This is a genomic window from Pseudomonas sp. NPDC087358 (genome assembly GCF_044900785.1).
Lineage (GTDB): Bacteria > Pseudomonadota > Gammaproteobacteria > Pseudomonadales > Pseudomonadaceae > Aquipseudomonas.
The window spans coordinates 1-114732 of sequence record NZ_JBJDOA010000014.1 but is presented as its reverse complement, the minus strand read 5'-3'; the positions used below and the strand labels follow the sequence as shown (position 1 = coordinate 114732).

Sequence of the window (114732 nt, the reverse complement as noted above, 5' to 3'; positions counted from 1 at the left end):
CAAAGCCAGCCGGTGATCGGCCAGGACACTCCCCTGCAGCATCTCGTCGACGACGTGAAGCGGGTCATTGATCAGTTTCTTCATGGTGATGGGTTCTCGCGGCTGAGTCGGTCATCAGCACAATAGACGACACTGCCGGGAACAACCTGCCTGATCCAGGCTCCAACCTGTCTGGATCGAGTATCCGCCCTCCTCGGGAACCGGCAACCATCAACCGCGCTGACCCTGCCAACGGTCAAGTTTCACACGGTCTGTGGCTCAGGCACGGGTATGCTGTTTGCGCAAACGCAGGCCTCTGAATCAGCCGGTCCGCTGCGGTTTACGCCCTTGAGTGACCGGCGGCGCTCGGGTAATGTCATCTAACCCACAGGACAGAGCACGCTCATGACTTCCAAGCTGGAACAACTCAAACAGTTCACTACCGTCGTTGCCGATACCGGCGATTTCGCTGCCATTGAAAAGCTCAAGCCCGTTGATGCCACGACCAACCCGTCGCTGTTGCTCAAGGCCGGTTCAAACGACAGCAATGCCGAGCGCCTCAAAGAAGCGTTCAGCGGCAGCAAAGGCGACATCAACCTGGCCAGCGACCGTTTCGCCGTCGCCATCGGTCGTGAAATCCTCAAGGTGGTACCGGGCCGCGTCTCCACTGAAGTGGACGCACGCATCTCTTTCGATACCCAAGCCTGCGTCGATCGCGCTAAACGCATCGTCGGCCTGTATGAAGATTTCAACATCGGCCGCGAGCGCATCCTGATCAAGCTGGCCTCGACCTGGGAAGGCATCAAGGCCGCCGAGCAGCTCGAGAAGGCCGGCATCCAGTGCAACCTGACCCTGCTGTTTTCCTTCGCCCAGGCCCAGGCTTGCGCCGATGCCGGCGTGTTCCTGATCTCGCCGTTCGTGGGCCGCATCTACGACTGGTACAAGAAGGCCGAAGGCAAGGATTACGTCGGCGCCGAAGACCCGGGCGTGCAGTCCGTGACGCGCATCTACAACTACTACAAGGCCAATGACTACAAGACCGTGGTCATGGGCGCCAGCTTCCGCAACCTGAGCCAGATCGAAGAACTGGCCGGCTGCGATCGCCTGACCATCAGTACGGACCTGCTGCAGAAGCTGGCCGACGACAACGGCACCCTGGCGCAGAAGCTCAAGCCGGGCAATGGCGGCGAACCGCGTCAGACGTTGAATGAAAGCCAGTTCCGCTGGGCGTCCAATGAAGACGCGATGGCCACCGAGAAACTGGCCGAAGGTATCCGTCAGTTCGCTCGCGATCAGGAAAAGCTCGAAGCGTTGCTCAGCGCCAAGCAGTAAAACGCAAAAAGGGCGGCACCTTCACAGGTGCCGCCCTTTTTTGTGTCTGAGCAATGGCCCAGGGCGTGGCGTTATCTGACGTTTGAGGGCGCCGACGATGCGGGCTTGCCAACCAGGTCGCGAGATGCGGCATTTCGGCACCCGCAGCTGCTGCCCGGAGGGCGTAGGCGTCCGGCTTGCTGACGATCTGCCGGGCACCGGCAACAAACCCTGCCAACGCGATGCACGTGACACCCTGCAGCTGCCTGGTTGACTGCCGCTTCGCGGCAGATCGCTGGCAAGCCAAGCTCCCACGGCCTGCGGCCAGAATCATAAGCACGCGGCGTTATGGAGGGATCGTTCCCACGCTCCGCGTGGGAATGCAGCCCGTAACGCTCTGGGTCAGCCAACAGGCGACGCGGAGCGTCTGGCGAGGTGCTACCACGCGGCGCGTGGGAGCGATCAAAGCCAAGCTCCCACGGCCTGCGGCCAGAATCATGAGCACGCGGCGTTATGGAGGGATCGTTCCCACGCTCCGCGTGGGAATGCAGCCCGTGACGCTCTGCGTCAGCCAACAGGCGACGCGGAGTGTCTGTGGTTGCGGTCACCCATAGACGTCTTCGCAGAAACAAAAGCGGACCAATGATCGGCTCTTGCCCTCGCTTTGCGAGCGCGAGAACTTAACCATCAAAAATAAATCGCGATTTGGGTGCAGGCTGGACGTCGGGTAGAACCAGGAAATGCTATCTACTGATGCTCGAGCGCATTCACCAGATCGCGGAACGCCTCGCGATTGGAGTCGTTGAGGCCCATCAGGATCTTGTGCGCTTCGAGCACCTTGGCCTTGACCACATCCTCGCACTGGTCCTGCGAAGGCAGATCGCTCAGGGTCTCGGGGCGCGGAATCGGCCGACCGACGATGTTGAACACCTGATCGAAGCCCATCGACTGCAACAGGCGCGTGATGTCTTCGTGAGTGGTCACGACCGTAGGCAGCAGCCCCGCCTTCTGGCGCGACAGGATCGACAATTTGGCCAGCAGGCCAAGCGTCGTGCTGTCAATGCTGCGGGTTTCTGTCAGATCGATCACCACGGTCGAAAAATTCATCGAGGTGAAGATCCGTTCAATCGTCGCATCCAACGCCGAGCAGAGAGTCAGGCGCACTTCACCCACGAACTTCAGGACAAAGGTGCCATCTTGCTCGGCAAACTGGATTCTACCGGTACTCATTAAAGGTTCCTGCTCAACACTAACAAGGCGATATCATCCGGCATCTCCCCGAGCGTGGCCAATCCAAACTTACGACGCAGACCATCCAGGCTGCCGCCCGCCTCCTTGACCAGTTCAGGCAAGTTGGCTTCTTTCTCTTTGAGTGTATCACCTGGCAGAAGGTCCAGAATGCCATCAGACAGCAGGGTCAGACTAAAGGACTCGGGCAGATCCAGAACGTGGTCTGTATAAGTCGCCTCGTTGAACAACCCCACCGGCAGACCGCGCCCTTCGAGATATCGGGTCTCGGTCGGCGTGTACAGCACGGGCAACGGCAAATGCCCGCCAACACTGTAGGTCAACTGCCCGGCTTGCTCGTCAATGACTCCACCCACCATGGTCACATGCTTGCCCAGCTTGCAGCTGATCAGGCCACGGTTGATATGGCCAAGCACTTCCGAAGGCTTGAACTCAGGCAGCGTGCCGCCGCGCTTGGATTCGAACAGCAGACGCGTGGTCATGAACTTCAGCAGCACGGTAATGAACGCCGACGACGCCCCATGCCCTGACACATCGGCCAGGTAAAACGCCACGCGACGCTCGTCGACGCGGAAGTAATCCACGAAATCCCCCGACAGATACAGCGACGGGATGATTTCGTGTTCGAATTCGAACGAGTCAATGGCCCAGGGATTGGTCGGCAGCATGTTCATCTGCACCTGACGACCAGCATCCTGATCCTCTTGCAGCAAGTGCAGGCTGGCTTCGAGCTCGCGGTTGGCGGTCTCCAGCTTCTGGCGGTAAAGCTTGTTTTCCTGCAACAGCCGCGCCCGATCCAGCGCCCGCTTGACCGAGTGCTCAAGCACTGCGAGGTCTTCCAGGGGCTTGATCAGGTAGTCGGCCGCACCCAGGCGCAACGCTTCGACAGCATCGCTCATGACGCCTGCGCCGGAGACCACGATAACCGGGGTTTCCGGGGCGAGACTGGTCACCTGACGAATCAGCTCGAGGCCGCCCACTTGGGGCATGCGCAGGTCGCAGATCACAAGATCAGGCTTTTTTTGCTCGAAGGTCTGTAGACCCTGCTGGCCATTGCTGGCCTGCAAGACGCTGAACCCACTGTCTTCCAAATAGGCCGCAAGACTCGCGCGCACTACTTCGTCGTCATCGATAATCAGCAGCGTGGCACTGGTTTTTTGCATGTGGGCAAACGGCGCCAGATTAGGTTGGCGTACGCGGTCTGATTTCTGTCAGGCCGCACACTGGATTCGCTTCTAGCCTCTCTGGATCCGGATCGGCGGACTTTTGGTCAAACGCTTCACGTGGCAGAGGTGCCCTTCAAGGCGCAGACGGTACTCCCATCCGCCGGGGGTTTCAAGCATGCTCCGGTGGTCGACCGGCGTCTTTACATCGCAAATCACCGGGAGTTATAAGAACCGTTAAATCAGCAACGAAATGGAAGGATGTGCCATGGGCCAGCTTGATCGCGACTACGCCGAAAAACGAGATTACATCCGCATGCGGGTCGACGCGGACATCAGCCTGATCTATGCAGGCCAGATCATTCCAGCGGTTTGCGTGGATTTATCCAGCTCTGGCATGCAGATACAGGCGCCGCGCTCATTCAAGGTAGGCGATAAACTCAGCGTGCGCATCGAGTCCGAGCACACCGCGCTCAAGGGTCTTGAGGCCGACACGGAGGTGGTCTGGATCGCTGACATCGACGGCAACGAGCAGAAACTGGGCCTGACGATCCTGGCAATGAAGTGATATCGCCTGGGAACTGCTTCACAGTTTCGAAAAGATCCGGAAAAGAAAAAAGGCGACTCGAAAGTCGCCTTTTTCATGCGTCACGATGAAGTAACCAATCAGAAATCGTCGACGACCTTGCCGTCCTTGACCTTGAACTCACGGTTCTGCAGGTAGGCGTTACGAATGAAGGTGTACTTGTCGCCGTTGATCAGCTTCTCGGCTGACAGCAGGCTGGCACGGGTGTCCACCACGCTCACGCCCAACGCCGTGTTGCGGGTCGGCACGTGATCGATGTAACGGTACGGCTGGGTGTAGGTGTCCGGGTACTTGGCGAAAGCATCGCGTACGGTGCTTGGGCCCAGCAGCGGCAGCATCACGAACGGACCGCTGGCAACGCCCCAGTGGCCGAGGGTCTGGCCGAAGTCTTCGTCGTTACGCTGCAGGCCCATCTTGGTCCCCACATCGAAAAAACCCAACAGGCCGAAGGTGGTGTTGAAGATCAGTCGCGCCGTATCGACGCCCGCCGCCTGCGGCTTGGCTTGCAGAACATCGTTGGCGAAGTTGGTCACTTCTCCGACGTTCTTGAACATGTTGTGGATGCCGTCTTCGAGAAATTGCGGGGTGATGAACTCGTAACCCTGGGCCAGGGGCTTGAGCGCATAGGTGTCAACGGTGTCGTTGAAGCGGAAGATCGCACGGTTGACGCCTTCCCAAGGGTCATCTTCTGCAGCTTGCGCGGCCATTGGCACCAGTGCCAGACCTGCCCAGAAACACGTTCGCGCCAGACGATTGATAAAGCCTGCACCAGTCACGGGCATAGCTGAGACTCCCAGTCAAAGTGATGAAGCGGGCGCTACGCCCCCAAACCAAAGCCTGGAGTATAAAGCCTTCCGCGAGGATTTACGTCGGTGAAAACCAACGCAATTCTACAACCCCTTAAACATCTGGAAACAATGTTGCTGAGCAGTCATCGCACTGTCACGAAAATCCCTTAGCGTCATTGCCATTTGAGAGGGAATTTCATGCTAGCCCCCGTCACCGTGCCAGCCCCGTCTTTCACCGCTGTGCTTTTCGGGCTCAGCGGTTGCCTGGTCGATTTCGGCGCACAGGCACGTGCATTGCGCGACAAGGATGGCAATGTTCTGGCAGGTCAGGATGTCCAGGCATACGCCGCGCCCACCCAGGGTGCGCTCAACGCATTGAAAAACCTCAAGCGACAGGGCATTCCGTGTGCGTGGATCGACGAATACCCTGCGCACATCACCGGGCAACTGGCTGCACCACTGACCGATCTGATCCAGCCCACCGTCCGCCCGGTCAATCGCTGGCCCGCCCCCGACGCTTGCTGGCAGGCATTGATGAGCCTGAATGTCGGCCAGATCGATGGCTGTGTGCTGGTCAGCGGCGATCCGCGCCTGATCACCGCCGCACTCAACGCAGGGCTATGGACCGTCGGCCTGGCGTCCTGCGGGCCGCTGTGCGGGCTTTCACCGGTGCAATGGGAGGCATTGAGCGACGTGCATCGCGAACGCCTGCGGGGCCGGGCGACCTTGGGCCTGTACGCCACCGGCGCGCATTCGGTGATTGATCATCTGGGCGAACTGGAGTCGTGCCTGGCGGACATCAGTCTGCGACGGCTGAAGTTGGAGAAGCCTTGAGCGTTGTTTGATCGACATCATGCAAGCGGACGCGGACTGGATTAGTCTTACGAGGTAAAGGACCTTTGCCCACGCATTGCGGTCCATGCTGAGACTATCATTGAAGGGAGCACCCTATGCCCGCCCGCGAACTGCAAGAACAACTCAATACCCTGCGCGAGCAACTGGATCAGAACCCACCGTTGACTGAAGCAGAACGTGATGACCTGCACACACTGATGGCCAAGATCCAGGCGGAGATCGCCGTTGAAACCGCCACCCGGGACCCTAGTATCTCCGATGGCGTCAATCTGGCCGTGGAGCGCTTCGAGCTGGAACACCCGGGTATCGCCGGCACCTTGCGCAACATCGTGCAGACACTGGGCAATATCGGCATCTGACCAGCCCCTGGTAAACGCACAGAAAAGCCCGTCGTGATGACGGGCTTTTGTGTTTCTGATTGCCGAGCAGAAGCGGTCAGGCGCTCGGCGTGCTCACTGTCGTGCCAGGCGTCCGTTGTCCAGGGTCAGCGTCTCAGTGCTGCGGTAGGGGTTGATGTCCAGCCCGCCACGGCGCACATACCGGGCGTACACCGTGAGCTTTTCCGGCTTGAGCAGGCTTCGCAGGTCCATGAAAATGCGCTCCACACACTGCTCGTGGAAGTCCGAATGCTGGCGGAAGCTGACGATGTAGGCCAGGAAACTCGCGTGATCAAGGGCCGCGCCGCGATATTCCACGGCAACGCTGCCCCAATCCGGCTGGCTGGTCACCGGGCAGTTGGATTTGAGCAGATGACTGTGCAGCGCCTCCTCCACGATTCGCGAATCGTCGCAGCGCAGCAGTTCTGGCTGCGGCCGGTCGTAGCTGCTGACCGTCAGGTCCAGATCGTCCACGCAAACGCCCGGCACCGCCACGATACCTTCGGCTTCGATGTCCTTGAGCGAACGAATGCGCACGCCGACGGGTTTACCGGCAGCGGCGGACAGGTCCTTTTCCAGCACCGTCGCAAGCTCCGCCTGAGACGCAAACGGCGTCTGGTTCAGCGAATTGAGGTAAAGCTTGAAGGACTTGGACTCGATGATATTCGGCGAATCCGCCGGGATGCTGAACTCGCCGATGGCGACCACCGGCTTGCCCGACGGCAGCAGCCAGGACAACTCGTAGCAGTTCCAGAAGTCGACACCCTTGTACGGCAGCGTCTCGGCGGTCAGCCCCAGTTCTGCCCACTTGGCGGTGCGCGCAATGGGAAACAGCAGGGACGGCGTGTAGGTGGCGATGTATTCACTGGACTTGCCCAGCGGCGAGTGTTCGGCTGCAGGATGCATGGCGGGACCTGAAAACGGATAAAAATGGGGGATGTGAAAATCCTGACCGGCAAGTTTATAGGGTTTGTCCCGCGCTTTCAGCGATTAGTCGGCGATGGCGATTTTCCCGACCATCCCCGCCTGATAATGGCCTGGAATATTACAGGCAAATTCCAGGTCGGTGGCCTTGCTGAAGGTCCATGTCAGCTCAGCGGTTTTACCCGGCTCGACCAGCACGCTGTTGGGATCGTCATGCTTCATGCCCATGTCGCCGTGATCCATCCCGGCCATCGCATTGTGATTCATGCCGGTTGAGGTCAGCATGCCGCTGGCGACCATCTTCAGCATTTCCTGCTGGTGGGCAGCATGCATGGCAGCGTCACCGAGGTTGAATTCGTGCAGCAGCTGACCTTTGTTGATCAACACGAAATGCACGGTTTCGCCTTCTTTGACCGTCAGCGACTTGGGCTCGAAATACATGTCGCCCAGGGTCAACTCCACGGTACGTGTTGCCTGCGCAGCTTGCGCTGGATGGCCAAAGTCGAAGTGCCCGGCGGGGGATGCAACCGTCGACAGGCTAACGCCCAGGAGCACGGCAGCAGCGATCAAACGAACAAACATGAGACTCTCCAGTCAACGACAATCGATGGCCTCAGGGTAGGCCTGCGCCACTGGCAATCAGCTGACCGCAAGATTACAACTTTGTAAGCTTGCTGACCGCCCGCCCCGCTCGCGCTATAAAGCGCCATTGCGCAGGGTCAATACCAGGCATCTGCACGCCTCAAGAGTCATCCATGAAATTACTGATCATCGAAGATCAAGCGAAAACCGGGCAGTACCTGCGTCAGGGCCTCAGTGAAGCAGGTTTCAACACCGAGCTGGTGGCGGACGGTAGCAGCGGCCAGCATCTGGCGCTCACCGGCGACTACGCCCTGCTGATCCTCGACGTGATGCTGCCCGGTCGGGACGGCTGGCAGATCCTGCAGGCGGTGCGCAGTGCCGGCCTGGACACTCCGGTGCTGTTCCTGACCGCCCGCGATGCGGTCGAGGATCGGGTCCGCGGCCTGGAGCTGGGCGCTGATGATTATCTGGTCAAGCCGTTTGCGTTCTCTGAGTTGCTGGCCCGGGTCCGCAGCCTGTTGCGCCGAGGCAGCAGCGCCACCCAGGAAACCCACCTGCAACTGGCCGATCTGCGCCTGGACCTGCTGCGCCGGCGTGTGGAACGCAACGGCCAGCGCATCGACCTGACCGCCAAGGAATTCGCCCTGCTGGAGCTGATGCTGCGCCGTCAGGGCGAAGTGCTGCCCAAATCGCTGATCGCCTCGCAGGTCTGGGACATGAACTTCGACAGCGACACCAATGTGATCGAAGTCGCGATTCGCCGCTTGCGTCTGAAAGTCGATGACGAATACCCCAACAAGTTGATCCACACCGTGCGCGGCATGGGCTACGTCCTCGAAGAGCGCAGCCTCTGATGTTCCGGCGCATTTCCCTTGCCAGTCGCCTGGCGCTGTTGTTCGCAGCCTGCACCGCCGTGGTCTCGCTGACCGCAGGGGTGCTGTTCAACCGGGCCAGTGAAGCGCACTTTCTGGAGCTGGATCAGCAATTGCTCGACAGTAAACTGCCGACCTTGCGTGCCGCCCTGACTGGCGTTACCAGCGCCGAGCAGTTCAATGGGCATAAAGACGCGGTGCAGGTCGAGCTGGCGCACTCGCCTGACCTTGCCCTGCAGCTTCGGGGTAGCGATGGCGCGCTCTGGTTCGACAGTTCGTCGCCAGTGACCGTCCAGCACAACGTGCAGGCCGGGCTGCAGACCCTGAGCAATAACGGTGTGGCCTACCGCGCCTACAACATTGCGCTGCGACCCGGCGAGCTAGATTCACCGCAGCTGACGCTGCTGCTGGACATCACCCATCACCAGCATTTTCTGCAACGCATGCAGCACTTGATCTGGCTGACCGTCGGCCTGTCGGCGCTGGCCACCGCCTTGCTCGGCGCCTGGGCGGCACGTAGCGGGTTGCGTCCGCTGCGGCGGATGAGTGACATCGCCGCCAGTGTTTCGGCGAGCTCCTTGACCACGCGCCTGCCGCAGACCGAGATGCCGGTCGAACTGGCCGATCTGAGCCAGGCGTTCAATGCCATGCTCGGGCGTCTGGACGATGCCTTTCAGCGTCTGTCGGCGTTTTCCGCCGACATTGCCCATGAGCTGCGCACGCCCCTGTCGAACCTGCTGACCCACACCCAGGTCATCCTCACCCGTCCGCGCAATCTGGAGGAGTACCGCGAAGCACTGCTGGGTAATCTGGAAGAGCTGCAATGGATGGCGCAGATGGTCAACGACATGCTGTTCCTGGCCAAGGCCGAGCACGGCTTGCTCAATCCCAATCGCGAGCGTTTGGCGCTGGGCCAGGAAACCGATGCGCTGCTGGAGTACTTCCTGCCGCTGGCTGAGGAGGCACAGGTGCAACTGAGTCGAGAGGGGGAGGCAACCCTGGCAGGCGACCGGCACATGCTGCGTCGTGCCCTGTCGAATCTGCTGGACAACGCGCTGCGCTTTACGCCGGCGAACGGCCAGGTGGCGGTCAGGCTGGGGTCCGCCGCCGGACAGGTATCGATCAGCGTGCAGAACAATGGCCAGACGATTCCATCCAGCGCCCTGCCCCGCCTGTTCGACAGGTTCTATCGCGCCGACCCGGCGCGTCACGAGGGCAGCAGTGAACATGCCGGGCTGGGGCTGGCGATCACCCGGTCGATCATCATGGCCCATGGCGGGACGATCCGCTGTGAGTCGCGGGACGGGATCACGCGGTTCTTGATCGAATTGCCGGTTTGAAGGCTGTGAACGCCCTGTGTCGCAGCCCAGCGTGCCGGCGGTAGCGATTTCAATCACGCCACCGCCGGCCAGCCGGATGGCTTTAGAGGTCTTGCCAAATCAGGAACGCCGGCGCTTATTCGTAGCGCAATGCATGTGCCGGCTGGATCTGCGCGGCCCGGTAGGCCGGGTAGATCGTTGCCAGAAAGCTCAGAATGAACCCCGCACTGCAGATCAGCGCCACGTCGCTGCCTTCCAGATGCGACGGCAGGTTGCTGATGAAATACACGTCCGAGGTGAAGATGTGCTGGCCGGTGACGCGCTCGACCCAGCCCACCAACTGGCTGACGTTGATCGCGGCAATCACCCCCAGCACGCCACCGATGAGGGTGCCGACCACGCCGATGACCGTGCCCTGAACCATGAAGATCGCCATGATCTGCCGAGGCGTGGCGCCGATGGTGCGCAGGATCGCGATGTCGGCGCCCTTGTCGTTCACGACCATGATCAGCGTGGCGATGATGTTGAACGCCGCCACCGCGACAATCATCAGCAACAGCAAGCCGATCATGGTCTTTTCCATTTTCATGGCACTGAACAGACTGCCCTGGCTGTGGGTCCAGTCATCGGCCTTGTAATCGGCGCCCAGCCCGCCCGCGATGGCTGCCGAGACTTGCGGTGCCGCATACAGGTCGGTCAGGGCCAGCCGCACACCTTGCACCTGGTTGGGCTGCCAGCGTTGAATCAGCGCAGCGTCGGCCACGTTGACCAGCGCCATCGAGCCGTCGAGCTCGGCGCCGACCTTGAACACCCCGACCACGGTCAGGCGTTGCAGGCGCGGGGTAATGCCGCCGGGAGCGCTGCTGATTTCCGGGACGATCAGAGTGATCTTGTCGCCGACGTTCAGGCGAAAGCGCCGGGCGGTGATTTCACCGATGACCACGCCGAACTCACCCGCTTTGAGGTCCTGCAAACGCCCCTGAACGATGTGCTGAGTGACGATGGAGACCTGGGATTCCAATGCAGGGTCGACGCCGTTGATCTGGATCGGCTGCATCGAACCCTTGTACGACAGCATGCCGTCCATTTCGGTGAACGGCACGGCAGCGGTGACCTGCGGGTTCTTCAGCGCGGCATCGGCGGCGGGTTTCCAGTCGTCCAGCGGCTTGACCCCGGAGATCACCGCGTGCGGGACCATGCCGAGGATGCGCGAGCTCATCTCCTGCTGGAAGCCATTCATCACCGACAGCACCACGATCATCGCCAGGACGCCCAGCGCCAGGCCAATCATCGAGGTCATCGAAATGAACGAGATAAAGTGGTTGCGGCGCTTGGCCCGGGTGTAGCGCGTGCCGATAAAGATCGATAGCGGTCTGAACATGGGTGGAGCACCGTAGCTAAAGCAGCTAAAAGTAAAAACCCGACGCTGGAAACCCGCGTCGGGTAAATCAGGGTTGCATCACGCCTCGACCAGACGGCCTTCTTCCAGGCGCCATACCCGATCCATCTGCCGGGCCAGCGTCATGTCGTGGGTGACCACCAGAAACGCGGTACGCGACGAGGTGCTCAACTCCAGCATCAGGTCCTGAATACCCTGGGCGGTGTGGGAATCGAGGTTGCCGGTGGGCTCATCGAGCATCACCAGACCCGGCCGGTTGACCAGCGCCCGGGCAATCGCCACGCGCTGACGCTCGCCGCCGGAAAGCTCAGAGGGCTTGTGCGCCAGACGGTGCTTGAGCCCTACCCGCTCCAGCAACGCGGTGGCGCGCTGGCGGGCTTCGGGGATCGGGGTCTTGCCGATCAGCAGCGGCATGCAGACGTTTTCCAGCGCAGTGAATTCAGGCAGCAGGTGGTGGAACTGATAGACGAAGCCCAGCGCCCGGTTGCGCAACAGGCCACGGGCCTTTTCGTTGAGTGCCGACAACTCTTCGCCGGCCAGCCAGACGCTGCCTTCGGTTGGCGTGTCGAGCCCGCCCAGCAGGTTGAGCAAGGTACTTTTGCCCGAGCCCGAACTGCCGACGATCGCCACGCGCTCGCCAGGGTGCAGTTCCAGTTGCAGGCCCGAGAGAACCACCACCGATTCGGGGCCCTCCTCGTAGGATTTGCCCAGGTTGCGGCAACTCAGTACAGCTTTATCACTCATGCCCGACTCACTCATAACGTAGCGCCTCCGCCGGCTGGGTGCGCGCGGCACGCCAGGCGGGATACAAGGTGGCGAGGAAACTCAGGACCAGCGCCGCGCCGCAGACCAGCAGCACGTCCTGGGCCATCAATTGCGATGGCAGATAGTCGATGAAATAGACATCCGCGTTGAGAAACTTGTGGCCGATCAGGCCTTCGAGCGCCGAGATCGCCGAGCTGACGTTCAGCGCGGCGAGAATGCCCACACCGGCGCCGATCAGTGTGCCGACCACGCCGATGACCGTGCCCTGGACCATGAAGATCGCCATGATCTGCCCCGGGGTCGCGCCCAGCGTGCGCAAGATCGCGATGTCACCGCGCTTGTCATTGACCACCATCACCAGGGTGGAAATGATGTTGAACGCCGCCACCGCCACGATCAGCAAAAGCAGCAGGCCGATGATGGATTTCTCCATACCGATGGCCTGATACAGATTGCCGTGGGTGCGGGTCCAGTCACGCGAGTAGTACTGGTGCTCGCCCAGGTTCTGGGCGATCTCGTAGGCCGTGCGCGGGGCCTTGAACAGATCGGTGAACTTCAGGCGCAGACCCTGTACCTGACCGGGTTTCCAGCGATGCAGCCGCGCCAGGTCCTGCAGGTTGGTGACACCCAGGTAACCGTCCAGCTCACCGGCGCCTACATGAAAGATGCCGACCACGGTGAAGCGCTTCATGCGCGGGAACATGCCCGCCGGGGTCACGGTGACTTCGGGCGAGACGAAGGTCACCTTGTCGCCGATGGACACGCCCAGCTTGGCTGCCGCCTTGTCGCCGATGACCACGCCAAAGCCGCCTGTGACCAGATCGTCCAGGCTGCCCTGCTTCATGAAGCCGTCGATAATCGAAACTTTGCGTTCCTGGACCGGGTCGATGGCATTGAGCAGGATTTTCTGCACGTTGCCATTGTTGGTCAGCAGGCCCTGCATCTGGGTGAACGGCGCGACCGCCTCCACCTGGGGGTTTTGCTTGACCCGGGTGGCCAGGCCTTGCCAGTCGCTGATGGGCTCGCCGGACTCGATGGTGGCATGCGGAACCATCCCCAGGACGCGGGTGCGCATCTCATGATCGAAGCCGTTCATGACCGATAACACGACTATCATCACCACGACACCCAGGGCCAGGCCGATCATCGACGTCAGGGAAATGAAGGAGACAAAATGGTTACGGCGTTTTGCACGGGTGTAACGCGTGCCGATGAATACAAAAAGAGGTCTGAACATGGAGGGGCTTGTTCAAAGGAATGGGAACGTCCTTGTGGCGGGCCAGGGCCTGCGGCTTTACACTCGAATCGCTGGTCGCGATCCTGCGCAATCACTCTGACAACCGCCGCTACCATGGGTTCGCCATGTCGACATTAGATGAAGAAGAACGCCGCGAATACTACCGTATCGAAGACAGCGTCGCACTGGAAATTCAACACATTCCAGGTTCCGGGGCTGTCGACGAACATGCCCACAATGACAGCTCGACCCTGTTCGATCTGCTGAGCGAACTGCATGTTGCCGAGTTCGAATCCCAGCACCTGCTGCGTCAGCTCGACGATCGCGATCGCACCACCAACAGCTTTCTGCGGGCCATGAGCAAGCGCATCGATCTGCTCGGCCAAGTCATCGCGCAGACCGTGCTGGGCAAGCTGGGCGCGCCGCAGACGGTGATCATGTCCGAGGGCGGCTTGCAGTTCGAGTCGCACCAGCCCTACCCCGTGGACAGCCTGCTGTCGGTGAAAATGGTGCTGATGCCTCAAGCCTCCGGGATGATGCTGCGGGCCCGAGTGACCCAATGCCAGTCGCGAACCATCGGCGGCTTCGAGATCGGCACCGAATGGACCGAGCTGTCCGATGCCCAGCGCCAGCTCCTGGCCCGACACATTCTGCAACGACAAGCCGCACAACGGCGGCTCGCCCGCGAGCAGACCGACCCTGACCCCAAATAAACCGTTTACCGCCTGAGCGCGCTATCGAGGAATCTTTGTGACCATTATTTACGGCCACCGCGGCGCCAAGGGCGAAGCACCGGAAAACACCCTGAGCAGCTTTCAGGAATGCCTCAAACACGGGGTCAAGCGCTGCGAGCTGGACCTGCACCTGTCCCGCGATGGCGAGTTGATGGTGATCCACGACCCGACTCTCAAACGCACCACCGACCGGCGCGGCAAGGTGGTCGAGCACGATGCCGCCGATCTTGTGACCTACGATGCGCGCAAGGGCGGGCCGGGCTGGGTGCACCCCTGCCCGATCCCACGACTTGAAGAACTGTTCGAGAAATGCGCTTTCGAGCACTGGCAACTGGAAGTCAAGAGCGCATCACGCACCCGCGCGGCAACCACGGTGCTGGCGATTCGCGAAATGGCCCAGCGTCATGGCTTGCTGGACAAGGTCACCATCACCTCAAGCTCGCGCGAAGTACTGCGCGCGGCCCTTGAACTGACGCCGGATATTTCTCGCGGCCTGGTGGCCGAATACGCCTGGCTTGACCCGTTGAAGGTCGCGCAAGGTTATGGCTGTGAAATCCTGGCGCTGAACTGGACGCTGTGCACGCCCGAGCGCCTGAAGAAAGCCCAGAGTCAGGGCCTGCATGTATCGGTATGGACGGTCAACGAGCCTGCACTGATGCGCAGGCTCGCCGACTTCGGCGTTGACAGCCTGATTACAGACTTTCCCGGTTTGGCCAGCGCCACCCTGGAGAGTTACTGAAATCGGTCTCCCCGGCCGGCTCAGGCCACCGGCCGGAGCCACTCAAAAAAGCCGGTTGAGGCCGTCGTACGCCGCCACCCGATAGGCTTCGGCCATGGTCGGGTAGTTGAACGTGGTGTTGACGAAATACTTGAGGGTATTGGCCTCGCCCGGCTGGTTCATGATCGCCTGGCCGATGTGCACGATCTCCGACGCCTGGTCGCCGAAGCAATGCACGCCGAGGATCTGCAGGGTTTCGCGATGGAACAGGATCTTCAGCATGCCTACCGGCTCGTTGGAGATCTGCGCGCGGGCCATGCTCTTGAAGAAAGCCTTGCCCACTTCGTACGGCACCTTGGCCTGGGTCAGGTCGTGTTCGTTCTGCCCGATCGAGCTGATTTCCGGAATGGTGTAGATACCGGTCGGCACATCGTTGACGAAGCGCCAGGCGCCGTTGTCCACCGCGCTGCCCGAGGCCGAACGACCCTGGTCATACGCAGCACTGGCCAGGCTCGGCCAGCCGATCACGTCGCCGGCGCCATAAATGTTCGGCTTGCTGGTGCGATACGCCTCATCGACCTCGATCTGCCCGCGACCGTTGGCCTTGATGCCGACGTTTTCCAGGCCCAGCTTGTCGGTGTTGCCGGTCCGGCCGTTGCACCACAGCAAGGCATCGGCCTTGACCTTCTTGCCGGACTTGAGGTGCAGGATCACGCCGTTTTCCAGGCACTCGACGCGTTCGTACTCCTCGTTGTGGCGCACCATCACGTTGTTGTTGCTGAAGTGATAGCTCAAGCCCTGGGAGATTTCCGAATCGAGGAAGCTGAGCAGTTGATCGCGGTTGTCGATCAGTTCGACCTCTACCCCAAGACCACTGAAGATCGACGCGTATTCGCAGCCGATCACGCCTGCGCCATAGATGATCAATTTACGCGGCGTGTGGTTGAGGCTGAGAATGGTGTCGCTGTCGTAGATACGCTTGTGGGTGAAATCGATGTCGGCGGGGCGATAGGGACGCGAGCCGGTAGCGATGATGATCTGGTTGGCCACCAGTTTTTCCACCACGCCCGTGTTGCAGACCACATCGATGGTGCGCTCGTCGGCGAAACTGCCGGTGCCGAAAAACACGTCGACGCGATTGCGCGCGTAGTAGCCGGTGCGCGACGCGACCTGCTTGCTGATGACTTTTTCAGCGTTTTTCAACACGTCCGGGAAGGAGAACCAGCGCGGCTCGCCAATGGCCCGGAACATCGGATTGGTGTTGAACTGAATGATCTGCTTGACCGAGTGACGCAACGCCTTGGACGGGATTGTGCCCAGGTGAGTGCAATTGCCGCCGACCTGCCGCCGGCTGTCGACCATGGCCACCTTGCGCCCGGCCTTGGCGGCGTTCATTGCCGCGCCTTCTCCTGCTGGGCCGGAACCCAGTACCACTACGTCGTAGTTGTAGACAGCCATGCGTACTCCTTAGAACAGGCCGAGGCGCCACTCTGGCGTCTCTGGCTAAATCATGCCGCGGCCGGCGGCATGAGAATCGAAACTCGCGGCGCAGTCTAATCGCCAGGCGACGCGGCGAACATTAACCCTTGGTCGCGTCGTAGGCCAATGTTGTCTGCGCTACAGGGCACCCAGCGAGGCGAAAACAGCCCGGCGAGCGGCCGATTGCTGCGGATGATAAATGCCTTGCGTCACGAAGTATAAAAAAAGCTGCGATTTTGTCGGTTTGTGCGTAATGCCGCACTTTTGCGGTCGCGGCAAACGTGTCATATCTGGTGCCGGATCTTTCACCCAAGGGCGCCATCATGCGACACCGTTTCATTCCCTGGATGCTGTTGCTGCTGGCGCTGGGCAGCCCACTGGTCGTTGCATCCCAGGCCGACCTGCTCAAGCGCGCGGACTTCCCCGGGCAGCTCAACGGCCAGTCGCCGGCCCTTGAACGCAAGAACCAGGCGATTCTGACTTATCTGTGGACCGACGTTTACGCGGCAGCCTTTTATGCAGAGCCTTCAGTCAGTGCCAGACAGGCGGTCTTCACTCAGGCGCCGCAGAAGCTGGCACTGTTCTATTTTCGTGACATCGACCGCAACGATGTGATCAAGGCCGCCAACGCCACCCTCGAACGTCAGCAGACCAAAGAGACCCTGTCGCGACTCAGACAAGAACTGGATCGCTTGCATCAAAGCTTCCAGGACATCAAGCCCGGTGACCGCTACGACCTGAGCTGGGACCGAGCTGATGGCCTGAATCTGCTGCGCAACGGCATCGTCATCTTCGCCAGCCCCGATCCGGAGCTGGCCAAGGTGTACTTCGCCATCTGGCTGGCCCCGGACGGCCTGTCGGCGGATCTGCGAGAGGCGTTGCTCAAATAGCCTGAGCGTCAGGCTCACCCCCCCTTGTCAGCGCCGGATCGAGCCGGCCATGCACTCATTGCGTGGCCGCCCCTGCAGCGGCCAGCTCCAGAAACAGGCGCCGGGCCACGTCTTTGCCGATGGCGCTTCGATAGATGCTGACCACTTCCTTGTCGTCCTTGGCCGCCTTGACCTGGGCCTTGTAGCCCATGAAACGTTGCTCGGGCATCTTCAGGTGAGCGGCAGTGTAGGCGTCCGCTGGGGTGGCTTGGCCGGGGTAATGAAAATGCGCCCACCACAGAACCCGCTGATCCTTGTCACGAATGACGTACTCCTGCAGGAAGTCGTTGCGCCGGGATCCGGACATGTTCTTGCGGCCTTCGAAACGGGCGATATCGACCTCCCGCTCGTGTGCCAGATAACTCAGGCGCGCAGCGGTCGGCGGTTGCGCCTTGATCATGGCAATACGCACGGAGCGCCCTGCCTCCAGCAGACGCGAGGCTGCGGCTCGCAGATCGCCGATCAGGGCCTGAACCGTGTGCTCGGCGCCGTCGCCCTGAGCGGATTCGGCCAGCCGTGCGCCGAGTTTGTCAGCCAGGGCGGTCAGGTGATCGGCCTTGAACACCAGGATGTCCTGCATGTCCGCAGGTTCGCCCGGGCGCAGGGACTGGCGCCTGGCATAATTGACGGCCGGCTCGACGCGCTCCAGCGCAGCGCTGGCCTGGCGCTTGAGGTCCGCCAGGGCGATGACCGGTTCGCGACTCATGCGCCTGGGCGGCGGCGCGGTCTGAACTTCCACCCACTGGCCGTCCTCGTGCAGATGATAAGTGCCGACCACAGTTTCGTTGCTGGTCTGGGTGACATCGACAACAGCGCCCGGAACATCCGCCTCGCCCTCCCTCAGGCGCCCGACCAGCGTACGTTGCCCGCGGGTCTTGAACACTCGCTTGCGCGGCTGTTTGACCCTTGGGGCATATTCGGACGGTTGCTCCGGGGGTTCGGCACTTTCGCGAATCAGGTCCGACAGGCGTTTCTCGGCAGCGTCTGAAATCCATGCCAGTTCCTCGACGTAACGCTCGAAGCGCCCTGCATCCAGGGCCTGGGGCGAGCTTTCGCGCGCGCACATCGAGATCAGCGTGGCGCGGTGGTATTCACGCAGCGAGCTTTCCAGCACATCGATCTGCTCAGACAGCGTGTAGTCGTTGGGCTTCTCCAGTTCGGAGTGGGAACAGAACGCCGCGTGCAGGGCCTCATCGGTGCGCAATCCCTTGAGCTCGGAGACCACCTGCCCCGAGAGGATCCACTCCTTGGCGAAGCTCAATTCCAGCAACGACCAGAATCGGTAGATCCGCCACTCCAGGTGGGTCAGCAGGTGGGTGCGCTGTATCTCCAGCGACTCGTCCCGCCAGAATTGCAAACCAACCTTGGGCACGTTTCGCAGCTGCTGCCAGAACGCTTCGCGCACACTCGACCAGTGCACGCCCCGCTCCTGCGCCTTGAGCAGGTTTTCGAAGAGCGTCAGGTAAGCGTCGACATTTTCCGGGGTGACGGCGGGCCCGGCGACCGCTTCCAGCTCGGGCATCCGCGCGCGGGTCAGTTTCACCAGATTTTCAAGCAACACCCCCTCGAAGAAGGCGATCCGCCGGCTCACACCCTGCAAGCTGGTGGCGACAGTTTTTTCACTCGCCCGATCAGCCGGGCGCAGCATCTGTTGCAGCTGTTGCCGCTCTTCAAGGATCGCCGTCAGTTCCTTGAGGTTGTTTTCGACCTCCTCGACAAGCTCGTCCGAGATAGGCTCGGGCACATCCCGGACTGCCCGGTCCCAACCGACGAACGCTTGATAGATGGCACTCCTGCGCCGTTCGAGTACCACGTTGCGCTCGGTCACCTGCTTGAGGGTGGCCGCGTTTTGCTCCGCCAGTTGCCGGGCGCTGCGTTTCGGACCGCCACCACGAAGCTTCAGCGACAGGTCCAGCGCCCAGGCCTGCCCGACCCGGCACAGGCGCGGCCCGTGCGCCAGTGGATTGTGCGGATCGACGATGTACGCCCCGTCCTCGTTGAAACCGACCCGATACGCCGCACCGTCGAGCTGCACCCACCAGTGTTGCTCGTGCTGATACAGGCCTTCCTTTCCCGGCTCCCCCGACGGCATCCCGGGTGGCGCTTCGGACGACGCCTTCAGGCCGTCAAGCTGGCGTGCCTGATCCGCGGTCAGGCGATGGTTGGAGCTGGACCAGGCGAAATCCAGCAGGGTTTGATCAACGGCCGGTTGCGTGAGCGGCTCCGGCCCCGCTGCTTTGGCTCCATGATCGGCTGCGGTCGCAGGCTCCAGCGTTGCCGCTCTGACCGAGGGCGGACGTGCCGAGGCTGGCAGATGCGGCGCGAAGCCCTGATGCAGAAGAATCGTCGAGATGGTCAGCAACAGCGTGTTCCACGCAGCGACGCCTTCGGGTCCGGCCTTGCGCCGCTCGGCCACCAATACCTGGTCAACGGCCGTCATCAACTGCACCAGCCACAGCGCAGTGCCCACCGATCCGGACAGGAACGGCATAACCGCCTCCAGCGCCAGCCAGCCACCACGGCGAATCATCGCCCAGCGGCTTTCGGCATTGGACACCGATTGGCGGTCGGCAAGGTCCACCAACGCCCTGGCATTGGCGCTGAACAGCACCGGCATGACATCGCCCTGCACCTCGCTGAGGTCCAACTGCGCAGGTTTGGGGACCTCCAGTGGCGCGAATTCCGAGCCCAGACCGAAGCGCACGATATGCGGCTGATCGAACCCGCCATTGGCGTAACGCTGGCGCGCAGGGTCGGTCATCCATGTCAGCACGTCCTGCTGCAGGTCACCGTCCTGGGCGATGGCGTCGCGCAGGGCCAACCAGTTGGCGAATTCGCGCAGCGGCGTTTGAGCGAACGGGCGATACAGGACCCACGGCCCGAAGCCCGGAGCCGCCGGACCGATGACGAACATATTGCTGACCTGATCGGCGCTGGCGCCCGGCTGCGCCACCCATGCCAACTGACGCACAACGCTACCGCCGCCAACGCCGGGCGTTTCCAGCAAGGAGCAGATCAAGCGATAACCGGCCTGGGTCAAGTCACCCTGACCACGGATTTTCTGCTCAAGGGCCTTGAGGGGTAACTGCACCCGCAGCTGATCGGCGAACAGCGCCTGTCGTCTGCCAGCTTCAGGCAAATCGCTGATCAGGTAGCGTCGTACCAGCGCGGGATAGGCCAAACCGATATCCGCGCGTACCACCAACTGCTTCAGGTATTCAGGGGTCAGCCAGTCGGGCAGCGGCCCGCCGTCGCGCGTGGACAGACGAATACTGCCGGCAGGCAGACTCGACAGATTCTCCAGCGCGAACGTGGCGACACTCATGGTGACCGCCTGCACGCTGCCTACTGCGACGAATTGCCCGGCAGAGGGCACGGCGCTTGCCACGACCTTGGCGATGTGAACGGTCACGTCATCGAGCGTCACCCCGCTCGCTTGCGGATGATCCTCACGCAAACTGTCCTGAAGCGTGCGTAGGGCGTAATCGAGGATCGGCGGCAAATCGTCGTCCCAGGCCTGACCACCGGCCCGCGACGCCGCGACTGCCAGTGCAGCCATTCTGCGGCTGTAATCCAGGCGATCCGCGGACGATGCGCTGCGCAACCAGTCTGGCAACTGATCGAGCCGGGACACCTGCACGCCCTGCGTGGTTGAGGGGCCATCTTCAAGCCAGGGGCTGACATCGGTGATTCTGGCCAGATAACGTTCGATCTCGTCGAAATCGGCAAGTCCCAGGGAAAGCACGCCGTGGATGGCGGACAACTGCTCGCCGAGAATCTCCAGGGCCTTTTTCTCGAACGCAGCCTGCCGGGTATTTTCGGCCTCAGGCAGGCGAATACCGCGATCGGCCATGCCTGCCTGAGCATCGGCAGCGCCGGGTGTTGCCGACAGGCTTTGTTGCTCAAGTGCCCGGGCAAGACACAGCCAGGGGCTGGAACCGTCCTTGCCGGGGCGGTCCCAGAAATCCACGGTCGCTTGCATGAACGCCTGGGCAAGGCTGAGCGACACGCTGTCGATCAGAACAGCCAGTTGCTCGACATCAACGTCAAGGATGACAGGGGGTGAGGCTGATGGATCCGCCAGCAGCGTTTCCTTTCCGGAGGTCCACAACGGCGTCTTGCCGGTCGCGAAGTGATGCCGCAGACAATCAAGCAAGGTTTCAGTGGTCGGGGCGCCAGACCCGGCAACGCTGGTGATCACCGCGCGCTGCGGATCGATGCCCATGCCCGGATATCGGGACTCAAGCGCCGCGCCCAGCGTTCGGGATGCCAGCGCGCTGAGGGATGGCCGGCGGGAAAATGTGTCGATCAGCTCGTATTTGGCATTCATCGTGGCTTGCACTCGCAAATGAAATGGGCCATCGGCCGACCAGAGGCGTCGGTCGGTGGCGTTTCAAGGGAGTTAAAGCCGGATCACCAAGACCTGTGACATAAACAAATATTGTGTCGCCGGTCTGCTACAGGTGAACGGGGTGCGGCCGTACGTGTCTTCTGATTGCTATCCGCCACTTTTACACATATCGTTACAAATCTGCACCGCTCGAGACCAAGCCCGGACGGCGCAGGAGAGGACGCATAAATACAACGGATCCCCCAGCTAGACAGCCTAAGTGAGTAATTCCAAATGGCCTCGAACACAGGCAAAGGCAAGGCGATTTTTCGCGTTGTCAGCGGCAACTTCCTTGAAATGTTTGACTTCATGGTCTATGGCTTCTACGCCACGGCCATTGCCAAGACCTTCTTCCCAGCAGACAGTGAGTTCGCATCCCTGATGCTCTCGCTGGCGACTTTCGGCGCCGGCTTTTTGATGCGTCCATTGGGTGCCATTTTCCTCGGCGCCTACATCGACCACCACGGTCGTAAGAAAGGCCTGATCATCACCCTGGCCATGATGGCCATGGGCACGATCCTCATTGCCTGCGTGCCGGGTTATGCGACCTTGGGTGTCGCCGCGCCCCTGCTGGTACTGATCGGCCGTCTGCTGCAGGGCTTCTCGGCCGGCGTGGAACTGGGCGGCGTGTCTGTCTATCTGGCTGAAATTTCGACCCCGGGCCGTAAAGGTTTCTTCGTCAGCTGGCAGTCCGCTAGCCAGCAAGCCGCAGTGGTATTTGCCGGCCTGCTGGGCGTTGGCCTGAACCACTGGCTGAGTCCGGAAGAGATGGGCCAATGGGGCTGGCGTGTGCCGTTCCTGATCGGCTGCATGATCGTTCCGGCGATCTTCGTGATTCGTCGCTCGCTGGAAGAAACCCCGGAATTCGAAGCCCGCGCGCGCAAGCATCGTCCGACCTTGGGCGAAGTGATGAAGTCCATTGGCGCCAACTTCGGCCTGGTGATTGCCGGCATGGCGCTGGTGGTCATGACCACCGTGTCGTTCTACCTGATTACCGCCTACACGCCGACCTTCGGCAAGAACGAACTGCACCTGTCTGATCTGGACAGCCTGTTGGTGACAGTCTGCGTGGGTATCTCGAACTTCATCTGGCTGCCGGTCATGGGCTCGCTGTCGGACAAGATCGGTCGCAAGCCGCTGCTGCTGGCAGCCACCATCCTGGCCATCATCACTGCCTACCCTGCCCTGTCCTGGCTGACCTCGAACCCAAGCTTCGTGAACCTTCTGGTGGTCGAGCTGTGGCTGTCGTTCCTGTACGGTTCGTACAACGGCGCGATGGTGGTTTCGCTGACCGAGATCATGCCGGTCGAAGTGCGCACCACCGGCTTCTCCCTGGCCTATAGCCTGGCGACGGCGACCTTCGGTGGCTTCACGCCAGCGGCCTGTACTTATCTGATCCATGTGCTCGACAACAAGGCAGCACCGGGTATCTGGCTGAGCGGCGCTGCGGTGATGGGCCTGGTCGCGACACTGGTACTGTTCCGCAAGGGCCAGACGCGTATTCAAGGTGCTCCGGCTGCAGGCTAAACCTGTGCAGTTGTCACGCTGAAAACAGAAACGCCCCGACTGGTCCGGGGCGTTTTTTTTTGGGACTGAATATGAATTTTGGGTTCGCCCTAACGCCAGAGCCCTATCAGCGCAACCACAAATAACGGACATACACCCAAACGCAGCGCAAAAAAACGCCCCGAACCAGTCGGGGCGTTTCTTTACATTGGCGTGCAGCTTAACGCTTGCCGCTGGCCACTGCATTCAACTTACTTGGGGAATGCAGGCGGGTTGACTCCAGCCATGTCTTCCATCACGCGAACCACCTGGCAGCTGTAACCGAATTCGTTGTCGTACCAGACGTACAGGACGACGCGGTTATCGTTGCAGATCGTGGCTTCAGCATCGACCACACCGGCGTGGCGCGAGCCGACGAAATCGGTGGACACCACTTCCTGCGAATTGACGAAGTCGATCTGCTTGTGCAGGTCCGAATACAGCGCGGTCTGGCGCAGGTACTCGTTCATCTCTTCGCGAGTGGTGGCGGTGCCCAGGTTCAGGTTGAGGATCGCCATCGAAACGTTTGGCGTCGGAACCCGGATCGCGTTACCGGTCAGCTTGCCAGCCAGCTCAGGCAAAGCCTTGGCAGCGGCAGTGGCAGCGCCGGTTTCGGTGATGACCATGTTCAGCGCAGCGCTGCGGCCACGACGATCACCCTTGTGGAAGTTGTCGATCAGGTTCTGGTCGTTGGTGTACGAGTGAACGGTTTCAACGTGACCATTGACGATACCAAACTTGTCGTTGACGGCCTTGAGCACCGGGACGATAGCGTTGGTGGTGCAGGATGCCGCGGAGATGATCTTGTCATCGGCGGTGATCTGCTGGTGGTTGATGCCGTGAACGATGTTCTTCAGCTTGCCCTTGCCCGGTGCGGTCAGCACCACACGGTCGATGCCAGGGCACTGCAGGTGTTGGCCCAGGCCCTCGGCATCACGCCATACGCCAGTGTTGTCGACCAGCAGAGCGTCCTTGATCCCGTACTGGGTGTAGTCCACTTCAGTCGGGTTCTTGGCGTAGATCACCTGGATCAGGTTGCCGTTGGCGCTGATGGTGTTGTTGGCTTCATCGATGGTGATGGTCCCGTCGAACGGGCCATGAACCGAGTCGCGACGCAGCAGGCTTGCGCGCTTGGCCAGATCGTTTTCGGCGCCTTTACGCACGACGACGGCACGCAGGCGCAAGCCGTCGCCACCACCGGTTTTTTCGATCAGGATGCGCGCCAGCAGACGGCCAATGCGGCCGAAACCATAAAGGACAACGTCGGTGCCTTTACGCGCGCCGGAATTCTGCTGGCCAACGACTTCGGCCATTTCTTCACGGACGAATTGTTCGGCCGTGCGGCCATTGGCCTCGGTCTTGTATTTGACTGCCAGCTTGCCCAGGTCCACGGAAGCGGCACCCAGTTTGAGCTCGCTCATCGCTTTGATGAGCGGGAAAGTCTCGTGTACGGACAACTCGGTTGCGTCGGCTTGACGATGACGCGCAAAGCGGTGTGCCTTGAGAATCGCGATGACTGAACGATTGATCAGGGTGCGGCCGTAGATCGAACTCACCACGTTGTTATTGCGGTAGAGCTGACCGATGAGCGGGATCATCGCCTCGGCGAGCGCTTCACGATCGATCCATTCACCAAGACACTGGTCGGGCTTCTGAGTCACGGGAACCTTCCACATGTAGGGGCTGAAAAAAGGGACTACATTATGCCCAAGCCTTTGTTTATGAGCAATCCGGTGTTTTCACGCAACGCGGCACTACATAATTGGGCGAGCACAAAACTGACAGCGCAATCCTGATTTAGTTACAATCCCAGGCTTTGCCGCAACGCCTGGAGCTTGATCTTCCGTGCCCGTTCTGCGCCTACCGATTCTTCCTGCTGCTGCAGGCAAACAACATTGGGGCAACCTGCCTGGTGCCGCGCTCAGCCTTGCTATCGCCGAGGCCGCCAGCGCTGCGAAACGCTTCACCCTGCTTTTGACCGCCGACAGCCAAAGCGCCGAGCGACTGGAACAGGAACTGAAGTTTTTCGCCCCCGATCTTCCGGTGCTACATTTCCCTGACTGGGAAACCCTGCCCTACGATTTGTTCTCGCCGCATCAGGACATCATCTCCCAGCGTATCGCCAGCCTTTACCGGCTTCCGGAGCTTGCCCATGGCGTGCTGGTGGTGCCGATCACCACGGCCTTGCACCGACTGGCGCCGACCAAATTCCTGCTCGGCAGCAGTCTGGTGCTCGACGTTGGCCAGAAGCTCGACGTCGAACTCATGCGCACCCGGCTCGAAGCCAGCGGTTATCGCTATGTCGACACGGTCTACGAGCACGGCGAATTCACCGTGCGCGGGGCCTTGATCGACCTGTTCCCGATGGGCAGCAAACTGCCGTACCGGATCGATTTGTTCGACGACGAAATCGAAACCCTGCGCACCTTCGAGCCGGAAACCCAGCGCTCCATCGACAAAGTCGATTCGGTGCGTCTGTTGCCGGCCAAGGAGTTCCCGCTGCAAAAGGAAGCCGTGACCCGCTTCAAGGCGCGTTTTCGCGAACGCTTCGACGTCGACTTCCGCCGCAGCCCGATCTTCCAGGATCTGAACAGCGGCATTACCCCGGCAGGCATCGAGTACTACATCCCGCTGTTCTTCGAAGAAACCTCCACCCTGTTCGACTACCTGCCCCAGGACACCCAGGTATTCTCGTTGCCAGGCATCGAGGCGGCGGCGGAAACCTTCTGGAAGGATGTGCGCAACCGCTACGAAGAGCGTCGCGTCGACCCGGACCGACCGCTGCTGCCGCCCGCTGAGCTGTTCCTGCCGGTAGAGGACTGCTTTGCCCGCCTGAAGACCTGGCCACGCGTGGTCGCAAGCCAGGACGACGTCGATACCGGCATCGGCCGCGAGCGCTTCCCGGCTCGGGCTTTGCCGGATCTGGCGATCGAAGCCAAGGCCAACCAGCCGCTGGCGGCGCTTTCAAGCTTCCTCGACGAGTTCCCCGGCCGCGTGCTGTTCACCGCTGAATCGGCCGGGCGCCGCGAGGTGCTGCTGGAGCTGCTCGAACGCCTGAAGCTGCGCCCCAAGACCCTGGACAGCTGGCAGGAGTTCGTCGACAGCAAGGAGCGGCTGGCGATTACCATCGCACCGCTGGACGAAGGCCTGGTGCTGGAGCAACCGGCGCTGGCGCTGGTGGCCGAGAGCCCGCTGTTCGGCCAACGGGTCATGCAGCGGCGCCGCCGTGAAAAACGCATCGATGGCCACTCCAGCGATGCGGTGATCAAGAACCTGGCCGAGCTGCGTGAAGGCGCGCCGGTGGTGCATATCGACCACGGGGTCGGGCGCTATCTGGGCCTGGCGACGCTGGAAGTGGAAAATCAGGTCGCCGAGTTCCTCATGCTCGCCTACGCCGAGGAAGCCAAGCTCTACGTGCCGGTGGCCAACCTGCACCTGATCGCCCGCTACACCGGCAGCGACGATGAACTGGCGCCGCTGCACCGGCTGGGTTCCGAAGCCTGGCAGAAAGCCAAGCGCAAGGCCGCCGAACAGGTGCGCGATGTGGCCGCCGAACTGCTCGACATCTATGCCCGTCGCGCTGCGCGCGAAGGCTATGCGTTCGCCGACCCCAAGCTCGACTACGAAACCTTCAGCGCCGGCTTTGCGTTCGAGGAAACCCCGGATCAACAAACCACCATCGAGGCCGTGCGTGCCGACATGCTGGCGCCCAAGCCGATGGACCGCCTGGTGTGCGGCGACGTCGGCTTCGGCAAGACCGAAGTGGCCATGCGCGCCGCGTTCATCGCCGTGCATGGCGGCAGGCAGGTGGCGATCCTGGTGCCGACCACCCTGCTCGCCCAGCAGCACTACAACAGTTTCCGCGACCGCTTCGCCGACTGGCCGGTGACGGTCGAGGTCATGAGCCGCTTCAAATCGGCCAAGGAAATCAACGCCGCCGTGGCCGATCTGGCCGAGGGCAAGATCGACATCGTGATCGGCACCCACAAGCTGCTGCAGGACGACGTCAAGATCAAGAACCTGGGGCTGGTGATCATCGACGAGGAACACCGTTTCGGGGTTCGTCAGAAAGAACAGCTCAAGGCTCTGCGCAGCGAGGTCGACATCCTGACCCTGACGGCAACGCCGATCCCGCGCACCCTGAACATGGCTGTGGCGGGCATGCGCGACCTGTCGATCATCGCCACGCCGCCGGCGCGTCGGCTGTCGGTGCGCACCTTCGTCATGGAGCAGAACAAGCCGACGGTCAAGGAGGCGCTGCTGCGTGAGTTGTTGCGTGGTGGTCAGGTCTACTACCTGCACAACGATGTGAAGACCATCGAGAAATGCGCTGCCGATCTTGCCGAACTGGTGCCCGAAGCGCGCATCGGGATCGGCCACGGGCAGATGCACGAGCGCGATCTCGAACAAGTGATGAGCGACTTCTACCACAAGCGCTTCAACGTGCTGATCGCCTCGACCATCATCGAGACCGGCATCGACGTGCCGAGCGCCAACACCATCATCATCGAGCGTGCCGACAAGTTCGGCCTGGCCCAGCTCCATCAACTGCGCGGCCGGGTCGGACGCAGCCACCACCAGGCCTATGCCTATCTGCTGACGCCGCCGCGCAAGCAGATCACCGCCGATGCGCAGAAACGCCTGGAGGCCATCGCCAATACCCAGGATCTGGGCGCAGGCTTTGTGCTGGCCACCAACGACCTGGAAATCCGCGGCGCCGGCGAGCTGCTGGGCGAAGGCCAGAGCGGGCAGATCCAGGCCGTGGGCTTCACCCTGTACATGGAAATGCTCGAACGCGCGGTGAAATCGATCCGCAAGGGCGAGCAACCCAATCTTGACCAGCCGCTGGGGGGCGGTCCGGAAATCAACCTGCGCGTGCCGGGGCTGATTCCCGAGGACTACCTGCCCGATGTGCATGCGCGGCTGATCCTCTACAAACGCATCGCCAACGCAGCCGACGAGGAAGGCCTCAAGGACCTGCAAGTGGAAATGATCGATCGCTTCGGCCTGCTGCCGGAACCGGCGAAAAACCTGGTGCGCATGACCTCGCTCAAACTCAAGGCCGAGCAACTGGGCATCAAGAAGGTCGACGCCGGCCCGCAGGGTGGACGGATCGAATTCGCCGCCGATACTCCTGTAGATCCACTGACGCTGATCAAGCTGATTCAGGGACAACCCAAGCGTTACAAGTTCGAAGGCGCTACCTTCTTCAAATTCATGGTGCCGATGGAGCGCCCCGAAGAACGCTTCAACACCATTGAAGCGCTGTTCGAGCGTCTGACCCCGCTGTCCTCTACAAAATCGGCTTAAGGATTCACCATGCGTGTGCTCCGCTCGTTCACCCTGCTGCTGGTGCTGTTCGCCCCTGCAGCTTTTGCCGATGGCACTTATCAGGTGGAAATGATCCTGTTCCGCCAGAACGGCGAGCCGGCGGCCAATAACCAGCCAGCGCCCGAAAACTGGGCCGCTGGCGCGCAAGCGCTGGCGGCGGACAACCAGAGCCCCACCGCGCTGGATACGCTGGTGGGCAAACTGGAGTCCAGCGACGCCTATAAGGTACTGTTGCACCGCGCCTGGCAGCAGGACCTGAGCGCCACTGCGAGCAAGGTGGCGATCAGCAGCGGCCAGGAGCAGTTCGGCCACTTCCCCATCGAAGGCACGGTCAGTCTGGGACTGGCACGCTTCACCGATATCGACGCCAATTTCTGGGTCAACCAGCTCGACGAGCACGGCGTACTGGTTTCCAGTGAGCGGCTGCGTCAGGCGACCCGGGTCAGGAACGGCGAGTTGACCTACATTGACAACGCGAGCCTGGCCATGTTGATCAAGGTTTCTCCCATCCAAGCACCGCGTTGACGTAGGGCCTGAAGTGTCATCCCTATTGGAAAAAGCCCTGGCCCTGCCATGGGAACCGTTGTTCAAGGCGCAGAGCGTGGAACGCGGGCTCGACTATGCGCGGCAGAAACGTGTAATGCTGCAACACCTGAGCCCGGATCTGATTCGCACCGTCTGCCGCGGCTCAAGCCTTGAAATCTATACCCAGACCCTGCAGTTCAAGGACCCGGAGCGCACGCGCAATTTTGTGGTCGGCAAATGCACCTGCCCGGTCAGGAACAACTGCAAGCACTGTGCGGCCGCGCTGTTCTTTTTGCAGGACCCGGAAAACCTCTCCGGCATTCTGGCGGCCATGGATCAGCAATCGATGACCCCCGTGCTGAAAACAGAAGAAAAGCCTGCGTTGCCCGAACGGGTCATCGACGATGTAGAACCTGAGCCACGACTGATCCTGGCCAGCTTCGAATTCAGCGCCTATGAACCGCGCAACGGCAAGATGCAGCGCCATATCCAGCACCGCGCCGCGCTGGCCTTCCGCTACAACGAATTTTATGCCTCGGGCGCGCCCAGCCCCGGCCGCTCCAGTGACATCGTGCGCCATCTGAGTGATGAAACCCTGCGTCTGCGGCGTCATCTGGATCGTGAGGCGCACTACCGCAGACAGCTGCAGGAAATCGGTTTTCGCATCGCCACGCGCCAGAGCAAGGCGTTGCCCGACAGCGCCGGGGAAATGTTCGAGCTGCCCCACGACAAGGCCTGGCTGAGCTTCATGCTCGACAACCTGCCGGTGCTGCGCGAGCAGGGCTGGCAGGTCGAGATGAACGAGGAGTTCGGCTTTGACGTCACGCCCGTGGACGACTGGTATGCGGTGGTCGATGAGGAGCCAGAGCGCGACTGGTTCGATCTGGAGCTGGGCATCATCGTCAATGGCGAGCGCCTGAGCCTGTTGCCGATCCTGATCAACCTGCTGCGCACCCATCCAGAGCTGATGACCCTGGCCGGCATCGCCAAACGTCGCGACGACGAACAGCTGCTGGTGCAGCTCAACCACTTTACCCAGCGTGGCGGCGGACCGATTCAGGTGGCCCTGCCTTACGGCCGGCTAAAGACCGTGCTGGCGACCCTCGGCGATTTTTACTGGCGCGAAGACGGCAACGATGCCATCCGCCTGAACACCGCCGATGCCGCACGCCTCAAGCAACTCGATGACATGCCGCTGGTGTGGCAAGGCGGCGACCGACTGCGGCAGTTCTCGGAGCGTCTGGTCAACATCAAGAACGCCAAGGTCGAGGTGCCCAAGGGCCTGAACGCCACGCTGCGGCCCTATCAGCTCGAAGGCTTGAGCTGGATGCAGGCCCTGCGCGAGCTGGAAGTCGGCGGCGTGCTGGCCGATGACATGGGCCTGGGCAAGACCCTGCAGACCCTGGCCCACCTGCTGCTGGAAAAACAGGCCGGACGCCTGGATCGTCCGGCGCTGGCGGTGATGCCGACCAGCCTGATCCCCAACTGGATGGACGAGGCGAAACACTTCACCCCGCAGCTCAACGTGCTGGCGCTGTATGGCGCCAACCGGCACCAGGAATACGACAGTCTGCAAGACTATGACCTGATCCTGACCACCTATGCCCTGCTGCCTCGGGATGTCGAGCTGCTGAGCAAGCAGCTGCTGCATGTGCTGGTGCTCGATGAGGCGCAGTACATCAAGAACCCCAACAGCAAGGCCGCTCAAGCCGCTCGCCAGCTCAACGCCCGACAACGCCTGTGCCTGAGCGGCACGCCACTGGAAAACCACCTGGGAGAGCTGTGGTCGCTGTTCCACTTCCTGATGCCCGGCTGGCTGGGCGATGCCAAGCAGTTCGGCAGCAACTACCGCACGCCCATCGAGAAGCTGGGTGATGAGGCGCGCTTGCAGCACTTGAACGCGCGGATCAAACCGTTCCTGCTGCGTCGCACCAAGGAGCAGGTCGCCACCGAACTGCCGCCCAAGACCGAGATCGTGCACTGGGTCGAGCTCAACGATGCGCAGCGCGATGTCTACGAAACCATGCGCCTGGCGATGGACAAGAAGGTTCGCGACGAGATCACCCGCAAAGGCGTGGCGCGCAGTCAGATTATCATCCTGGAAGCTTTGCTCAAGCTGCGCCAGGTCTGCTGCGACCTGCGCCTGGTCAACAGCGTACCGCCCAACAGTCGTCACTCAACCTCCGCCAAGCTGCAAAGCCTGATGGTCATGGTCGAGGAGCTGCTGGCGGAAAACCGCAAGATCCTGTTGTTTTCGCAGTTCACCTCGATGCTCGAATTGATCGAGTCAGAGCTGCAACAGCGCGGCATCGAATATGCCTTGCTCACCGGCAGGACCAAGGACCGACGCAAGCCGGTGCAAGACTTCCAGAGCGGCAAGCGCTCGATTTTCCTGATCAGCCTCAAGGCCGGTGGCACGGGCCTGAACCTGACCGCGGCCGACACAGTGATCCATTACGACCCGTGGTGGAACCCTGCGGCTGAAAACCAGGCCACCGACCGCGCCTATCGCATCGGCCAGGAGAAACCGGTGTTCGTCTACAAGATGATCGCCAAGGGCACGGTTGAGGAAAAGATCCAGCACCTGCAGCAGGAGAAATCGGCGCTCGCGTCCGGGGTTCTCGATGGCCGCACGGCGGGGGACTGGAAGCTACAGGACGAAGACATCGCGGCACTGTTCGCGCCGTTGCCGCTGCCGCCGAAGAAGGTCAAGCGCTGATCCACTCGCTTACCCACCTGTAGGAGTGAGCTTGCTCGCGAATGCGGCAGAACATTCCAAGATGGTGTCCGGACGAACCGCTGTCGCGAGCAAGCTCACTCCTACAGTGCGAGCGGTTCGCCCAGGGCTTGTTCTGCCCACTGCACATAACACACCACCACCGGCATCTGGTGTTCGGCGCAGAAATCCAGCCAGCGCAGCTGATTGTCCTGCAGGCGATCACCCGGGCCCTTGACCTCGATCATCCGATAGCTGCGCTGCTCGGGATAGAACTGGATGAGGTCGGGCATCCCGGTGCGGTTGGCCTTGATGTCCTGCAGCAAGCGCCGGAACCAGTGCCTGAGGTGCTGCGCTGGCAGGCAATGCAGCGCCTGCTCCAGTAATTGCGGGGTCAGGGTGTGCCAGAACACGAACGGTGATTGCAGGCCGAACTTGCTCACGTAATGCTGACGGATGACGTCCAGGTAGCGGTCATCCTCCAGTTGCGCCAGGCACGCATCGAACAGATCCGCCCGACGTTGATAGAAATCGGGACTGTGGAGATCGCTCGGCGCGCTGTGGAACGGATGAAAGAATGCCCCCGGCACCGGCGCGAAAACCGCCGGCCAGCACAGCAGGCCGAACAGCGAATTGATCAGTGCATTCTCGACGTAATGCACCTCGCTGCCCTCCTCGGCCAGATGCTGCTGGATCAGCTGCTCGACACTGTATTCGGGCAACGGCGTCACACTCAGGTCCAGCCGGCTGACCGTCCGTTTGGCCCTGCGACGTACAGTGCCGTCGCCCAGCTTGCGCTGCAGACGCGGCTCGATGCGCAACAGGTGCTGGGTTTGTTCATCGTTTTGCGGCATTGCCCGCGCCTGCTGCAACAGCGCCATGGCTTCGACATATCGCTCGCTGCGCTCCAGCACCCGAATCTGCCGTACCGACGCGCCGGGGTAGCTGGAATGGGCATAGACGTCCAGAGCCTGGGCCCAGTCCTGCTCGCGCTCAGCCTGCTGACCGATCTGGAACAACAGCTTGGCCCGGCGCATGGCCAGCCATGGGTTGTCGGTCTGCACGGCCAGCGCCGAAGCTGCCAGCTCAGACAGCGACGCACCTTCATCCAGCGCCTGACGGCAGGCATGCAGATCCAGACAGGTGTCGATATCCGCGCGCTGGCTGATGCCTCGGGACTCAAGCGAAAACTCGACCTTTTCGTAGCGGTAGATGCCCAGGTCCGCGAGCACGAATTCAGACCATTGCTGATAGAGGTTGCCGAAATACAGCAAGCGCAAGCGGTCGCACAAGGGCATGACCTGAAGCGCGAAGACCACTTCGTCCAGCGCTGCGAACCAGTGCTTGAGCGGTTGAGGCTGTTCGTAGAGCGGGAGCAACCGCGCCAGCAGGTCGGCTTTTTTCTCCGCGCTCTTGACCCCGTGCGCCTTGAAGCAAGCGCTCAATTCGTCCTTGCGCAATACGCTGAACAGCGCCTGCAGATCCAGATCAGGCTGGGCGTCGACCCAGCCATGCTCGAGCAGAGCCGCTGCGGCCTGCCGAACATCGCCTATCTCGGCGTAATCGAGCTTGCTGGCGCGAAACAGCGAGCCCTTGCGCATGACCATGCGCACCAGCAACGCCTGGGCAGGTTGCGCCAGACGACCGAAGTCTTCGATGAAGCGACGCTCTTGGGCGTCGAGCAAATCGTCATAGCGCTGGCCGATCCAGGCCAATACCTGACGAAAGTTCTCCAGGTAATAGAAAGGATTGTCGAGGGGGGAAGTGCTCACGGCGGGTCACGCAAGGGCTGGCGGAAAGGCCTCAGGATACTGGTTATCCGTACAGATTCCAGCCTCTGTTTGCTGTGTGCGGCTGTCGGGCTGATCAACGGCATGTCGCGCAGCCGCTAGAATGCACAGGCATCGATAAAAGGAATCGGCATGTCAGCGCTCAACATACCCCGCATTTATCTGGCCGGCTTTGACGTATTCCGCGCCGACGCCGTCGAGCACGGCGCTTACCTCAAGGCGCTTTGTCAGGCGCAGGGGCTTGAAGGGCGGTATCCGTTCGACAATCAGGTCACTGCCGGCCTGCCACCACAGCAAACGGCCGCGCTGATCTGTAACGCCAACATCGGCATGATCCGAGACTGCGACGCGGTGCTGGCCAACCTCAACGACTTTCGCGGGACCGAGCCCGATTCCGGGACGGCGTTCGAAGTCGGCATGGCGGTCGCGCTGGGCAAGCCGGTGTGGGCGTATTTCCAGGCGCGCGGATCGCTGCGTGAGCAGATCGAGCACGATGCCGAAGGTTTCGATGGGCAGGGTTTTCAGGTGGAGGATTTTCAGTTGCCGAGAAATCTGATGCTGGCCTGCACGTGGGCGGGTAGCAGCGAAACGGCCGAGGTGGGGATTCAAGCGCTGGCAAGACTTCTGTCAGCACAACCTTAGTCGTTTCTGCCCGGAGGGCGTGGGAGTCCGGCTGGCCGACGATCTGGCGCGCAGCGCCAGCAAACCAAGTGAAACCTATGCACGTGACCCACCGCGCTGCCGGATTCTACTGCCGGTGCCCGGCAGATCGCCCGATCGCGGTCCGCAGCAAGCCGGACTCCCGCGGCCTTCGGCCAGAAGCCGACCGCGTTCACCCCAACGTCGACGAGCCGATGTCCAGCTTGTCCGCATCGGCGAACTCATCCAGACCCAGGTCGCCCAGGTCCAGCTCGCCTTCCGGGTCGCTGTCTTCATCGGCGTCCGAATCATTGAGCGGCGACTGGTCACCGCTAAAGTGCTGGTCTTCGTCGTTGAGGTAATACGGCGTCAGATCATGGTTGCCAGGCGTATGTGGCTGTACATGCATTGCAGGTTTCTCCCACCGGTGGTTTGAACCTCAAGGCTACTCCAGAACCGGCCGCGATCACACCCAGCTGAAAAACGCCCCGCCGTTATCGCGCAGCATCTGCGCCATGCCGTGGGCCGCCGGTGACAGATAACCTTCACGGCGCAGGAACACGCAGATCGTGCGCGCCATGGTGGTGTGTTCCAGCGGCACTTCGCGCAGGTATTGCATGTTCTTGCCGTACTCAAGGGTTTCCCGGGCAATGAAGCTGAGCAGGTCGGTCTGGGCAATCAGGCGCGGTAACAGGGAGATCGAATTGGCTTCGATCTGCACCACCGGCAGCGGCAGGTTATGCCGGGTGAAGGCCTGGTCGACCCAGATGCGTGATGACACGCCCGAGGGTGGCAACACCCAACGGTAGTGACACAGGTCGCTCATCTGGAATGGCGCCTTGAAGATCGGATGATTGCGACTGGCGATGACCACCGCCTCGTCGGTCAGGATCGGATGCCCGAGGAATTCATCTTCGTCGGCACGCTGGGCGCAGATGATCATGTCCAGATGCCCGGACCGCAACTGCTCGCGGAGCATATCGTCCTGACCGATCACCAGTTTCAAGGTGATCTGCGGCGCGCGCTTGAGCAGCGCATTGGTCAGTTCCGGCAACAGGTATTCAGCCATGGTCGAGGCGCAACCCAGGCGGATTTCGCCCACTGCCCCACTGGCAAAATCACGCACCTCGCGCTGGGTCTGGGCGATGCTTTGCTGCAACAGCTTGCCCCGAGCCTGCAACAACTCGCCCACCGGGGTCAGCTTGATCCGTCGCCCGTCACGCTGAAAAAGCTTGGTGCCGAACGACTGCTCCAGACGCTGGATGCTCTTGGTCAGCGCAGGCTGGCTGCGGTTGAGTTTCTCAGCTGCGCGCCCCAGGTGGCCAAGCTCGGCGATGGTTTCGAAATAGGTGAGGTCACGCAGGTCCATATATCAACCAAAGTTATCAATTCATGATTATTAGAAAATAGACTTGATCGATTCAACTGTCGATACTTCGCGGCATTGGACACGACTCCATCAGGAAAAAAGCCAATGCTCTGGAGACCCGCGTTGTCACGCCCCTCATCTTTCACCCTGGAACATCTGCACCCGCTGCTGCAATGGCTGCTGTTGATCCTCATGGCCGGAAGCGCCGGTCAAATGTTCAAGTATTTCCACGTTCCCGCCGCTCTGTTCCTCGGTCCCATGCTGGTGGCGATCGGCTTTGGCGTGTCCGGCGCCTCGATCCGCCTGAACAAGCATGTATTCCGTCTGGGTCAGGGCAGCGTCGGGGTGCTGGTTGCCCACTCGATGACCATGGGCGTGCTGATCACCGCTCTGCATGCCTGGCACGTGATGCTGTTTGCCACGCTGTTGACGGTGCTGTTGAGCGCGCTGGTCGGGATTGGCCTGGCGCGCTGGGGAGGCATTCAGGGCAGCACGGCGGCCTGGGGGACGTCGCCGGGCGCGGCGTCGGCGATGGTCGCGATGTCCGAAGATTACGGCGCCGATTCACGGGTCGTGGCGACCATGCAGTACGTGCGAGTGGTCTGCGTGGTCATGGTCGGGGCGCTGGTCAGCCGGCTGATCGGCGCGGACGCAGGCGGCACCGAGGCCCACAGCAACGATGCGCTGCTGCAGGGCGCGAACCTGATCAATCTGGGTCTGAGCCTGCTGGTGATTGTGGTCGGCGTTGCGCTGGGCTCGAAGGTGCCGGCCGGCGCGCTGCTGGTGCCGCTGCTGCTGGGTGGCGCGCTGCAATTGAGCGGCGCCTTGCAGATCGTCATGCCGACCTGGTTGCTGGCGATCGCCTACGGCGCCATCGGCAGCTACATCGGCCTGCGGTTTGATCGGGCCACCATCAATTACGTGTGGCGGCGGCTGCCGGCCATGATCTTCGGCGCGTTATTGCTGATATTCTTGTGCGCGGTTTCTGCCTGGGTCATCGCCGAAATGATGGGCAAGGACTTCCTTTCGGTCTACCTGGCCACCAGTCCCGGCGGTCTGGACGCCATGGCGATCATCGCCATCGACACCCACTCGGACGTCGGATTCGTGCTGGCCATGCAGACCCTGCGACTGTTCGGGGTGATCGTCACAGGGGCCTACATTGCCCGTCAGGTGATTCGAGTGACGCAACGCCTGGCGTGACCGCCGACGCCGCTTACTGCAAACCTGCCAGCGCCGTTGCCAGGCTCTGTGCCAGCGGCAGCACCGGCAACAGCGTGGCCTGATAGGCGTGATAGAGGTCCGGCTTGCCGGGCCAGATATCAGCGCTGGGCTGGTTCTGCGGGTTCAGCTCATGTCGCCAGCTGCCGTGTTCGCGGTCGATGAACCGGGTTTCGTTGAACTCCCAGAACGTGCGGTACCAGGTTTCATACTGCTGCTCACCGGTGCGTTGCAGCAGCGCCGCCGACGCAGCTGCCGCCTCGGCGTGAGTCCAGTGCAGTCGATGGCGGACCACGGGGCGGTTTTCCCAGTCCAGGGTGTAGACGATGCCCGGCGCACCATCGACCTCCCAGCCGTGACGACAGGCATTTTCGAACAGCAATCGTGCGTCTTCCAGCAGCCACTCGGGTGTTTCCAGCTTAGCCTTGCGCCGCGCCGCTTCCAGGTGCAACACCAGCCGCGCCCACTCGAACGCATGCCCAGGGGTGGTGCCGTAAGGACGGAAACCGTCATCGGGTTTGTCGGCGTTGTACTCCGGCAGCGGCTGCCACTGCAGCGTGAAGTGTTCGATGACCTGATGGTTGTTGGCTGCAGCGTGCTGATGGATGACCCGCTCGACAATGCTCAATGCGCGATCCAGCCAGCGCGCATCGCCGGTGACGTCAGCCAGTGCCAGGAAGGCCTCGGTGCTGTGCATATTGCTGTTGGCGCCGCGATAGCTTTCTTCGCCGCTCCAGTCGCGGGCGAAGGACTCGCGCATGGCGCCCTCTTCTTCGCTCCAGAAGTGCTGGCTGATCGCCTGGATGGCGTGTTCGAGCAGCGCCTTGGCGCCGGGGCGCTGGGCGACCACCGCTGATGACGCCGCCAGGGCGACGAAGGCGTGCAGATACGCCGCCTTGCCAGTGTCGCCGCCCTTGTCCAGGGGTCTGGCGAACCAGCCGCCATGTTCGGCATCACGCAGCGGCCCGGCCAGCGCGGCAACCCCGTGATCGACCAGCTCGGCGCAACCGGGAATGCCGTTGATGTGGGCCATGGCAAAACTGTGAGTCATGCGCGCGGTGTTCATGGTTTCGGCGACGGCATCGGGCGGCAGGCGCCCCTGATCATCCAGATTGCCGAAACCCTGAGGCATCTTCGCCGCCCTGGCGAACGACAGCAGCCGGTTGCCTTCGTGCGCCAACCAGCCCTTGTGGCCCGGGGAGTGCAGCCAGCTACTGAACCCACGATTCACATCATCCATAACCTTCACCTATCTGTTCGGCAGGTTCGGCCCGCCAGGAATTATTAGTCGGGGGAATCATGCAAGCCAGAGAGGGTACACGCAAGTGAATGAGGTGAAACCTTTAAGCACACGCGGCCTGAACGGTAGCAGTCCGGCAGGCCGTGCAGGAGGCGCTGTAGGGGCGGGCTTGCCTCTGGACCGCATCCGGACGAGCTGCCGGGCACCGGCAGTAAAACCGGACGTCCTGGTTTGTCCAGACACACCCCGTACAGCGGATTTCTGCCGCTTCGCGCCAGCTCGCGGGGCAAGCCCGCTCCTACAGGGCGGCGTTCCGTGGCCGGCTCAGGGGGCGCAAAAGCAGATGGCGCGGCCGCTTAAACCCGGAAGCGGGTGACCACCTGATTCAACTCAGCTGCCAGACGCGACAATTCGTTGCTCGACGCGCTGATCTGATCGGCCCCGGACGAGGATTGCAGCGACAGATCGCGAATGTTGACGATGTTGCGATCCACTTCGCGCGCCACGTGGGCCTGCTCTTCGGCGGCACTGGCGATGACCAGATTGCGCTCGGAAATCTGGTTGATCGACGAGGTGATGCGGGTCAGCGACTCGCCGGCGCCCTGAGCCAGTTCCAGGGTTTCGCCCGCCCGCGAGCGACTGACCTGCATCGACTCCAGCGCCTCGGTGGAACCACTGCGCATGGTCGAGACCATCTTGTCGATTTCCAGCGTCGACTGTTGAGTGCGATGCGCCAGTGCGCGAACTTCATCGGCCACCACGGCAAACCCGCGACCCGACTCGCCGGCACGGGCAGCTTCGATGGCCGCGTTGAGCGCCAGCAGATTGGTCTGCTCGGCGATGGAGCGGATCACGTCCAGCACCTTGCCGATGTCCTGAGACTGATTGGCCAGGCTTTGCACCAGCACCGAGGTGTGCTGCACATTGCCCGACAGCGTCTGGATCGAGGTCACTGTTTCGATGACCCGTGCCTGGCCTTCCTGAGCGGCGTCGCTGGACTCACTGGACGCCTGAGAGGTGGACACCGCGTTGCGCGCCACTTCCTCCACGGCCGAGGTCATCTGGTTGACCGCCGTTGCCGCTTGTTCGATTTCAGCGTTTTGCTGATGCAGGCCGCGGTGGCTGTCTTCAGTCACCGAGTTGAGTTCGGTGGCCGCCGAGGCCAGCTGGCTGGCGGAACTGCCAATCAGGCTCAAGGTGCTACGCAGGTTGTTTTGCATCTGCTGCAAGGCACGTAACAGACGGGTCACCTCATCCTTGCCCTCGACGCGGATATCGTGGGTCAAATCGCCCTTGGCCACGAACTCGGCGGCGCTGACCGCTTCCTCAAGGGGCACGATGATGCTGCGGGTCAGCCACAACGCGAGGATCACCGTGGCCAACGCTGCCACCAGCACGAACACCAGCACCACGTTGCGCGATTGAGCGTATTGGGCCTGTGCCGCCATGCCTTCGAGCTCGACCTGATGCGAGTAGAAATCGGCCAGATCACCCAGCTGCGTGCCGGAGTTGTCGACGGCGGTTTTCATGTCCACCAGCAGCAAGGTATTGAGCGCCTTGAGATCGCCGCTTTCGGCCAGCACGAAGGATCTGCCCAGGCCGCGCTGATAATCGCCCAGCGTGGCGCGGAATTTGTCGTATAGCAGTTTTTCTTCAGGGGTATCGATGAAGCCGTCCAGGCTGGTCAGCTTGTCGCCCAGCACCTTGGCCCGGGCATCCATCTGCCCTTTATAGACGCTGACGTTTTTGGGATCGGTGTCCAGTGCCATGCGCAAAGAAATGGTGCGAATGCGCAGCATGGCTTCTCGGATGTCGTTGACCAGGCGGATGCTCGGCATCCAGTTGCTTTCGACCGCCACCTCGCTTTGACGGATGGTCGACATCTGCGTCAGGGCAAACCAGCCCAGAAGTGCGACAAGCAGGGAGATCAGCGTAAATCCAAGGCCCGCGCGGCGGGCGATGGTCAAATTGCGTGAGTTCATGACCGTGGGCTCATTGTTGTAGGGCAGGCGTCGTAAAAGTCATCGTACGACCTACGCTATCGACGCTGGGCATGGCTTCTTGAGTGCACGCTCGATGAAAGATCCGAACGCCTGTTCGAGAAAACTTCGAACTACCGATGGCAGCGCGGTCTAGACCTATGAGCCGATGATCAGATCAGACGGAGGAAATCAGCATGCATCTTGAAGGTTCCTGCCATTGTGGCGCGGTGGAATTCAGCCTGACTTGCGTCCACCCCTACCCTTACCAGCGGTGCTACTGCTCGATATGCCGCAAGACCCAAGGTGGAGGCGGCTATTCGATCAACCTCGGTGGCGATGCCAAAAGCCTTAAGGTCAAGGGCAAAGACAGCATCGCCATCTATCACGCCAAGATGCGCGACGAGGAAAAGCACACCACCCATACCAGCAGCGCCGAGCGGCACTTCTGCAAGCACTGCGGCAGCGGCTTGTGGTTGTTCAGTCCGCAGTGGCCAGAGCTGATCCACCCTTTCGCCTCCGCCATCGACACCCCCTTGCCGACACCGCCCGAGCACACCCACCTGCTGCTCGATTCCAAGGCCTCGTGGGTCGAGGTGCAGGCCGGTCCCAAAGATCAGCAGTTCGAACAGTACCCCGAGGAGTCGATTGCCGATTGGCACGAGCGCCTGGGTCTGGTGCGCTGATCTCCTTGTCATGCCCTGATCCCGCAGCAGGGCGCTTGCTCGCGGGCATGGCAACAACTGCCATGTTCGCGCAGATACTCATACTTCATGAGCAAGCTGACGTCCTCCGCTGCGCAAGCGGGGCGACGGGACATTTGGCAGATTCTCTGAACCTCTTCCCTCGCCATCGACTCCCAAAAGAAAGCTTGGGAGGAAAATCCAATGGCAATGCATCGAGTCGCCAGCCTGTCCGATCTTCGTCCGGATCGAGGCATTCAGGTGGAAGTTGGCGAGAAAAAGGTCGTGCTTGTGCGCCATGGCGAGCAAGTGCGGGCGTATCAGGCAGAGTGTCCGCATGCAGGGGGACCGCTGGCTGATGGCGCGGTGTGCAACGGCCATCTGATCTGCCCCTGGCATAAAGCCGAATTTGCCATCGACGACGGACGCCTGTGCGAGCCACCCGCGCTCGATGCCTTGATTCGCTACCCGACCCAGGTCATTGAGGATCAGATTCACGTTGACGATCAGCCCATTCAGACCGAGCCCAGGACTCTGGCTGCCGATGATCGCTGTTTCATTATCATCGGCGCAGGTGCCGCCGGCACGGCCGCCGCCTGCGCGCTTCGCGAGAAAGGTTTCAATGGTCGTCTGCTGCTGGTCGACCGGGAAACTGCGCCAGGCTATGACCGCACGGCCCTGAGCAAATTTGTCGTCGCGGCAGAAATGCGTCCGGATCAGGTCCCACCCCTGCGCGAGGAATCGTTTTACGCGGATAATCACATCGAGCGCATTCAGGGCGAAGTGATGAAGCTCGACGTCATCAACAAGCGCCTGATCCTGGCCGATGGCCGACGCTTTGAATACGACGCCGCATTGATCACCACCGGTGGTGAGCCAAGGGTCTTGCCGCTCATGGGCGCGGAGCTGCCGCAGGTGCTGTCGCTGCGCTCGCGTGAAGACTCGAGAAAAATTCTGGCTGCGGCACGGCCTGGCGGCAATGCACTGATCGTTGGCGACAGCTTCATCGGCCTGGAGGTAGCCTCGGCGTTGCGCAAGCACAAGCTGAACGTGACGGTCGTGGCGCGCCATGAAGTGCCCTTCGCCGCGCAACTGGGCGAGCGCATCGGCAAAGCGATTCGCGCGCTGCATGAACAGAACGGTGTGCTGTTTCGCACCCATGTGGAGGTCAGCCGTTTCGAGGGCGGTGGCCACAATGGCAAGAAGCGTCTTGAAGCGGTGGTGCTCAATAACGGCGAGAAGCTGCCGGTCGATCTAGCCCTGATCGGCATCGGAATCTCGCCCGCCACACACTTTGTCGATGGCATCGAACTGGAGAAGGACGGTTCCCTGGCCGTGGACGCCGGCATGCGCGTCGGCCGGGAGCTATGGGCGGCGGGCGACATCGCGACCTTTCCGGTCAACGGCCAGCCCCAGCGCATAGAACACTGGCGCCTGGCCCAGCAGCAGGCGCGTATCGCCGCCAGCAACATGCTCGGCGGCGAGAGCCATTACAGCGACGTGCCGTTTTTCTGGACCTATCACTTCGGCAAGCGCCTGGACTACCTGGGTCATGCCACCGAGTGGGACGAGATTGTCTACCTGGGAGAGCCGGAAACGTTCGAGTTTCTCGCCCTGATGTGCAAACAGGGTGTGGTGGCTGCGGTCGTGGGCTGTGAGCGTGAGCGCGAAGTGGCGTTGCTCGCCGAGCGCATGAAGCAACCGCTGTTCAAGGATGAGGCACTGATGTTGATCAAACAGATCGGCGACTGAGCGCAGCCCCTTGCGCCCGGCGCTTCAATTCGGAGAATGAGCAATGCCAGAACAATCCAGCCGTGAAGACCTGAACCATAAACCGGAAAACGCCGCCAAGGTCGGTGAGCAGCACAAGCAGGCCAACCAGCAAGGCGAACAACCCCGCCACCCCACCCCGCCAGACGGCAACGATGAGGACAAGGACAAGAATCACAACAAACCCTGATCCGCGCAGACTCTGACGATCTGTTCACGAAGCCAGCCATTGGCTTCGTCCTGATCGGCGCGTTCGCTCCAGACCATATCCAGTGAAAACCCGGGCAGATCCACCGGTAACTCGCGTACCGCAAGCCAGGGCTCGTTACCCAGCAGCGCCTGTACCCGTCGCGGCAGCGTGAGAAAACAATCGGTGCCGTGCACCAGTTGCAACGCCGAACCGTAGGTATTGGCCCGCGCTGCGATATGCCGCTGGCGTCCGTGTCCGCTCAACCAGGCGTCGACCATGTTGACGTCGCAAACCCAGGGTGTGGGGTAGACATGGTTGCGCGCCGTGAACAGGTCAACGTTGATCATCGGTGTGTCGGGGGCATATTGCTGATCGGCCACGCAGACCAGATCGTCCTCCAGCAGGGTTTGGGCATTGAGGCCCCTGGCCAGGCGATGGAAGTCCGGACCGAAGCACAACGCCAGATCGAAACGCCCGTCGTTGAGGGCCTCGACCGGCAGGTCCTTTTGCGGTTTGCAGACGTTGATCACCACTCGGTAGTCGCTGGCGATAAAGCGCCGCAGCAGATGCGGCAGGATCAGCAGCTCGAAATACTCAGGCGCGCAAACGGTGAAGGTCCATGGCTGGCTGCCGGGATCGAAGGTGCGCAATCCTGAATGACACAGATCGAGCGCCTGGAGAATCTGCTGGACGTGTTGCAGCATCGCCGTCGCCTTGCGCGTAGGCCGCATGCCGCTGCGGGTACTGATGAACAGTTCATCCTCGAAGCCGATGCGCAGTTTCTTCAGGCAGTAACTGACTGTCGATGGGCTGACATGCAGCGCGTCCGAGACTTGCGTGAGGTTGTTGCGCTCATAAACAGCCACGAACACCATCAGGTCCTGAACATCGATTTTTCTCAGGGAGTTGTTGCTCAGCATCGTTCCGTCCTTTGAGCATCCGACCTGCTGGCCGGATGGGCGACGGCGCACCATAGCATCAAATCCGCGGCGGCTCCTGCTTCATCCCAGACGCCGAGGGTACTGACGAGGATCGAAGCGCAACACCATCAGCAGCATGACGATGATCACGGCTGCCAGAGCACACCAGGCGCCCTCGAAGCTGCCGCTGACGTCGCGAATCAGGCCGGCGAGCAAGGGCGACACGCCAGCGATCAAGTAACCGACACCCTGCACGAACGCCGTCAGGCCACCCGCCCGTCGCGGATCGTGGACGTGGTCCATCGACACGATCAGGCTCATGGGGAACAGCCCGCCGATCCCCAGCCCCAGCAGGCATGGCCAGAGTAACGGCAACGCCTGCGGGCACATCACCAGGCCGCAGAAACCCGCCAGCATGAGCAACAGCAAAACCACAAGCACCAGGCGCCGATCACGGCTGCGATTGGCAACGGCCGGGGCAATCAACCCGGACGCCACTTCCATCGCGGTGAGCAACCCCAGCACCAGACCGGCGTCCTGCTCGCTCCAGCCCTGTTCCACGTAATACGGCGCCAGCCAGGCCAGCACGCAGGTATAGGACGCAGTACCCAGGCCAAAAAAAATCCCCAGCAGCCAGGCCCTGGGTCTGCGTGAAAAAGACTCCTGCGCCTGACTCGACAACCGTTGCGGCTGACGGCGCGCAGGACCCTGGGCACTCCAGATCAGCAAGCCGACCACGGCCAGCACCGCCCAGACCGCCAGGCCCGCACGCCAGCTGCCAGTGCGCGCCAGCACCAACGGCGAAAAAGACGCCGCCAGCGCCGCGCCGCCCATGATCGAAGTGACGTACAGGCCCATGCACAGCGCGACATTGTTGCTGAATCGCGACTTGATCAGCACGGGCATCAGCGCCTGGATCAATGCGATACCGAGGCCGGCGAGCACCGCGCTGAGGATCAACTGCAGCGCGCTGTCGAGCCACAGGCGGGCCAGAGTCGCGATGCCAATGGCCAGCAATGAGACGACGACGGCGCGGTACTCCCCCAGCCAGCGAACGATGCGTAGCCCGATGAACATCGCGGCGCCCATGGCCATGACCGGCAACATGGTCAGCAGCGAAGCCATGCCGAAACTCAGCGGCACGTCGTTGCGTATGGCCGATAACAACGGACCGACTGCCGCCATCGACGGACGCAGGTTCAACGCCACGAGCACCACCGCGCCCATTAGCCAGAAACCGTGATTGGAGGTTACGCGGGTGTTTTCCATGTCGTTGCCTTGGGATGATCCGAGCGAGCCATTAGGCCGCAAGGGGCATCTGCGGGCCAAACGAAAAACTGGCGGGACGGATTTAAAAAACGGAATTGCATCCGGCAGGCGATCGGCTTCTGCCCTAGGGACGTAGGAGCGGGCTTGCCCGCGAGCGGCGGGGAACCCGTCGTAAAACCGGACAAGGGGATTTGTCTGTTGCACCGCATTCGATGCATTTACGACGACTGCGTCGCCGCTCGCGGGGCAAGCCCGCGCCTACAGGTTGACAGCGGCGGGGATGCGGCCAGTAGCAACGGAACGATGGCGGATCCAGCATGGCGGCCGGAATCACAATCCAGCGAGCGTGGTGCTCCGGATCTGCTGCTGGCCGCAGGCCGTAGGAGCCGGCTGCTGGCGAAAGCGTCAGACCCGCTAGCGAGTGAAAGTGCAGGCTATCCGCGACTGGCGGCCTGCTGACGATTGCAACGACGCCTGGAGCGGCAGGTCTTTTCGACGTCTGCGGCTTTCTCAACCTTCATCCACCAGGCTGCACCGCGACTGGGGTACTGGATATAAAAAGGCTGGCCCATCTCCGGGGTGGTGATGGAAATACTGCGATCCCAGGCCAGTGCCAGGATCCGATCGAAGGGCTCGTGCCAGGCGTGCATCGCCAGGTCGAACGTGCCGTTGTGGATCGGCAACAGCCATTTACCGCGCAGGTCGATATGCGCTTGCAACGTTTCCTCAGGCTGCATGTGCACATCCGGCCAATCGACGTTGTAGGCCCCGGTTTCCATCAGCGTCAGGTCGAACGGGCCGTATTGCTCGCCAATCAACTTGAAGCCGTCGTGGTAGCCGGTGTCACCGCTGAAGAAGATCCGTTGCTCGCCATCGAGCATCACCCAGGACGCCCACAGGGTCTGGTTGCCATCGCGCAGACTGCGGCCGGAGAAGTGTTGCGCGGGGGTCGCGACGAAACGGATGCCGTGGATTTCGGTGGACTGCCACCAGTTCAGTTGCTGCACCTTGTGCGCCGGCACCCCCCATTCGATCAAGGTATCGCCCACGCCCAACGGCGCGATGAAATGCTCGGTCTTGTCCTTGAGCACCTCAATGGTCATGTGATCCAGATGGTCATAGTGGTTGTGCGACAGGATCACCGCCTTGAGTGGCGGCAGGTCGTGCAGGCTGATCGGTGGCTGGTGGAAACGTTGCGGCCCGGCCCACTGGATCGGCGAGGCACGCTCGGCGAATACCGGGTCGGTGAGAAAATACTGGTTACGCAGTTTGAGCAGCACGGTCGAATGCCCCAGCCGGTACACCGTGTTGTTCGGCGCTGCCAGCAATTGCTGACGGGACAGCGTCTGCACCGGAATCTCGCCCACAGGACGCGTGTGACGCGGCTTGTTGACCATGGCGTTCCAGAAGATGCGCAGTGTCTTGAGAAACCCGGAGCGCTGCATCGGCTTGTGATTGAGATAGCGACCCTCTCGCCGGGTGAGGACGGGCAACGAGGGAGCGTTATCGAGGTTTTTTTCGATCGAGGCCATGATGTGCTGACTCCATGAAACGGGTGGAGGTTTCTGCAACGACGAGCGCATTGCAGAATGTTGCATAAGACGCAAACAAGTAAGCGGGAAGTTGTAACAGGGCTTTACACTACACAGTGTAGTTTCTAGCTTGCACGATCCCCAAAGAGAAGTAAACTGCCCGGTGTAACTTTCTTGCTGGATGCCTCTTTGCCAGCCTCACCCTTTAGAAGCGATGCCATGACTGCCCCCCTGCGACTGACCGACCGAAAACGTGAAGCCATTGTTCAGGCAGCCATTGCCGAATTTCGTGACAACGGTTTCGAGGTCACCAGCATGGATCGCATCCCAGCGCGCGCCGAAGTGTCCAAGCGTACCGTCTACAACCACTTCCCGAGCAAGGAGGAATTGTTCTCCGAGATGCTCCAGCGGCTGTGGTCACGGGCGACGGCACAACCGGAGGCTATCTATCGCGCTGACGTGCCCCTGCGCGATCAACTGCGCGAATTGCTCGACACCAAGATGAAGACCCTTAGCGACAGCAACTTCATCGACCTTGCGCGGGTGGCGATCGGCGCCACCATCCATTCCCCGGAACGGGCCCAACGTTGGGTCAACCGTCTCAACGAGCGCGAAGAAACTTTCACCGTCTGGGTGCGGGCCGCCCAGCAGGACGGCCGCCTCAAGGCCGTCGAACCGGGTTTTGCCGCCACGCAGATTCATGCCTTGCTCAAGGCCTTTGCGTTCTGGCCGCAGGTCACCCTCAACGAACCGTTGCTGACAGCCGAAAAACAACAGTCAGTCTTGGAGTCGGCGCTGGACCTGTTCCTGTGCTGGTACCAGATCCCCGTCGACGCTCACCCGGTCTGACGACTGCCCGCGACCACTCGCTCGACGATCTGCCGTCGCACCTGCAGCCCGGGTTCGGCGCGATCTTTGGCAATGGCCAGCACATGCGCCGGGGCACTCTCCGGCCGCCCGGCATCGAAGGGCGGTGCCGGTGCGTATTCGATCTGCAACTGGATGGTCTGCGACTTGTCCGCATCGAACAGTTCGCTGATCAAGGTCAGCGCAAAGTCGATGCCTGCGGTGACTCCCCCGCCGGTCATCAGGTTGCCGTCGCGCACCACACGCTCCTTGACCGCAATTGCGCCGAATTTTTCCAGCAACTCATGGGACGCCCAATGGGTGGTCGCACGCTTGCCTTCCAGCAAGCCGGCAGCGCCGAGTACCAGGGCGCCGGTACAAACCGAGGTGACGTACTGAGCATTTGCCGCCTGGTGCTTGATGAAGGCCAGGGTCTGGGCGTCCTCCATCAGCGCGTCGATGCCGACCCCACCCGGTACACAGATCACGTCAAGATCCGGGCAATCTTCAAACGTCTTCGTGGGCACCAGGGTCAGGCCGGTGCTGGAGAGCAGTGGCTCGAGGTTTTTCCAGACCAGGTGCACGGTCACCCCGGGCATGCTGGCGAAAACATCGTAGGGCCCGGTCAGGTCCAGCTGTTGAACCTTGGGGAAAACCAGCAGGCCGATGTGCAGCGTCATGAGGGTGGCTCCTTTTCGCGGTTGGGTGAAAGCCCGATGAAGTGGACGATGTCACTGTAGCCAGATACGCTCTGGCGGTTACGCCATAACACCCACAAATCACGCCACTTCAAACAATCGAGGCCCGCCATGACCCACCCGCCCAGAGCGGTGCACATCCTGGCGTTTGCCAATGTCCAGTTGCTCGACGTCGCCGGACCGCTGCAGGTGTTCGCCTCGGCCAACGTACAGGCGGCGGAAAACGGCTTGCCCGCGCCGTACTCGCCCATGGTCATCGCCAAGGCGCATGGCAACGTGGTGTCGTCGGCAGGGCTGGGGCTGCTGACTCATCCATTGCCGCAAGCAGCATCGGACACGCTGATCATCGCGGGAGGCCGCGGCGTGCACACGGCGCTCAAGGACCGGCCACTGCTGCAATGGGTGCGCGCACAAGCGACCAGCGCCCGACGCGTCGCCTCGGTCTGCACCGGCGCTTTCCTGCTTGCCGAAGCGGGCGTGCTCGACGGCCATCGGGTGGTCACCCACTGGGACAGTTGCGAGCAACTGGCACGCTGTTACCCGGCGTTGCAGGTCGATCCGGAACCGATCTTCATCAACCAGGGCGCGCTGTGGACCTCAGCTGGCGTCACTGCCGGCATCGATCTGGCGCTGGCCCTGGTGGAGGCCGATCTTGGCCGCGACATCGCATTGGCCGTGGCCCGTGATCTGGTGGTGTTTCTCAAGCGCCCGGGCGGTCAGTCACAGTTCAGCACGGCGCTGTCGATGCAACACGCCACGCGCAGCCAGGACAGCCGCTTTGCTGATCTGCATGCGTGGATTCTCGACAATCTGGCCAGCGATCTGTCCGTCGCCACCCTCGCGGCGCAAGTGGGGATGAGCGAGCGCAGTTTCGTACGGCATTACCGCGGCCATACCGGCAACACCCCGGCGCGGGCCATCGAGCAATTGCGCGTCGAAGCGGCCCGGCGCCTGCTGGGGGACAGCGCCCTGCCGATCAAACGCATCGCTGACCGCTGCGGGTTCGGCACGGAGGAAACCCTGCGCAGGAGCTTCCTGCGGGCGGTATCGGTGACGCCGCAGGCATATCGGGAGCGGTTCAGCGCGCGATGAAAGCAACAAATGTTGCCAGCCGCAGGCCTTGGGAGATTCTCTGGTGTGCGCAAATGCGTTGCGCCATCCCACCACCCCTGTAGCCGTCCGGCTTGCCGGCGGTGGTGATCTGATAGTCATCCCCGCCGGCAAGCCGGACGGCTAGAGGTGGTTTCGTCGCCACTCGGATTTCTGCCCGTAGTGGGCCTTGCTTGCGAGCATCTGCCAGGCAGAAACAGTCCGGCACTCAATCCTGCGTAAGAAATTAGTTTTCATAAATTGATATTTATGACTGCTTTCGTGTAATTTAATTTTCATCACGAAATCAGAGATAAAAATAATGCCTGCCTGTGATTGCCATTTCCTCACCCACGCTTCGTCCCGCACGCCTTTAGCAACACCCACTGCCGAGACCTTTTCACCGTTTGCCTGCGCCGCAACCCACCTGCACGCCGGCAAACCCTGACCTCTCCTAATCTCTGCAAGGAATGTTGCATGCCACCGTCTACCGGCCTGTCCCTGTTGGTCTATGCCGCCATCGCGATCATTGCCCTGATCGTCCTGATCGCGCGTTTTCGTCTCAATCCGTTCGTTGTCATCACCCTGGTTTCGGTCGGCCTGGCGCTGGTCGCCGGCATGCCCGCGACCTCGGTGGTAGCCTCCTATGAAGGCGGGGTCGGCAAGACCCTTGGCCATATCGCGCTGGTCGTGGCGCTGGGCACCATGCTCGGCAAAATGATGGCCGAGTCCGGCGGTGCCGAGCAGGTAGCGCGCACGCTGATCGACCGCTTTGGCGAACGCAACGCTCACTGGGCGATGGTCTGCATTGCGTTTCTGGTGGGCTTGCCGCTGTTTTTCGAGGTCGGCTTCGTGCTGCTGGTGCCGATTGCCTTCACCGTGGCGCGCCGGGTTGGCGTGTCGATCCTGATGGTCGGTCTGCCGATGGTCGCCGGTCTCTCGGTGGTTCATGCCCTGGTCCCGCCGCATCCGGCCGCGATGCTTGCGGTACAGGCGTATCAGGCATCGGTGGGCCAGACCCTGTTCTATGCGATCCTGATCGGCATCCCGACGGCCATCATCGCAGGCCCCGTCTACGCAAAATTCATTGCGCCACGCATTCATCTGCCCGACGAGAACCCGCTGGCCAAGCAGTTTCTCGACCGCGAACCGCGCAAGCAACTGCCCGGTTTTGCGCTCACCATGGCCACCATCCTGCTGCCGGTATTGCTGATGTTGCTGGGTGGTTGGGCTAACCTGATTTCCACACCGGGCAGCGCTTTCAACAGCTTCCTGTTGTTCATCGGCAACTCGGTGATCGCCCTGTTGCTGGCGACCTTGCTCAGCTTCTGGACCCTGGGGATCGCGCAAGGCTTCAATCGTGATTCGATCCTCAGGTTCACCCAGGAATGCCTGGCGCCAACGGCCAGCATCACGCTGCTGGTCGGCGCCGGTGGCGGTCTGAACAAGATCCTGGTGGACAGCGGCGTGACCAATGAAATCGTTGGTCTGGCCCAGGATTTTCATCTGTCGCCGTTGCTGATGGGCTGGCTGTTCGCGGCGCTGATGCGAGTGGCGACCGGCTCGGCGACCGTGGCCATGACCACCGCTTCGGGCATCGTTGCGCCTGTGGCGATGGGCCTGGGATATCCGCATCCGGAGCTGCTGGTGCTGGCCACCGGTGCCGGATCGGTGATCTTTTCCCACGTCAACGACGGCGGTTTCTGGCTTATCAAGGAGTACTTCAACATGACCGTGGCGCAAACCTTCAAGACCTGGACGGTGCTGGAGACGCTGATCTCGGTGATCGCCTTCGTTCTGACTCTCGGTCTGGCGCAGGTGATCTGAGTGGACATCCTTTACCAGATCCGCGCCCGTCAGGACTCCTTCAGTGCAGGCGAGGGCCGCATCGCCAGGCTGATTCTCAGCGATGTGGCGTTCTCGGCCAGCGCCAGCCTCGATGACCTGGCTTCTCGCGCCGAGGTCAGCAGCGCCACGCTATCGCGCTTCGCCCGCAGCATCGGTTGCAAGGATCTGCGCGACCTGCGCCTGCAACTGGCCCAGGCCAGCGGCGTCGGCAGCCGTTTTCTCAACCCTGAACAGGCGCCGGAACAGTCGGCGTTCTTCGCCCAGATCGTCGGCGATATCGAGTCGACGTTACGCCAGCATCTGGGCGGGTTCGACGAGTCGCGGTTCAAGGCGGCGGTCGCTCTGCTGACGCCGGCGCGGATGATCCACAGCTTCGGCATGGGCGGCTGCTCAAGCCTGTGCAGCGAAGAATTGCAGACCCGTCTGGTGCGCCTGGGCTACCCCATCGCTGCCAGTCGCGACCCGGTGATGATGCGCCTGATCGCCGCGACGCTTGGACCGGAAAACAGCCTGATCGTCTGCTCGCTCAGCGGACGCACGCCGGAGCTGCTGGAGGTGGTGAAACTTGCACGCAGCTATGGCGCGAAGATTCTGGCGATCACCCTGCCCGGCTCGCCGCTGGCCGAGTTGGCGGACGTGGTCCTGGCGTTGCAGATCGCCGAAACCAATTTCATCTACAAACCCACGGCAGCGCGCTACGGCATGCTGCTGACCATCGATGTGCTGTCCACGGAACTGGCGCTGATCGCCCCTGATGACAACCAGGAACGCCTGCGCCGCATCAAGCTGGCCCTCGATGATTACCGCGGCGGTGACGATGGCCTGCCGCTTGGAGACTGACGCATGCTTTACGACCTGATCATCCGCGACGCCCTGGTCATCGATGGCAGCGACACGCCGGGCTATCGCGCCGACGTGGCGATCGGCGACGGGCGCGTCCAGCGCATCGGCAAACTGGACGGGCTGTCGGCCAACCAAGAAATAAACGCCGCAGGCCGAGTGCTGGCGCCAGGCTTCATCGACGTCCACACCCACGACGACACCGTGGTGATTCGCCAGCCCGAGATGCTGCCCAAGATCACCCAGGGGGTGACCACGGTGATCGTCGGTAACTGCGGGATCAGCGCGTCCCCGGTCAGCCTGGCGGGCGATCCGCCCGACCCGATGAATCTGCTGGGTCCCGCAGCGGCTTTTGCCTATCCGCGCTTCAGCGACTATCGCGAGGCCGTGAACAAGGCTCGCCCGGCGGTCAACGTCGCGGCGCTGATCGGTCATACGGCCCTGCGCAGCAATCATCTGGACGATCTGTTTCGCAGCGCCACCGCTGGAGAAATCGCCGCCATGCGCGAGCAGTTGCGCCAGAGCCTGGAAGATGGCGCACTGGGATTGTCGACCGGGCTGGCCTACGCCTCGGCGTATTCGGCAGACACCGACGAGGTCAAACAATTGGCCGAGGAGCTGACCGCCTTCGGTGCGGTTTACACCACCCATTTGCGCAGTGAGTTCGAGCCGGTGCTGGAGGCCATGGACGAAGCGTTCGACATCGGTCGCCACGCCCGATCGCCGGTGGTGATTTCCCATCTCAAATGCGCCGGCGCAGGCAACTGGGGTCGCAGCCCGCAGTTGTTGGCATCGCTGGAAAAAGCAGCGCTGAGCCAGCCGGTCGGCTGTGATTGCTACCCGTACGCCGCCAGCTCCTCGACCCTGGACCTCAAGCAGGTGACCGACGCGTTCCGCATCACTATCACCTGGTCGACGCCGCACCCCGATCAGAGCGGCCGCGACCTCAAGGACATCGCTGCCGACTGGGGCCTGTCGCTGCTCGATGCCGCGCGTCAGCTGCAACCGGCGGGGGCGGTGTACTACGGCATGGACGAAAACGATGTGCAGCGCATCATGAAGCACCCACTGTCGATGATCGGCTCGGACGGTCTGCCGGAAGACCCGTTTCCGCATCCGCGCTTGTGGGGTGCGTTTCCACGGGTGCTGGGGCATTTCAGCCGCGATCTGGGCCTGTTCCCGCTGCACACCGCCATCCACAAGATGACCGGCCTGACCGCCACCCGCTTTGGCCTGCATGAGCGCGGTTTCGTTCGTGAGGGGTACTGGGCGGACTTGGTGTTGTTCGACGCCGAAACCGTGCGCGACGTCGCCGACTTCAAGCACCCCACCCGCGCCGCCGAAGGCATCGATGGCGTGTGGGTGAACGGGCAATTGAGCTATGCCCAGGGCAAGCCGCAAGGTGAACGGCAAGGGCAGTTTTTGCCCAGGAGCGGGTCGTTGCTGTCGGGCTTCAAGCCATAACGCAAATCACTGTAGGAGTGAGCTTGCTCGCGATGGCAAGGGGTCAAGGGGTGGTGACGTGACCTGCCCCAATCGCGAGCAAGCTCACTCCTACAGGTCTGGTGTCACGCCAACAAAAAGGTAGCCATCACCCCACCACCACCCCGCGACACTCACCAAAGCCGATGCTCACCTGGCCGCCCCTGCGGCAGCGCGCCTTGAGGATCACTTCGTCACCGGCTTCGAGAAACTTCCGCGTCTCGCCGCTCGGCAGTTCGACGGCGTGTTTGCCGCCTTCGGTCATCTCCAGCAGGCTGCCGAACTGCCCCGCTTGCGGACCGGACAAGGTCCCCGTGCCGAACAGATCCCCGGGCTGCAGTTTGCAGCCGTTGACACTGTGATGCGTGACCATCTGCGCCACGGTCCAGTACATGTTCAGCGTGTTGCTCAACGCCAGGCGTTGCGGCGCCAGGCCGTGGTCTTTCATCTGCGCGGTGAGCAGCAGCACTTCCAGTTCGATATCCAGCGCGCCCTGTTGCTGGTCGCGCTCATCGAACAGGTAATCCAGCGGCCGTGGATCGCCTTCGGGGCGTTTCGGTTGAGGGCTGCGAAACGGCGCCAGCGCTTCGGCCGTCACCACCCAGGGCGAAATGCTGGTAGCGAAGCTTTTCGACAGAAACGGCCCCAGCGGCTGGTATTCCCAGGCTTGCAGATCGCGGGCCGACCAGTCGTTGAGCAGGCAGAAACCGGCAATGTGTTCATGCGCCTGACCGATATCGATCGGCTCGCCCGCCTCATTACCCGGACCCATCCACACACCCACTTCCAGTTCGTAGTCCAGGCGTTTGCTCGGCCCGAACGACGGCACTTCAGCGCCCGGCGCGAGGGTCTGACCACCGGGACGCTTGACCGCGGTGCCCGACACGCACAGCGTCGAGGCCCGACCGTGGTAGGCGATGGGCACGTATTTGTAGTTCGGCAGCAACGGATTGTCGGGACGGAACAGTTTGCCGACGTTCATCGCGTGATGAATGCCCACGTAGAAGTCGGTGTAGTCGCCGACCTGCGCGGGCAGGTGCATCTGACATTCACTCTGGGCAACCAGCAAGGTTGAACCCATCGCCTGCAGGCGCTCGCGCTGTGGGCTGGCTTCATCGAGCAGGTGCAGTAGTTCGCTGCGCAGCGCCTGGCGTGACGATGGGCCGAGGGCAAAAAAATCGTTGAGCTGACCCCGGCATGCCGCTTCGGCAGCCAGCCTCGCTACGCCGTTGAACAGGCTCGCGTCGAGGGCCGCTTGCAGGTCGAAAATGCAGTCGCCAATGGCCACGCCACCCCGCTTGGCCAAGCCCTGTCGACTGAACACGCCGAACGGCAGGTTCTGCAGCGCAAAATCAGGGTGATCGTTGGCGCAAGTCACCCAACTGCGGGCGGGTTGGGAAGTGCTCATCGTTGGCTGTCCGTATCGAGGGGTTTGAATGTTCTGGCGATGCCATTCCAGCAGGCATCGTAATCATTTTGCAGTTGCGGGCATTCCAGCGCGTGGCGGCTGGGGCGCAGGACCTTGCTGGTCTCGAACATGAACGCCATGGTCTGTTCGATCTTGTGCGGCGCAAGGTCTGCCGCCATGGCTTTCTGAGCGGTGGCGTTGTCCGGGCCATGAGCACTCATGCAGTTGTGCAGCGACACCCCGCCTGGCATGAAGCCTTCGGCCTTGGCGTCGTAGGCACCGTCGATCAGGCCCATGAATTCGTTCATCAGGTTGCGATGAAACCAGGGTGGGCGGAAGGTGTTTTCAGCGACCATCCAGCGCGGCGGGAAGATCACGAAATCGACGTTGGCCTGGCCATGAACCGGCCCCGGTGAGGTGAGTACGGTAAAGATCGAGGGGTCCGGGTGATCGTAACTGACGGTGCCCAGGGTGTTGAACCGACGCAGATCGTATCGATACGGCACGTTGTTGCCATGCCACGCCACCACGTCGAAGGGCGAGTGCTCCAGCTCGGTCGCCCATAGCTCGCCAAGGAACTTCTGCACCAGCACGGTGGGTTGCTCGCTGTTGTCGAAGTGAGCCACCGGCGCCTGGAAATCCCGGGGATTGGCCAGCCCATTGCTGCCGATCGGGCCCAGGTCCGGCAGGCGCAGGGGACCACCGTGGTTTTCGCAGATATACCCCCTGGCGGCGCCGTCGAGCAGGTGCACGCTGAATTTCAGACCGCGAGGCAGCACGGCGATTTGCTGGGGTTCGATGTCCAGCAGGCCCAGCTCGGTGACGATCCGCAAGCGACCTTGCTGCGGGACGATCAACCATTCGCCATCGGCATTGAAGAACGCGCGCTGCATGGAGCGGTTGGCGGCAAACACATACACGCTGACCCCTTCGGCCTGATCCGCCGCCGAGGTGCTGGCCAGCGCAATCAATCCGTCGATCAAGTCAGTTGGTTCGGCGGGGATGTCGAAGGCGTTCCAGCGCAGGCGATTGGGGGTAATCGGGCCTGGTTGCTGACCGCTTATCTGCCGCGCCAGACGCTGAAATCGGGGATGCGCGGCCGACGGCTTGATCCGATACAGCCAGGTGCGCCGGGCCTCGGCACGAGGGACAGTGAAGGCTGTTCCGGAAAACTGCTCGGCGTACAGCCCAAGCGGATGGCGCTGCGGTGAGTTCTGCCCGACCGGCAGGCCGCCGGCAACTGCCTCGCTGCTGAACTGGTTGCCAAAGCCGCACTGGTATTGCAAAGCCTGGGATGCAGGTGCCGTGGACATCTTGACCTCTTGTTGTTATTGACGGGCATGCCCCTGTAGGAGTGAGCTTGCTCGCGATGGCGGTAGTGCAGACAACACATGGGTGATGGGCGAACGCGATCGCGAGCAAGCTCACCCCTACGGGATCATCGTGACGCGTATTATCGTAAACCAATTACGCTTAACGTAATTTGAGTTTGGCTGTCGGTCAAGCTATAAAGCAGCCTTCTCAGACCGGCGCCCTCCTCGCTCATGACCGAAGAATCCGCAACTCCTGCAGCCCCCCGCCAACAGAAGGTGCAATCGGCCGAAGTCGGCGTCGGCATCCTCAAGGCGTTGGCGGAACTGGCCCCCGCCACTTCGCTGTCCAAGCTCGCCGAACATGTCGGCATGCCTGCCAGCAAAGTGCACCGTTACTTGCAGGCGTTGGTGGACAGCGGGTTCGCCGAGCAGGACCCGGTCACCAACCATTACCGGCTGGGACGCTCGGCCCTGCAGGTCGGCCTTGCGGCGTTGAGCCAGCTGGACGTGCTGAAAACCTGCGCGCCGGCGCTGATCGCACTGCGCGACGAGCTGAACGAGACCTGTTTTCTGGCGGTGTGGGGCAATAAGGGCCCGACCGTGGTCTACGTGGAGCAATCGCTGGGTGCGGTCACGCTGGTGACCCAGATCGGCTCGGTGTTGCCGCTGCTTGGTTCATCCACGGGGCTGGTGTTCGACACCTTCCTTTCGAACGCCGAGACCGCAGCGTTACGCGAGTCGGAATCGAGCGGCTTGAACGCCAGGCAGTTGAAGGAAATAGACCGGCACATCAAGGAAATCCGCAGCACCGGCGTGCACCAGATTCACGGGTTGCTGATGGCCGGGGTCAACGCGGTGTCGTCGCCGGTATTCGCCATGGGCAACAAGCTGGCGGGCGTGGTGACAGTGGTGGGATCGGCGTCGGTGTTCACCGATCAGCGTCAGGCCGCGGCGGCGCAGAAACTGTTGCACACCGCCCAGGCGATCAGTGCGCGCATGGGTGGGCAAATGCCCGACGCTTAACCGCGCATAAGCCCTGTAGCAGTCCGGCTTGCCGGCGGCAGCGGTCACACGGACGCCACCGCCGGCATGCCGGACGCTACAGGGTTCGCCTGTCGCGCTGTAGGCGTCTTGGGTTAATCCGCCGTCAACACGCCACGCCGCACCTGGTCGCGCTCGATCGACTCGAACAAGGCCTTGAAGTTGCCCTCGCCGAAGCCGTCATCGCCCTTGCGCTGAATGAATTCAAAGAACACCGGCCCCATCAGCGTTTCCGAGAAGATCTGCAACAACAGGCGCTGGCTGCCGCCCTCGGAGTTGCCATCGAGCAGAATGCCGCGTGCCTTCAACTCGCTTTCAGGCTCGCCGTGGTTGGGCAAGCGGCCTTCGAGCATTTCGTAATAGGTGTCCGGGGGCGCGGTCATGAAGCGCATGCCTAAGGCTTTGAGCCGGTCCCAGGTATCGATCAGGTTTTCGGTAAAGAACGCTACGTGCTGAATGCCTTCACCGTTGAACTGCATCAGGAACTCTTCGATCTGCCCGGCACCTCTGGACGACTCTTCATTGAGCGGGATGCGGATCATGCCGTCCGGCGCGGTCATCGCCTTGGAGGTCAGACCGGTGTACTCGCCCTTGATATCGAAATAGCGAATTTCGCGGAAATTGAACAGCTTCTCGTAGAAGTTCGCCCAGTACGCCATGCGCCCACGGTAAACATTGTGCGTCAGGTGGTCGATGAACTTCAGGCCAGCGCCTTGCGGGTGGCGCTCGACGCCTTCGATGAACACGAAGTCGATGTCGTAGATCGAGGTGCCTTCACCGAAGCGGTCGATCAGGTACAGCGGCGCGCCACCGATCCCCTTGATCGCAGGCAGGCGTAGCTCCATCGGCCCGGTGCCGATTTCAATCGGCTGCGCACCCAACTCCAGCGCACGCTTGTAGGCCTGCTGCGAATCCTTGACCCGGAACGCCATGCCACACACCGACGGCCCGTGCTCGGCGGCGAACCAGGACGCCTGGCTGTGCGGTTCGTTGTTGAGGATGATGTTGATCGCGCCCTGGCGGTACAGCGCCACGTTCTTGGAGCGGTGGTTGGCGACCTTGGTGAAGCCCATCATCTGGAACACCGGCTCCAGCATGTTGGGGGTTGGCGAGGCGAATTCGATGAATTCGAAGCCCATCAGGCCCATCGGATTTTCATAGAGATCAGTCACGGTCTTGCTCCTGCTAAATAGTGAAATGCACAGCGGCGAAGATCACTGTTCAGCGGGTGGCGCGCAGGGTATACCGCGAACGCTGCGGGCGAGGAAGTCGCCAAAGATCAATTGCAGACCGAAGATTTTCATGTAGGAAAGGTTACTCCGGCTTATCGAATTGCGCATCAGGATGCGCGAGCTGGAAGGCAGGATGCTGCAACGCCAGCGCCTCGACCCGACAGATGCGCGGGAAGGCACGCAAATCGACGTTGAAACGCCTCGCTGCGTACAGTTGCGGCAACAGGTATACATCGGCCAGGCCAACATCTGCGAAGCAGAAGCCTTCGTCGCCGATCAGCGCCTCAACGGCGGCAAATCCCTGATTGATCCAGTGGCCAATCCAGGCGCTCACATCGTCCTCCGGATGGCCCAGACCGCGCAGGCGATTGAGCACTGCGACGTTATGCAACGGATGAATATCACACGCGATCAATGCCGCCACCTGTCGATGTTGCGCGCGTTCGAGCAGACCCTGCGGCAATAGCGCCGGGGTGGGAAAGCGTTCTTCAAGGTATTCGATGATGGCCGGCGACTGGATGATCACCTGACCCGCTTCGAGCCTGAGCGCAGGCACGCGGCCCTGTGGATTGATGGCCAGGTAGTCAGGCTTATGATGTTCGCCGCCGTCACGAATCAGATTGACCGCCACAGCGTCGACCTGCAGGCCTTTCAATGCCAGGGCGATACGCACTCGATAGCTGGAGGTTGAACGATAGTAGGTAAAAAGATCCACGGGCAATGGCCTGTTATTTTCTTGTTATTCGTAAACGCTTTACGCAATGCGTAAACTGAGCCATTCCTCCGTGGCTGTCAAGGTCAGGCCCACCCCTCCAGGCGCAAGGTCGCCCGAACCAGACGCTGCTCTTCATCCTCGATCTCGCGCAGGTTTTCGCAGATGCTCTGGATGTGCGCCACGGCAGCCTTGCGCGCCTGTTCCGGCAGCCGGCCGGTGACGGCGTTGTAGAGACGGGCATGATGACGATCGATCTGACGTTTTTGCGCTTCGCGGTGATAGAGGTTGTTGACCGAGGCGAATACGGTATTGAGCAACAGGTCGGTCAAAGAGCGCAGGGTCTGCACCAGCACCGGGTTATGCGACGCCTCACTGATCGCCAGGTGAAAGGCGTGGTCCAGGCGCGCATGCTCGGAGGCGGCCAGTTCATGACCATGCGCCGCCACCAGCGCATCGTAGGCGCGGGTGATCAGCACGAAATCAGCGTCGGTGCCACGCAGCGCCGCCAAGCGCGCAGACTCGCCTTCAAGCAGGCTGCGCACCTCGAACAGGTCGTAGAGGGTGCGCGGTTGCGAGGCGAACAGATGCATCAGCGGTGACGTGGCGGAGAGCCCCAGCCCACCCATTTGCGCGACGAACGAGCCTTTGCCCTGCCGGGTTTCGATGATGCCTCGAGCGCGCAGCAGTTTCAGGCCTTCACGCAGGGCCGTGCGCGAAACACCGAGCTTCTCCGTCAGGCGCCGTTCGGAGGGCAGCAACTGCCCGACCTTGAGCACGCCATCGACGATCAACCGCTCGATACGTTCGCTTACCACGTCGGCGACTTGCGGCGGGCGCCTGAGGTCAGGGTTATTCATACTAGGTGCTTCCTTGAAAATGGGTTTGCCGGGCCATGCACGGGTGTAGGAGCCGGCGCCAATGGCTGGGTGATGTACCGCGTAGAGCACGTCCGCAGGCGCCATTCAGACTGGTATGACCAGTTGCAGAAATGCAAACAATAGAAACCACATCGACTACCAGATCACTGATTACCAAGGATTTTTGCAATTTCTTTTGTGCAAATGCCAAAAGAAACTGGTTCGACCAGTGCGTTCAGACATGGACAGTAAAGGCCGCGAGGCCAATGATGCAAGTCAGCCGTAGAACGTTCATCAATAGAACGGGCCTCAATAAAAACAACCAGGGTTGCAAACCCATCATGAATATTCTTTACGACGAACGCGTCGATGGCGCGCTGCCGGTCATCGACAAGGCCCAGCTGCTGCAGGCCTTGCAGTCACGCCTGCCTGATCTGGACATCCTCCACCGCGAGGAAGAACTGCGCCCCTACGAATGCGACGGCCTCTCCGCCTACCGCACCACGCCGATGCTGGTGGTGCTGCCGCAACGCCTGGAGCAAGTGCAAACCCTGCTCAAGGTCTGCCACGAACGCGGCGTGCCGGTGGTGGCACGCGGCGCGGGCACCGGCCTCTCCGGCGGCGCATTGCCGCTGGAGAAGGGCGTGCTGCTGGTCATGGCGCGGTTCAACAAGATCCTCCACATCGACCCGGCAGGTCGATTCGCTCGCGTACAACCGGGGGTACGCAACCTGGCGATTTCCCAGGCAGCAGCCCCCTATGACCTTTATTACGCTCCCGACCCGTCCTCGCAGATTGCCTGCTCCATCGGTGGCAACGTCGCGGAAAACGCCGGTGGCGTGCATTGTCTGAAGTACGGGCTGACCGTGCATAACCTGCTCAAGGTCGACATCCTCACCGTTGAAGGTGAACGCCTGGTACTCGGCTCCGATGCGCTGGACTCCCCGGGTTTCGACCTGCTGGCATTGTTCACCGGCTCCGAAGGCATGCTCGGCATCATCACTGAAGTGACCGTCAAGCTGTTGCCCAAGCCGCAAGTCGCACGGGTGCTGCTGGCAGCATTCGACTCCGTGGAAAAAGCCGGTCGCGCGGTCGGCGACATCATTGCCGAGGGCATCATCCCCGGCGGGCTGGAGATGATGGATAACCTGGCGATCCGCGCCGCTGAAGATTTTATCCATGCCGGTTACCCGGTAGACGCCGAAGCCATCCTGCTGTGTGAGCTGGACGGCGTGGAAGCCGACGTGCATGACGACTGCTCGCGGGTCCGTGCAGTATTGGAAAAAGCCGGCGCCACCGAAGTGCGCCAGGCAAAAGACGAAGCCGAGCGCGTGCGCTTCTGGGCCGGGCGCAAGAACGCGTTCCCGGCGGTGGGTCGGCTGTCGCCGGATTATTACTGCATGGACGGCACCATCCCGCGTCGGGAATTGCCCGGCGTACTGAAGGGCATTACCGCGCTTTCCGAACAATACGGACTGCGGGTGGCCAATGTGTTCCATGCCGGCGACGGCAACATGCACCCGCTGATCCTTTTCGATGCCAACCAGCCAGGCGAGCTGGACCGGGCCGAAGCACTGGGCGGGAAAATCCTCGAACTGTGCGTGAAAGTCGGTGGCAGCATCACCGGCGAGCATGGCGTGGGTCGCGAGAAGATCAATCAGATGTGCGCGCAGTTCAACAGCGATGAGCTGACCCTGTTCCACGCAGTGAAGGCGGCGTTCGACCCCAGCGGCATGCTCAATCCCGGCAAGAACATCCCGACCCTGCATCGCTGCGCCGAATTCGGTGCGATGCACGTGCACATGGGCAAGCTGCCCTTCCCTGAACTGGAGCGTTTCTGATGGGCGCCGAACGTCAACCGCAAATCAATGCCCCAGACCGCGATGCCAGCCAGGTCCTGCAAGAGCAGGTCAACGAGGCCATCCAGAACGGCCTGCCGCTGCGCATCCAGGGCGCCAACAGCAAGGCATTCCTAGGGCGCGAAGTGGCCGGCGAAGTGCTCGACACGCGGATTCATCGCGGCATCGTCACTTACGATCCGACCGAACTTGTGATCACCGCACGCGCCGGCACTGCGCTCAGTGAATTGAATGCCGCGCTGGACGCTGCCGGGCAGATGCTGCCCTGCGAGCCGCCGATCTTCAGTGACGGCGGCGTGGGTGATGCCACGGTCGGCGGCATGATCGCCGCCGGACTGTCCGGGCCACGCCGGCCGTGGTCAGGCTCGGTGCGCGACTTTGTGCTCGGCACCCGGGTGATCACCGGGCTGGGCAAGCATCTGCGGTTCGGCGGCGAAGTGATGAAAAACGTGGCCGGCTACGACCTGTCGCGGCTGATGGCCGGCAGCTTCGGCTGCCTGGGCCTGATCACCGAAGTCTCGCTCAAAGTGCTGCCCAAACCCCGGCTGTGTACCAGCATTGCCCTGGAAACGGACAGCACCCGCGCCCTCGCCCGCCTCGCCGAATGGGGCCAGCAACCGCTGCCGATCAGCGCCGCCAGCCACGATGGACGCGTACTGCGCCTGCGCCTGGAGGGCGGTGAAGGATCAGTGGCAGCGGCCCATGATCGCCTGGGTGGTGAGGCCATCGACCCGGCTTACTGGCAGGCGCTGAACGCGCACCGGCTGGACTTCTTCACCGACGGCAGAGCGCTGTGGCGCCTGTCGCTGCCGACCAATACCGGCGTGCTGGATATCCCTGGTGATCAGTTGATCGACTGGGGCGGCGCGCAGCGCTGGTTGAAGTCCGATGCCAGCGGCAGCGAGATTCGCGCCATCGTCGGTGCGGTTGGTGGACACGCCACCTGCTACAGCCACGGCCTGGATGACAGCCCGTTCCAGCCACTGGCCGCGCCGCTGTTGCGCTATCACCGCCAGCTCAAGGCGCAACTCGATCCGCACGGAGTTTTCAATCCGGGCCGAATGTACGCAGAGATCTGAACCATGCAGACCACCCTGAGCGAACAGGCAAAACAACTGCCCCGCGCCGAAGAAGCCGAAAGCATTTTGCGCAGCTGCGTGCACTGCGGTTTCTGCAACGCGACCTGCCCGACCTATCAACTGCTCGGTGACGAACTGGACGGCCCACGCGGGCGAATCTACCTGATCAAGCAGGTGCTCGAAGGCCGCGAAGTCACCGAGAAAACCCAGCTGCATCTGGACCGCTGTCTGTCGTGCCGCAATTGCGAGACCACCTGCCCTTCGGGCGTCAATTATCACAACCTGCTGGACATCGGCCGCGCGGTGGTCGATGCCGCCGTGCCGCGCCCGCTCGGCCAGCGCCTGTTGCGCGAAAGTCTGCGCCAGGTGGTGCCCAACGCCGGGTTGTTCAAAACCCTGACGCAGGTGGGCAACGCCTTTCGACCACTGCTGCCCGGCAGCCTGAAAAGCAAACTGCCTGGCGATATTCGCCCGGCCAAGGCGCGTCCGACCCAACAACATGCGCGTCAGGTGCTGATCCTTGAAGGCTGCGTGCAACCGGGTCTGTCGCCCAATACCAATGCTGCCACCGCGCGGGTCCTCGACCGTCTGCAGATCAGCGTCAAATCGATCGCTCAGGCCGGCTGCTGCGGCGCCGTGGATTACCACCTCAATGCCCAGGAACAGGGCTTGGAACGTGCCCGTCGCAACATTGACGCCTGGTGGCCGAGCGTGCAGGCCGGCGCCGAAGCCATCGTGCAGACCGCCAGCGGTTGCGGCGCGTTCGTCAAGGACTACGGGCACATGCTGCGTGACGACCCGGCCTATGCCGACAAAGCGGCCAGGGTCAGCGAACTGACCAAGGACCTGGTGGAGGTATTGCGTGCCGAACCGCTGGAAAAACTCGGTGGCTGCACCAGCCAGACACTGGCGTTTCATTGCCCCTGCACCCTGCAACACGCGCAGAAACTCGGTGGCGCAGTGGAAGCGGTGCTGACACGGCTGGGCTTCAATCTGACCGCTGTGCCCGACAGTCACCTATGCTGTGGCTCGGCCGGCACTTACTCGATCACCCAGCCGGAGTTGTCCCGCCAGCTGCGCGACAACAAAATGAATGCGCTGGAAAGCGGCAGACCGCAGGTCATCGCTACCGCCAATATCGGCTGCCAGACCCATCTGGCGAGCGCCGGCCGTACACCCGTCAAACACTGGATCGAACTGATCGAAGACGCCCTGCATCCAAGTTGATCGCACAGCGTCTCTACACATCTTTCTATAGGAGAGCTTCATGAAAACCAAATCCGTACTGACCCAGACCGAAGTCACTCAGATCCTTGCTGCCGCTCGCACAGAAGCCCAGGCCAATGGCTGGGCGGTGTCGATTGCCGTGACCGATGACGGCGGCCACCTGCTGGGCTTCGAACGCCTGGACGGTTGTGCGCCGATCGGTGGCTACATCGCCATCGAAAAGGCCCGTACCTCGGCGCTGGGCCGTCGCGAATCCAAGGGCTATGAAGAGATGGTCAATGGCGGCCGCACCGCGTTCGTCACCGCTCCCCTGCTGACTTCGCTGGAAGGCGGCGTACCGCTGATCGTGGACGGTGAGACCATCGGCGCCGTGGGTGTGTCCGGCGTCAAGGCCGACCAGGACGCGCAAGTGGCCAAGGCCGGTGTTGCCGCGGTGAATGCGGGCTGACGCAAAACATATACCCCTGTAGGAGTGAGCTTGCTCGCGATAAGGCTGTGTCAGACACACCTTCATCACAGGCAGTTTGCAATCGCGAGCAAGCTCACTCCTACCCGTTCGAGCCGCACATAATATTCATGATGGAGAGCCCCGATGACCGAATTCGTCAACTGCCAGAACCTCAAGGTGGCAGCCAATCTGAAACGTTTTGTCGACGAGGACGTGCTTCCCGGAACAGGGCTGACCCCGGAGGTTTTCTGGGCTGATTTCGACTCGCTGGTGCATGACCTGGCGCCGCTCAACCGTGAGCTGCTGGTCGAGCGCGACCGCTTGCAGACGCAACTGGACAAGTGGCACAAAGCCAATTCGGGTCCGGTCACCGACATGCCCGCCTACATCGCCTTTCTCGACTCCATCGGCTACCTGCAACCGGTGCCCGCGCAAGTTCAGGTCACCACCAGCAAGGTCGATATCGAAGTCAGCGAGCAGGCTGGACCGCAGCTGGTCGTCCCGGCGGCCAATGCCCGCTATGCGTTGAATGCCGCGAACGCGCGCTGGGGGTCGCTGTACGACGCACTGTATGGCACCGATGCGATCTCCGATGCCAACGGCGCCGAGATCAAGGCCGGCTACAACCCGCTGCGTGGCACCAAGGTCATCGCCTTCGCCCGCGCCTTGCTCGATGAAGCCGCGCCTCTGGCCACCGGCTCCCATGTCCAGGCCAAGGCCTATGCGGTCGATAGCGGCGAACTGCTGGTGACCCTGACCGACGGCAGTCAGTCGCGTCTGGCACAGCCGGAAAAATATGTCGGCTATCAGGGCGACGCGCGCCAACCCGATGCGATTCTGCTGAAGAACCACGGCCTGCACATCGAAATCCAGATCGATCCGAGCAGCCCGATCGGCAGCAGCGACCCGGCGGGCATCAAGGACCTGCTGCTGGAAGCTGCGCTGTCGACCATCATTGACTGCGAGGACTCGGTGGCGGCGGTGGATGCCGACGACAAGCTGGTGATTTACCGCAACTGGCTGGGCCTGATGAAGGGCGATCTGAGCGAAGAGCTGGTCAAGGGCGGCAAGACCATCACTCGCCGCCTGAATGCCGACCGTCAATACACCGCAGCCGATGGCAGCCACATCACGCTGCACGGGCGCTCGCTGCTGTTCATCCGTAACGTCGGGCATCTGATGACCAACCCGGCCATCCTCTACGACGGCAACCAGGAAATCCCCGAAGGCATTCTTGATGGCGTGATGACCAGTCTGATTGCCCTGCACGACCTGCACAATCGCGGCAACTCACGTGCCGGTAGCGTTTACATCGTCAAGCCCAAGATGCACGGTCCGGCCGAAGTGGCGTTCGCCGATCAGCTGTTCAGCCGCATCGAGGACGTGCTGAAGATCCCGCGTCATACCCTGAAAATGGGGATCATGGACGAAGAGCGTCGCACCAGCGTCAACCTCATGGCCTGCATCAACGCCGCGTCGGCCAGGGTCGCGTTCATCAATACCGGTTTTCTCGACCGCACCGGTGACGAGATGCACAGCTCGATGGAAGCCGGCCCGATGTTGCGCAAGGGCGACATGAAGGCCACGCCGTGGATCAAGGCGTACGAGCGCAACAACGTGCTGGTGGGCCTGGCCTGCGGCCTGCGCGGCCGAGCGCAGATCGGCAAGGGCATGTGGGCCATGCCGGATCTGATGGCCAACATGCTGGAACAGAAAATCGCCCATCCCAAATCCGGAGCGACCACCGCCTGGGTGCCCTCGCCTACCGCCGCGACCCTGCACGCCTTGCATTATCACAAGGTCGATGTGAAGGCCGTGCAACAGGAACTGGAGCAGGTTGACCTGGACAGCGTCAGTGAGGAAATCCTGCTCGACCTGCTCACCGTTCCCGTGGCCGCCCAAGCCAACTGGACCGAAGACCAGATTCGCGAGGAAGTCGAGAATAACGCCCAGGGCCTGCTTGGCTATGTGGTGCGCTGGGTCGAGCAAGGTGTGGGCTGTTCCAAGGTGCCGGACATTCACAACGTCGGCCTGATGGAGGACCGCGCCACGCTGCGCATCTCCAGCCAGCACATCGCCAACTGGTTGCGTCACAAGGTGATCGACGACCACTACGCGATGGAAACCCTCAAGCGCATGGCCAAGGTGGTGGACAAGCAGAACGCCGGTGATTCGGCATACAAACCAATGGCCGAGAACTTCGACAAGTCGATAGCGTTCCAGGCGGCGTGCGCGCTGGTGTTCAAGGGCCGCGAGCAGCCAAGCGGGTACACCGAACCTTTGCTGCATAAGTTCCGCCTGGCGTACAAGCAGCAGGCTGATTAAGCCGGTCCCGCTGAAACCTGATCATGTCCACGTTCTGCGTGGGCATGCATCCGGTGACGCTCTGCGTCACTGCTGCCGGAGGCGCAGCGCCCGGGGCGGCGTTACCACGCAGAGCGTGGCAACGATCACGGGTATGAGGCGCGACTAGGTGCTCTCGCGCACCACCAGCTCGAACCCCAGGTCCACCTGCGCCTCTTGCACCGTGCCGTCCAGCAAGCCCAGCAGCAGTTGCGCGGCGCGTTGGCCGACCTGTTCGCGAGGGGTACGGATGGACGTCAGGCGCGGCACCATGTGCGCAGAACCGGGCAAATCGTTGAAGCCGATCAGCGAGACTTGTTCGGGGATCCTGATCCCCCGACGCAGCGCCTCCAGCGCCGCACCCTGGGCCAGGTCGTCGTTGCAGAAAAACACCCCGTCGACGTCCGGGTGCTCAGCGAGCAAACGGGCAAACAACTCTCCTCCCAACCCGATTGACGACGGCAACGGCGAGGCCATCTGCAGGTTTTCGTCGTACAGGCCGGCCTGCTCCAGCGCGCCGCGAAAACCGGTGCCCCGCTGAATGACGCGCGGATCCAGTTGCGCCGAGACATAGGCCAGGCGCTTGCGCCCGCGACTCAACAGATGCCGAGCTGCTTCGGCGCCCGCCTGTTGCTGAGAGAACCCGACACAGGGCTCCGCGCGCCCCGGATCGAGTTCCATCATGTGCACGCAGGGCACGCCGCTGGCCGCCAGCAGCTGCTGCGCCGCCTGACTGCGGTCAAAACCTGTGAGCAGGATGCCCCTGGGCCGATTGGCCAGGTGGCTGCGCAGCAGGTTTTCTTCTTCTATTGCCGAATAGTGGTAGTTACCGATGACCACTTCCAGGCCGCGTGGGCGCAGTACCGCCTGAATGGCTTCCAGGGTTTCGATGAACAGTTGATTGGACAACGACGGCACCAGCACCACCACCGACTGGCTTTGCGAGGACGCCAACGCCCGTGCGGCAGGGTTGGCGACATAGCCTAGACTCTGCGCAGCGGCGCGAACTTTCTCCACCAGCTCGGGCGCTACCGTCACCACGCCGCGCAGGGCCCGGGAGGCAGTGATGGGCGAGACAGCGGCCAGTTTCGCGACTTCATTGAGGGTGGGACGACCGGTGGAGCGGGAACCAATACGTGTCATGCGTTGCCAACTGATTGGACGGAAAAGCCGCAGGGGTTGCGATTGTCTCGGATGGGCTCTAAGGTAGCGCTATCTCACGGAGGCCCGCAACTTTTCGATCGTCTTCACGACCGCGAGGGATGCATCTCATGGATCAGCGAGATACCCATAACAATGACTACACCCGGACACAGACTTGCCGGCCTTGCACACCATCCGGCAAAGACAGCGCTGTCTCTGGGACGAGGTTTTTATGACGACTGCTTCAACTGCTACTTCTGCCCTCGTGGTGATGGGTGTTTCGGGCTGCGGCAAAAGCGCCGTGGGTGCTGAGATCGCCAAGAACATCGGGGGTCGCCTGATTGAAGGTGATGCCTTTCACCCTCAGGCCAACATCGACAAGATGAGCGCTGGCCACCCACTCGATGACCAAGACCGCGCTGGCTGGTTGACCCGTCTTGGCGAAGAAGTCGCCAACGCGGTCAGCAAAGGCGAGAAACCGGTCCTGACCTGCTCTTCCCTCAAGCTCATCTACCGCGAGCGCCTGCGCGCGGCCGTGCCGGGCCTGGGTTTCGTGTTTCTGGAACTGACCAGGGAGCTGGCGACCGAGCGTTGCGCACACCGGCCGGGGCATTTCATGCCGGCCAGTCTGGTTGATAGCCAGTTCGCCACCCTGGAACCGCCTTACGGCGAAGACCGCACGCTGGTCGCGGACGCAACCCAATCGATCGAGACCATCGGTGCCGAAGCGGCAACCTGGTGGAACGCATCGCAAACCCCATCTGCCACCGCTCTCACCGGCTCTTGATTGGCCATCAGGCGTGAGCGACAAAGATAGCGCTGTCTTATCAGGTTCACAGGGCAGTGGACAACAGCGTTGAGCAGTAGCTCCAAAAAAACAAAATACAACGGAGAGACACCCCATGTTCGGTATGACTCAAGACACGTATCTACTCGTCGATGCGTTGGTGACCATCATTGGCCTTGTGCTATTGATCACCAAGTTCAAGGTCCACCCTTTTATTGCACTGACCATCGCAGCAGGTTTTCTCGGGCTGACCTCCGGCATGCCTGTGGACAAAGTCATGAAGTCGTTCCAGGACGGTTTCGGCGGCGTGCTCGGCTTCGTCGGCATCATCCTTGGCCTTGGCACCATGCTCGGCAAGCTGATGGCTGACTCCGGCGGCGCCGACCAGATTGCCCAGACACTGATCCGTCGCTTCGGTAAGGATCGCGTGCACTGGGCGATGATGTTTTCGGCGTTCCTGGTCGGCATCCCGCTGTTTTTCGAAATTGGCTTCGTGCTGTTGATCCCGCTGGTGTTCATCGTCGCTCGTCGCAGCGGCGTGTCCATCGTCAAGATCGGCATCCCGCTGCTTGCCGGCCTGTCCGCAGTCCACGGCCTGGTGCCTCCGCACCCGGGTCCGCTGCTGGCCATCGGCATCTTCAATGCGGATATCGGCAAAACCATTTTCTATGGCCTGATCGTCGCGTTCCCTACCGCCATCATCGCTGGCCCGATCTTCGGCAAGTGGATCTCCAAGCGCATTCCGGGTAATCCGTCCAAAGAGCTGATGGATCAGATTGCCAAGGAATCGACCAACGCGAACCTGCCAAGCTTTGGCATCACGCTGGTGACGATCCTGCTGCCAGTGTTCCTGATGCTGCTCAAGACCTTCGCCGACGTGGCGCTGCCCGCAGGCCACATCTTCCGCATCTGGATGGACTTCATCGGTCACCCGATCGCGGCCCTGTTGTTCGCGCTGTTGCTGGCGTTCTACACCTTTGGATCGGCCCGCGGTTTCAGCCGTGACCAGATCATCAAACTGCTGGACCAGAGTCTGGCGCCAGTGGCCGCCATCGTGCTGATCGTCGGTGCCGGTGGTGGCTTCAAGCAGATGCTGGTGGACAGTGGCGTCGGTAACCTGATCGGCCACATGGCCGTGCAGGCGCAGATCTCGCCGATCCTCCTGGCGTGGCTGGTGGCTGCGGTGATTCGCGTCGCCACAGGCTCGGCGACGGTGGCCACCATCACCGGTGCCGGTATCGTCGCACCGGTGGTTGCCATGGTCCCAGGGGTCAACCGCGAGCTGCTGGTGCTGGCCACAGGTGCCGGGTCGCTGATCCTGTCTCACGTCAACGACGCAGGCTTCTGGCTGGTCAAGCAGTACTTCAACATGACCGTGGTCGAAACCCTGAAAACCTGGACCGTGATGGAAACCATCCTTTCGGTCGTCGGTATCATCCTGATCATGCTGTTGTCGCTGGTGGTCTGATTCCCTGACCGCTGGCCCCATGCCCACCCTCGCGGTGGGCATGTCGTTTCTGGCCCGCGCTACCCGCATGACCCCGCATGACCCGCAGCCGAATGCACGCGTTTGAGGGGCTTGTCACTGATTCGCTTAAAGTCATGTCACTTGCCGTCGCGTATTTCGGAAGTCTCCTACACTCTTCTAGGAGATCACGTACAGCGCCGACTAATGAAAATTTCATCGCCGCCTGGCACGAGTTCTTTGCAATAAATGCCAAAGGAGTGTGCAATAGGCGCCGCCCCGCAGCCGGCTATCAGGGTCATAGCCAATTGTTACGGGGTTTTACCGCCAAATTGAGGCAAAATTCGCGTGCCGTCTGGCCTCAGGAGCACTCATACCAATGATAAGAAGATGAACCTGGGGAATTAAATTCATACCAATGGCGTCATAATGACGGACGCATTTGGATGCAATCGGCAATCACCACCACCCAAGGGCTAACGCCAGCCTCCCGGTAGAGGCGCTTCAAGAGGCCATCAAGGAAAAGATTATGTTGATACTCACCCGCAAAGTCGGCGAAAGCATAAATATTGGTGACGAAATCACCGTTACCATTCTGGGCGTACAGGGCCTTCAAGTCAGGCTTGGCATCAACGCGCCGAAGAATGTTTCAGTTCACCGTGAAGAGATTTACAAACGTATTCAGGCCGAGATCGCTCCAAACCAAGAGCCTCAATAAGCCACACGGTTCTTCTGTCTTGTAAATGGCCTGTGGCTCGCTGGCGGCAGGCAAAAATGAACGGCGTACATCCCGACGCCGTTTTTTTTCGTCTTGATTTTGGATCCAGTCATTGCCCGCTTGCCCTCCCCCCGGTAAGTTTTTAACCTGCCGCTGCCTGACCCCGAAAATGAAAACGGCCAGTCCTGCAAAGGACCAGCCGTCATGAGATTCTGGGTTCAGGTCGGTCAGCGACCGGCCTCCAACCGTTGCACGATCTTGTCCTTGGCCAGCAGCCGCTTCTCTTTGAGCTCTCTCAACTGATCGTCAGAGATATCGCCCGCAGAGCCGTTCTCTGCCTTCACTATGTCTCCGTCAATCGTGTCGTAATCAGTGACCAGTTGGTTGAGCTTCGGGTCACCGCCGCGACGCTTGCCCAGCTCGTCCTTGCTAATACTCAAATCCGCGAACAAATCGTGCTTGACCGGCATGGTGCATGTCTCCTCTGATTACAGATGTAGAGTTATTGAGGGTAGCTCACCGTAAAGGTTCGAGATTTTTGCGCACCTGTCGATGCACGACGGGGGCAAACCGCTCCGAGCGCTGGCAACCCTTGCTGTCGCATTTCGACATGCACAATCCTGTGCAACGAGCTACGGTGTGATCCGAAACATCTTCAAACAACATCAAGGATCGACCCATGACTTCATCATTCGCCCGTTGTGCACTCGCTGCCGCCCTGAGCCTTGCCTGGGGAGTGGCTGCCCCCGCTCTCGCCGAGCCGCATAAACAGGTGCAAGCCGACGCCGACCAGTACAAGGATGAGGCGTTGAAGCTGCTGGAGCGGCTGGTGAACATCGACTCAGGCTCTGGCTACGAGCCCGGACTGACCCAAGTGCGCGACATCACGGTCGATGAGCTGAAGAAGCTGGGGGCGACCATCGAAACCGTCCCCAACACAGCGCCTGACAAGAGCAGTCATGTCATAGCCACTCTCAAAGGCACCGGCAAGGCCAGGATCCTGCTGATGGCGCACATGGACACCGTGTTCAAGGAAGGCTCGGCCGCGGCTCACCCGTTCTACATCAAGGACGGCCGTGCCTACGGACCTGGGGTAATGGATGACAAAGGCGGCATCGTGGCCGGTCTTTATGCGTTGAAAATCCTCGACAAGCTGGGCTTCAAGGACTACGCGCAGATTACCTTCCTGCTCGATGCCAGCGAGGAAACCGGCTCGACCGCAGCCACCGAGCTGATCCAGAAGGTCGCCAAACAACATGATGTCACCCTGAACCTTGAGCCTGGGCGTCCGGCCGATGGCCTGGTGGTATGGCGCAAGGGCAGCGGCACGGCGGTCGTCGAGGTCAAGGGCAAGGCGTCGCATGCCGGGGTTGCGCCTGAACTTGGGCGAAATGCCGCCATGGAAGCCGCGCATCAGATTCTGCAACTCGGCCAGTTGGGCGATGCGCAGAAAAAAACCACCATCAACTTCACCGTGCTTGATGCCGGTGACCGGGTCAACGTGATCCCGGATCAAGCCACCGCCAAGGCTGACGTGCGGGTGGCGGTGCCCGAAGAATTTGATCGGATCGAGAAAGACCTGGCACGGGTCTCGGCCAACAAGCTGATTCCCGACACCGAGGTCACCACCCACTTGCAGCGCGGTCTGCCGCCGATGCCGCAGACCGCCGAATCGGACAAACTGGTGGCCATCGCCCAGAGTATCTACGGAGAAATCGGTCGCAAGCTGACCATCGAAGGCAGCGGCGGCGCGGCAGATGCCAGCCTCGCGGCGGGCGTCGGCGTGCCCACCCTCGATGGCTTCGGCATCGTCGGCGGCAACATCCATACGCCTGAAGAGTACGCGGAGGTCGAAAGCGTCTCGCCGAGGATCTATCTGCTGACGCGGATGATCATGGAGCTGACCAAGGCCAAATGATCAAGTGTTCTGCTCAGGTTGCGCCGATCACAATCGGGACCGGCTCAACCGGGTAGCGACGTCGCTCGCCGGGCGGTGGCGACGTCGAGCACTCCAGGCCTCATGTCGGCTAGCTCTGCTCGCGAATCCGACGTGCTTCGTAGGCCTTGAGGTGCAGATGAACGAAATCCAGAGCCGACAGCCCGCCGCTGGCGTGTTTGTCGGAGCTGGCGCGTCGAGCGATCATGTCACCGATCACCTGCTCGACCTCTATCGGCGTCCCGCGCTCCATATCACGCAGCATCGAAGCGGTCATTTTCGAGCCCGGGGTGGTCAGCATGGCCTGGAAACGCTGGCGCACTTCGCTGCGCACTGCGTAGCCGGCATGCTCTGCGACGCTGGCGCATTCTGCCAGCAACTTGAGCACCAGAAACTCGCCGTCACTGGCGATCACATCGCCGATGGATGCGCGCATGGCGCCGGTGATGCCTGCGCCGGTTGCGATGAAACACCACTTTTCCCACATCTCCTGAACAATCTGCTGACTCAGGTTGGCGTCGAACCCGGCATCGGCCAGCGCTTCGGCCACCTTCAGAATGCGCGGCGTCAGCCCACCGTTGAGCTCCCCGAACGACAACTGGTTGGTGTCGTTGAGGTGCAGAATGGCCCCGGACGCATCGCGATCCAGCGAGATCAGGCACTGCCCGCCCAGCACGTTGTCCGGGCTGAAACGTTCGGCCAGGCGCTCCAGATGGGCCATGCCGTTGAGCAAGGGCAGAATCAACGTGTCCGGTCCCACTGCTGCGGCGAAGGCGTCCATGGCCGTATCCAGATCGTAAGCCTTGCAGCTGAGCAGGATCAGGTCGAAGGTCTGGTCCAGCATCGGCGCCATGACCTGCGGCGGCGAAGGGTAAAGGATATTGCCCTGCGGACTGCGAACGATCAGGCCGCTTCGATCCAGCTCCTGGGCGCGGGCCGGACGCACCAGAAACGTCACATCGCGCCCGGCTTCGAGCAACCGACCGCCGAAATAACCGCCTATGGCGCCTGCACCCACAATCAAAATACGCATGTCCTGTAGGTTCCTTGTCGAGTTGAGCGCGAAGGGTCTGAACAACCCAGAATAGTTGAATGCAGCAACTCTATCCAAAAGTTGGATGATGACCAACATATTGTTTTTAAAGGTCATCGATTCATTGGGGGTAAAAACGATCGGCAAAAAAAATCCCGGAACTGCGCAAGGCATCCGGGACAAGTGTTGCAGGCAGGATCAGGATTGCGCGTTGGCCAATACGGGCCAGAGGAACGGCTGGCGTTGCTCTTCTCGACTGGCCACCAGGCGACGGGTAAGGCTGAGACTGACAGGCTGGATGACCGGCTGCTGCAGGCGCGCCAGAACAGCGTCGATCACCGCGCCGCTGGCGTCGTGGTGGAACTGCCAGACGCCATAAATGCGCCCGTCGAACGAAGCCTCGCTGCCCAGTCTGGGGTCCACGCCAAGTCCGGCGCCCAGACCGAACAGATGCAGGCCGTAAAGACGTTGACCGTTGCTGTCCAGAGGGCAACCGGAAGGATCGGAGTCCACGCCGCCCTTGACCTCCATCAAGTTGATGGCGCCGCCCCCGGCATAATTGAGCGCGGGCAATAACGGCTGGTAGCCGGTGCACTGCACGACCACTTCGGATTCGGCAAGGGCAAGTCGCGCGAGGTCCAACTGGCCGTGCTGGCCATCCTGGGTCTGCAGCAACTGCACGCGCACGCCGGTTTTGCCGATGCGCCCGTTTGCCAGGGCTTCACGCCCGATATCCAGCGCACGGTAGCGCAAGCCGCCCGAGCGATTGACCCGCCCCGACACCGGACACACATCCTTGAGCGGGTCGAAGACATACCCGGCTGCCGTGGCGGCCTCGGCTGTTTCGTAGAACAGGCGGATCGGCGAGCGATGCACCAGCGTGACCTCGGCAAGCCCGGCGAACTCCAGCGCATCGGCGAGGTTCTCCAGCACCGAAAAGGCACTGTGAGATCCGCCGACCACGCTGACCTTGCCCTTTCGTGCCAGCATCGGCGCAAACAGATCACGCAGCTGCACGCCGTTCATGCGCAGCAACGCGTCAGCGCTCTGCACGCTGGCCGATGGCGGTACCGCCAGACCCTGATCGGCCAGGCTGTCGAGCAAGTGCTGAGGGTCCTGACGCCCGCCCAGGTTGAGCACCAGAGCGCGACAACGAATGCGCCGAGTGCGTCCTTCGGATTCAACCCAGACTTGATAGCCGTCTTCCTCATGCACCACTTCGGTGATGGTGGTTCGAGTCCACAGCTTGACACCGTAGTGCTCGACGATGAAGTCCAGCACCAGGGTCGAGGCCTCGGCCAGCAGTTCAGCGACATCCTCAAGCTGCGGCGCACTCTGCGCCTGGCGGCGGATACGCCAATAGGCAGGCGAATGCTCCAGCGGTTCGAACACGTCACGCAGTGCCGGATCGCGAAGACAATCGAGAAACACATCGCCCACCGAATTGGCGGTGATCCGGTATTCGCCCAAGCGTCCCGTGCCGGGGTTTGGACTGGCATCGACAATGATCAGGCCTTCCCTGGCCAGTTCAGGCATGGCGCCACTCTTCAACGCGTTGAAAAGCAACCCCATCCCTGCTGGTCCGGCTCCCCCTACTACACAACCACAAACGGTTTCCAGATGATCTCCATGCATAATATTCACTCCCGAACTTTAGTCGACGTATTGAACGCAGCCCAAAATTACTTTTGAACCCTGAATGACGGTCACAACCAATTACCCATCACGGGCGATTGCTTTATGTCGAACTTGATACTTATTAAGACAACGGCTGATTTGGGGCATGACTACCGCCGCAACTGGCGCTAACGACCGTCGCTTCAGCCACACTTCGAAGAACGCTTCAACTCCATCCGGCGACGCGAGGCCGCGCTGCACTTCGGCTCCAGGAAGACCCGAACATAGAAGGGAGACTTTGAAGAGGAGAACGGAGGGATGGACGTGTCTGACTTGCACCCGTTATACAAAACATTCGGGGACGCTACCGCCATTTCGCCGAACGCTTTGTTTCAAGCTTGTGAGGAGTTTGAGGGGTGCGCCGCTTTTGCCACCACAAGAGGAAAAACGTAGAGTGATAGTTTCAAAAAACATGAGAAGTGTCAAATTTTCGAGAAAACATCGTTAAATTTAACTTTCAGTCGTAACTCATTGTTTTTATTGATAGTTATTTTTTTGACGCCTGCTTTGCGCAGTGCCTTCCCCCACCCATGCGTTTTTAATATTAAAAAAACACCTGCTGCCCGCGTCGCAACTAATTCTCGAAGCCAATAACGCACCCACTTTAACTTGACGAACGTTCGTCGTAACCGTTAGTGCTTATCGCTCCGTCCCTATTGACTTCCAAATGCATGAGCTGGCAGCACGGCCGAGCAGGCAGATGACTGACGCCGTTACTCCGGAAATTTCCCGCCCCAATTACCCACAGCCGAGCACAGCCGATGAACGGTTGCACCTGCGGTAGGAAAACACAGAACTATTTCAAGCGGATCCGCCTCCATTATCAGGCTTACGCTCGTTACTAAATGACATAGAGGTCGCCACCATGAATGCTGAGAAAAATCTTCGGTCCAGCATTGCCGAAATCGATTACTCCCGCGACACGCTCTTCGGTCCGATTCCCATGCAAGCGACCTGCAGGGTCAGGCTGGCCACCATCGAGCAGGACGGTCACACGCTGCGAGAGCTGACCATTCTGGGTGAGGTGCCGGATTATCTGTCAAAGTCCGCCGTCATTCGAATTGCCATGGACGGGCAGATCGAGGCGGGCCCGATCCGTGAGCATTACGCGATCAAGGACGAGGGTGAAAAGCAGTTCCGCCTGCTGTTCGAGAAAGAGGAACAGCGCCAGGTGCATTGAGCGCAGGGCTAACGCCGGCTGCTCGCAGACTTTGCATCTTGATGGGCGGTGGCGTGTAAATCCTCGATCACCCGCGTTGTGCCGTGGCCCGGCGCCCCAGGCGCAGCCAAAGCCTCCACAGGTGGCTCAGCGGCCTGCGGCGCTCCCTGATCACCGTAGCGCAGGCCATCTAGCCTGGGTGCAGCGTCGAGAACCGGATCGGCAGGCAACAGACGCTGGCGTTCCAGTTCGGTCATCGGAGGTTGGTAGGCGTTGCTGCGGGTCTCCAGCTTCTGCAGCATGAGCGCGATCACCGCGACACAGGCCGCCACCACACCCAGCAACGCGGCCACGCCCAGCAACAGCTTGCGCGTGCGAATCAAACGCCTGAAAGCATTACCCCGCCGTGCTTTACCGGCATCGTCGGGCAGATAGTCCGCCATGCATTCCCCTTGAAGTTCAGATCAGCGCTCTGTCGCCCTGGGCAGCCAAGATAAAAGGTTGAGGCTGTTTTTTCCATAGCCGGCGAGCATAAGTTACCTGATGATCGCCCGCCGCACACGATTACCCGTTGCGCCCATCAAGGTATTGATGAAACTTGGCGTTCAAACTTTCTCGCGCAGATGCTTATTTCGTGGCCGCTCGCATATGAACGTAAAAAATCACGACGTTTTGACTTAACAGTCAGTCATTTGAATATATTCATATCGATTGGGCACGCCACACCCATAAAGAAAAACGCCCATGACGGACAATTCATCGTGGGCGTTGTTTGCAGAGAACTTGCCAGACAACTAACTGGCAAGGGCGTGGTCATGCAGGTACGGGCTGTTATTCAGCTCGTCGCGCAGCGCGCAGATCAGCTCGCACAGGGCACGGCTGGTGTCCAGCCTGTCCAGTCTCAGACCGCTCTTGAGCAGCCCCACCCGTCCGGTGTCGGGGTCAATGACTTCGACAGTCATGGTATTGCCCGTGACCATGCAGTTGCAGCGCATGGGCAGAAATGCTCGCTCGATGATATTGCGCAGTTCAAGGTCCGAAAGTATGCATGCAAACATTGGGTTTTCCTCCTCAGGCCCTCCCTGCCGTTTAACGTGCAGTATGCGCCTGACTTCGTATTTAACCGCTTCCTTGTGTAAAACAGTTCACCCTATTCATCCGTAAACCCGACGGCCATAGACGAATACCCAAGTTATACGCCTCGCCCCAACTTGTAGCAACTTGAGCAATGGCAGTGCCCTGATCAGGGGAGAACGAAGAGGACGCATGGAAAAAACGTTTCACCTGAAGTGTTTAACCAATAAAAGAGCGCAATCAACCATCAGGATGAGGATTAAGCGCTTGCACACGGTTGCCTGCCGGCTTCTTTATGGGGCGTCCATTCGTCGGTTGCTGTAACGCTCACCGACGAATGACGCAGGTCTGTCAGCCGTGGGGCAGCCGAAGATGTATGAGCGCCACGCGGTTGCCACGCTTATCCAGGCGTTCCTCGATCGCGAATGGCTTGAAACCGAGCTTGGGATAGAACAATAACCCTGGCACGTTGTGGTTGAAGCAGGACGCGGTCAGCTCCGTGGCTTCATGCTTACCGAAAGCAAGCTCCATCATGCAGCCGATCATGTAGCGCCCCACGCCTTTGGAGCGAGCATGCGGGGCGATGATGACGTTGCCCATCGAGCAGCGGCCACGAAAATCGAAGCGTGAGAAATTGGCAAACCCGACCACTTCACCATCGAGTTCGATAACCGTGTTGTCGGAACGTTGCTCCAGCGCGTCGTTGAGCTGGGCAGGCGTGAGCGGAAAAGCCGCCTTGGGAAACATGTAGAAAAGCTCGTCGACACTCTGTGGCATGTTGCACACGGACGGGATGTCTTTTTCTTCCAGGGGACGATGCAGAAACATGGCAATTAACCTCTCGAAGAGACGGGAGCTGAGCGAAGACTATAGGTCAAACATGGCACGAAGACATCGTACAAAGCGCTCAACTGCACATATATATGTCGGCACTGCTACCAAAGGCGCAATCGGCGACGACCTTGTGTGACAGCACCCAGCGGCAAAACGTGCCCGGATGTTTCTCCGGGGTTGTTGATTACACTAAAAACCTGCTGCAACTCACTGAACAGATTGAACTTCGGCAAACCGGGCATAACGCCTGCGGTGACACGGCCAGTCATGCATTTTGCATGAACCGGGTATTCCAAAACAAAAACAACTCATTGAAATATAAGGTAATTTTAATAAATACAGAGTTGGCATAAGCACTGCAATGACCTCCAGCGAAGTCACAACAAATTAGTCGCAAGGAGCAGCACAACAATGAACGTCTCGCCTGATAGCTATTCTGCCGCTGTTGAAGAACCCACCAATGTCTCAGGGGTCTCCTGGGGCGCAATTCTGGCCGGCGCCGCAGGTGCCGCTGCTTTGTCTCTGATTCTCGTTCTGCTGGGCTCGGGCCTGGGCTTCTCGGCAATGTCGCCGTGGGCCAATGAAGGCGCGAGCGCCAAGACCATCGGCATATCCGCCGTGGTATGGCTGGCACTGACGCAAATCCTGGCGTCCGGGCTCGGTGGTTATCTGGCCGGTCGCCTGCGGGTGAAATGGTCAAGCATGCATGGCGATGAAGTGTATTTCCGCGATACCGCCCATGGCTTCCTGTCTTGGGCTATTGCGACCTTGGTAGCCGCTGTCCTGATCGTCGGTTCAGTCAGCGGTCTGGTCGGTAGCGGTGTCAAGGCCGGCGCGACTGCTGTTGCAGGCGTGGCAGGCACAGCTGCGGCCGCCGCCGGTTCAGCGGCGAGCAATACCAGTAGCGATCAATACGGCTACTTCGTAGACACCTTGTTCCGTGACGACCGCCCGGCAGCCGTGAGCGACGATGCGGCACGTGGCGTGGTCGTGCGGATCTTCACCAAGACTTTGGCCAACGATGGTCAGCTGGCGACTGAAGACCGTAACTACCTTGCGCAACTGGTTGCCCAACGCACCAATCTGAGCCAGGCCGATGCCCAGGCCCGTGTCGATCAAGTCTACGGTCAGGCCAAACAAGCCGTGGCGGACGCCAAGCTCAAAGCCCAGCAAGCCGCCGACGCCGCTGCCAAGGCCGCTGCAATGAGCGCGCTGTGGACCTTCGTCGCCCTGCTGTGTGGTGCCTTTGTGGCAAGCCTTGCAGCGATCTGGGGTGGTCGTCGTCGTGACGCCGTGACCTACGTCGAAGCCCGTGCCTACACCACCACTTCCAACATCCGCTAAGAAGGAGAAACATCATGCGCTCATTACTTCTGTGGTTCCTGGGTGTGCCGATTCCAGTGATTATCCTGATCGCACTGTTCATGCATTGATCGAGTCGTAGACCGTCCGCGCAGCGCCCAGAAGCATGGGCCTGCGCGGATTTTCTTTGTCTGCAGGTTTTCCTCGGCTCAATCTCAGCACAGGTAGTGCCCCCTGCGCACGCCTTCATCCCTCCCCTCTGCTGACCTTGGCCCTCTGCACACCGGCACATCGGCGGCACGCGCTCAAGCCTTTGATTCTGGCGGCATGGTTACATGCGTCGATCTGCTGCCGAACAAAAAGGCCCCCGACGACATCACGTCGACGAGGGCCAAGGCACTGCGCTCACAGTTCGGTTTGCATCAGGCGACCTTCAGGGCATGCCCAGCCAGTTGGGCAGCGCCAGGGAAATGAACGGTACGTAGGTCACCAGGATCAGGAACAACAACAGGATAGACAACCAGGGCAAAGCTGCCCGGATGGTCTGCCCAAGCGTCAAGCCGGTCACGGCCGAGGTGACGAACAGGTTCAGCCCCACCGGCGGATGCACCAGACCGATTTCCATGTTGACCACCATCACGATGCCCAGGTGAATCGGATCGATACCCAGTTTGGTGGCGATCGGAAAGAAGATCGGCGCCAGGATCAGCACGATCGCCGAGGGCTCCATGAAACTGCCCGCTACCAGCAACACAATGTTGACCATGATCAAGAAGCCGATCGGCGTCAGGCCTTCGGAAAGCACCCAGTTGGTGATCTGCTGCGGGATCTGCTCGGTAGTCAGCACGTGGGCGAAGAGCATGGCGTTGGCGATGATGAACATCAGCATGATCGACAGCCGACCGGATTCGAGCAACACCCGAGGACAGTCTTTGAACGTCATGTCCTTGTACACGAACAGCGCGATGAAGGCTGAATACACCGCTGCCACCGCCGCCGCTTCGGTCGGGGTGAACATGCCGCTGTAGATCCCGCCGAGGATGATCACCAGCAGCAGCAAGCCCCAGAACGCCCGTTGCGCGGTGTGCAGCCACTGGCGGAATGTCACGCGCGGTTGCGCCGGCAACTTCTTGACCCGGGCGACGATGTAGATCACCACCATCAGGATCACGCCCAGCAGAATCCCCGGAACCACGCCTGCGATGAACAACTTGCCGACCGAGGTTTCGGTCGCCGCCGAGTACACCACCATCACGATCGATGGCGGAATCAGAATGCCCAGCGTACCGGCGTTGCAGATGATGCCTGCGCCGAATTCCTTCGGGTAACCGGAGCGCACCATACCGGCCACGGCTATCGAGCCCACCGCCGCCACGGTTGCAGGCGAGGAGCCGGACAAGGCGGCGAACAGCATGCACGCCAGCACCGCCGCAATCGCCAGCCCGCCGCGGATGTGGCCGACGCAGGCGTTGGCGAAATCGATCAGGCGCTGCGCCACGCCGCCGGTGGTCATGAATGCACCGGACAGGAGGAAGAACGGAATTGCCAGGAAAGTGTAGCTGTCGGAAGTCTCGAACAGCTTGATCGCCAGCGAACTCAAGGAGTCCGGGCTGAACAGCAGGATCGAGGTCGCCCCGGCCAGCCCCAGGGAAATGGCGATGGGCACGCCCAGGAACATGAACACAAACAGCAAAAGGAACAAACAGATAACCGTCATCAGTGTCGCTCCTCACCAGGGTTGGCCAGTTTGCTCGCTTCCGCCGCTTCGTCGGCCAGGCCCAGCCCGGTCTGCCGGTAGGTCCATATGCGGTAGAGGATTTCCAGGTAACGGGCGATCACCAGCGCGAAGCCAATGGGCACGATCATGGTGATGTAAGCGACCTTGATGCCGTAGCGGTCGAGGTCTTCTGCGCCGATGCCAGCGACGAACAGCGCCGACACCCATTTGTAGCTCGCCACCAGAAACAGCCCGGCGTAGGCCAGGCAGCAGGCGCAGGCCAGCATGGCCAGAATCCGCTGTACCGGTTTGCTGGTCTTCTTCACCAGCGCATCGACCCCCAGGTGCCCAGCGGTGCGCACACCGTAGGCAATACCGAAGAAAATCAGCCAGCCGAACAACGCCTTGGTCAATGCCACGCTCCAGGTCATGGCCTGGGCGTAACCCATCAAGTGATCGCCGATCCCTGCGAAAAAGTCACTGCTGACCGCCCATTGATCGCTGAGGGTATAGAACAGCGTGTAGATGTTATTCAGCGCCACGTAGACAAATGTCACCAGCGTCATGGCAGCCAGCAGAAAGGCGATCATGCCCTCCTCCAGGTGCTCCCAGAGTCGCGTCAGCGATTGCATAAGAATTCTCCGAACGTAGAGAGGGTGACCGCCCGCTGTCGGGCGGCCACGCAGACATCACTGCCTGTCACGATCAAGCCGCTTGAATGCTCAAGGCGCCTTGTTCGATTCGTCCGCTGCCTTGATCAGGTCGGCGCCGATTTCGTCGGAGAACTTGTCCCAGACCGGCTTCATGACTTCGCGCCACTTGGCACGTTGCTCAGGGGTCAGCGCGTCGATTTCGCTGGTCTTGGAATCAGCGATTTTCTGCTTGGCCGTCTGGTTCAGGGCTTCAGCCTGTTTATTCACCTCGACCGTGACCTGATCCATGATCTTCTGCAGCTCGTCGCGCACGTCAGCCGGCAGACCGTTCCAGAACTTGGAATTGGTGATCACCATGTAATCGATCAGGCCGTGGTTGGTTTCGGTGAAGAACGGCTGGACTTCGTTGACCTTCTGGCTCTCGTAGTTCGACCAGGTGTTCTCGGTGCCGTTGACGGTGCCGGTCTGCAGGCCCTGATAGACCTCGGCGAAGCTCATCTTGCGCGGGTTGGCGTGCAAGGCAACGAACTGCGCTTCGAGGACACTGGACGCCTGTACGCGAAACTTCAGGCCACGGGCATCCTTGGGCTCGATCATCTTCTTGTTCGCGGACAGCTGCTTCAAGCCGTTGTGCCAGTACGCAAGGCCGTGGATGCCCTTGTCGTCCATGGCCGTGAGCAGCGCCTTGCCCTGAGGCCCCTGCTGGAAGCGGTCGACGGCGGCCAGATCATTGAACAGAAACGGCAGATCGAATATCTGCACTTTCTTGGTGTACTGCTCGAACTTGGCAAGCGACGGCGCAAGCATCTGCACATCGCCCAGCAGCAGGGCTTCCATCTCCTTGCCATCGCCGAACAGTGAGGAGTTGGGGTAGACCTCGACCTTGACCTTGTCTTTCAAGGCCGGGTCGGCGGCAACCATCTTCTGGAACATCAAGGCGCCCTGGCCTTTTGGCGTGTTTTCCGCCACCACGTGGGCAAACTTGATGGTAATCGGATCAGCGGCCTGAGCCAGGCTGGCCACGGACACTGCAGCGGCGCAGAAAAGCGCCTTGGTCAGCTTCAACATCGATATCACCTTTTTATTGTTGTAGGAGCTTATTTTTGTAGGAGCAGTCGGTGGTGCGTGAGCATTGTGCAAGCAAACGATGCCCAACCCCGGGTGTTTAGAGAATCAGCTTTTGAATAAGCCAGCGTTCGGCGCAGCTGAACGCCCCAGCAATTGCGTCGAGATCCCTCAGCCGCGCGCTAGACGGGCGCAGCACAGAAGTTAGCAGGCCAGTAGAAAAGTGCCACTATCGACCAGAGAACCGGCTACGTGAACGTATCTCTGGGAGTCAGCTTGCTGGCCAATGCGGTGTGTCCGCTACATCTATATCGCCTGACACACCGGCGCACCTGTGCAGCAGCACGGCTTGCCGGCGGTAGCGCCGCATGATCGCCACCGCCGGCAAGCCGTGCTGCTACAACGAAATTGTCTGTCCGCCGCGATAGCTCAACTCGCCGCCAACGCCAGCAACCGCTGTGCCCTGAGCATCACCGGCGCATCGATCATCTGCCCGTCGAGCTGGAACGCCCCGGCGCCATTGGCCGCTGCGCTGGCGTCGAGCACTTTTTGCGCCCAGCGCAAATCTTCTGCGCTGGGCGCCAGGGCCGCGTGAATGACCGCCACCTGTTTGGGGTGAATGCACAATGCACCGCCGTAACCCATGTCGTAGGCATGGCGGATCGCGCGCTGCAGACCGTCGGGGTCGCCGATGGCCGGATGCACGCCGTCCAGCGGCGGTAGCAGATCGGCACCGCGCGAGTGCAGTTGCACCGCCATCCGCGCCTGATCCAGAAACGTCTGCGCTGCCGCCGTGCCACTGTTGAGGTTCAGATCCAGCGCCAGATCCAGCCCGCCAAACGACAACCGTTCGACACCCGGCGCATGGGCGATCTGCTCCAGCGCCAGCAGACCCTTGGCGCTTTCGATGATCGGCCATATCGGTTTCGCGGTTTGCCAGACCGCCGCCACATGCGCTGCGCTCTCGACCTTGGGCAGCAAGACGCCAGCTACACCCGAACGTTGTTTGCAGAACGCAAGGTCTGCAGCGTGCTCGACGTGGTCCGGGGCATTGACCCGCACCCAGACCCGGACCTGGTCATTGGCCTGCAGAAAGGCCGCCAGGTTGTCGCGCGCCTGACGCTTGAGCGGCTCCTCCACGGCATCTTCGAAATCGACGATCACCGCGTCGGCACCAGCGGCCAGGGCCTTGGCAAAACGCTCGGGTCGGCTGCCAGGCACGAACAGCGCGGAGCGGACGATGGTTTGGGGCATGTTTGAAGCACTCCTGAAGATAAAATCCGACGCGCACTTAACCCGCCAAATGGAACCCTGTGGGAGTGAGCTTGCTCGCGAAGAGGCCAGTCCATCCGACACACCTCTGGATGACTGACACATCGCTTGCGATCAAGCTCGCTCCCACAGGTACAACGGGTGACTTGAACGGGTATAAGCTCGACTATCAGACCACCCCGGCCGCCACCAGCTGCGCCTGTTCTTCGGCGGAAAATCCCAACTCACCCAGTATGCTGCCGGTGTGCTGACCCAACCCGGGCACGCCATCCATGCGCGGTGTGAACGCCGCATTGCGCCCTGGCGGCAGCAGAGACGGCAGCGGCCCCGACGGACTGTCCACTTCGCGCCAGCTGTCGCGAGCCTTGAGCTGCGGGTGTGCCCAGACGCCCTGCATGTCGTTGACCCGGGCGTTGGCAATCTGCGCGTCTTCAAGGCGTGCCACCACCTCGTCGACGCTCAGAGCGGCAAACCCGTCAACGATGATCTGGCGCAGCACCTCACGGTTTTCCGAGCGTTTGAAGTTGGCGCAGAAGCGCTCGTCGGTGGCCAGCGCCTTGTCCAGCAGGACCTTGTCGCAGAACAGCGCCCATTCACGCTCGTTCTGCAAACCCAGCATGATGGTCCCGCCACCGCCGGTAGGGAACGGCCCGTACGGGTAGATGGTCGAGTGCGAAGCGCCGGCCCGGGGCGGTTGCGGCGCGCCGTTGTAGGCGTAATACATCGGATAGCCCATCCACTCCACCAGGCTTTCCAGCATGCTGACGTCGATGCGACTGCCCTCACCGGTCTTGTCGCGCAGCAGCAGTGCCGAGAGGATGCCGGTGTAGGCATACATGCCGGCGGCGATGTCGGCGATGGAACAGCCGGCCTTGGCCATTTCGTTCTCGCCGGGGCCACCGGTTACCGACAGAAAGCCGCCCTCGCTCTGGATCAGCAGGTCATAAGCCTTCTTCTTTTCGTAGGGGCCGCCTTCGCCGTAGCCGGAAATATCGCAGACGATCAGCCGGGGAAATCGCTGATGCAGCGCTTCGAACGACAGCCCCATGCGCGCGGCAGCGCCCGGCGCCAGGTTCTGCACCAGTACGTCGGCCGTGGACAGCAACGATTCGAGAATACCGCCGGCCTGATCCTGTTTCAGGTCCAGGGTCAGGCTTTCCTTGGAACGGTTGGTCCAGACGAAGTGCGAAGCCAGGCCATCGACGCGCTGATCGTAGCCACGGGCAAAATCGCCGACGCCAGGGCGCTCGACCTTGATCACCCGGGCACCCAGATCAGCCAGTTGTCGGGTGCAGAACGGTGCCGCGATCGCGTGCTCCAGACTGACCACGGTGATGCCGTCCAGAGGACGAGGGTTTTGTTGAGTCATGTTGGTAGTCTCTCCACACTGATCGTTCCCACGCTCGGCGTGGGCATGCATCCCGTAACGCTCTGCGTCGCTCCCATGGACGCGGAGCGTCCGAGGAAACCGTTACCACGCCGAGCGTGGGAACGATCACACCACGCGAGCGTGGGAACCATCACGATGAACGTATTCGCTGTTAAACCAGATCCGCCAGATCCCGCGCATCACGCAGATGCCAGACCCGCTCGATCAACGCCTTGCCCTGCTCCACGGTGCGCGCGCCGGAGAACGCCAGCAGACGCTGAAGCTTGTCCTCAAGCTCGGGCCGCGACAGGGTGTTGCCCGGATCGCCTTTCGGATCGTCGATGGCAGCGCTCAAGGTGCGGCCGTCGGTGGTGGTGACGATCACCCGACCCAACCAGCGCGCCGGATAGGCACTGTCGACTTGCGGATCCAGCTCCATCGTCACCTTTTCGCGAAACGCCGCGACGTCGCGATCGGTCAGCGCCAGGTCGCGGAATTCGATCAACTGCGCGCTGCCGTGCACGGCAATCAGGCCCAGCACCGCGCCCATGGAGAACTTGGCCTGGTGCACGGTCTGCGGCACATCGACCCGCCCCAACACGTCAATCGCGCCCTGGTGCACGCGGGTCACGACCTTGGCGATCTGCTCATGACGCAAACCTTCGCGCTGCATCAGGTGCAGCAATGCATCAGCTGCCGGATGGGTATGCCGGCATGAAGCGTGAAACTTGAACGAGGTCTCCACCAGCGCCCAGCGGGTGCCCAGACGGTCGGACAATTGCGCCGGGTTGCTGTCGCTCGACATCCCCGCGGCCATGCCCTGATCGCCTTCGAGGATATTGCGCGCGCCGGTCAGGCCGTCCTCGGTCAGGTAAGCGGCGAGCAGACCATCGGCAGCGGCCTTGGCGGTGTGCAGCTGTTTGGAATCGGCGGCGTCGCGCAAGAATTCCCACAGCCCCGCCGCCTGAGTACCGGCGGTGCCGAGCAGATTGATGAACTGCTCCTTGTCGAAGTTAAGCAATTTGCCGACCGCGACCGCAGCCGCGAGGGTGCCGACCGTGGCGGTGGTGTGGAAGATGCGGTAGTGCGAACGGCCCATGAACTCGCCGATGCGAATCCCTGCCTCATAACCTGCGACCGATGCCAGCAGCAGGCCCTGACCGGATTTGCCCAGGTCCTGCGCGGCGGCCAGCACCGCCGAGAACACCACCGTGGCCGGATGCAGCACCGAACTGTTGTGCAAGTCATCCTGCTCGACCAGGTGCGAAGCGGCGCCGTTTACCAGGGCGGCAAAGTAAGCCGAGGTGCCACGACCGTTGACCAGAATCTTCGCGCGGCCATCGCTTGGCCCCATGCGCTCGGCGTAACGCTCGAACAGCGGAATCGGCCGCGCGCCTTTACTGGCCAGCGCCGATCCGATCCAGTCCAGAAACAGGTCTTCGGTACGCTCCAGCACGTGGCCCGGGATCTGTTCGTATTTCAGCTCGGCGAGAAAGCCCGCCAATGCCTGGGTATGACTCATGTCGATATCCTCAGAAGCTGCGTGGCAGTTCGAGCAAGTGCTCGGCGACGTAGGAAAGAATCAGGTTGGTGGAGATCGGCGCCACTTGGTACAGGCGGGTTTCGCGGAATTTACGCTCGACGTCGTATTCGCAGGCAAAGCCAAAGCCGCCGTGGGTCTGCAGACAGGCATTGGCCGCTTCCCACGAGGCCTTGGCCGCCAGGTACTTGGCCATGTTGGCGCTGGCCCCGGCGTTCTTGCCGCTGTCGTACTCCTCGCAGGCGCGCCAGCGCATCAGGTCAGCCGCTTCGATTTCGATGTGCGCCTCGGCAATCGGAAACTGCACGCCCTGGTTCTGCCCGATGGGCCGGCCAAACACCACGCGATCACGGGCGTAAGCAGCCGACTTTTCGGTGAACCAGCGACCGTCGCCGATGCATTCGGCAGCGATCAGTGTGCGCTCGGCGTTGAGGCCGTCGAGGATGTAGCGGAAGCCCTTGCCCTCTTCGCCTATCAGGCTGTCAGCCGGCAGCTCGAGGTTGTCGAAAAACAGTTCGTTGGTTTCGTGATTGACCATGTTGGCGATCGGCTGGACGGTCAGCCCTTTGCCGATGGCGTCACGCAGGTCGACCAGGAAAATCGACATGCCTTCGGATTTTTTCTTCACCTCGGCCAGCGGTGTCGTACGCGCCAGCAGAATCATCAGATCCGAATGCTGAACCCGCGAGATCCACACCTTCTGGCCATTGATCACGTACTTGTCGCCCTGCCTGACAGCAGTGGTCTTGATCTTGGTGGTGTCGGTGCCGGTGGTCGGCTCGGTGACGCCCATCGATTGCAGACGCAGTTCGCCGCTGGCCAGTTTGGGCAGGTAGTAGCTTTTTTGCGCTTCACTGCCGTGGCGCAACAGGGTGAACATGTTGTACATCTGGCCGTGCACGGTGCCGGAGTTGCCGCCGCAGGCGTTCACTTCTTCAAGAATCACCGAGGCTTCGGCCAGGCCCAGGCCCGAACCGCCGTATTGCTCCGGGATCATCGCCGACAGCCAGCCGGCGTCGGTCAGCGCCTTGACGAAGGCTTCCGGAAAGCCTTTCTCTTCATCGATCTTGCGCCAGTATTCAGCCGGAAACTCGGCGCACAGGGCGCGCACGCCTTCACGGATGGCATTGAGGTCTTCGTTTTCGTATGGGTTCATCGTGCGTGCTCGCGTCTATCAGCAGCCCGGCCGAGTTGCCCGGGCCTGCCGTATAAAGGAAGGATTCAGTCGAACGTGACTTCAGCGCTCTGGGCGACACCGGCTTGATTGCCGGCCCATAACTGCGCCTTGCCCGGCTCGCTGATACGCCCGCCGACACGGAACGGCGTTGGCACGTTCAATGGGCGCACGCCGCGATAGGCAAAATGACGCACGCGCTTGTGCGGATTGGCACGCATAAAGGCGCGCAGGTTGAACGTGGCAATCATCGGCCCGTGCACCACCAGCCCTGGGTAGCCCTCGGTTTCGGTCACGTAGGGGTAATCGTAGTGAATGCGGTGGCCGTTGAAGGTCACGGCTGAATAGCGGAACAACAGGGTCGGGGTCGGCTCGATGGTTTCGCTCCAGTCGCCCTGCTCCGGCGCTTCACCGCTGTTGAGCTTCGGCGCGTTTGGCTCGCGATAGACGATATCCTGCTCCTCGCGCACGCACAGTTCGCCGTTTTGCGAGTAGTCATGACGCAGCGTGACGAACAGCAGCGACCCGGTGCGACCGTGCTTTTCTTCGATGTTGAGGATGGTCGACAGGCGATGGGCGTCGGCCCCGACTCTCAACGGCGCAATGAACTCGACCCGTCCACCGGCCCACATGCGATTGCGGTTGTCGGCCGGTGGCAGGAAACCGCCGCGCGCCGGATGACCGTCGCCGCCGAGCTGGGATTCGAACACCGGTTCCTGGAAGAAACACCATTGCCACAGCGCCGGCAACGCCTCGCCATCGGCCGGCGTGGGTTCGCCGAAGGTGGCGGCGATGCGCTTGATCAGGTTATGGCTCAAGTGATCCCGAGCCTCCTCGGTTCGACCGACCCAGGCACTGAAATCCACAGGCGAATCTGAAGCACTCATGGGAAACAACCCTCTGCATTTGTTGTTATGAGCAGATCATGAGAGCGCGGCGGCATTCTGTGAATTTGCATTTGCGTATACCGGCGTTCATGTATGCTGAACGGCCTTCACTATTCGCAATGTCCGGACTCAACCATGCACTTCGACCTGGCTGACTTGCGCCTCTTCATTCATATCGGCGAATCCCCGAGCCTGACCCAGGGCGCGCGCCGCGCATTTCTTTCCCCGGCCGCCGCCAGCGCGCGGATCAAGGCCCTGGAAAACCAGCTCGACACCCGCCTGCTGTATCGCGACAGCCGCGGCGTCGAATTGACCCCCGCCGGGCAACGCTTGCTCAAGCATGCGCGGCTGATCATGAGTCAGGTCGACTACCTCAAAAGTGAATTCACCCGCTACGGCACCGACTCGGCCGGCCACATCCGCATCTTCGCCAACACCACGGCAGTCACCGAATTTCTTCCCGAAGTGCTCGCCGGATTCATGGCGCAGCGCCCTGGCGTGACGGTGGACCTGCAAGAGCGCCTGTCCCGGGACATCGTGCGCGGCGTGCTCGACGGCAGCTCCGACATGGGCATCATTGCAGGCCCGGTCGAGGCCGCAGGTTTACAAGTCATCCACTTCAGCACCGACCGCCTGGTGCTCACCGTGCCGCAAGGTCATGAGCTGGCAAAACAGAAAAAAGTCACGTTGAAGCAGACCCTGGCGTTCCAGCACATTGGTCTGCACGAAGGCAGCACCTTGCTCAGCTTTCTGCGCGATCACGTCGAACGGTTGGGGCAGAATCTGTCATTGCGGATTCAAGTGTCGAGTTTTGAAGCCATCTGTCGGATGGTCGAAGCCGGAGTGGGGATTGGCATCATTCCCGAATCGGCGGCGGTACGGCACAGCCGGACCATGAAGCTGGTGACTATCGAACTGGACGAGACCTGGGCGGTGCGTGAACGCAGCATATTGGTGAGAGAACTGGACGCCCTGCCGGGTGTGGTCAGGGCGTTGATCGCGGTATTGATGCCGCCAGCAGACGGCGTGCCCGGGACCTGAAGCCGATCAGATCCACACATCATTCTGTGCGGTGCGCTCATTGGTATCGTCCCCGGTATTGATCACCCCGCTCGGCTCGATCAGCATCAGCTTCACTTCCTTTTCCGCACAGGGCTTGTGCTCCACGCCCTTGGGCACCACGTACAGCTCTCCGGCATTGAGCTCGACAAAGCCGTCACGAAAATCAATGCGCAGGCAGCCCTCGATGACGATGAAGGTCTCGTCTGTATCGGCGTGGCTGTGCCAGAGAAAGTCGCCTTGCAGACGGGCGAGTCTGAACTGGTAGTTGTTCATCTGCGCGACGACCTTGGGTTGCCATTGCTCGGTGAACAGACTGTATTTCTGGGCGAAGTTGATGGCAGTGCGGGTGATTTGCAGGGATGACATTCGGGTGGCTCCACCAGGGTTCGAGAAGCGCCCAATCTACGGCGGTGGTGGCGGGTCGGTCTTGTACGTTATTGCACGCCAGGGGTCATGGGGATGCAGGCACGTTTCTGCCCTGAGGCCGAGGGATCGATCATCCAGGTTTTGCCGCGCTCCAGGGGTTGGGCGTACACCACCCGCCACTGTGGGAGATTCTGTGGTTTCAAACAAGCTCCTCAAGCAGCTTTGGGCTATTGCACCGCGCGTTTTTGATTCTGGCCGAAGGCCGTGGGAGCTCGGCTTGCCAGCGATCTGCCGGGCACCGGCAGTAGAATCAGACGGCGCGGCGGGTCAGGCGCATCGCGTCCACAGGGTTTGCTGGCGCTTCGCGCCAGATCGTCGGCAAGGTGGAGCGCCACCCCGGCGAACTCCCACGCCCTCCGGGCAGAAGCGATCGGCTTCTGTAGTCCTGCGGGTAGAAGCGGTCGGCATCTGGAGTCCTGCGGGCAGAAGCGATCGCCATCAATCGCGTCGCGCGCTTTTGATTCTGGCCGGAGGCCGTGGGAGCTCGGCTTGCCAGCGATCTGCCGGGCACCGGCAGTAGAATCAGACGGCGCGGTGGATCAGGTGCATAGCATTCACAGGGTTTGCTGGCGCTTCGCGCCAGATCGTCGGCAAGGTGGAGCGCCACCCCGGCGGACTCCCACGCCCTCCGGGCAGAACCAACGAACTCTAAAGCCGTCCGCTTTTGATTCTGGCCGAAGGCCGTGGGAGCGGGCTTGCCCCGCGAGCTGCCGGACACCGGCAGTAGATCAGACGGCTCGGTGGATCAGGCGCATAGCATTCACAGGGTTTGCTGGCGCTTCGCGCCAGATCGTCGGCAAGGTGGAGCGCCACCCCGGCGGACTGCCACGCCCTCCGGGCAGAAGCGGTTGCCATCAATCGCGTCGCCTGCTTTTGATTCTGGCCAGAGGGCGTGCGTGATTCTATGGTCTCAAACAAGCCTTTGGAAGCCGGGGCCCTTCGCCACCCAACATCTTCAACCAACGCCCTGGCGGATAACCAAAAGTCTTCACGAAATGCCGTGTCATGTGGCTCTGATCGGAGAAACCGGCCATCACCGAGGCATCGCTCAGGGACACGCCCAGGGAGATCGAGTGGCGTACCAGGTCCAGTCTTCGCAGGGTCAGGTATCGGTGCGGACTGGTGCCGAACAGCACGCGAAAATCCCGCGACAGGCGCCAGCGATCGGTGTCGCCGGCCTGCTCCAGTTCATCGAGGCTGACGCCTTGCTCCAGACTTGCCATGAGCAGTTCGCGGGCGCGCTCGGCAGAGGCGTAATCGACGCTTTGCCGGCCTTTGCGTACACCCGCGGCGTCCTGCAGGGCGGTGGCTATGTCGAACACTGCGTCGTCCAGTTCCAGCGGGTCGAGGGTGGTCTGCAGGTCCTGCAACAGGACCTGAGTCGCCTTGAAAAGCCGGGGATCGCTGGACACGCCACCTCTGATGAACGGCAACGGTTTGCCGCCGAGCACCTGCTGGATCATGGCCGGTTCCAGGTAGAACATCCGGTAACGGAAACCGTCTTCGGTGCCGGCATGGCCATCGTGGGGTTCGTCCGGATGCAGGACCATGGTCTGGCCCGGCAGGTTGTTGACCATCTCCTTGCCGTAGCGAAAGCTTTGCACGCCGGACAGCGTGTGGCCGATGGCGTAGGTGTCATGGCGATGCATTTCGAAACCGTGACCATGAAAGTACGCCTCTATGCGCTCCATTTGCGGCAAGGGTTTGGCGCGCATCACCCAGTCGCGCGCCGAATGCGCAAGATGAGCTTCGCCGTTTGAGTACTTGTCCATGATGCAGGCTCATGATCGAAAGGCAGGCGGACACAGATACCACTTGGCGGCGCCTATGGGAATGGCGGGCTATCGGGAGAGCGAGCTGAGGGAAAGGCCACCGTGCTCATCTGAAAGAGGGATTTCTACCGTGAGAAACATTCGCAAATATGCGAGTATCGGCGACTTTTCTGACATAGCTCCGGCTTCTTCGCCCGAACCGCGACGGCGAACTCATTGCATTTCTGACGGATTGCCAGCCCATGAATTTCCTGCGCCGCCTACTCCTCGATCGCCAGCTCAAACGCGCGCTTGCCCGCAACAAATGCCGTCTGGACAGCGGCATCCGCGGGCTGCGCCGAGAGATGGAGCTGACCCTGGAGCATGGCGTCAAGCTGCACCAGATCAAGATCAACGCGCGCAAGCTGAGCATCGGTGCCTACACCGACATCGTCAGCGGTACTGAGCTGCAGAACGTCGCCAGCATCGGTCGTTACTGCTCCATCGCCCGCGACGTGACCATCGGCCAGAACCGCAAGTCGCACCCGCTGGACTGGCTCAGTTCGCACAGCGCCCTGGCCGGGCTGCGGCACAGCGTTGGCGGGTTGCCCCAGACTCATGAACCGGTCAAACAGACGGTCATCGGCCACGATGTGTGGATCGGCATGGACGTGCTGATTCTCGAAGGCATCACCATCGGCACCGGCGCGGTGATCGGTGCCCAGTCGCTGATCACCAAGGACGTGCCGCCCTATGCGATCGTCGTCGGCTCACCGGCCAGGGTCCAGCGCTATCGCTTCGAACCTCACATCATCGAGGGTCTGCTGGCCAGCCAGTGGTGGAACCTGACGCCGCATCAACTGGTTGAACTGCCCATTGAAGACCCGGCCAGGCTGCTTGAAACGTTGAATGGCGTGGTGGTCCCGGACAGTCATCCGGGCAAGGTGGTGGTGCGCAACAAGCCGTTCTCGGTGGAGCATTATCCGGCGCAATGACCGCGACCCGCGCGGCTGCACAGCTTGCCGTCGGTGGTGTTTCGAATAGCCACCGCCGGCAAGCCGGACTGCTGCAGGCACGGTTTAGCTAGCCCGCCTGTCTGGCGCCGGCTTGCTGATTGACGGCATGCACCGGCGGCGCTTGTTCATTGAGCAGCGCCTGAATCGCCCGACTGTACGCCTGGCGTCCCAGGTTCATGCTGTTGTTGTGATTGCCACCGGGCACCATCAACAGGCTTTTCGGTTCTTGCGCGGCCTGGAACAGCTCTTCGCTGAAGTGCGGCGAAACGAACGGGTCAGCACTGCCATGCACGATCAGCACCGGCATGTGAATGTCGGCGATCTTGTCGATGGAATCGAATTTCTGCGACACCAGCCAGCGCACCGGCAGCGATGTTCGGGTGCTGGCGACCGATGAGGCGACGTCCGCCAGATTGGTGAAGGTCGATTCGATGATCAGACCACGCGCCTGAACCGGCTCATCGCCCTTCTGCGCATCGCGTCCCAGCTCGGCGGCCAGGTCCACCGCCACCGCACCGCCTAGGGAATGGCCGTAGATCAAGCGTTTCTGCGGATCGGGTTGCAGCTGTTTCAAGCGCTCCCAGGCAATCCGCGCGTCTTCATAAACCGAAGCTTCCGACGGCAGTTGCCCCTTGCTCTGACCGAAGCCACGATAGTCGATGGCCAATACCGAGAAGCCCAGGGCGCGCAGTTGCTCGATGCGGAAGAACTGCCCGGTGAGGTTCCAGCGCGAACCGTGCAGATAGAGGATCGCCGGCGCGTCCTTCTTTTCGGCCAGCCACCACCAGGCGTGGATGTTCTGCGCGACGCCGAAGGACGGCGCCTTGAGTTCCAGTTCCTGCACATCGGCCGGGATGCCGTGGTACCAGCTGGCGGTGCCGGGCTCGATCATGAACACCAGCTTGCGCTCTTCTTGCTGCAACGCCGCACAACCGACCGGCAGGCCGACGACGATCAGCAGCATGCACAGCCAGAAGAACCAGCGAGCCTTGAAATGCGCCAGGGAGAGTTGCGGCATGGAGCGGCTTCCGGTGTTGGATGAGTAACATGGGGAGTGTGCCATTCATTGCCAAGGCAGGTCATCGTCATCTGCCCAAAGGCGGCGCTGCTTTTGATCCTGGCCGCAGGCCGTGGGAGTCAGGCTTGCCAACGATCGGCCGGGCACCGGCAGTGAAACCAGACAGCCTTGCCGTGTCAGGCGGATTTCATTCACAGGGTTTACTGCCGCTTGGCGCCAGATCGCGAGCAAGCTTGCTCCTACGCCCTGCGGGCAGAAGCAAAAAAGTCGCCGATCCCTTTTGCTTCGGCCCGCAGGGCGTGGGAGATTCTCTGGTCGACCGCAAACATATTCAGGCCTTTTGCTGATGTATTCGTCCCGATTTCTTCAACAGGGCGAGTGCAACACGGGCAGCTTACGAGCCAGGATCACCGACGCTTGATCGCTCCCACGCTCCGCGTGGTAGCACCTCGCCAAAGGCTCCGCGTCGCCTGTGGGTGACGCAGAGCGTCACGGGCTGCATTCCCACGCAGAGCGTGGCAACGATCCCGTCGACCGCGCCGCCTGCTTTTGATTCTGGCCGCAGGGCGTGGGAGGCTGGCTTGCCGGCGATCTGCCGGGGACCGGCAGTGAAATCAGACAGCCTTGCCGTGTCAGGCAAATTTCCTTCACAGGGATTACGGCCGCTTCGCGCCAGATCGCGAGCAAGCTTGCAAGTCGCAGAAACAGGCTTAGCTGTTGCGCTGAAGGCTCAGTAACCCGAGCCCGAAGCCGCCGCGCCACTGACAATGGCGATACCGGAGCTGGTGCCCAGACGCGTGGCACCGGCTTCGATCATCGCCACTGCGGTGGCGTAGTCGCGCACGCCGCCGGAGGCCTTGACGCCGACACCTGCGCCCACCACCTTGCGCATCAGGGTGACGTCTTCAAGGGTGGCGCCGCTGCGGCTGAACCCGGTGGACGTCTTGACGAAAGCGACGTTGAGCTCGCGGCAGATTTCGCAGGCTTGAGTCTTCTGCGCATCGTCCAGCAGACAGGTTTCCAGAATCACTTTCAGCGGCACCTGGCCACAAGCCTGTTTGACGGCAGCAATGTCGTCGCGCAGCACGTCCAGCAGGCCGTCCTTCAAGGCGCCGACATTGAGCACCATGTCGATTTCGCCCGCGCCTGCGGCAATCGCCTTCTGCGCTTCAAAGGCCTTGGTATCGCTCAGTCCGGCACCCAGCGGGAAACCCACCACGGCACAGACCTTGACCTTCTGGCCACTGAGCAGCGACGCTGCGTAAGGCACCTGGCCTGAGTTCACGCACACCGAATAGAATCCATGCTCCTGCGCTTCACTGCACAATGTGGCGATCTGCTCGCGGGTCGCATCGGCGGCCAGCAAGGTATGGTCTATATACTGCGCGAGTGCTGCGGGTTCGATCTTCATCACGAGTCGTTTCCTTTAGAAAAGCAGTTACCAGCGACAAGCTTCAATCTGCAAGCCTGCGCACATCATCAGTGTTGCATATATAACAGTAAATGTTATTTTTTTACCACATTCAATCGACAGCCGGAATGCCCGTGGACGTTAAGAAATCCGACCGCATCAAACTGATTCAGCAAGCCCTGCAGGACCAGAAGGCCATTCACCTGCGTGAAATGGCGGCGCTGCTGGATGTCTCGGAGATGACCCTGCGCCGCGACCTGGGCCGTCATCCCGACAAATTCCACCTGCTGGGCGGCCACATCACCCTGGCCTTCGATCCATCCGAAGCCAGCGATTACAAGGTCAGCGAACAAGGCACCCGCCACGTCGAAGAGAAGCGGCGCATCGGCAAACTGGCCGCGGCGTTCATCAAGCCGGGCGACACGGTGTTCTTCGATTGCGGCACCACCATCCCTTTCGTCATCGACTTCATTCCCGAGGAGCTGGAGTTCACCGCGGTGTGCAACTCGCTCAACGTTCTTCTCAAACTGCAGCAGAAACCCAACTGCAACATCGTGCTGTGCGGCGGCGTCTTTCATCGCAAGAATCAGGTTTTCGAACACCACAGCGAGGCCAGCATTCTTGATGGCATCCGCCTGAGCTGGGCGTTCGTTTCAGCCGCCGGGGTCAGCGACGAGTTTGGTGTGACCTGCTTCAACTTCAATGAAGTGGAGGTCAAGCAGAAGGTCCTGCGCCAGGCCCGGCATTGCATGCTGCTGGCCGACCACTCCAAGTTCGACGCCGTGCGCACCGCCCATTTCGCCGCGCTGGAAAACTTCCATGTAGTGGTCACCGACAAGAAGCTGCCCAAGCCGTATCGCGATCTGATTCAGGGTTACGGCGCGCAGTTGGTGATGTGATCTCAGGCTGTGTCTGCGGCGCCTGGACGGCCGCCATCGCGAGCAAGCTCACTCCTGCAGAGAAATGCGGCCCCTGTAGGAGTGAGCTTGCTCGCGATGCGCTGTCAGCGTTTCAGATCACTTTCCACTTGCAGCACTTCCCCGGCCGCCAGATACCCGGTCGTGACATTGAACGACGCGCTCTGCCCTGCTCCGAGCATCCGCACATTGCCCTTGGCCTTCTCCGCCAGATAGCCCTCCGGCTCACAGGTCGCCGGCAGCACGAAGGCTGCTACCTGCTGATCGGCGTTGTGCAGGATCCAGCGCGCCGCGTGGTCGAACTGCGCCGGCTTGTAGCGGGTGTAAAACGCAGGCCCGTGCGCATGCCTGAGCATAAAATGCGCATCGCCATTGGCATCTGCCTGCACCCCGTCGAAGAAGCAGACGATCTCCGGGTCGTACAGCTGAGGCGTATTCAAGGTCTGCAGACGCGAAGGATCGTCCGTCAGTTCAGCCATGTATGCCGACCAGGCAGGCGTCGGCTTCACATGGGCCGGAACGCTGCTGCGCACCCGTGTCACCTCGATGCCCAGGGGTTCGACAAACCGGGCGTCGGCAACATAGGCGTAGTTCATGTGCGCCATGTACATCAGCTCCATCGGCTTGCCCGCCAGGTTGCGCACGTCCATGCCGATGTCGAACAACGCCGAGCCTGGGCGCAAGGTCACGCAGGGCCTGGCGCGGTAATGATCGCCGAAGCCCATCACGTACTCGTACTCGCCGCCGATGCGCAGGAACGTGCCGCAAGCATCCTCGCCCACTTCCAGCCAGGCGCTGTCCATGGGCGCGCAGGGCATTTCGCCGTGCAGCGCATGATCGTCCGCAGGCGTCGGGCAGCCGTTGCGCAACAGGCCGCTGTGAAACATGAAGCAGCCGTAAGTGCCGATCACCGTCGGACTGGGTCGCGGCTGCTCGAACATGTTGCGCATGGTCAGGTCGCAGCCGTCGAACACCGCCGACCAGATCATCTGCCCCTGATACGGCAGCACCACGACGCGGCCGCGATTGTTCTCCAACGCCAGGGCTTTCACGCCGCTGGGGTAGGTCCAGGCCAGCACGCGAAAATCGGCGGATTCGAGCAGGGTCTTTTCATCCCCGCTGAACAGTTGCGGATACAGCGCAATCGTCGTGCGCTTGTCCACAGCGGTCATGATGCAGTCACCGCGCCCGCCGGGGCCGTTTCGCTGCGCGGGTCACGCAGGCATTTGACTGCGTAGGCGACGATCACCACGAAGCACAGCAGCGGGACGGTGTAGGCGATCTGCATGTTGCCGTTGGTGGCATCAGACAGCAGGCCCTGGAAGATCGGCATCACGCCGCCACCGACGATGCTCATCACCAGCAGCGAGCCGCCGACACCGGTGTCTTCGCCCAGTCCATCGATGGTCAGGCCGTAAATGGTCGGCCAGCACGGGCCGAGGAAAATACTTACACCCACTGCCGCATAAACGGCACTGATGTTCGGCACCAGGATGGTGTAGGCCAGCAGCGCGATGGTCAGCACGCCGTAGATCGCCAGGACCTTGGCCGGGTGCATTTTGCGCATCAACAGGTTGGCGATCATCTTGCCGACGAAGTACGCGGCAAAGGTGGTCAGCAGGAACCACGAAGCGCTGCGTTCGGTCATCCCGCCCATTTGCATGGCCAGGCGAATGGTGAAACTCCACACGCCGACTTGCGCGCCAACGTAAAGGAACTGCGCCAGCACCCCGAAGGTGAAACGCGGGTTGCGCCACAAGCGCGACAGGCTCTGGCCGATGCTGCTGGATTTGACGTTGGTCTTGAGGTTGCCCTTGCACGCCGGGAATTTGGTGAAGGCGATCAGCACGAACATCAGGATCAACACCGCGATCATCCATTTGTACGGCAGCAGCGTCGACTGGATCATCTGCAGTTGCTGGATCGCCGCATCGGATGCGCTCATCTGCGTCAGTTGCTCGCGCGTGGCATCGGTATCCTTGAACATCACGAAGCTGCCGACGTACACGCCGGCCATGGCGCCGAACGGGTGGAAGGTCTGGGAGATGTTCAGGCGACGGGTGCCGGTTTCACGCGGGCCCATCAAGGTCGAATAGGTGTTGCAAGCAGTTTCCAGGAACGACAGGCCCGCTGCGATGACGAACAGCGCCATCAGGAACATGCCGTACTTGGCCATCGAGGCGGCCGGGAAAAACAGCGAGCAGCCGACCATGTACAACAACAGGCCGATGAGAATCGTGGTCTTGTAGCTGAAACGCCTGACCACCAGCGCCGCCGGAATCGCCACGAAGAAGTAGCCCAGGTAAAACGCTGACTGCACGAAGGCGGTCTGGAAATCGCTGAGCAGGAAGGCTTTCTTGAAGTGTGCGATGAGCACGTCGTTCATGCTCGCCGCCGCCGCCCACAAGGCAAAACAACAGCACAGCAGCAGAAAGGCGAACCAGGGCGTGCGGTTCAGGTAGAACCCGTCCGGGGATTGTTGGAGCTCGGGCTTTGTCATTGTTGTTCTCCGTGAAGTGCAGGGAATACCTCGCCCTGCCGGCCGTCCGACCGGTCAGGGCTTGGCGGCTCAAAGCGTGTCGATGAATCGTGCGAACGTGGCAGCGTCCGGGTAGGAACTCTGAGTACCGAGGCCAGTGACCGAGCAGGCCGAATAGGCCACCGCCTGGGTCATGGCGTTACGCATGTCGCCGTCCTCGCTCCAGTGGCGGGCGAAGCAGCCGATGAAGGCATCCCCGGCGCCGGTGGTGTCGCGAGCGTCGACCTTGTGCCCTTCAACGCGGAACTCGCCCTCCTTGCCTACGTACAGCGCGCCCTTCTCACCCAGGGTGACGATGACGTGACGGATGCCGTCGCGGACCAGTTGCAAGGCGGCGGCACGGGCCGATTCCAGCGAATCGACGACTTGACCGGAGACCAGCGCCAGCTCGGTTTCGTTGGGGATGAAGAAGTCCAGTTGCGACAGATGCTCGCGGCTCAGGCCCTTGACGGCAGGCGCCGGATTAAGCAGCACTGGAATGCCATTGGCCTTGGCGAACTCGATGGCGTAGTAGACCGTTTCCAGTTCGATCTCAAGCTGCAACACGATCAGCTTGCAATCGCGCAGCGCCGCTTGTGCGGCGTCGATATCGGCGGGCTTGAGGTGGGCGTTGGCGCCTTTGACGATGAGGATGCTGTTGTGCGAATCGCTCTGCACGAAGATCGGCGCGACGCCGCTGGAGACCCCAGGCACGCGCTGAACGAACTGAGTGTCGATGCCAAAACGTTTGAAATTGGCCAGGGTGTTGTCGGCAAACATGTCGTCGCCGACCTTGCTCAGGATCAGCACGTCAGCGCCGAGCTTGGCGGCGGCGATTGCCTGATTGGCCCCTTTGCCGCCGCAGCCCATGGCGAAATTCGGTGCTTCCAGGGTTTCACCCTGGGCCGGCATCCGGTCGATGTAGGTGATCAGGTCCACCATGTTGCTGCCAATGACCGCGATCTTGTTCATGTGTGTGATTACCCTGTTCACGCGACAGCAGGCACCGTCGCGTTATTATTTTTGTTATTTAAATAACATTTGTTGTGACTATTCAACCTCTTTTTTGTACGGGCATTGACTGCCACCTACAAAAACGGGCCAGACATCGCTGTCTGGCCCGCTCGGAGTGCTGATCTAGAGGGATTGGGACCGCTGGTCAATACAGACCACCGATGGTCGCAATCGTTTGCGACAGGGTTATTTTCTGTTTAATAGTCGCCGCGCCCTTCGAGCAATGTGTCCAATAACCACGCTCCCGCCGGGCCCAGGCTTTTTTGCCGCGACCAGATGACGTCCACCGCCGAACTGCGCGGCCAGCCTGGCACCTGCAACTCCTTCAGGCGCCCCTGGGCATAGCCGCGCACCAGCCAGCGCGGCAAGGCCGACCAGCCGAAACCGAAAATCGCCATGTCCATCAGCAACAGATAGTTGGGTGCCGACCAGCTGCGGCGCGCCCCACTGGGCAAATCGTCGGTAGGGATGCTCTCATCGACGATGGTGTTCAGACGCAGCGCGCGGTGCTGGGCCAACTGGCGATAATCGACATCGCGCTCAGCGGCCAGTGGATGCCGGTGCGAAACGAACAGACCGAAGTCGGCACGCTCGGCGATGGTCGCGTAACCCACTTCCGGCGGATAGCTGGCCTGGGCCGAGAGCAGCCCCAATGACGCACGGCCGGTCTGGATCAGGTTGATCGCATCGCCGTGCTCGGCAAACACACATTCGAGTTCAAGTTCCGGGAAACGCTGATCGAGCTCGGCCATGCGCGCTTCGAATTCGGCGAACTGGTTGGCGTCAGACAACACCAGGGTCAGGCGCGGCTCCATCCCCTGCGCCAGGCGCCCTGCTGCCCTGCGCAGTTTGTCGGACGCGGCCAGCACTTCCTCGATTCGCCCATGCAATGCCCTGCCTGCTTCGGTCAACACCGGGTGCCTGGCGGAGCGATCGAACAATTCCACGCCCAGATCGATTTCCAGTCGCGATATCGCCTCGCTGATGGTCGACTGGCTCTTGCCCAGACGCCGCGCCGCAGCGCTGAAAGAGCCCAGCGCGAGAGTCTGGGCAAAGGCTTCGAGGGCTTCGGGTGAATAGCTCATGGCAAGCTCGCGGTTTATCCATCGGTTTTTCCGATGGTATCGATTTTCACTTTAGTCCACCACACCCCGACAATGCACGCCTGCCCGCTCCAAAGTGAATACCTCCATGACTGCCAGCGCAAAATTTCAGCAACAGCCCGCAAAGTCGGCTGTCCCCGCAAAATCCCTTAAAGAGCGCGCTCTGCATGCGCTGTTGTTTGAATTGATCGGCGTGTTGTTGTTTGCCCCGGGACTGGCCTGGCTGCTTGGCCAGTCACTGGGAAAAATGGGCGCGATGACGGTGATGATTTCCACCGTGGCCATGCTCTGGAACATGCTGTTCAACGCAGGCTTCGATCGCCTGCGCGCGCGTGCAGGGTTCGCCTTGAGCCTGAAAGTCCGGGCGCTGCATGCCCTTTCGTTCGAAACCGGGTTGATTGTCGCAGTCGTGCCTCTGGCTGCCTGGTGGTTGTCGATCAGCCTGTGGCAAGCGTTCCTGCTGGACATCGGCTTGCTGCTGTTGTTTCTGCCCTACACCCTGCTGTTCAACATGGCGTACGACACGCTGCGCGAGCGTGTGGTAACGCGCCAGGAAAACAAACGGCTGCGCCGATCTGGCGCCTGATGCATTTGGTTGTAGGCGTGAGCTTGCTCGCGATGGCTCATGATCAGTCAACATTGCAGTGACTGACCCGCTGCGATTGCGAGCACGCTCACGCCTACAGGTTCAGCGTCATATCAAAAACGGCAACACCTCGGCCAGCAACTCATCCGGAATTTCTTCGGCCAGATAATGCCCGCTGGGCATGGCCTTGCCGCGCACGTCGCTGGCGACCTTCTGCCATTCCTTGAGTGGGTCGAAGCATTTACCCACCACCCCCTCGCCGCCCCACAACACCAACAACGGAAGATTGAGCTGACGATTGGCGGCGATGTCGGCGCGGTCGTGCGTAAGATCGATGCTGGCGCTGGCACGATAATCCTCGCACACCCCCCGTGCCGCCCCCGGCAGGCTGGCGCACCGCAGGTATTCGGCGAACGCCTCTTCAGTGAACGGCGCCATGCCGGCACTGCGGCTGCCCATGACGCTGCGTAGATATTGCTCCGGATTGGCCTCCAGCAGGGTTTCGGGCAGCGGCGCCGGGCGGATCAGGAAAAACCAGTGCCAATAGGCGCGAGCGAAGGCTTCGTTGGTCTGGCTGTACATCGCAAGGGTCGGCGCGATGTCCAGCAACGCCATGCGGGTGACGACCTGCGGATGATCCAGCGCCAGTCGGTGAGCCACCCGCGCACCGCGGTCGTGAGCCAGCACGCAGAAGGTCGAGAGACCCAACTGGCGCATCAACTCGACCATATCCCGGCCCATTTCACGCTTGGAATAGCTGCCATGATCGTCGCTGGCGGGCGGCTTGCTGCTGTCGCCGTAGCCACGCAGATCGGCCGCCACCACCGTGAAGTGCTGGCTCAGCCGCTCGGCGACCTTGTGCCAGATAACGTGGGTCTGCGGGTGGCCGTGCAACAGCAACAGGCCTGGCCCGGTGCCGCCGATGCGGTAGGCGATCTGTACACCGTTGACCTGGCGCTGGTCTTTCTGGAATCCGGCAAACATGGGTGACTCCTTGTGATTGTTGGCCTACATGCTAGATCCCTGAGCCTGCGCGACAAGTCTCCAAGCGTGGCCGCCCGGTTCATGAAGTGTGTTTGCAATGGACCCACAGCTGGGCAATTGGTCTGCAAAAATCCCGATTCATTGGCTATTCGGCGGCTGCGTGGCCAGGCGTAATGTAGTGCCACATCCAACGAACTTCTCCATCCATTTTCAACGGAGCACGTACATGAACAAGAGAATCGCCTGGGCACAGAAATCGCCGGAAGCCTACAAAGCCATGGTCGGTCTGGAGATGGCGCTGGGCAAGTCCGGTCTGGACGGCTCACTGCTGGAACTGATCCGGTTGCGCGCTTCGCAAATCAATGGCTGCGCCTATTGCGTCAACATGCACGCCAACGATGCGCGCAAGGCGGGCGAGACCGAAGCCCGCCTGCAGACCCTGAGCGTCTGGGAAGAAACCACGTTCTTCACCGACAAGGAAAAAGTCGTACTGGCGTGGGTCGAGAGCCTGACCTTGCTGCCGGTTCACCGTGCGCCCCAGCACCAGTACGAGGCGCTGCTTGAGCACTACAGCGAAGCCGATGTCGCCAACATCACCCTGGCCATCGCCACCATCAACGCCTGGAATCGTTTTGGCGTGGGCTTTGCGATGATTCCCTGAGAGCAGTTGCAAGCGGTAGGCGGTAAGCGGTAAGCGGTAAGCGGTAAGCCAAGCGAACCGCGTGCTTGCCGCTTGTAGTTGCTTGCGTGCATCAACCACCTGAATCCCAAGCATCAGCACTTTTCGTTGGTGCGCCATGCAATGCCTGGATAACAATCGAGCCCTCCTCAACGGCTCAAGGCTGGCGCAGACATGGCACTGGATATCCTCAGACTTTCCGCTTTTTCCGATGCTGATCAAGGCGGCAATCCGGCCGGGGTGTGGATCGGCGAAACCCTGCCTGACGATACGACCATGCAAGCGGTGGCGGCCGAAGTCGGTTATTCGGAGACCGCGTTTGCAGTGCCCCAGGGCGATGGCTGGCGAGTGCGCTATTTCTCGCCGCAAGCCGAGGTACCGTTCTGTGGCCACGCGACCATTGCCCTGGGCGCGGCATTGGCCGGCCGCTTCGGTGATGGACTTTTCAAGCTGCAACTCAACGAAGCGCAGATCAGCGTCGAAGGCCATAAACACGGCACGCTGACGTCTGCCGCGCTGCAATCACCCCCCACCCTCAGCCAGCCGGTCAGCCGCGAGCTGCTCAGCCAGGCCATGGGCCTGTTCGACTTGCAGGCCGAGGACATCGACCTGCGTCTGCCGCCTGCCCTGATCAACGGTGGCGCGCAGCATCTGCTGCTGGCTGTGAACCGTCGCGATACGCTGAAGAACATGCACTACGACTTCGACGCCGGGCGTGAGTTGATGGTGCGCGAGGGCCTGGTGACCATCCTGCTGGTGTTCGCCGAATCCCCTCGCCTGTTCCACACCCGCAACCCGTTTGCCTTCGGCGGCGTCTATGAGGATCCGGCCACTGGCGCGGCGACTGCTGCTTTTGCCGGGTACCTGCGCGACATCGGCTGGGATCACGGCGGTGCCATCGATATCGTGCAAGGCGAGGACATGGGCAGCCGCTCGATGATTCATGCACGGTTCAGCAACGCGCCAGGCAGCTCGATTCGCGTCTCGGGCACCGCGCGCTCCCTTTGAGCGTCGCCGCCTGATCAGACTTTCAGATAACGACCACTGAGCGCCACACCCATCAGCATCAGCGCGATCATCAGGAACGCCGTGCCCAGGCTGCTCAGATGCGCGACGAAACCGATGCCCGCCGGGCCCATGAGAATGCCGATGTAACCCAGTGTGGTGATGGCCGGAACCGCGACGTTTTCCGGCATGGTTTGCTGGCGCCCTACCGCGCTGTAGAACACCGGAACGATGTTGGAGCACCCCAGACCGACCAGCGCGTAGCCGCACAACGCAGCCTGCCAGTAAGGGACCAATGTGGCCACGGCCATGCCGATCGCCGCACACAGGCCACCGAACAGGATGATCCGGTGCACACCCAGGCGGCGCACGATCGGATCACCTGACAGGCGTCCGATGGCCATGGCCAGGGCAAAGACGGCGTAACCGAAACCTGCATAGGAGGGTTCGACGCCGCGCTGGGCGCTGAGGAACACCGCGCTCCAGTCGAGCATCGCGCCCTCGGTGAGAAACACCGTAAAGCACATCAGGCCGATGAACAGCACCACGCCGTGGGGAATCGCGAACGCCGGCCCGCCAGCCTGACTGCCGTAACCGAGTATGTCGGGCCCGGCCTTGTAGAGTGCGATGGCGATGAAAACCGCGACCATGATCATCGTGAGCCACGGCCACACACCAAGGCTCAACAGCGCCGATACCCCTGCTGCACCGAGGATCCCGCCGCAACTGAACAGGCCGTGAAAGCCCGACATCATGGTCTTGCCGCTGGCCCGCTCGACGATAATCGCCTGAATGTTGGTGACGCAGCCCAGCGCGCCCATGCTGGCGCCGTAGACAAACAGGGTCGCGACCATCATCGGCACACTGGTCAAGGTTGCCAGCAGCGGCAGGCACAGGCAGGCGATGCTGCCGACTACGGTGATGATGCGCCGGCAGCCGTAGCGCACGGTCATCGCGCCCGCCAGAGGCATGGAGAGGATCGAACCGATACCCAGACACAGCAACAACAGGCCGAGGCTGGCATCGTCCAGGCCCATGCGGCTCTTGGCGTAAGGCACCAGTGGGGCCCAGGCGGAAATGCTGAACCCGGTGATGAAAAACGCGACGCGGGTGGAGAATTGTTCCAGCCGCCCTGGCACGGTCGGCGCAGCGGTGCCGATGGAGGTCATTGCCGCTCCCTTGTTTGGTTGGGTCAATCACGCCGGCCGCTCATGGGCCGACCAAACCACAAGCCTAACAAAGGTAGCGCCAATGCCGAAGACGCAATCTCGAGGGATTGGCCTCAGCAATGCCTCAGCGAAAACCTGCGCGAAGACCATCGGTGTTCAACAACCTGTCGCAGTCCGGCTTGCCCGCGGTAGCGAAGATCGCCACCGCCGGCAAGCCGGACTGCGACAGAACACTCAGCGCAATCAAGCCTTCCACGGCGATTGACGGATGATGTCGACGAAGTTCAGCGGTTTGAACCTGGGGTTTTCATCCACCAGCACGTCGGCGTTGACGGTGCCGAAGGTGGTGTCCGGTTTGTGCCGGAAACCGTCGGCGAAGGCACACAGGATGCACGCTTTGAATGCTTCGCCACGTGGATGGGCATGGGTGACGATTTCGCGCTGCTGCTCGCTGAACTGTTGGTAGTTGATGCCCAGCACGTCCATTTCAACACCGGCGGTCACCAGCGCCACGTTCGGCCGCAAGTGCTCGGGCACGCCGGGGGTGGTGTGCAGCGCGATGGACAACCAGACCTGTTCCATATCGCCTTCGGACAGCCCGAAAGGCTTGATGAACGCACGCGCAGCGTTGGCGCTGTCGACTTCGAAACGCAGGTCGGCGCTGCTGTGACTGGCCACCAGGCCCAGGTCGTGGAACATCGCGCCGACGTAGAGTTGCTCGGCGTCGTACTTGAGCCCCTTGCGCTCGCCGGTCAGCGCGCCCCAGAGGAACACCCGACGCGAGTGATGGAACAGCAGATCGTCTTCTTCGTCGCGAATGTATTCGGTCGTGGCGCGCGCCAGGGCGCTGTCGGGGATCTTGATACCGGCGATTTCTTGGGTCATGGGGCTTCCTCGATGGGCCGCGCCGGTATGGCGCGTTGAGGACAAGTCTGTGGGAGTCGGGTATATCGCTCAATCGGCGCGCGGTCTCGTTCTCTGCCAAACGTGCATCGTTTACTGCCAGTCGGCCTTGCGTTTAGCAGATTGCTGCCGACCGCCCCGGACGCCTTCGGATAGACTGTGCGCCGTTTCCCGCCAGCTGGCCGTCAGAGCCGTGCACGGGATGCATCAACCGAATCGAAACCAAGGAGACCCTGTGTACAAGGGTGTTGCGTTATCGGTCATGGCCTCCTGCCTGTTCGCGGTCATGTACTACTACACCTCATTGCTCAAGCCCCTGAGCGGTGAAGAGATATTTGGTTGGCGGATGCTGCTGACCCTGCCCTGCGTGACGATATTCATGCTCTCCAGCGGCGACTGGAAACTGGCCCGGGCGCTGGCGGCACGAGTGCGTCAGACCCCGGCCCTGCTGGGGGGGATGATGCTCTCGGCGGCGCTGATGGGCGTTCAGTTATGGCTGTTCATGTGGGCGCCCTTGCACGGGCGCAGCCTCGAGGTGTCGCTGGGCTACTTCCTGCTGCCGCTGACGATGATCCTCATCGGCCGCGTGGTCTACGGTGAACACCTGTCGCATCTGCAGAAAATCGCCGCCTGCTGCGCGCTGGTCGGCGTCGTCCATGAACTGCTGCGCCTGGGTGGTTTTTCCTGGGAGACACTGGTGGTGTGCCTGGGCTATCCGCTCTATTTCATCCTGCGGCGCAGACTCAAGACCGACAACCTCGGTGGCCTGTGGTGGGACATGTTGCTGATCCTGCCGGTGGCGCTGCTGTTCATCTGCAAGGGCAACCCCTCAGTGGTCGAGCAGGTTCCACGCCTGTACCTGCTGATTCCGATCCTGGGCGCGATCAGTGCGTCTGCCTTGGTCAGCTACATTCTGGCCAGCCGCCTGCTGGCCTTCAGCGTGTTCGGCCTGCTCAGCTATGTCGAACCGGTGCTGCTGGTGGGCGTGGCGTTGCTGCTGGGTGAGTCGATCGGGTCTGACGAATGGATGACCTACCTGCCGATCTGGCTGGCGGTGATGGTGCTGGTCGGGGAAGGTGGCAAGCATGTGCTGGCGCAGCGGCGGCGCAACCGGGCCAGTCAGCGACTCGACCCTCTGTAGCAGTCTGGCTTGCCGGCGGCCGCGTGCGCAAGATGGCCACCGCCGCCAAGCCGGACGGCTACCGGTCATGGAGATCAATGCCCCGAGCGGGTCACTGCCCGAACCGCGCCAGCTGCATCTCCTGCAAGCGGCTCAGGGTCCGGCGAAAGGCGAACGCCAGATAACCTTCGGTGTACAGGTCCTGCATCGGCATGGCCGCCTCCAGATACAGCGGCACCTTGCGGTCGTAGCACTCGTCCACCAGCGCGATGAAGCGACGCACGCCGTCGTCGTAAGGTGAGAGCTGCGGCAGCTCCCGATCACCGGCGATGACCTGCTCGACGCCGTCCTCGGTGCCCCGCGCAATGCGGCCTTCGCGTTGCGGTGCACTGAGCGCCGGGACCTCGCTCAAAAACACGGCCTTGTAGCGGTCGCACAGCTCGATGAAGTCCATCGCCGCCAGCGGTTGCTCGCACACATCGGCATAACGGCACCAGAGCACGGTCTTGCTGGCGCGCACCACCGGCAAGTGACGACGCCCGACCGGCACCGGCTGAGTCGACACCGACTCACCCGCGCTGATGGCTTCGAACACATCGACCAGCGCGCTGCGCCCCTGCTCCTGGGTAACCCAGTAACGCTGCTGGGCTTGGCCTGGATGCAGACGATGATCCTCGCCACCGTCTACCGAGACCACGGTCATGTGCTGATTGATCGCGGTGATCGCCGGGACGAAGCGCTCGCGATTATGCCCGGTGGCGTACAACTGCTCGGGCAATTGGTTGGAGGTGCAAACCAGCACCACACCCTCCTCGAACATCGCCCGCAGCAGACCGCCGAGAATCACCGCATCGCCGATGTCATTGACGAACAGTTCGTCGAAGCACAGCACGCGCACTTCCTGCCCCAGTTCATGGGCCAGCACTTGAAGTGGATGGGCAACCCCGGTCAGCTGGAACAACCGTTGATGAACCCAGCGCATGAAGTGGTGAAAGTGCTGACGCCGGGCCGGGATCTGCAGGCTTTCGTAAAAGCGGTCCATCAGCCAGGTCTTGCCACGCCCAACCGGGCCCCATAGGTACACGCCCTTGAGCGCAGCATCATGCCTGCCGTCCCGCAGCGCCCGCCAGCATTGCTCCAGCGTGCGGGCAGCCTGATGCTGGGCCTCATCGGGCTCGAAGCCCTGTGTGTCGACCGCCTGCTGCCAGGCGTCCAGAGGAGACAGAACACTCATGGGACTACATCACCGCATGCTGGAGGGTTGATCGTGGCGTCGGGAGTACGACGCGCCCAGCAGGTAAAAACAGCCGCCGGCCACGATAAAGGCCGCCAGCATATAGAACATGAAGTGCGCTGACTGCGTTGCCAGGGCAAAACCACACAACACCGGACCCAGCGCACCGCCCAGATTGGACAGGTTCTGCGCGCCGTAATACATGCCTCGCAAGTGCGTCGGCGCAATGCGGTCGATGAACATGTATTCGGCGGGGAACACGATGATCTCGCCCAGGGTGAAGATCGCCACCGCCAACGACCAATGCAGCACGGTGCTGGACATGGCAAAACCGACCACGCCCATCAGAAACAGACTGAAGCCTGCGGTCAGCCACTGATTGAGGTACTGATGGCTGATGTGCTTGCCGACAAAGTACTGCAGGCAGATCACCACCGCTGCGTTGACCGCCACCACCGAACTGATGACCCGATAGGTGAATTCCGGGGTGCTGGTGGTCACCAGATACTGCGACAGGTAGGCGGTGAACTGACCGAACACCACGGCGCTGAGCACGCCGCCGACAGTGAAACAGACCAGACGATAGTCCTTGAGCAGGATCCGCCCGACCGCCAGGAACGATATCGGCGCGTTGGCCGGGTCCGCCGAGCTCAACTTGCGGTCGCCGAAGACCCAGTACACCAGGAAAAAACCCAGCCCCAAAGCGGCCGACATCAGGAACGGCAGCTTCATGTTCCACTGCGCAAGGCCCGCACCAATGAAGGGACCGACGGCGTAGCCGATATTGATCAAGGTGTAGCGCACCGAAAACACCTTGCTTTGCTGGTCCACCGGCAGCAGCTTGCCGAACGCTGCCTTGACCACAATGTCGATCACCGAATAGGCAAAGTTGAACGACACCAGAAACACAAAGAACAGCCAGAGCTTGCTGGTCAGGCACATGCCGACGAAGCCGGTGACGAAGAATCCGGTGAAACACAGGATCAGCCGATAGCTCGACAGCTTGTCAGTGAGGTAACCGCCGTACAGGCTCAGCAGCGAGCCGACGATCAACGCGCTGCCGACGATCATGCCAATGTCGCTGATGCTCAGCGTGAAGTTCGAAGACAGATAGATCACCAGATACGGCAAGGTGATCGCTCTGCCCAGGGTCAGAAACAGCGACGATGAAAGCAGGAGATTAACTGAGGCAGGGTAATGTCTGAGGGCGGCGAGCATCCGTGTTCTGTCCTTCAAGGCGGGCGGATTGGATCAGCAGGAACGTGCAAGCCAAACATCGTTACACATTCGCGATTAACTGGACACTGAGAAGATTTCATTTCCCTGCGTACCAGCCTTGCTTTTGATTCCGGGCGTAGCCCGTGGCAGTCCCGCTCCCACGCCCTGCAGGCAGAAGCCGACCTGCACCGCGGCTGGCCCTGCTGCCACACATTCCGTAACATCCCCACTTTTTGCGCCCCGCCCCTCAGGTACCTCATGAAACCCGCACGCCTACGCGCCGATGTCCTCGCCGGACTCACCACCTCTTTCGCCCTGGTGCCCGAGTGCATCGCCTTTGCGCTGGTCGCCCACCTCAATCCGCTGATGGGTTTGTACGGGGCGTTCATCATCTGCACCCTGACAGCGCTGTTCGGCGGTCGTCCGGGAATGGTCTCGGGTGCGGCCGGCTCCATGGCTGTGGTGATCGTCGCGCTGGTGGTGCAGCACGGCGTGCAATACCTGCTGGCGACGGTGCTGCTGGGTGGGCTGCTGATGATCGCGTTCGGCCTGCTGCGCCTCGGCAAACTGGTGCGCATGGTCCCCTACCCGGTGATGCTCGGCTTCGTCAACGGCCTGGCCATCGTGATTGCCATGGCCCAGCTTGAACATTTCAAGACCGGCGACAGCTGGCTCAGTGGCACGGCGCTGTACCTGATGCTGGGGCTGGTTGCGCTGACCATGGCCGTGGTTTACCTGCTGCCACGCCTGACGCGCTCGGTGCCGCCGGCGCTGGTTGCGATTCTCGGCGTCGGGCTGGCGGTGTATCTGTTCGACCTGCCGACCCGCACGCTGGGCGACATGGCGCACATCGCCGGTGGCTTGCCGAGCCTGGCGCTGCCGGATATCCCGTGGAATCTGGAGACCCTGTCGATCATCGCGCCCTACGCCGTGTTGATGGCCCTGGTCGGGCTGCTGGAAACCCTGCTGACCCTCAATCTCACCGACGAAATCACCGAAAGCCGCGGTTATCCGGATCGTGAATGCGTGGCGTTGGGCGTGGCCAACATGGCCTCGGGTCTTTGCGGCGGGATGGGCGGCTGCGCGATGATCGGCCAGACCGTGATCAACCTCAGCTCCGGCGGCCGTGGGCGACTGTCCGGCATTGTCGCCGGGGTAATGATTCTGATGTTCGTGCTGTTCCTCTCGCCGCTGATCGAGCGTATTCCGCTGGCGGCGCTGGTCGGGGTGATGTTCGTGGTCGCTCAACAGACTTTTGCCTGGGCGTCGCTGCGGGTGCTGCGCAAGGTGCCGCTCAATGATGTGCTGGCCATCATCGCCGTCACCGTCGTGACCGTGCTCACGGACCTCGCGACCGCCGTGTTGTTCGGCATTCTCATCGCCGCCCTCAACTTTGCCTGGCAGCAGGCGCGCGAGTTGTACGCCGACAGCCATCTCGAAGCCGATGGCAGCAAAATGTATCACCTGCATGGCACCCTGTTCTTCGCCTCCACCACGACGTTTCTCGATCAGTTCGATCACCTCCGGGACCCCGATCATGTGACCCTGGACTGCCGGCATCTGAGCTTCGTCGACTACTCGGCCATCGCCGCCCTCAAAACGCTGCGCGAGCGCTACCACAAAGCCGGCAAGCACCTGCGCGTCGTCCACCTTTCAGAGCGTTGCAAGAAGCTGCTCAAACGCGCCGGCGTGCACCACGCTTAGGCCCGCAAGCGTCAGGCGAATGACTGAAAGAGGGGCGCAACGCACCGCCCTTCGCCACTTTTGTGCGCGTGGCGACAATCATCGATACAGAAATACCCAGTGAATGTACACAACTGCCTCCCGAAATATATTTGCAACATTCCGCCGAACGGCATGGCGCCTTGATGCGCAAGGCTTGCAAGGCGGATCCTGCGCAGCAAGCTGACCAGTTGATCAACTTCATGGCTCGGTTATTGCTCCCAGCCAACCACCCGCACTGTTCCATTGTGGTTGTGCGACTGTTTTTTGCGGAGTTTCTTATGCCTGTCTGGCGAAAAAGTATTCAGTGGCAACTGACACTGAGCATGGGTGCGGCACTGGTGGTCAGCAGCCTGATCGTGATCGCGATTTATGCCTTCGCATTGAACAAACTGACGGATCGTTACTTGTTGCAGCAGGCCATGCCCGCCAGCATCGAAGCGATTCGCAATGACCTCGAACGCCTGCTTGCCGCGCCTCTGACAGCGGCCAGCGACATTGCCGACAACACGCTGGTCTCAGAATGGCTGGGCAATGGCGAAGATGCCGCCCAGCAGCCCTCGTTCATCCGTTACCTGGCGCGGATCAAGGAGCAGCACAACGCGTTGACCACCTTCATCGTCGCCAAGGACAGCGGCCATTACATCACCAACAAAGGTGCCGATCGCACGCTGCAACGCGGCCCGGCGGAGAACACCTGGTTCTACGGGTTCCTGGACAGCAACAAACAGCGCTCGCTGGACATCGATATCGACGCCACGACCAAAGTGCCGACGCTGTTCATCAACCAGCGCATCGAACACAACGGCACGGTGGTCGGGGTAGCGGGCCTGGGCTTCAGCATGAGCGCGCTGTCGCAGATGGTGCGCGACTTTCATTTCGGCAAGGAAGGCCAGGTGTACCTGGTCAGCCCGGATGGCAAGGTCAAGGTGCACCCGAACGCCGATTTCAATGATCGCCAGACTCTGACCCAACTGGTGGGCGATTCGGCTGCGCGCAGCATGCTCAGTCAGGGCGGCAATGGTCAGGCGCTGGAGTTCGAACGCAACGGCCTAGCCTATGTGGCAGTGGCCAAGCCCGTCGACTCGCTGGGCTGGACACTGGTCAGCGAGGTCCCGCTGGCGGAGGTCTATGGTCCGGCCAAGGATGCCTTGACGATGATTTCGGCAATCAGCCTGGCGGTGGTGTTGTGCTTCCTGGGCTTTGTCGCCTGGATCGCCCGGGGCATCGTGCGACCGATCCAGCAGGTGACCACGGCGCTGGTGGACATCGGCGGCGGTCAGGGCGATCTGACCCGGCGCCTGGATGAGAGCCGCGCCAATGAGCTGGGCGATCTGGCCCGAGGTTTCAACCGCTTCATCTAAAGCCTGCGCCTGTTGATCGGTGACGTGCTCAAGACCAGCGAGCAGTTGCGCCATAGCGTGGTGGACGTTGCGCGGGTCGTCGACAGCACCTCGGAGCGTGCGCTCAAGCAACAGCAGATGACCGACATGGTCGCCACGGCGGTCCATGAAATGGGCCTGACCGTGCAGGAAATCGCCCGTAACGCAGGCGCCGCTGCCGACGTGTCGCGTAATACGCATCAGGAAGCGGTGTCAGCCAAGAAGGTGGTAGGCGAATCCATCGGCCACATTCAGAGCATGTCGGACGGCGTGGGGACCGCCGCCGGTGCGGTGGAGACACTCGCCACGCAGATTTCCACCATCGATCAGGTGCTCAGCGTGATTCGCAGCATCTCCGAACAGACCAACCTGCTGGCGCTCAACGCGGCCATCGAAGCGGCGCGCGCGGGCGAGATGGGACGTGGTTTTGCGGTGGTCGCCGATGAGGTCCGCACCCTCGCCGGCCGTACGCAGAGCGCCACGTCAGAGATCCAGCAGATGATGGGTGAGCTCAAGAGCGGCGCCGATCAGGCGGTCACCTCCATGCGCGCCGGGCAAGCGGCAACGGGAACCGGGGTCGAGGCCAGCCGCCGCACCGGCAACTCGCTGGATGCAATCGCCGGGCATGTCGAAGAGCTGACCGACCGCAACCATCAAGTTGCCGCCGCCACTGAAGAGCAGAGCACCGTGACCGAGGAGATCAATCGCAACGTGCAGGGCATCGCCGACCTGGCGCAATCCACGGCCAGCGATGTGAAAGCCTGCCTGGAGGACTGCCGGAAGCTGTCGGAAAAGGCAGAACATCTCGCAGCGCAAATGGCGCGATTCCGGTTGTAACCGGCACTGCACGCTTATTTGGTGAAACACAACCCGTGGGAGCCGAGCTCCCACGGCCTGAACTGACCCCAAAAAATTGGACGGTCTATTGCCAAACGCCGCGAGACTGAGCCCTGTAATCCACAGGACTCAGCCCACCGAGCTTCGCCTTGA

100 protein-coding genes (1 of these 100 only partly in view) are annotated in these 114732 nt (G+C 61.4%); 45 read left to right on the top strand and 55 right to left on the bottom strand.

What is annotated here, in order from left to right; all coding sequences use genetic code 11:
• On the bottom strand, nt 1–84 hold the beginning of the coding sequence (dhaL, locus tag ACI2KS_RS25475; RefSeq protein WP_404623783.1) for a dihydroxyacetone kinase subunit DhaL. 1629 nt of this gene lie to the left of the window's left edge; only the first 84 of its 1713 coding nucleotides appear in the window; the start codon lies at nt 82–84; its stop codon lies off the left edge, out of view.
• Between the two features lie 300 nt (nt 85–384).
• Here dhaL and tal point away from each other — a divergent pair, with 300 nt between their 5' ends.
• Nucleotides 385–1311: a transaldolase gene (gene tal, locus ACI2KS_RS25470; RefSeq protein WP_404623781.1), complete on the top strand. Its 927-nt coding sequence runs from the start codon at nt 385–387 to the stop codon at nt 1309–1311.
• A gap of 726 nt (nt 1312–2037) precedes the next feature.
• Here the strand turns inward: tal and rssC are convergent.
• A complete protein-coding gene (gene rssC / locus ACI2KS_RS25465; protein ID WP_074749420.1) occupies nt 2038–2520 on the bottom strand; it encodes an anti-sigma factor antagonist RssC in 483 nt (160 codons plus the stop codon).
• The gene (gene rssB, locus ACI2KS_RS25460; protein ID WP_404623780.1) at nt 2520–3701 is read right to left on the bottom strand and encodes a two-component system response regulator RssB; all 1182 of its coding nucleotides are present in this window, start codon (nt 3699–3701) and stop codon (nt 2520–2522) included. The genes rssC and rssB overlap by 1 nt, the downstream gene beginning before the upstream one ends.
• Before the next feature lie 268 nt (nt 3702–3969).
• On the opposite strand from rssB, the gene ACI2KS_RS25455 reads away from it, so the two are divergent.
• On the top strand, nt 3970–4269 hold the full coding sequence (locus ACI2KS_RS25455) for a PilZ domain-containing protein (protein ID WP_404623779.1): 300 nt from the start codon (nt 3970–3972) through the stop codon (nt 4267–4269).
• Between the two features lie 98 nt (nt 4270–4367).
• Here the strand turns inward: ACI2KS_RS25455 and ACI2KS_RS25450 are convergent, their stop codons facing one another.
• Nucleotides 4368–5069 carry a VacJ family lipoprotein gene (locus tag ACI2KS_RS25450; RefSeq protein ID WP_404623778.1) on the bottom strand — a complete coding sequence of 234 codons (702 nt, stop codon included), beginning with the start codon at nt 5067–5069 and terminating at the stop codon, nt 4368–4370.
• Between the two features lie 204 nt (nt 5070–5273).
• On the opposite strand from ACI2KS_RS25450, the gene ACI2KS_RS25445 reads away from it, so the two are divergent.
• Nucleotides 5274–5909, top strand: a complete 636-nt coding sequence (locus tag ACI2KS_RS25445) for an HAD family phosphatase (RefSeq protein WP_404623777.1) — start codon at nt 5274–5276, stop codon at nt 5907–5909.
• A gap of 116 nt (nt 5910–6025) precedes the next feature.
• Entirely contained in the window at nt 6026–6289 is a 264-nt protein-coding gene (locus ACI2KS_RS25440; RefSeq protein WP_404623776.1) for a DUF4404 family protein, read from the top strand.
• Between the two features lie 93 nt (nt 6290–6382).
• Here the strand turns inward: ACI2KS_RS25440 and queF are convergent, their stop codons facing one another.
• Nucleotides 6383–7213: an NADPH-dependent 7-cyano-7-deazaguanine reductase QueF gene (gene queF, locus ACI2KS_RS25435; protein WP_404623775.1), complete on the bottom strand. Its 831-nt coding sequence runs from the start codon at nt 7211–7213 to the stop codon at nt 6383–6385.
• Nucleotides 7214–7297: 84 nt separating this feature from the next.
• On the bottom strand, nt 7298–7813 hold the full coding sequence (locus tag ACI2KS_RS25430) for a plastocyanin/azurin family copper-binding protein (protein WP_404623773.1): 516 nt from the start codon (nt 7811–7813) through the stop codon (nt 7298–7300).
• A gap of 173 nt (nt 7814–7986) precedes the next feature.
• On the opposite strand from ACI2KS_RS25430, the gene ACI2KS_RS25425 reads away from it, so the two are divergent.
• On the top strand, nt 7987–8667 hold the full coding sequence (locus ACI2KS_RS25425; RefSeq protein WP_404623772.1) for a heavy metal response regulator transcription factor: 681 nt from the start codon (nt 7987–7989) through the stop codon (nt 8665–8667).
• Nucleotides 8667–10025, top strand: a complete 1359-nt coding sequence (locus tag ACI2KS_RS25420) for a heavy metal sensor histidine kinase (protein ID WP_404623771.1) — start codon at nt 8667–8669, stop codon at nt 10023–10025. Before ACI2KS_RS25425 ends, ACI2KS_RS25420 begins: the two co-directional genes overlap by 1 nt.
• Before the next feature lie 115 nt (nt 10026–10140).
• On the opposite strand, the gene ACI2KS_RS25415 is transcribed toward ACI2KS_RS25420, so the two are convergent.
• The 3 genes from ACI2KS_RS25415 to ACI2KS_RS25405 all read right to left on the bottom strand — a co-directional run bounded on the left by ACI2KS_RS25415 (nt 10141) and on the right by ACI2KS_RS25405 (nt 13405).
• Nucleotides 10141–11385 (bottom strand): lipoprotein-releasing ABC transporter permease subunit, encoded by a 1245-nt coding sequence (locus tag ACI2KS_RS25415; RefSeq protein WP_404623770.1) that lies wholly within the window; start codon nt 11383–11385, stop codon nt 10141–10143.
• Between the two features lie 78 nt (nt 11386–11463).
• Complete coding sequence (lolD, locus tag ACI2KS_RS25410) at nt 11464–12147, bottom strand: lipoprotein-releasing ABC transporter ATP-binding protein LolD (protein WP_404623769.1); 684 nt, start codon at nt 12145–12147, stop codon at nt 11464–11466.
• Nucleotides 12148–12154: 7 nt separating this feature from the next.
• Entirely contained in the window at nt 12155–13405 is a 1251-nt protein-coding gene (locus tag ACI2KS_RS25405; RefSeq protein WP_404623768.1) for a lipoprotein-releasing ABC transporter permease subunit, read from the bottom strand.
• A 125-nt stretch (nt 13406–13530) separates the two neighbouring features.
• On the opposite strand from ACI2KS_RS25405, the gene ACI2KS_RS25400 reads away from it, so the two are divergent.
• Both ACI2KS_RS25400 and ACI2KS_RS25395 read left to right on the top strand, forming a co-directional pair.
• Nucleotides 13531–14118 carry a PilZ domain-containing protein gene (locus tag ACI2KS_RS25400; protein ID WP_404623767.1) on the top strand — a complete coding sequence of 196 codons (588 nt, stop codon included), beginning with the start codon at nt 13531–13533 and terminating at the stop codon, nt 14116–14118.
• 37 nt (nt 14119–14155) lie between these two features.
• Nucleotides 14156–14878, top strand: a complete 723-nt coding sequence (locus ACI2KS_RS25395) for a glycerophosphodiester phosphodiesterase (protein WP_404623766.1) — start codon at nt 14156–14158, stop codon at nt 14876–14878.
• Between the two features lie 42 nt (nt 14879–14920).
• Here the strand turns inward: ACI2KS_RS25395 and sthA are convergent, their stop codons facing one another.
• On the bottom strand, nt 14921–16315 hold the full coding sequence (gene sthA / locus ACI2KS_RS25390; protein WP_404623765.1) for a Si-specific NAD(P)(+) transhydrogenase: 1395 nt from the start codon (nt 16313–16315) through the stop codon (nt 14921–14923).
• Between the two features lie 344 nt (nt 16316–16659).
• On the opposite strand from sthA, the gene ACI2KS_RS25385 reads away from it, so the two are divergent.
• Entirely contained in the window at nt 16660–17226 is a 567-nt protein-coding gene (locus ACI2KS_RS25385) for a chalcone isomerase family protein (protein ID WP_404623764.1), read from the top strand.
• Nucleotides 17227–17281: 55 nt separating this feature from the next.
• Here the strand turns inward: ACI2KS_RS25385 and ACI2KS_RS25380 are convergent, their stop codons facing one another.
• A complete protein-coding gene (locus ACI2KS_RS25380; RefSeq protein WP_404623763.1) occupies nt 17282–21595 on the bottom strand; it encodes a dermonecrotic toxin domain-containing protein in 4314 nt (1437 codons plus the stop codon).
• A gap of 294 nt (nt 21596–21889) precedes the next feature.
• Here ACI2KS_RS25380 and ACI2KS_RS25375 point away from each other — a divergent pair, with 294 nt between their 5' ends.
• On the top strand, nt 21890–23182 hold the full coding sequence (locus ACI2KS_RS25375) for an MFS transporter (protein WP_404623762.1): 1293 nt from the start codon (nt 21890–21892) through the stop codon (nt 23180–23182).
• A 230-nt stretch (nt 23183–23412) separates the two neighbouring features.
• On the opposite strand, the gene ACI2KS_RS25370 is transcribed toward ACI2KS_RS25375, so the two are convergent.
• Nucleotides 23413–24876, bottom strand: a complete 1464-nt coding sequence (locus ACI2KS_RS25370) for a glyceraldehyde-3-phosphate dehydrogenase (RefSeq protein WP_404623761.1) — start codon at nt 24874–24876, stop codon at nt 23413–23415.
• Between the two features lie 169 nt (nt 24877–25045).
• On the opposite strand from ACI2KS_RS25370, the gene mfd reads away from it, so the two are divergent.
• From mfd to ACI2KS_RS25355, 3 genes are read left to right on the top strand one after another with little or no spacing between them, the layout of a single operon-like run.
• Entirely contained in the window at nt 25046–28510 is a 3465-nt protein-coding gene (gene mfd, locus ACI2KS_RS25365; protein WP_404623760.1) for a transcription-repair coupling factor, read from the top strand.
• 9 nt (nt 28511–28519) lie between these two features.
• A complete protein-coding gene (locus ACI2KS_RS25360; RefSeq protein WP_404623759.1) occupies nt 28520–29056 on the top strand; it encodes a CsiV family protein in 537 nt (178 codons plus the stop codon).
• Between the two features lie 13 nt (nt 29057–29069).
• Nucleotides 29070–31775, top strand: coding sequence for a DEAD/DEAH box helicase (locus ACI2KS_RS25355; protein ID WP_404623758.1), 2706 nt, complete (start codon nt 29070–29072; stop codon nt 31773–31775).
• 101 nt (nt 31776–31876) lie between these two features.
• On the opposite strand, the gene ACI2KS_RS25350 is transcribed toward ACI2KS_RS25355, so the two are convergent.
• A complete protein-coding gene (locus tag ACI2KS_RS25350) occupies nt 31877–33544 on the bottom strand; it encodes a VRR-NUC domain-containing protein (protein WP_404623757.1) in 1668 nt (555 codons plus the stop codon).
• 150 nt (nt 33545–33694) lie between these two features.
• Here ACI2KS_RS25350 and ACI2KS_RS25345 point away from each other — a divergent pair, with 150 nt between their 5' ends.
• Complete coding sequence (locus tag ACI2KS_RS25345; RefSeq protein WP_404623756.1) at nt 33695–34204, top strand: nucleoside 2-deoxyribosyltransferase; 510 nt, start codon at nt 33695–33697, stop codon at nt 34202–34204.
• Between the two features lie 190 nt (nt 34205–34394).
• Here ACI2KS_RS25345 and ACI2KS_RS25340 read toward each other — a convergent pair whose 3' ends face one another.
• Together ACI2KS_RS25340 and ACI2KS_RS25335 are read right to left on the bottom strand one after the other, a co-directional pair.
• Nucleotides 34395–34610, bottom strand: a complete 216-nt coding sequence (locus tag ACI2KS_RS25340; RefSeq protein ID WP_404623755.1) for a hypothetical protein — start codon at nt 34608–34610, stop codon at nt 34395–34397.
• A 57-nt stretch (nt 34611–34667) separates the two neighbouring features.
• Nucleotides 34668–35570, bottom strand: coding sequence for a LysR family transcriptional regulator (locus ACI2KS_RS25335; RefSeq protein ID WP_404623754.1), 903 nt, complete (start codon nt 35568–35570; stop codon nt 34668–34670).
• Between the two features lie 123 nt (nt 35571–35693).
• On the opposite strand from ACI2KS_RS25335, the gene ACI2KS_RS25330 reads away from it, so the two are divergent.
• Entirely contained in the window at nt 35694–36773 is a 1080-nt protein-coding gene (locus ACI2KS_RS25330; protein ID WP_404623811.1) for an AbrB family transcriptional regulator, read from the top strand.
• A gap of 13 nt (nt 36774–36786) precedes the next feature.
• On the opposite strand, the gene ACI2KS_RS25325 is transcribed toward ACI2KS_RS25330, so the two are convergent.
• Nucleotides 36787–38031: an AGE family epimerase/isomerase gene (locus ACI2KS_RS25325; RefSeq protein ID WP_404623752.1), complete on the bottom strand. Its 1245-nt coding sequence runs from the start codon at nt 38029–38031 to the stop codon at nt 36787–36789.
• 356 nt (nt 38032–38387) lie between these two features.
• Nucleotides 38388–40013 carry a methyl-accepting chemotaxis protein gene (locus ACI2KS_RS25320; RefSeq protein WP_404623751.1) on the bottom strand — a complete coding sequence of 542 codons (1626 nt, stop codon included), beginning with the start codon at nt 40011–40013 and terminating at the stop codon, nt 38388–38390.
• A 194-nt stretch (nt 40014–40207) separates the two neighbouring features.
• On the opposite strand from ACI2KS_RS25320, the gene ACI2KS_RS25315 reads away from it, so the two are divergent.
• From ACI2KS_RS25315 to ACI2KS_RS25305, 3 genes are all read left to right on the top strand, one after another.
• Complete coding sequence (locus tag ACI2KS_RS25315) at nt 40208–40696, top strand: GFA family protein (protein WP_404623750.1); 489 nt, start codon at nt 40208–40210, stop codon at nt 40694–40696.
• A 201-nt stretch (nt 40697–40897) separates the two neighbouring features.
• Nucleotides 40898–42445, top strand: a complete 1548-nt coding sequence (locus ACI2KS_RS25310; RefSeq protein ID WP_404623749.1) for an FAD-dependent oxidoreductase — start codon at nt 40898–40900, stop codon at nt 42443–42445.
• 43 nt (nt 42446–42488) lie between these two features.
• Nucleotides 42489–42653 (top strand): hypothetical protein, encoded by a 165-nt coding sequence (locus ACI2KS_RS25305; RefSeq protein WP_404623748.1) that lies wholly within the window; start codon nt 42489–42491, stop codon nt 42651–42653.
• Here ACI2KS_RS25305 and ACI2KS_RS25300 read toward each other — a convergent pair.
• The 3 genes from ACI2KS_RS25300 to ACI2KS_RS25290 all read right to left on the bottom strand — a co-directional run bounded on the left by ACI2KS_RS25300 (nt 42638) and on the right by ACI2KS_RS25290 (nt 46374).
• Complete coding sequence (locus tag ACI2KS_RS25300; protein WP_404623747.1) at nt 42638–43573, bottom strand: LysR family transcriptional regulator; 936 nt, start codon at nt 43571–43573, stop codon at nt 42638–42640. The two genes, ACI2KS_RS25305 and ACI2KS_RS25300, sit on opposite strands and share 16 nt — an antisense overlap.
• Before the next feature lie 81 nt (nt 43574–43654).
• Entirely contained in the window at nt 43655–44842 is a 1188-nt protein-coding gene (locus ACI2KS_RS25295) for a cyanate transporter (RefSeq protein ID WP_404623746.1), read from the bottom strand.
• 434 nt (nt 44843–45276) lie between these two features.
• Nucleotides 45277–46374 (bottom strand): MBL fold metallo-hydrolase, encoded by a 1098-nt coding sequence (locus ACI2KS_RS25290; protein ID WP_404623745.1) that lies wholly within the window; start codon nt 46372–46374, stop codon nt 45277–45279.
• A 219-nt stretch (nt 46375–46593) separates the two neighbouring features.
• Between ACI2KS_RS25290 and ACI2KS_RS25285 the strand changes: the two genes are divergently transcribed.
• Complete coding sequence (locus ACI2KS_RS25285; RefSeq protein ID WP_404623744.1) at nt 46594–47223, top strand: TetR/AcrR family transcriptional regulator; 630 nt, start codon at nt 46594–46596, stop codon at nt 47221–47223.
• Here ACI2KS_RS25285 and ACI2KS_RS25280 read toward each other — a convergent pair.
• Nucleotides 47211–47900: a DJ-1/PfpI family protein gene (locus ACI2KS_RS25280; RefSeq protein ID WP_404623743.1), complete on the bottom strand. Its 690-nt coding sequence runs from the start codon at nt 47898–47900 to the stop codon at nt 47211–47213. The genes ACI2KS_RS25285 and ACI2KS_RS25280 overlap by 13 nt on opposite strands.
• A gap of 129 nt (nt 47901–48029) precedes the next feature.
• Between ACI2KS_RS25280 and ACI2KS_RS25275 the strand changes: the two genes are divergently transcribed.
• The 4 genes from ACI2KS_RS25275 to ACI2KS_RS25260 all read left to right on the top strand — a co-directional run bounded on the left by ACI2KS_RS25275 (nt 48030) and on the right by ACI2KS_RS25260 (nt 53159).
• Complete coding sequence (locus ACI2KS_RS25275) at nt 48030–49010, top strand: GlxA family transcriptional regulator (protein ID WP_404623742.1); 981 nt, start codon at nt 48030–48032, stop codon at nt 49008–49010.
• A gap of 474 nt (nt 49011–49484) precedes the next feature.
• Nucleotides 49485–50834 carry a gluconate:H+ symporter gene (locus tag ACI2KS_RS25270; protein ID WP_404623741.1) on the top strand — a complete coding sequence of 450 codons (1350 nt, stop codon included), beginning with the start codon at nt 49485–49487 and terminating at the stop codon, nt 50832–50834.
• Nucleotides 50835–51695 carry a MurR/RpiR family transcriptional regulator gene (locus ACI2KS_RS25265; protein ID WP_404623740.1) on the top strand — a complete coding sequence of 287 codons (861 nt, stop codon included), beginning with the start codon at nt 50835–50837 and terminating at the stop codon, nt 51693–51695.
• 3 nt (nt 51696–51698) lie between these two features.
• Nucleotides 51699–53159, top strand: coding sequence for an amidohydrolase family protein (locus tag ACI2KS_RS25260; protein ID WP_404623739.1), 1461 nt, complete (start codon nt 51699–51701; stop codon nt 53157–53159).
• A gap of 127 nt (nt 53160–53286) precedes the next feature.
• On the opposite strand, the gene fahA is transcribed toward ACI2KS_RS25260, so the two are convergent.
• The gene (gene fahA, locus ACI2KS_RS25255) at nt 53287–54585 is read right to left on the bottom strand and encodes a fumarylacetoacetase (protein WP_404623738.1); all 1299 of its coding nucleotides are present in this window, start codon (nt 54583–54585) and stop codon (nt 53287–53289) included.
• On the bottom strand, nt 54582–55898 hold the full coding sequence (hmgA, locus tag ACI2KS_RS25250) for a homogentisate 1,2-dioxygenase (RefSeq protein WP_404623737.1): 1317 nt from the start codon (nt 55896–55898) through the stop codon (nt 54582–54584). The genes fahA and hmgA overlap by 4 nt, the downstream gene beginning before the upstream one ends.
• Before the next feature lie 231 nt (nt 55899–56129).
• Between hmgA and ACI2KS_RS25245 the strand changes: the two genes are divergently transcribed.
• Nucleotides 56130–56921: an IclR family transcriptional regulator gene (locus ACI2KS_RS25245; RefSeq protein ID WP_404623736.1), complete on the top strand. Its 792-nt coding sequence runs from the start codon at nt 56130–56132 to the stop codon at nt 56919–56921.
• Nucleotides 56922–57034: 113 nt separating this feature from the next.
• Here the strand turns inward: ACI2KS_RS25245 and hppD are convergent, their stop codons facing one another.
• The 3 genes from hppD to glcC form a co-directional block, all read right to left on the bottom strand.
• The gene (gene hppD / locus ACI2KS_RS25240; RefSeq protein ID WP_404623735.1) at nt 57035–58111 is read right to left on the bottom strand and encodes a 4-hydroxyphenylpyruvate dioxygenase; all 1077 of its coding nucleotides are present in this window, start codon (nt 58109–58111) and stop codon (nt 57035–57037) included.
• A 142-nt stretch (nt 58112–58253) separates the two neighbouring features.
• Nucleotides 58254–58886, bottom strand: a complete 633-nt coding sequence (maiA, locus tag ACI2KS_RS25235) for a maleylacetoacetate isomerase (RefSeq protein ID WP_404623734.1) — start codon at nt 58884–58886, stop codon at nt 58254–58256.
• An 83-nt stretch (nt 58887–58969) separates the two neighbouring features.
• The gene (gene glcC / locus ACI2KS_RS25230) at nt 58970–59743 is read right to left on the bottom strand and encodes a transcriptional regulator GlcC (RefSeq protein WP_404623733.1); all 774 of its coding nucleotides are present in this window, start codon (nt 59741–59743) and stop codon (nt 58970–58972) included.
• 341 nt (nt 59744–60084) lie between these two features.
• Here glcC and glcD point away from each other — a divergent pair, with 341 nt between their 5' ends.
• From glcD to ACI2KS_RS25205, 5 genes are all read left to right on the top strand, one after another.
• Complete coding sequence (gene glcD, locus ACI2KS_RS25225; protein ID WP_404623732.1) at nt 60085–61584, top strand: glycolate oxidase subunit GlcD; 1500 nt, start codon at nt 60085–60087, stop codon at nt 61582–61584.
• Entirely contained in the window at nt 61584–62681 is a 1098-nt protein-coding gene (gene glcE, locus ACI2KS_RS25220) for a glycolate oxidase subunit GlcE (protein WP_404623731.1), read from the top strand. Before glcD ends, glcE begins: the two co-directional genes overlap by 1 nt.
• 3 nt (nt 62682–62684) lie before the next feature.
• Nucleotides 62685–63908, top strand: a complete 1224-nt coding sequence (gene glcF / locus ACI2KS_RS25215) for a glycolate oxidase subunit GlcF (RefSeq protein WP_404623730.1) — start codon at nt 62685–62687, stop codon at nt 63906–63908.
• Between the two features lie 40 nt (nt 63909–63948).
• Complete coding sequence (locus ACI2KS_RS25210; RefSeq protein WP_404623729.1) at nt 63949–64356, top strand: heme-binding protein; 408 nt, start codon at nt 63949–63951, stop codon at nt 64354–64356.
• 144 nt (nt 64357–64500) lie between these two features.
• Nucleotides 64501–66681 (top strand): malate synthase G, encoded by a 2181-nt coding sequence (locus tag ACI2KS_RS25205; RefSeq protein WP_404623728.1) that lies wholly within the window; start codon nt 64501–64503, stop codon nt 66679–66681.
• 144 nt (nt 66682–66825) lie between these two features.
• Here ACI2KS_RS25205 and ACI2KS_RS25200 read toward each other — a convergent pair whose 3' ends face one another.
• Nucleotides 66826–67842, bottom strand: a complete 1017-nt coding sequence (locus tag ACI2KS_RS25200) for a LacI family DNA-binding transcriptional regulator (protein ID WP_404623727.1) — start codon at nt 67840–67842, stop codon at nt 66826–66828.
• A gap of 271 nt (nt 67843–68113) precedes the next feature.
• On the opposite strand from ACI2KS_RS25200, the gene ACI2KS_RS25195 reads away from it, so the two are divergent.
• From ACI2KS_RS25195 to csrA, 3 genes are all read left to right on the top strand, one after another.
• Nucleotides 68114–68629 (top strand): gluconokinase, encoded by a 516-nt coding sequence (locus ACI2KS_RS25195; RefSeq protein ID WP_404623810.1) that lies wholly within the window; start codon nt 68114–68116, stop codon nt 68627–68629.
• 115 nt (nt 68630–68744) lie between these two features.
• Entirely contained in the window at nt 68745–70097 is a 1353-nt protein-coding gene (locus tag ACI2KS_RS25190) for a GntP family permease (RefSeq protein ID WP_404623726.1), read from the top strand.
• Between the two features lie 526 nt (nt 70098–70623).
• Nucleotides 70624–70812, top strand: coding sequence for a carbon storage regulator CsrA (gene csrA, locus ACI2KS_RS25185; protein WP_062380972.1), 189 nt, complete (start codon nt 70624–70626; stop codon nt 70810–70812).
• A 227-nt stretch (nt 70813–71039) separates the two neighbouring features.
• Here the strand turns inward: csrA and ACI2KS_RS25180 are convergent, their stop codons facing one another.
• Entirely contained in the window at nt 71040–71282 is a 243-nt protein-coding gene (locus ACI2KS_RS25180; RefSeq protein WP_404623725.1) for a DUF465 domain-containing protein, read from the bottom strand.
• 209 nt (nt 71283–71491) lie between these two features.
• Between ACI2KS_RS25180 and ACI2KS_RS25175 the strand changes: the two genes are divergently transcribed.
• Nucleotides 71492–72730: a M20/M25/M40 family metallo-hydrolase gene (locus ACI2KS_RS25175; protein WP_404623724.1), complete on the top strand. Its 1239-nt coding sequence runs from the start codon at nt 71492–71494 to the stop codon at nt 72728–72730.
• A gap of 109 nt (nt 72731–72839) precedes the next feature.
• On the opposite strand, the gene ACI2KS_RS25170 is transcribed toward ACI2KS_RS25175, so the two are convergent.
• Both ACI2KS_RS25170 and ACI2KS_RS25165 read right to left on the bottom strand, forming a co-directional pair.
• Nucleotides 72840–73781, bottom strand: coding sequence for a ketopantoate reductase family protein (locus ACI2KS_RS25170; RefSeq protein ID WP_404623723.1), 942 nt, complete (start codon nt 73779–73781; stop codon nt 72840–72842).
• A gap of 198 nt (nt 73782–73979) precedes the next feature.
• Entirely contained in the window at nt 73980–75416 is a 1437-nt protein-coding gene (locus ACI2KS_RS25165; protein ID WP_404623722.1) for a pyridine nucleotide-disulfide oxidoreductase, read from the bottom strand.
• Nucleotides 75417–76323: 907 nt separating this feature from the next.
• Between ACI2KS_RS25165 and ACI2KS_RS25160 the strand changes: the two genes are divergently transcribed.
• Nucleotides 76324–76638: a hypothetical protein gene (locus ACI2KS_RS25160; protein WP_404623721.1), complete on the top strand. Its 315-nt coding sequence runs from the start codon at nt 76324–76326 to the stop codon at nt 76636–76638.
• A gap of 8 nt (nt 76639–76646) precedes the next feature.
• On the opposite strand, the gene ACI2KS_RS25155 is transcribed toward ACI2KS_RS25160, so the two are convergent.
• From ACI2KS_RS25155 to ACI2KS_RS25145, 3 genes are all read right to left on the bottom strand, one after another.
• Nucleotides 76647–77060: a hypothetical protein gene (locus tag ACI2KS_RS25155; protein ID WP_404623720.1), complete on the bottom strand. Its 414-nt coding sequence runs from the start codon at nt 77058–77060 to the stop codon at nt 76647–76649.
• A gap of 351 nt (nt 77061–77411) precedes the next feature.
• Nucleotides 77412–77675: a DUF1652 domain-containing protein gene (locus ACI2KS_RS25150; protein WP_404623719.1), complete on the bottom strand. Its 264-nt coding sequence runs from the start codon at nt 77673–77675 to the stop codon at nt 77412–77414.
• A gap of 367 nt (nt 77676–78042) precedes the next feature.
• Nucleotides 78043–78519, bottom strand: a complete 477-nt coding sequence (locus ACI2KS_RS25145; protein WP_404623718.1) for a GNAT family N-acetyltransferase — start codon at nt 78517–78519, stop codon at nt 78043–78045.
• Between the two features lie 417 nt (nt 78520–78936).
• On the opposite strand from ACI2KS_RS25145, the gene ACI2KS_RS25140 reads away from it, so the two are divergent.
• A complete protein-coding gene (locus ACI2KS_RS25140) occupies nt 78937–79869 on the top strand; it encodes a hypothetical protein (RefSeq protein ID WP_404623717.1) in 933 nt (310 codons plus the stop codon).
• Between the two features lie 391 nt (nt 79870–80260).
• Here the strand turns inward: ACI2KS_RS25140 and dctM are convergent, their stop codons facing one another.
• The 8 genes from dctM to ACI2KS_RS25100 form a co-directional block, all read right to left on the bottom strand.
• A complete protein-coding gene (gene dctM / locus ACI2KS_RS25135; protein WP_404623716.1) occupies nt 80261–81544 on the bottom strand; it encodes a C4-dicarboxylate TRAP transporter large permease protein DctM in 1284 nt (427 codons plus the stop codon).
• Nucleotides 81544–82176, bottom strand: a complete 633-nt coding sequence (locus ACI2KS_RS25130) for a TRAP transporter small permease (RefSeq protein ID WP_404623715.1) — start codon at nt 82174–82176, stop codon at nt 81544–81546. The genes dctM and ACI2KS_RS25130 overlap by 1 nt, the downstream gene beginning before the upstream one ends.
• A 90-nt stretch (nt 82177–82266) precedes the next feature.
• Nucleotides 82267–83265 carry a TRAP transporter substrate-binding protein gene (locus ACI2KS_RS25125; RefSeq protein WP_404623714.1) on the bottom strand — a complete coding sequence of 333 codons (999 nt, stop codon included), beginning with the start codon at nt 83263–83265 and terminating at the stop codon, nt 82267–82269.
• A gap of 426 nt (nt 83266–83691) precedes the next feature.
• Nucleotides 83692–84516 (bottom strand): HpcH/HpaI aldolase/citrate lyase family protein, encoded by an 825-nt coding sequence (locus ACI2KS_RS25120; RefSeq protein ID WP_404623713.1) that lies wholly within the window; start codon nt 84514–84516, stop codon nt 83692–83694.
• 187 nt (nt 84517–84703) lie between these two features.
• A complete protein-coding gene (locus ACI2KS_RS25115) occupies nt 84704–85903 on the bottom strand; it encodes a CaiB/BaiF CoA transferase family protein (RefSeq protein WP_404623712.1) in 1200 nt (399 codons plus the stop codon).
• Nucleotides 85904–86075: 172 nt separating this feature from the next.
• Nucleotides 86076–87425 carry an MmgE/PrpD family protein gene (locus ACI2KS_RS25110; protein WP_404623711.1) on the bottom strand — a complete coding sequence of 450 codons (1350 nt, stop codon included), beginning with the start codon at nt 87423–87425 and terminating at the stop codon, nt 86076–86078.
• Between the two features lie 10 nt (nt 87426–87435).
• Nucleotides 87436–88599 carry an acyl-CoA dehydrogenase family protein gene (locus ACI2KS_RS25105; RefSeq protein WP_404623710.1) on the bottom strand — a complete coding sequence of 388 codons (1164 nt, stop codon included), beginning with the start codon at nt 88597–88599 and terminating at the stop codon, nt 87436–87438.
• Between the two features lie 65 nt (nt 88600–88664).
• Nucleotides 88665–89504, bottom strand: coding sequence for a MaoC family dehydratase N-terminal domain-containing protein (locus tag ACI2KS_RS25100; protein ID WP_404623709.1), 840 nt, complete (start codon nt 89502–89504; stop codon nt 88665–88667).
• A 135-nt stretch (nt 89505–89639) separates the two neighbouring features.
• Here ACI2KS_RS25100 and ACI2KS_RS25095 point away from each other — a divergent pair, with 135 nt between their 5' ends.
• Nucleotides 89640–90545 (top strand): LysR family transcriptional regulator, encoded by a 906-nt coding sequence (locus ACI2KS_RS25095; protein ID WP_404623708.1) that lies wholly within the window; start codon nt 89640–89642, stop codon nt 90543–90545.
• Between the two features lie 6 nt (nt 90546–90551).
• Here ACI2KS_RS25095 and ACI2KS_RS25090 read toward each other — a convergent pair whose 3' ends face one another.
• From ACI2KS_RS25090 to ACI2KS_RS25080, 3 genes are all read right to left on the bottom strand, one after another.
• A complete protein-coding gene (locus ACI2KS_RS25090) occupies nt 90552–90932 on the bottom strand; it encodes a cupin domain-containing protein (RefSeq protein WP_404623707.1) in 381 nt (126 codons plus the stop codon).
• A gap of 68 nt (nt 90933–91000) precedes the next feature.
• Complete coding sequence (locus ACI2KS_RS25085) at nt 91001–91135, bottom strand: hypothetical protein (RefSeq protein WP_404623706.1); 135 nt, start codon at nt 91133–91135, stop codon at nt 91001–91003.
• Between the two features lie 759 nt (nt 91136–91894).
• The gene (locus ACI2KS_RS25080) at nt 91895–92764 is read right to left on the bottom strand and encodes an AraC family ligand binding domain-containing protein (RefSeq protein ID WP_404623705.1); all 870 of its coding nucleotides are present in this window, start codon (nt 92762–92764) and stop codon (nt 91895–91897) included.
• A 242-nt stretch (nt 92765–93006) separates the two neighbouring features.
• Between ACI2KS_RS25080 and ACI2KS_RS25075 the strand changes: the two genes are divergently transcribed.
• A complete protein-coding gene (locus tag ACI2KS_RS25075) occupies nt 93007–93738 on the top strand; it encodes a CatB-related O-acetyltransferase (RefSeq protein WP_404623704.1) in 732 nt (243 codons plus the stop codon).
• A gap of 88 nt (nt 93739–93826) precedes the next feature.
• Here ACI2KS_RS25075 and ACI2KS_RS25070 read toward each other — a convergent pair whose 3' ends face one another.
• Together ACI2KS_RS25070 and deoC are read right to left on the bottom strand one after the other, a co-directional pair.
• Nucleotides 93827–94777, bottom strand: coding sequence for an alpha/beta hydrolase (locus ACI2KS_RS25070; protein WP_404623703.1), 951 nt, complete (start codon nt 94775–94777; stop codon nt 93827–93829).
• A gap of 730 nt (nt 94778–95507) precedes the next feature.
• Entirely contained in the window at nt 95508–96191 is a 684-nt protein-coding gene (gene deoC, locus ACI2KS_RS25065) for a deoxyribose-phosphate aldolase (protein WP_404623702.1), read from the bottom strand.
• Nucleotides 96192–96316: 125 nt separating this feature from the next.
• Here deoC and deoR point away from each other — a divergent pair, with 125 nt between their 5' ends.
• Nucleotides 96317–97087, top strand: a complete 771-nt coding sequence (deoR, locus tag ACI2KS_RS25060) for a DNA-binding transcriptional repressor DeoR (protein ID WP_404623701.1) — start codon at nt 96317–96319, stop codon at nt 97085–97087.
• A gap of 104 nt (nt 97088–97191) precedes the next feature.
• On the opposite strand, the gene ACI2KS_RS25055 is transcribed toward deoR, so the two are convergent.
• The 4 genes from ACI2KS_RS25055 to ACI2KS_RS25040 form a co-directional block, all read right to left on the bottom strand.
• A complete protein-coding gene (locus ACI2KS_RS25055) occupies nt 97192–98277 on the bottom strand; it encodes an aldose 1-epimerase family protein (protein WP_404623700.1) in 1086 nt (361 codons plus the stop codon).
• Nucleotides 98274–99605: an L-fucose:H+ symporter permease gene (fucP, locus tag ACI2KS_RS25050; RefSeq protein WP_404623699.1), complete on the bottom strand. Its 1332-nt coding sequence runs from the start codon at nt 99603–99605 to the stop codon at nt 98274–98276. The genes ACI2KS_RS25055 and fucP overlap by 4 nt, the downstream gene beginning before the upstream one ends.
• Before the next feature lie 69 nt (nt 99606–99674).
• On the bottom strand, nt 99675–100595 hold the full coding sequence (rbsK, locus tag ACI2KS_RS25045) for a ribokinase (RefSeq protein WP_404623698.1): 921 nt from the start codon (nt 100593–100595) through the stop codon (nt 99675–99677).
• A 239-nt stretch (nt 100596–100834) separates the two neighbouring features.
• Nucleotides 100835–101722: a LysR family transcriptional regulator gene (locus ACI2KS_RS25040; RefSeq protein ID WP_404623697.1), complete on the bottom strand. Its 888-nt coding sequence runs from the start codon at nt 101720–101722 to the stop codon at nt 100835–100837.
• Between the two features lie 106 nt (nt 101723–101828).
• Between ACI2KS_RS25040 and ACI2KS_RS25035 the strand changes: the two genes are divergently transcribed.
• A complete protein-coding gene (locus ACI2KS_RS25035) occupies nt 101829–102326 on the top strand; it encodes a multidrug/biocide efflux PACE transporter (protein WP_404623696.1) in 498 nt (165 codons plus the stop codon).
• 108 nt (nt 102327–102434) lie between these two features.
• Here ACI2KS_RS25035 and ACI2KS_RS25030 read toward each other — a convergent pair whose 3' ends face one another.
• Entirely contained in the window at nt 102435–103310 is an 876-nt protein-coding gene (locus tag ACI2KS_RS25030; protein ID WP_404623695.1) for an alpha/beta fold hydrolase, read from the bottom strand.
• Between the two features lie 226 nt (nt 103311–103536).
• Here ACI2KS_RS25030 and ACI2KS_RS25025 point away from each other — a divergent pair, with 226 nt between their 5' ends.
• Together ACI2KS_RS25025 and ACI2KS_RS25020 are read left to right on the top strand one after the other, a co-directional pair.
• Nucleotides 103537–103971, top strand: coding sequence for a carboxymuconolactone decarboxylase family protein (locus tag ACI2KS_RS25025; protein ID WP_404623694.1), 435 nt, complete (start codon nt 103537–103539; stop codon nt 103969–103971).
• A gap of 192 nt (nt 103972–104163) precedes the next feature.
• A complete protein-coding gene (locus tag ACI2KS_RS25020) occupies nt 104164–104997 on the top strand; it encodes a PhzF family phenazine biosynthesis protein (RefSeq protein ID WP_404623693.1) in 834 nt (277 codons plus the stop codon).
• A gap of 14 nt (nt 104998–105011) precedes the next feature.
• Here ACI2KS_RS25020 and ACI2KS_RS25015 read toward each other — a convergent pair whose 3' ends face one another.
• Both ACI2KS_RS25015 and ACI2KS_RS25010 read right to left on the bottom strand, forming a co-directional pair.
• On the bottom strand, nt 105012–106163 hold the full coding sequence (locus ACI2KS_RS25015; RefSeq protein WP_404623692.1) for an MFS transporter: 1152 nt from the start codon (nt 106161–106163) through the stop codon (nt 105012–105014).
• Between the two features lie 243 nt (nt 106164–106406).
• Entirely contained in the window at nt 106407–107048 is a 642-nt protein-coding gene (locus ACI2KS_RS25010; RefSeq protein WP_404623691.1) for an HD domain-containing protein, read from the bottom strand.
• Nucleotides 107049–107301: 253 nt separating this feature from the next.
• Between ACI2KS_RS25010 and rarD the strand changes: the two genes are divergently transcribed.
• Nucleotides 107302–108207 carry an EamA family transporter RarD gene (gene rarD / locus ACI2KS_RS25005; RefSeq protein WP_404623690.1) on the top strand — a complete coding sequence of 302 codons (906 nt, stop codon included), beginning with the start codon at nt 107302–107304 and terminating at the stop codon, nt 108205–108207.
• A gap of 91 nt (nt 108208–108298) precedes the next feature.
• Here rarD and zapE read toward each other — a convergent pair whose 3' ends face one another.
• On the bottom strand, nt 108299–109420 hold the full coding sequence (gene zapE, locus ACI2KS_RS25000; RefSeq protein WP_404623689.1) for a cell division protein ZapE: 1122 nt from the start codon (nt 109418–109420) through the stop codon (nt 108299–108301).
• A 9-nt stretch (nt 109421–109429) separates the two neighbouring features.
• Nucleotides 109430–110638, bottom strand: coding sequence for an MFS transporter (locus ACI2KS_RS24995; RefSeq protein ID WP_404623688.1), 1209 nt, complete (start codon nt 110636–110638; stop codon nt 109430–109432).
• 258 nt (nt 110639–110896) lie between these two features.
• Here ACI2KS_RS24995 and ACI2KS_RS24990 point away from each other — a divergent pair, with 258 nt between their 5' ends.
• From ACI2KS_RS24990 to ACI2KS_RS24980, 3 genes are all read left to right on the top strand, one after another.
• Nucleotides 110897–112342 (top strand): SulP family inorganic anion transporter, encoded by a 1446-nt coding sequence (locus ACI2KS_RS24990; RefSeq protein WP_404623687.1) that lies wholly within the window; start codon nt 110897–110899, stop codon nt 112340–112342.
• Nucleotides 112343–112641: 299 nt separating this feature from the next.
• Nucleotides 112642–113724 carry a cache domain-containing protein gene (locus tag ACI2KS_RS24985; RefSeq protein ID WP_404623686.1) on the top strand — a complete coding sequence of 361 codons (1083 nt, stop codon included), beginning with the start codon at nt 112642–112644 and terminating at the stop codon, nt 113722–113724.
• Between the two features lie 117 nt (nt 113725–113841).
• On the top strand, nt 113842–114579 hold the full coding sequence (locus ACI2KS_RS24980; RefSeq protein WP_404623808.1) for a methyl-accepting chemotaxis protein: 738 nt from the start codon (nt 113842–113844) through the stop codon (nt 114577–114579).
• The last annotated feature ends 153 nt before the right edge of the window (nt 114580–114732 follow it).

Bases quoted from the DNA above. Each gene is read 5' to 3' on its own strand.
- ACI2KS_RS25175 (WP_404623724.1), top strand. From the start codon at position 71,492: ATGACTTCATCATTCGCCCGTTGTGCACTCGCTGCCGCCCTGAGCCTT.
- ACI2KS_RS25015 (WP_404623692.1), bottom strand. From the start codon at position 106,163: ATGACCTCCATCGGCACCGCTGCGCCGACCGTGCCAGGGCGGCTGGAA.
- dctM (WP_404623716.1), bottom strand. From the start codon at position 81,544: ATGACGGTTATCTGTTTGTTCCTTTTGCTGTTTGTGTTCATGTTCCTG.
- ACI2KS_RS25275 (WP_404623742.1), top strand. From the start codon at position 48,030: ATGACCCACCCGCCCAGAGCGGTGCACATCCTGGCGTTTGCCAATGTC.
- ACI2KS_RS25385 (WP_404623764.1), top strand. From the start codon at position 16,660: ATGCGACACCGTTTCATTCCCTGGATGCTGTTGCTGCTGGCGCTGGGC.
- ACI2KS_RS25170 (WP_404623723.1), bottom strand. From the start codon at position 73,781: ATGCGTATTTTGATTGTGGGTGCAGGCGCCATAGGCGGTTATTTCGGC.
- ACI2KS_RS25210 (WP_404623729.1), top strand. From the start codon at position 63,949: ATGAAAACCAAATCCGTACTGACCCAGACCGAAGTCACTCAGATCCTT.
- glcC (WP_404623733.1), bottom strand. From the start codon at position 59,743: ATGAATAACCCTGACCTCAGGCGCCCGCCGCAAGTCGCCGACGTGGTA.
- fucP (WP_404623699.1), bottom strand. From the start codon at position 99,605: ATGACAAAGCCCGAGCTCCAACAATCCCCGGACGGGTTCTACCTGAAC.
- ACI2KS_RS25095 (WP_404623708.1), top strand. From the start codon at position 89,640: ATGCACTTCGACCTGGCTGACTTGCGCCTCTTCATTCATATCGGCGAA.
- ACI2KS_RS25025 (WP_404623694.1), top strand. From the start codon at position 103,537: ATGAACAAGAGAATCGCCTGGGCACAGAAATCGCCGGAAGCCTACAAA.
- ACI2KS_RS25105 (WP_404623710.1), bottom strand. From the start codon at position 88,599: ATGAACCCATACGAAAACGAAGACCTCAATGCCATCCGTGAAGGCGTG.
- ACI2KS_RS25280 (WP_404623743.1), bottom strand. From the start codon at position 47,900: ATGACGCTGCACATCGGCCTGCTGGTTTTCCCCAAGGTTCAACAGCTG.
- ACI2KS_RS25180 (WP_404623725.1), bottom strand. From the start codon at position 71,282: ATGCCGGTCAAGCACGATTTGTTCGCGGATTTGAGTATTAGCAAGGAC.
- ACI2KS_RS25075 (WP_404623704.1), top strand. From the start codon at position 93,007: ATGAATTTCCTGCGCCGCCTACTCCTCGATCGCCAGCTCAAACGCGCG.
- ACI2KS_RS25040 (WP_404623697.1), bottom strand. From the start codon at position 101,722: ATGAGCTATTCACCCGAAGCCCTCGAAGCCTTTGCCCAGACTCTCGCG.
- csrA (WP_062380972.1), top strand. From the start codon at position 70,624: ATGTTGATACTCACCCGCAAAGTCGGCGAAAGCATAAATATTGGTGAC.
- ACI2KS_RS25100 (WP_404623709.1), bottom strand. From the start codon at position 89,504: ATGAGTGCTTCAGATTCGCCTGTGGATTTCAGTGCCTGGGTCGGTCGA.
- ACI2KS_RS24995 (WP_404623688.1), bottom strand. From the start codon at position 110,638: ATGCTCGCCGCCCTCAGACATTACCCTGCCTCAGTTAATCTCCTGCTT.
- queF (WP_404623775.1), bottom strand. From the start codon at position 7,213: ATGCATCCTGCAGCCGAACACTCGCCGCTGGGCAAGTCCAGTGAATAC.
- ACI2KS_RS25405 (WP_404623768.1), bottom strand. From the start codon at position 13,405: ATGTTCAGACCTCTTTTTGTATTCATCGGCACGCGTTACACCCGTGCA.
- rssC (WP_074749420.1), bottom strand. From the start codon at position 2,520: ATGAGTACCGGTAGAATCCAGTTTGCCGAGCAAGATGGCACCTTTGTC.
- ACI2KS_RS25130 (WP_404623715.1), bottom strand. From the start codon at position 82,176: ATGCAATCGCTGACGCGACTCTGGGAGCACCTGGAGGAGGGCATGATC.
- ACI2KS_RS25030 (WP_404623695.1), bottom strand. From the start codon at position 103,310: ATGTTTGCCGGATTCCAGAAAGACCAGCGCCAGGTCAACGGTGTACAG.
- ACI2KS_RS25375 (WP_404623762.1), top strand. From the start codon at position 21,890: ATGGCCTCGAACACAGGCAAAGGCAAGGCGATTTTTCGCGTTGTCAGC.
- ACI2KS_RS25145 (WP_404623718.1), bottom strand. From the start codon at position 78,519: ATGTTTCTGCATCGTCCCCTGGAAGAAAAAGACATCCCGTCCGTGTGC.
- ACI2KS_RS25370 (WP_404623761.1), bottom strand. From the start codon at position 24,876: ATGTGGAAGGTTCCCGTGACTCAGAAGCCCGACCAGTGTCTTGGTGAA.
- ACI2KS_RS24985 (WP_404623686.1), top strand. From the start codon at position 112,642: ATGCCTGTCTGGCGAAAAAGTATTCAGTGGCAACTGACACTGAGCATG.
- ACI2KS_RS25430 (WP_404623773.1), bottom strand. From the start codon at position 7,813: ATGTTTGTTCGTTTGATCGCTGCTGCCGTGCTCCTGGGCGTTAGCCTG.
- ACI2KS_RS25340 (WP_404623755.1), bottom strand. From the start codon at position 34,610: ATGCATGTACAGCCACATACGCCTGGCAACCATGATCTGACGCCGTAT.
- lolD (WP_404623769.1), bottom strand. From the start codon at position 12,147: ATGAGTGATAAAGCTGTACTGAGTTGCCGCAACCTGGGCAAATCCTAC.
- ACI2KS_RS25360 (WP_404623759.1), top strand. From the start codon at position 28,520: ATGCGTGTGCTCCGCTCGTTCACCCTGCTGCTGGTGCTGTTCGCCCCT.
- ACI2KS_RS25165 (WP_404623722.1), bottom strand. From the start codon at position 75,416: ATGCATGGAGATCATCTGGAAACCGTTTGTGGTTGTGTAGTAGGGGGA.
- ACI2KS_RS25140 (WP_404623717.1), top strand. From the start codon at position 78,937: ATGAACGTCTCGCCTGATAGCTATTCTGCCGCTGTTGAAGAACCCACC.
- glcE (WP_404623731.1), top strand. From the start codon at position 61,584: ATGGGCGCCGAACGTCAACCGCAAATCAATGCCCCAGACCGCGATGCC.
- ACI2KS_RS25440 (WP_404623776.1), top strand. From the start codon at position 6,026: ATGCCCGCCCGCGAACTGCAAGAACAACTCAATACCCTGCGCGAGCAA.
- ACI2KS_RS25115 (WP_404623712.1), bottom strand. From the start codon at position 85,903: ATGACTCAACAAAACCCTCGTCCTCTGGACGGCATCACCGTGGTCAGT.
- ACI2KS_RS25325 (WP_404623752.1), bottom strand. From the start codon at position 38,031: ATGGATGATGTGAATCGTGGGTTCAGTAGCTGGCTGCACTCCCCGGGC.
- ACI2KS_RS25245 (WP_404623736.1), top strand. From the start codon at position 56,130: ATGACCGAAGAATCCGCAACTCCTGCAGCCCCCCGCCAACAGAAGGTG.
- ACI2KS_RS25150 (WP_404623719.1), bottom strand. From the start codon at position 77,675: ATGTTTGCATGCATACTTTCGGACCTTGAACTGCGCAATATCATCGAG.
- ACI2KS_RS25455 (WP_404623779.1), top strand. From the start codon at position 3,970: ATGGGCCAGCTTGATCGCGACTACGCCGAAAAACGAGATTACATCCGC.
- ACI2KS_RS25425 (WP_404623772.1), top strand. From the start codon at position 7,987: ATGAAATTACTGATCATCGAAGATCAAGCGAAAACCGGGCAGTACCTG.
- ACI2KS_RS25190 (WP_404623726.1), top strand. From the start codon at position 68,745: ATGTTCGGTATGACTCAAGACACGTATCTACTCGTCGATGCGTTGGTG.
- ACI2KS_RS25070 (WP_404623703.1), bottom strand. From the start codon at position 94,777: ATGCCGCAACTCTCCCTGGCGCATTTCAAGGCTCGCTGGTTCTTCTGG.
- ACI2KS_RS25415 (WP_404623770.1), bottom strand. From the start codon at position 11,385: ATGTTCAGACCGCTATCGATCTTTATCGGCACGCGCTACACCCGGGCC.
- ACI2KS_RS25335 (WP_404623754.1), bottom strand. From the start codon at position 35,570: ATGGACCTGCGTGACCTCACCTATTTCGAAACCATCGCCGAGCTTGGC.
- rbsK (WP_404623698.1), bottom strand. From the start codon at position 100,595: ATGAACAAGATCGCGGTCATTGGCAGCAACATGGTGGACCTGATCACC.
- rssB (WP_404623780.1), bottom strand. From the start codon at position 3,701: ATGCAAAAAACCAGTGCCACGCTGCTGATTATCGATGACGACGAAGTA.
- ACI2KS_RS25305 (WP_404623748.1), top strand. From the start codon at position 42,489: ATGCCAGAACAATCCAGCCGTGAAGACCTGAACCATAAACCGGAAAAC.
- ACI2KS_RS25345 (WP_404623756.1), top strand. From the start codon at position 33,695: ATGTCAGCGCTCAACATACCCCGCATTTATCTGGCCGGCTTTGACGTA.
- ACI2KS_RS25205 (WP_404623728.1), top strand. From the start codon at position 64,501: ATGACCGAATTCGTCAACTGCCAGAACCTCAAGGTGGCAGCCAATCTG.
- sthA (WP_404623765.1), bottom strand. From the start codon at position 16,315: ATGGCTGTCTACAACTACGACGTAGTGGTACTGGGTTCCGGCCCAGCA.
- ACI2KS_RS25110 (WP_404623711.1), bottom strand. From the start codon at position 87,425: ATGAGTCATACCCAGGCATTGGCGGGCTTTCTCGCCGAGCTGAAATAC.
- ACI2KS_RS25195 (WP_404623810.1), top strand. From the start codon at position 68,114: ATGGGTGTTTCGGGCTGCGGCAAAAGCGCCGTGGGTGCTGAGATCGCC.
- ACI2KS_RS25200 (WP_404623727.1), bottom strand. From the start codon at position 67,842: ATGACACGTATTGGTTCCCGCTCCACCGGTCGTCCCACCCTCAATGAA.
- ACI2KS_RS25290 (WP_404623745.1), bottom strand. From the start codon at position 46,374: ATGGCCTCGATCGAAAAAAACCTCGATAACGCTCCCTCGTTGCCCGTC.
- ACI2KS_RS25155 (WP_404623720.1), bottom strand. From the start codon at position 77,060: ATGGCGGACTATCTGCCCGACGATGCCGGTAAAGCACGGCGGGGTAAT.
- glcF (WP_404623730.1), top strand. From the start codon at position 62,685: ATGCAGACCACCCTGAGCGAACAGGCAAAACAACTGCCCCGCGCCGAA.
- ACI2KS_RS25310 (WP_404623749.1), top strand. From the start codon at position 40,898: ATGGCAATGCATCGAGTCGCCAGCCTGTCCGATCTTCGTCCGGATCGA.
- ACI2KS_RS25270 (WP_404623741.1), top strand. From the start codon at position 49,485: ATGCCACCGTCTACCGGCCTGTCCCTGTTGGTCTATGCCGCCATCGCG.
- ACI2KS_RS25400 (WP_404623767.1), top strand. From the start codon at position 13,531: ATGTCGACATTAGATGAAGAAGAACGCCGCGAATACTACCGTATCGAA.
- zapE (WP_404623689.1), bottom strand. From the start codon at position 109,420: ATGAGTGTTCTGTCTCCTCTGGACGCCTGGCAGCAGGCGGTCGACACA.
- ACI2KS_RS25080 (WP_404623705.1), bottom strand. From the start codon at position 92,764: ATGGACAAGTACTCAAACGGCGAAGCTCATCTTGCGCATTCGGCGCGC.
- ACI2KS_RS25295 (WP_404623746.1), bottom strand. From the start codon at position 44,842: ATGGAAAACACCCGCGTAACCTCCAATCACGGTTTCTGGCTAATGGGC.
- ACI2KS_RS25125 (WP_404623714.1), bottom strand. From the start codon at position 83,265: ATGTTGAAGCTGACCAAGGCGCTTTTCTGCGCCGCTGCAGTGTCCGTG.
- ACI2KS_RS25160 (WP_404623721.1), top strand. From the start codon at position 76,324: ATGAATGCTGAGAAAAATCTTCGGTCCAGCATTGCCGAAATCGATTAC.
- ACI2KS_RS25300 (WP_404623747.1), bottom strand. From the start codon at position 43,573: ATGCTGAGCAACAACTCCCTGAGAAAAATCGATGTTCAGGACCTGATG.
- ACI2KS_RS25120 (WP_404623713.1), bottom strand. From the start codon at position 84,516: ATGCCCCAAACCATCGTCCGCTCCGCGCTGTTCGTGCCTGGCAGCCGA.
- ACI2KS_RS24990 (WP_404623687.1), top strand. From the start codon at position 110,897: ATGAAACCCGCACGCCTACGCGCCGATGTCCTCGCCGGACTCACCACC.
- ACI2KS_RS25380 (WP_404623763.1), bottom strand. From the start codon at position 21,595: ATGAATGCCAAATACGAGCTGATCGACACATTTTCCCGCCGGCCATCC.
- ACI2KS_RS25010 (WP_404623691.1), bottom strand. From the start codon at position 107,048: ATGACCCAAGAAATCGCCGGTATCAAGATCCCCGACAGCGCCCTGGCG.
- ACI2KS_RS24980 (WP_404623808.1), top strand. From the start codon at position 113,842: ATGACCGACATGGTCGCCACGGCGGTCCATGAAATGGGCCTGACCGTG.
- fahA (WP_404623738.1), bottom strand. From the start codon at position 54,585: ATGAGCACTTCCCAACCCGCCCGCAGTTGGGTGACTTGCGCCAACGAT.
- ACI2KS_RS25285 (WP_404623744.1), top strand. From the start codon at position 46,594: ATGACTGCCCCCCTGCGACTGACCGACCGAAAACGTGAAGCCATTGTT.
- ACI2KS_RS25315 (WP_404623750.1), top strand. From the start codon at position 40,208: ATGCATCTTGAAGGTTCCTGCCATTGTGGCGCGGTGGAATTCAGCCTG.
- ACI2KS_RS25090 (WP_404623707.1), bottom strand. From the start codon at position 90,932: ATGTCATCCCTGCAAATCACCCGCACTGCCATCAACTTCGCCCAGAAA.
- ACI2KS_RS25320 (WP_404623751.1), bottom strand. From the start codon at position 40,013: ATGAACTCACGCAATTTGACCATCGCCCGCCGCGCGGGCCTTGGATTT.
- hmgA (WP_404623737.1), bottom strand. From the start codon at position 55,898: ATGTCCACGGCACCTGCATCCCAGGCTTTGCAATACCAGTGCGGCTTT.
- ACI2KS_RS25020 (WP_404623693.1), top strand. From the start codon at position 104,164: ATGGCACTGGATATCCTCAGACTTTCCGCTTTTTCCGATGCTGATCAA.
- deoR (WP_404623701.1), top strand. From the start codon at position 96,317: ATGCCCGTGGACGTTAAGAAATCCGACCGCATCAAACTGATTCAGCAA.
- ACI2KS_RS25445 (WP_404623777.1), top strand. From the start codon at position 5,274: ATGCTAGCCCCCGTCACCGTGCCAGCCCCGTCTTTCACCGCTGTGCTT.
- ACI2KS_RS25055 (WP_404623700.1), bottom strand. From the start codon at position 98,277: ATGACCGCTGTGGACAAGCGCACGACGATTGCGCTGTATCCGCAACTG.
- ACI2KS_RS25450 (WP_404623778.1), bottom strand. From the start codon at position 5,069: ATGCCCGTGACTGGTGCAGGCTTTATCAATCGTCTGGCGCGAACGTGT.
- tal (WP_404623781.1), top strand. From the start codon at position 385: ATGACTTCCAAGCTGGAACAACTCAAACAGTTCACTACCGTCGTTGCC.
- glcD (WP_404623732.1), top strand. From the start codon at position 60,085: ATGAATATTCTTTACGACGAACGCGTCGATGGCGCGCTGCCGGTCATC.
- ACI2KS_RS25260 (WP_404623739.1), top strand. From the start codon at position 51,699: ATGCTTTACGACCTGATCATCCGCGACGCCCTGGTCATCGATGGCAGC.
- ACI2KS_RS25035 (WP_404623696.1), top strand. From the start codon at position 101,829: ATGACTGCCAGCGCAAAATTTCAGCAACAGCCCGCAAAGTCGGCTGTC.
- ACI2KS_RS25420 (WP_404623771.1), top strand. From the start codon at position 8,667: ATGTTCCGGCGCATTTCCCTTGCCAGTCGCCTGGCGCTGTTGTTCGCA.